Source organism: Janthinobacterium tructae (assembly GCF_006517255.1).
Classification (GTDB): Bacteria; Pseudomonadota; Gammaproteobacteria; order Burkholderiales; family Burkholderiaceae_D; genus Janthinobacterium; species Janthinobacterium tructae.
On sequence record NZ_CP041185.1, the window covers coordinates 3,143,671 to 3,259,013 of the forward strand.

The window sequence follows — 115,343 nt, forward strand, 5'->3', positions numbered from 1 at the left end:
TTTCAAGCCCGCCTGCACGGCAACGACCGTCGCGTCGAGCTGCGCTTCCGGCACGCCCTTGGCGGCCAGCGCGCCGCGCAGCTGCACGCGCAGTTGTTCCAGCAGGCTGTCGACGGTGGGCGCCGCCTTGCCCATGGTGTAGTCGAGCAGGTTGACGTCGAGATTGACCGTGCCCAGGCCCGTGACGGGAATGGCCAGCGGGTAGCTGACGAGGGTGCCGATGTCGCCCATGGCGCCGGCAGCCGACTTCAGGTAGCTGAAGAAGGAATCCGAACTGACGCCGGCCGACACCAGGTCGACCATCACGGGCGTGCCACCGCCAGCGGCGTCGAAATCGTCGCTGACGGTGCCGGCAAAAAACGAGTGGATATCGCCGGTCAGCGCCACCACGTTGCCGATGGCATTGTTTTTCAGGTGCGCCATCAGGTTCTTGCGTTCGCTGTTGTAGCCATCCCACTGGTCGCAATTGAGCAGGAAACGCGTGAAGAACGGCGCCAGCGCCGCTTGCTGGCCGGAAGCGGCGACAAAGCCCGAGGCGGCGCCCTTGGCCTGCACGTCGGGCTTGATCCAGCCGAAGGCAATCACTTGCGCGGCGGCGGCCGGTGAGCCGCTGTTGTAGGCGGTCACCGTGATGCCGGCCTGGGCCGCGCTCAAGCCGGCGCCCACGGCTGCGGCGCCCTGCGCGCTGGCATTGGTGGCGGCACCGGCAATCGCCATGGCCGCCGCCTGCGCCACGGTCGTCGATGCACCCGCCGTCGAAGCGGCCACGATGGCGCAGGCCAGCGGCACGCTGCCGCCCACCAAAGGCAGGGTGCTGGCGATGGCCTTGCCTACGTTAGCCATGGCGCTCAACGCCAGCAAGGTGGCAATCGCATCCGTGCCATTCAGGCCCATGCGCAGCAGCGACACTTCATTGCCCCACAGCTTCCAGGTCGACGTGGCCGCCTTCATCTTGCTTTTCCACCAGTCGCGCTGGATCGTGCCCAGCATGCCGACGGCCGCCAGCGGGTCCGTGCCGGCTTTCGTGGCGGCCGCCATCTTCTGCCCTTCCACGCTGTCGAACAGCGCTTGCGGCACCAGGTAGCGGCTGCCGATGCTGCCCAGCGGCTTGCCCGTGGCCGGGTTGATGGTCGACTCGGCAATCGCATGGTCGGCGCGGTACAGGCGCTCGTCCGTCATCACCAGCTGCATCAGTTTGCCGAACTGGAAATCGCGGTAAATCTGGATATTCTGGAACGTTGTCGCGGCGCTATCGAAGGTGACGTCGGCCGGCATGTATTCGAACCAGGCCTGGTTGGCGCTGCGCCGGCGCGCCGGCTGGTGCAAATCGCTGCCGTCGGCGGCCACGATGCCTTCATAGGTGGAAGCGTCCTGCCAGGCATCGTCCGTAAACTCATGGTCGTCCCAGATGGCGATGAAGGCGAAGCGCTCGTGCACGGCCTGCAGGCGGGTATCGGTGCGATATTTCTTGTACAGGTAGCGGTAGTCGGCCACCGTGGTCGCGTACTTGGCGCCCGCGCTGCCGCTCTTGAACGTGCCATCGGGCAATTTCAGCTGGTCGTGGCGGCTTTCCACGGCGCCGCTCTGGAAGGCTTCGCCCACCGTTTCATAGATGTAATCTCCCAGGTGGACGATGAAATCGAGCGTTTCATTGGCGGCGATGTGCGACAGCGCGCCCCAGTGGTTGATGCTCCAGTCCTGGCACGTCAGGTAGGCGAACTGCAGCTGCGATACGTCGGCCGTGGCGGCGGGCGCCGTCTTGAAGCGGCCCACGTTCGAGCGCACGTCGCCGGCGATGAACTGGTAAAAATACACCTGGCCCGGCTGCAAGCCCGTTACCTTGTGGCGCAGGGTATTGTCGAAATCGGCTTTCAGCGGCAGCTTGGCGTCGACGATGGGCGTGCCGGCCAGGGCCGTGTTGCCGCCCAAGGCAGCCGTATTGTCGCTGGCGCTGACGATCAGGCGCACGGCCACGTCGGACTTGCCGGTCACGGCGGGCGCGACGGCGTCGAAACTGGCGGGCACGACGCGCGTCCACAGCATGGCGCTGTCGGCGCGCGGATCACCCGAGGCCACGCTTTGCGGGAATTTCCAGTCGCTGCCCGAGGCCAGCGGCACGCCAGGATCGCTGTAATCGGTGCTGCCGCAGGCGGCGAGGCCGACGGTGGCCACCGACACGGTAATAAAGCCACCCAATTTCAGAAATTGCCGCCTGTCCATTTGACTTGCCATGATGTCGCGCCCTCGATATGGTGAAAGCGCGTCACTTTAGCAACAGATTGTGTCATCCTGATGACGGGGCCATGCCGCTTGGCCGGGGGCCGATATGCTAAAATGTCGGCCACAATTGAACACCTAGTCTAAGGAAGATTCGACATGGCAGGACATAGCAAATGGGCCAATATCAAGCATAAAAAGGCTGCCACCGATGCCAAGCGCGGCAAAATCTGGACGCGCCTGATCAAGGAAATCACGGTCGCGGCCCGCATGGGCGGCGCCGACGCCATCACCAATCCGCGCCTGCGCCTGGCGGTCGACAAGGCGGCTGACGCGAATATGCCGAAAGACAACGTCCAGCGCGCGATCAACCGCGGCAGTGGCGGTGTCGATGGCGCCAACTACGAAGAAGTGCGCTACGAAGGCTACGGCGTGGGCGGCGCGGCCGTCATCGTCGAATGCATGACCGACAACAAGGTGCGCACGGTGGCCGAAGTGCGTAACGCCTTCAACAAGAATGGCGGCAACATGGGCAACGAAGGCTCCGTCGCCTTCATGTTCCAGCATTGCGGCCAGCTGCTGTTCGCGCCGGGCACCGACGAAGACAAGCTGATGGAAGCGGCCCTGGAAGCGGGCGCCGACGACGTCATCGCCGATGAAGAAGGCGGCTTCGAAGTACTCACTCCCGTGCACGATTTCGCCACCGTCAAGGAAGCGCTGGAAGCGGCCGGCTTCAAGGCCGAAGTGGCCGAAGTCATCATGAAACCGGCGACGGAAACCGTCTACGCGGGCGACGACGCCATCAAGATGCAAAAGCTGATCGATGCGCTGGAGCTGCTGGACGATGTCCAGGAAGTCTTCACCAACGCGTTAATAGAGAATTAATCTAGAGAATTAGTCACACCCTGCACACAAGGGCGGCACCGCCGCCCTGCAACCCACCTCGAACGAACGGTCCCTATGAAAATTCTGGTAGTCGGCTCTGGCGGCCGCGAACACGCCCTGGCCTGGAAACTGGCCCAGTCCGAACGCATACAGATGGTGTATGTCGCGCCGGGCAACGGCGGCACCGCGCGCGATGCGCGCCTGGTCAATCTCGACATCAGCGACCCGCAATTGCTGGCCGACTTCGTTCAGCAGGAGCACATCAGCCTCACGGTCGTCGGCCCGGAAGTGCCACTGGCGGCAGGCATCGTCAACCTGTTCCGCTCGCGCGGCCTGAAAATCTTCGGCCCGACGAAAGAAGCGGCGCAGCTGGAATCGTCGAAAGACTTCGCCAAGGCCTTCATGCAGCGCCACGGCATCCCGACGGCCGCCTACCAGACGTTCTCCGACGTCGCGCCTGCGCATGCCTACATCGACGCCATGGGCGCGCCCATCGTCATCAAGGCCGACGGCCTGGCCGCCGGCAAGGGCGTGGTCGTTGCCATGACCCTGGAAGAAGCGCACCAGGCGGTCGACATGATGCTGTCCGATAACCAGTTCGGCGACGCCGGAGCGCGCATCGTCATCGAGGAATTCCTCGCCGGCGAAGAAGCGAGCTTCATCGTCATGTGCGACGGCAAGAACATCCTGCCGCTGGCCACCAGCCAGGATCATAAACGCCTGAAGGATCACGACCAGGGCCCGAACACGGGCGGCATGGGCGCGTACTCGCCGGCACCCATCGTCACGCCGGCCATGCATGCGCGCGTCATGCGCGAGATCATCGTGCCGACCATCCAGGGCATGGCCAAGGATGGCATCACGTTCACGGGCTTCCTGTACGCCGGCCTGATGATCGACGACAAGGGCACGCCGAAGACGCTGGAATTCAACTGCCGCATGGGCGACCCGGAAACGCAGCCGATCATGGCGCGCCTGAAGACCGACCTGGTCACCGTCATGGAGCACGCCGTCAACGGCACGCTCGACGCGGTGGAACTGGAATGGGACCGCCGCACGGCTGTCGGCGTCGTCATGGCCGCCGCCGGCTACCCGGATGATCCCGTCAAGGGTACGCCGATTGGCGACATCCCGGCCGAAACCGTCGACTCCGTCACCTTCCATGCAGGCACCCGTATCGAGGGCGAACGCCTGGTCACCAACGGCGGGCGCGTGCTGTGCGTGGTCGGCCTGGGCGACAGCATCAAAATGGCGCAGAAGCAAGCGTATGAAACGGTGGAAAAAATCCATTTCGACGGCGCGCAGTACCGCCGCGACATCGGATGGCGCGGTTTGAAGCATTGATCGCTCCATAGCAATCACACGACGGGCCGGCGCGGAATGCATCCGCCCGGCCCGTTTTGATTGTCACCTCCATTCCTCGCCATGACCATACCAACCGGCCTTGCCGCACCAGACAACGATGCCCCGGTGAGCCCCCTTGCGTGGCTGACGCTTGCCTCGCTGCTCGTTGCCGGCCTGGCTTGGTACTGGTTCAGCAGTTATGCCGTGCCGCGCTGCGACACCAGACAAACCGTGGCCGCGGTCACGGATGGCAAATTCAGCCTGCACGATGTCAAGCAGGCCGGCTATGCCTGGTCGCAAAAAACCCGTGGCTGCCTGGCCACCGTCATCGAGGACGGCAAGCCGCTGCAATACGCCTGGACCATTTTGAAGCGCTGGCACCATGCAAGGAAGTATTGCCCGGCGTGGTTTCCTGCCGCCTGCTGCTGACCCGCAACGACCTTGCGCCCGCTGCCGCAAGCAAGGTGCTGGCCGTCTCGGTGCTGCAGCAAGGCGACTTTACTTTCCAGCGCAGCAAAGATGGCAAGAACTGGTCAGTAACACCGCAGTTCAGGACAGAACTGGATCAGGCGCCACTTCAATAGTACGCTAGGGAAACGAGATTGCATTGTAAAATTTATCATCTTGAATTTTGATAAACCCATTCCCGATGACAAGCAATCTCCCCGTGTCCACGCATACTTCCGTCGAGGCGCTGCATGTGCTGAAGCTGCTCACGCGCCGCCAGCGTGAGCAGGCGCTGGCGCATCCCGACTTGCCGCAGCTTGCCATCGGTACGCCGCTACCCGACACCTTGCTGTGGTTGTACCGGCGCCAGATCGTTACGTCCGAGGATGTGACGAGCCTGTCGTCGAGCGTGGCGCGCCACTTCAGCGGCGACGAGCTGGCACTGCGCTTGTCGATCTTGCAGCAGGTGGTGGAGGTGCTCAATCGCGAATCGCTCGATCATCTGCGCGACGAAGCGATCATTACGCCAGAGCTTTATCAACAGGCGCTGCCGCATCTGCCCGGCGACGTTCTGCTGCCCACGCCGGGCGAAGCGCTGAACTGGATGCTCCATGTGGGGCTGCTGCCGCGCGCGCAGTTCAAGAGCATGGTGCAGCGCATCGAGGCCGGCGGCAGCGACGATGCAAAGCGCGTGGTCCGGCATGCGCAGGCGCGCCAGGATGAACATAAAAAGGCGGTACGCGGCGTGGTCCTCGACGGTTTGTTTCCCGGCTCGCGCCTGGCCTGGCTGATCGGCGCGCCGCTGGCGCTGGCCGGCATGGTCTGGTATGTGATGAGCGGCAATTCCGTGCCCGAGTGCGACTCCACCGACACGCTCACCACCATGACACGCATGCTCAACAAGGCGGCGCCGGAAAGCACGGGCAAAGCAAGCCTGCACGACGTGAAAGAAGCCGGTTACGCCTCGTCACAACATATCCGTGGCTGCCTGGCCACGATAGCACTCGATGGCGAGAAGATGGACTATGCCTATACCGTCGCGCGCGACGACAGCGGCAGCAAGAGTCGCATCAGCTATACGGGTGCGCAGCCGTTGCTGGTCCAGGCGCGCTTTGGCAGCATCCGCGATGGCGACTTTGCCCAGCAAGCCAAGCCCCTGGGGCGCGAGGCGCTGGAAAAGGCTTTCCGCGACGGCATGGATGGTGCGCGCATCATGCCCCAGCCGCGGCAAGCGTTTTCGCTGACGCAATCGATGGAGCGCACGCGCGAAATCGCCGAAATCGAACCGCTGGCGCCATGCAAGGAAATCTCGCCGGGCATCTATTCGTGCCGCCTGCTGATCGAACGCAATGACGCCTTGCTGGGCATGCTCAACGGCGGCACGGCAGTGGTGCAGGAAGGCGAGTTTACCTTCCAACGCGACGCTGCCGGCAAGGGCTGGTCGGTAACGCCACAATTTGCCCTGGAGCTGCGCCAGGCCAAAGGAAAAGAGTAAGTCCATGCATATCGAACCGCCCCACGCATCGCTGAACCAGCTGCACCAGCTGGGCCTGATCACCGCGCAGGAACTCGACGAGGCCAACTCGGAACGCGATGTCGCCGCCCATGAGCGCCTGCACCCGCCCGAGGAGCCGCTCGACATGCCGGAACTGGCGCAGGACGCCGACCTGGTCACCACCCTGGGCTGGCTGCTGCTGACCGATCTGCTGCCCAAGAATGACTTCGACAAGCGCGCGGCCACACTGCCACCCCGGCAACAGGCGCTGGCAGCAGAGGGTGTGCGGTACTACAACCGCCGCGAGGTCGACGCCTTGTACGAGCTCGATTTGCTGAACCAGTTCCAGCGCGATGCTGCACATGCGGCGGTGCCGGCAGACCGCATGTTGTATACGCCGTGGATCGCCATGCGCTGGCTGGTAGTAAACGACATCCTGCCCACGGCGCAGTTCGAGGCGCTGGAAGCGCACGTGCGTGAACATGGCAGCGCACTGGCGCGCGAAATCATGGAAGCGTCCAGGCTGCGTCATGGTCACGACCGCATCCCGTACAAGCGGCCACCGGCCTGGAAAAGCGCCTTGATCGTGCTGGGCATGATCCTGGTGATGTCCGTGCTTTACGGTGTTGTGACCGGAGGCCTGCGGCCATGAGCACCGATCCGCGCCTCAAACCGCTCGGCGAACTGCGGCAACTGGACCTGATCACCAGCGACGAATACGACGATACGCTGGCCGAGCTGCAGATCATTGAGATCCAGCGCGCGCACAACGCAGCCGAAGACATCGATGTGCCCGAACTGGAGATGAATGCCGACCAGATCAAGACGCTGGCCTGGCTGCTGAGCGCCGAACTGGTGCCCGAGGAGCGTTTTTTCAGGATGCTGCGCAAGCTGCCCGCCGATGAACCACGCCGGCAACTGGCCAGCGCCGCGCTGCGGCAGGTGAACCGGCAAGCGGTCGATGCGCTGTACCAGCAGAACCTGATCAACGCCTGGCAGCGCGACGCCGCCCACGACAGCCTGCCGGCCGATCACCTTGCCGCCACGCCCGTCACGGCCTTGCGCCACATGCTGAAACAGGGCACGCTATCGCCGCTGCAATACAAGGAGCTGCAAGCGCGCACGCGCGCGAACGGCTCGCAACTGGCGCGCTTGATCGTCGACGCCGCCGGCAAACCGCCGACTCAATATGGCCGGCCCCGCCCGCGCCCTTCCACCATCATGGCTGCGGCACTGCTGCTGGCGATACTGACGATGCTGACGTATGCAGGACGCGCATGGTTCAAGCGCGAGCAACCAGTGCCTGTGGCACCGCTGGCACAGCCGGCCGACACGATCAAACGCACGGACCTGCAACAGCGTGCGGCAAACATGGTGGAGGGCGCCCGCCAGCCAGGCGCGGATGCGCCCCAATTCGAGGTGCAGGCAATACAGGACAAGCCGCCTCAGTAAAGCAGGGCCGGCAACAGCATCGCCGGTTTTGCTATCACAAAAATCCGTTACAGGGTACAATCCGTCCTTACTTTTTTATTTCGGCCTCGTCGGCCCACGCGATGTCGTCAACTCCCTCTCCTTCGGCCGTCAAAGCCTATTTGCTCGATTTGCAAAACCGTATCGTGCAGGCGCTCGAAGCGCAGGACGGCAAGCCTTTCCTGACCGATGCCTGGCAACGCCCCGAGGGCGGTGGCGGCATTTCGCGGCTGATCGAGGAAGGCAATGTGTTCGAGCGTGGCGGCGTGAATTTTTCGCACGTCACCGGCGCCGCACTGCCGCCATCGGCAGCGGCCGCGCGCCCTGAACTGGGTGGCAAGGCGTGGGAAGCGATGGGCGTGTCGCTGGTGCTGCATCCGCGCAATCCCTACGCGCCGACGGTGCACATGAACGTGCGTTTTTTCAGCACCGTGAATGCCGATGGCGCCCCCGTGTGGTGGTTCGGCGGCGGCATGGATTTGACGCCGTATTATGGCGACGCGGGCGACGTGAAGCACTTTCACCAGGTGTGCCATGATGCGCTGGCGCCGTTTGGCGCGCAGCTGCATCCGAAGTTCAAGCAGTGGTGCGATGATTATTTCTACCTGAAGCACCGGCGCGAAGCGCGCGGCGCCGGCGGCATCTTCTTCGACGACTTCAATGCCCTGGGCTTTGAAGACAGTTTCGCGATGCTGCGCAGCGCCGGCGACGCCTTCATCGACGCGTATGTGCCGATCCTGGCGCGGCGCAAGGATACGCCTTACGGCGAACGCGAGCGCGATTTCCAGTGCTATCGGCGCGGGCGCTATGTCGAGTTCAACCTGGTGTTTGACCGCGGCACCCTGTTCGGCCTGCAGTCGGGCGGACGCACCGAGGCGATCCTGATGTCGATGCCGCCCGTGGTCAAGTGGCGCTACGACTGGCACCCGGAAGCGGGCAGTCCCGAAGCGGCGTTGTATACTGACTTCCTCGTGCATCGCGACTGGCTGCAGGCGTGACCGAAGGTAGTACGGCATGCGTGACGCTGCTGGGCGGCAGCTACGATCCGGTGCACATGGGCCATGTCGCGCTGGGCACGCATTTTTCCAGCCTGCTGCACGCCGATGAGCTGCGTGTGATTCCGGCGGGCGCGCCCTGGCAAAAGAGCAAGCTGGGCGCCACCGGCCAGCAGCGCGCCGAGATGGCCGGCCTGGCTTTTGCCGGCCTGCCCCTGCCCGTGGTAATCGACCGCCAGGAAATCGAGCGCAGCGAACATGGCCAGGCCAGCTACACCATCGATACCTTGCGCCAGGTACGCGCCGAGCTGGGAGCGCGCGCTTCCATCGTTTTCCTGATGGGCGCCGACCAGCTGCAGCGGCTCGCGACATGGCGCGAATGGCAGCAATTATTTGAATACGCGCATATCTGCGTCGCGGCCCGCCCCGGCTTCGCGCTGAATGACACAGCAGTACCGCAAGTGGTCGCCGACGAATTTTCGCGCCGCCTGGGGTCGCTGGACAGCATCCGCAACACGCCGCACGGTCTGACTTATCTGGCACAGGACTTCGCGGTGGATATCTCCGCCACCGAAATACGTGCGGCATTACAACGGGGGAATCGGGCAAACTCGCTTGTTTCCCCGCTAGTGCTAGACTATATTGAACAACATAATTTATACAAAAGCTAAATGGACATCAAAAAACTGCAAACCCTCGTCGTTGACGCCCTTGAAGACGTCAAAGGCCAAGACATCGCCGTCTTCGAAACGAGTCACCTGACCAGCCTGTTCGACCGCATCGCGATCGTCTCCGGTACCTCGAACCGTCAAACCAAGGCGCTGGCCGCCTCGGTGCGCGACAAGGTCAAGGACGCCGGCGGCCAGATCATCGGCATGGAAGGCGAGGAAACGGGTGAATGGGTGCTGGTCGATCTGGGCGACATGATCGTCCACATCATGCAAGCTCCTATCCGCGCCTACTACCGCCTGGAAGAAATCTGGGGCGATACCCCGATCAAGCTCGGTGCCGCCAAGCGCGCGCCGAAAAAAGCCGGCGACGACGAGCCGAAGAAAATCAGCGGCCATCTGGCAGCAAGCAAGGCCAAGGTCGAAGTTTCGCCCGTGATCGAAAAGAAAGCACCAGCGAAGAAAGCCACGGCAGCCACCGCCGCCAAGAAAGCCCCGGCGAAAAAAGCCGCCTCGAAAGCTGTCGGCAAGACCGTGAAAATCGCGCCGACCAAGACCGAAGCGGCTGCCGTGAAAGCCTTGAAAGCGCTGCCAGAGAAAAAAGTGCGCACCCCGCGCGCGGCCAAACCGGCAGCCGATGCTGCACCGGCAAAAACCGTGATCAAGCGTATCAAAAAAGTCGAAGCGTAAGCGTCGATGCAGCTCATCATCGCTGCGGTCGGCCATAAAATGCCGGCCTGGATAGAGACGGGCTTCGCGGAATACGCGAAGCGCATGCCGCCGGAACTGCGCATCGTGCTGAAAGAAATCAAGCCGGTGGAGCGTTCCGGCAGCAAGACCGCCGCTACGGCGATGGCGCTGGAACGCGAACGTATCGAAGCCGTCCTGCCCAAGGGCGTGCGCATCATCGCCCTCGACGAACGCGGCAAGGACCTGACCAGCGTCGGCCTGTCGCAGCAGTTGATGGCGTGGCAGCAGGATGGCCGCGACACCGCCTTTTTGATCGGCGGTGCCGACGGCCTCGATCCGCAGCTCAAGGCGCGTGCCGAAGGCATGCTGCGCATTTCCAGCATGACCCTGCCGCACGGCGTGGTGCGCGTGATCCTCGCCGAGCAGCTCTATCGTGCCTGGTCGATCACGCAAAACCACCCCTACCACCGCGTCTGAACTCCCCCATGAAAACGGCTGATCACAAGATCTACCTCGCTTCCAAAAGTCCGCGCCGGCGCGAACTGCTGCGCCAGATCGGCATCGATTTCGAATTGCTGCTGCTGCGCAGCGACGGCCCGCGCGGCGCCGACGTCACAGAGGAAGTCCTTCCCGGCGAGTCGGCGCTCGACTATGTCGCCCGCGTGTCGAATGAAAAAGCCGCCTTCGCCTGGGACCTCGTGCGCCGCCGCCACCTGACCCCGCGCCCCGTGCTGGCGGCCGATACCACCGTCACCATCGACGGCATCATCCTCGGCAAGCCGGCAGACCGCCTGGAGGCCGTGGCGATGCTGCAGCAGCTGTCGGGCCGCACGCATCAGGTACTCACCTCGATCGCCGTGCACTACAAAGACTTCGCCGAGCAGCGCACGCAGGTGTCGCAAGTGCGCTTCGGCGTGCTCTCGCCCGCGTCCATCGCCGCGTATTGCGCCACGCCGGAACCGTACGACAAGGCCGGCGGCTACGGTATCCAGGGCAGCGCCGCGCTGTTCGTCGAACATATCGAAGGCAGCCATTCCGGCATCATGGGCCTGCCCCTGTACGAAACTGCACAGTTGCTAAGACTGGCAGGTTTGCCCCTGCCCTGATCGGGTATGATGTCATTCGTTGCCTCCACTTCCCCGCCTCCATGAACGAAGACATCCTGATCAATATCACGCCGCAAGAAACGCGCGTCGCCCTCATCCTGCAGGGCGCCGTGCAGGAATTGCACATCGAGCGCACGCTCACGCGCGGCCTGGCCGGCAATGTGTATTCCGGCAAAGTGGTGCGGGTGTTGCCAGGCATGCAATCGGCCTTCATCGACATCGGCCTGGAGCGCGCCGCGTTTTTGCACGTGGCCGACATCTGGGAAGCGCGCGGCCACGATGGCCAGAACGCCACGCCCGCTCCCATCGAAAAAATCCTCTTTGACGGCCAGGTGCTGACGGTGCAGGTGATCAAGGACCCGATCGGCACCAAGGGGGCGCGCCTGTCGACGCAGATTTCCATCGCCGGGCGCATGCTGGTGTACCTGCCGCAAGACAAGCACATCGGTATCTCGCAGAAAATCGAAAAGGAAGCGGAACGCGAGCAATTGCGCGTGCGCCTGCAAAGTCTGCTGCCGCCCGATGAAAAGGGCGGCTACATCGTGCGCACCATGGCCGAGGACGCTTCCGACGCGGACCTGAAGGCGGACGTCGATTACCTTAGAAAAACCTGGAGCACCATCACGCACGGCGCGCGCACGCGTCCCGCCACCAGCCTGCTGCACCAGGACTTGAGCCTGGCGCAGCGCGTGCTGCGCGACTTCGTCGGCGATGAAACGGCCACCATCCAGGTCGACTCGCGCGAAAATTATGTGAAACTGCGCGAATTTGCAGAAATCTACACGCCCAGCGAACTGACGCGTCTGCAGCACTACACGGGCGAGCGTCCCCTGTTCGATTTATATGGCGTGGAAGAAGAAATTTTGCGCGCGCTGGGGCGCCGGGTCGACCTGAAATCGGGCGGATACCTGATCGTCGATCAGACGGAAGCGATGACCACCATCGACGTCAATACGGGCGGTTTTGTGGGCGGGCGCAATTTCGCCGACACGATTTTCAAGACCAACCTGGAAGCGGCGCACGCCATCGCGCGCCAGCTGCGCCTGCGCAACCTGGGCGGCATCATCATCCTCGACTTCATCGACATGGACAATGCCGAGCACCGCAACGCCGTGCTGGCCGAACTGAAACGCACCTTGTCGCGCGACCGCACCAAGGTGTCCGTGAGCAATTTCTCGCCGCTGGGCCTGGTGGAAATGACGCGCAAGCGCACGCGCGAGTCGCTCGCCCACATCCTGTGCGAACCGTGCCCCGCCTGCGCCGGCAAGGGACAAGTCAAGACCTCGCGCACCATCTGCTATGAAATCCTGCGCGAACTGCTGCGCGAAGCGAAACAGTTCAACCCGCGCGAGTTCCGCATCCTCGCCTCGCAGGAAGTCGTCGATTTGTTCCTGGAAGAAGAATCGCAGCACCTGGCCATGCTCGGTGATTTCATCGGCAAGAAAATCTCGCTGCAGGTGGAAAATGCCTACCACCAGGAGCAGTACGACGTCATTCTGATGTAGCCATGCCCGGCACTGCCTTCTTCTGGCGCGACCCGGCTCTGCCCCACGTGGAGAGCCGGCGCGCCTGCCACAGCCAAGCGTGCTACAAGCCGCACAGCCATCCCACGTTTTCGATTGGCGCCGTCGACGCTGGCGGCAGTATCTTTACGGGCAGCAAAGACAGCAAGGTCGCCCTCGGCAATGGCAGCCTGGTACTGGTGCCGGCCGGCTGCGTGCACGCCTGCAATCCCCTGCCTGACGCCTTCTGGAGCTACCAGATGCTGCATCTCGATGCGCGGTGGCTGCAAGCACACGCGCCGGCACTCGATGGCGACACGGCGACGGTGTTGCACTGCCCGCGGCTGTACGCACAGTTTTGCGCCATGCATGCGCTGCTGTTTTCAAGCGCCGGTGTGGCAGAGAAGGATGCGGCGCTGCTGGCGTTCCTGGGCGCTTGCGCCGATACCCGTGCAGACCTGCTGCCCTCGGAACGCAAGCCGCTGCCGCAGCAACTGGCACCCGTGCTCGAAACGCTGCAGGCGCGGCCTTCGGCCAGCCTGCGGCAGCTGGCGCATGCTGCGGGCCTGAGCCCGTATCAATTGATCCGCGCTTTTCGCGCCGCCACGGGCATGACGCCGCATGCCTACCAGCTAAATATGCACGTCAACCGCGCGCGCAGCCGCTTGCAGGCAGGGACGGCGCTGGCGCAACTGGCGCATGAGCTGGGCTTTGCCGACCAGAGCCATCTGCAGCGCGTCTTCAAGGCGCATGCGGGCATCACGCCGGGGCGCTATCGCGGCCAGGGCAGCTGAGGCGCCCGCAATTTTCTTCAATACAGGCTGCCGTCAGCCCCTGCATACTCGCGCATCGCCATTGCCGGAGCCAAACTCCATGCACGATTTCCTCTTCATCGCCGCCGCCCACTTTCTATCCCTGCTATCGCCCGGTCCCGATTTTTTCCTGATCGCACGCACCTCGCTGGCCCACGGCTGGCGCGGCGCCGCCGGCACGTGCGTGGGCATTACGGTGGCCAATGCGGTGTTTATCGTGGCGGCGTTTGCGGGACTATCGGTGCTCAAGGCGGGCAGTACGGCATTTCTGGTGGTGCGGCTGGCCGGATGCGCTTATCTGCTGTACCTGGGCTGGCTGTTCCTGCGCCATGCGGGCAAGAGCCGACTGGATGCCAAGCCCGCCACCGGCAAGGCGCGCTGGCGCGGCGGTGTCGCGATGGGGTTTGTCTCCGCCATCCTGAACCCGAAGAATGCGCTGTTCTACGTCAGCCTGGCCACCGTGCTGGCCGCCAGGCAGACGAGTCCCGTTGCGATAGTGGCGTATGGCGCGTGGATGATCGTTGCCGTGCTGGCGTGGGATATGGCGGTGGCGCTGGCCATCGGCAGCAGCGCCCTGCGGCAGCGCTTTGCGCGCGCGCTGCCGCTGCTGGAACGGCTGTCGGGCATGATGCTGATCGTGCTGGCGGTGGTGCTGTTGGCGGATCAGGCCGGCAATGGATCCAGGTAAAACACGGCGTACACTTTCAGTGGCGACGTTTCCGTGGCTTTTTCCGAACGCACGACGGAGCAATCGTCGGCGGCCAGGCTGCGCCAGTTCTGGATGCCGGCCTTGGCGAACATCGCGTGGGCCGGGGCGTTGGCGGCCAGATCCAGCACCAGGCAGGCGTTGCGCGGGCCGGCGCCGTAGTTGACGGCGCGGATCTCGATGCCGAAGGTCGTCATCCACGGTTCCCACAAGCCTTTTTCCTTGCCGGCGGCCATGCGGTCCAGCATCTCGCCAAAGCTCAAGCCTTTCTTGACGGTATCGCGCAGTGCTTGTAACGACGGCGCCAGGCGGGGATCGGGCTGCTTGTTGCCGGCGCGAATTTCGGCGATCGCCTTCAATTCCTTGATGATGGCGGCATCACGCTCCGTGTAGTCGCGCATGCGTGCGTAAAACTCGGCGTCGAGGAAAGGATTGACGGTCAGCTTGGCGACGCCCTCTTCGCGGCGTTTCGGGGAAGGCGTGGTGGTTTTGGTCATGGCGGTGGAGGGCAAAATACGTTGAGGGGCGCCAGTGTACCACCTTGCAGCGGCGCGGCCACTGGTGGTGCATCAGCCCCTGGGAGCGGCCGTCGATTCGCGCACCACCAGTTCGGGTTTCAGGCGCACGTCGAGCACCGCAGAATCTGGCGAGGCGATGGTTTGCAGGATCAGCCGCGCCGCTTCCGTGCCGATGCCGTGGTGGCGGATGCGGATGGTGGTGAGCGGCGGACGGATCATGTCCATGTACGGCATGTCGTTGTGGCCCACCACGGAAATATCGTCCGGGCAGTTCAAGCCCAGTTCGCGGATGGCATCGTAGCAGCCGAGGGCCACCAGGTCGCTGCCCGTCACCACGGCCGTCGTCCGCGGCGACTGGCGCAACAGCGCCAGCAGGGCAGCCTTGCCGCATTCGCGCGAATAGCCGCTGCTTTCAAACACGAACGCTTGCGAGGGATCGAGTTCGCTGGCCTGGATGGCGGCCAGGAAACCGAGGCGGCGCACGTGTCCAGTGGACAGGTTTTCCGGGCCGGCAATGTGCGCGATATGGCGGTGGCCCAGCGCCAGCAAGTGCTCGACGGCCAGGCGCATGCCGACCACGTCGTCGCTGACGACGCAGGAAGCGACGCCCGTCTCGTCGCTGCGATTGACGGTGACGACAGGCACATTCTGGTCGATGCACATCTTGATGACGGGATCGTGGCGCCGTGCGGTAGCCAAAATCAGGCCATCGACCTGCTGCCCCAGCAGACGATTGATGACGAACAGCTGTTCTTCCTCGTCGGCACCCACGTTGGCGACGATGGCCAGGTAGCCATGCTTGCGCAAGCCTTCCTCGATGCCCAGCAGGATCGGTGGAAATACCGCGTTGGTTATGTCGGGCAAGACCACGCCGATGATGCGCGACTTGCGCGTGACCAGGGTGGAGGCGGCGCGGTTGGGCCGGTAGCCGAGCCGGCCCGCTTCGGCCAGCACGCGCGTAGCCACCTCGGCGCTGACCATTTTCCGCGTTGTCGGGTTCATCACGCGCGAGACGGTGGAAAAGTGCACGCCGCTGGCCCGCGCGACGTCGCTTAAGGTGGGGTTCTTGTTTGTCATGGGCTTCCCGGATCGCAATACGGTGATTTTATCGCAAAAAATGCCCATGCCGTCAAAAACCGAGCAAACGCTTGCATTGTAATAATGCCGTTGCCCAAAGCGGTTTTGAGACTGTTAAGTACAATCCAGCCTTGACAGCGTGCAAACGCTTGCATAACATGGCCCGGATTGACCACTCGGGCCTGGTTGCCCTTCCCAGAATTCTTATGTCTACTTCCCACAGCAAGCACGCCGAACAGAACGGCGAAACCTTCAACCTGAAAGAAGCCGCCCTCGCCTATCACGCTGAACCCCGCGCAGGCAAGATTTCCGTGACGCCAACCAAACCGCTGGGCGACGCCCGCGCCCTGACCCTGGCGTACTCGCCAGGCGTGGCCTTCGCCTGCGAAGCCATCGTGGAAGATCCGCGCACGGCCGGCATCTACACCTCGCGCAGCAACCTGGTGGCTGTGATCACGAATGGCACGGCAGTGCTGGGCCTGGGCGATATCGGCCCGCTGGCCAGCAAACCGGTGATGGAAGGCAAGGCTTGCCTGTTCAAGCAATTTGCCGACGTCGACGTGTTCGACATCGAACTGGCCGAGAACGATCCCGACCTGTTCATCGACACCGTGGTGCGCATGGAGCCGACCTTCGGCGGCATCAACCTGGAAGACATCAAGGCGCCCGATTGCTTCTATATCGAGCAGCAATTGCGCAAGCGCATGAACATTCCCGTCTTCCACGACGACCAGCACGGAACGGCCATCATCGTCGCGGCCGGCATCCTGAACGGCCTGGAACTGGTGGGCAAGGATATCGGCAATGTGAAAGTGGCCGTCTCGGGCGCAGGCGCCGCCTCGATCGCCTGCCTCGACCTGCTCGTCTCGCTGGGCCTGAACAAGTCGCTGCTGAAGGTCTGTGACAGCCAGGGCGTGATCTACCCGAGCCGCGATGCCAATATGGAAGAGAACAAGGCGCGCTACGCGAACGACACGAGCGACCGCGACTTGGCCGACGCCATGGTCGGCGCCGACATCTTCATCGGCGTCTCGAAGGGTGGCGTGGTGAGCGCGCAGATGGTCGAATCGATGGCCGCCAAGCCGCTGATCTTCGCCCTGGCCAATCCGCATCCGGAAATCGCCCCGGAAAAGGTGCATGCCGTGCGCGACGACGCCATCGTGGCCACGGGCCGCTCGGATTACCCGAACCAGATCAACAACGTGCTGTGCTTCCCGTACATCTTCCGCGGTGCGCTCGACGTGGGCGCCACCACCATCAACGAAGAGATGAAGCTGGCCTGCGTGCGCGCCATCGCCGCGCTGGCAAAAGAACCATTGCCGGGCCACACCACCAGCGCCCTGACGCCGCTGCAACTGATACCATCGCCGTTCGACGAGCGCCTGCGCAGCTGGGTCGCGCCTGCCGTGTCGCAAGCGGCCATCGCCACCGGCGTGGCCACGCGCGTGCCGGCCAGCGCCTGAAACGCATGACCGGCCTGCCGGGCTTGGCAAAATAACAGCAAGTTACCATTGCTTACAAAAAAACCATGGCTAAAAACCATGGTTTTTTCAATTTCCCCCTTGAGACCACTCAGATAGTTATCGAAGAGCAAATTCCCGCTGAGCGTTTTTGCTGCCACCTTCGATTACAATGACGCCTACTTTATGTTGCTACAGTTGCCAGAATGGCGATGACGTGCGTTACCAAGGATTTTCATGCTCGGCCTGACCTCTGTTTGTGTTTTTCTCTTTTCGGCATTGGCGCTGGCTGTCACCAGCGGATACTCCCTTGGCGCGCTGGTGCTGCTGCTGGCCAGCAGCTGGCTGCTATGGAAACGCCCCCGCCTGGATCTGCAGCGCCGCGATTATCTGATGCTCGGTACGCTGTTGCTGTATTTCGCCATCTTTACCGCCAATATGCTGTACCACGGCGATCCTGGTCGCGAATTCGACATACCATTGAGGGCGCTGCTGGCCGTGCCGGTACTGCTGCTGCTGCTTGCTTATCCGCCGCGGCCGGAAGCCTGGTGGAGCGGTTTGGCCATCGGTGCAATCGCCGGCGCAGCGCTGGCCTTCCATCAGTTCCACCCAAACATTCCCATTCGGCCGCAGGCGGCAACCAGCAATCCCATTCATTACGGTAATGTCAGCATGCTATTTGGCTTGTTGTCGCTATGCGGCCTGGAATGGGCCCGTGCACAGCGCCAGCGCCTCGCATGGATTGTCCTGTTGCTGTGCGGATGCTTGGCAGGAATCTTCGGTTCCATTCTGAGCGGCAGCCGCGGTGGCTGGATTGCCATGCCGGTCTGCCTGATTATTTTGGCGCTGCAGCATGCCAGGACCCATGGCAAGCGTTACTTTATTATTACGCTAACGCTGCTGGTCGGCTTGATTGTAGCCGCCTACAACATGCCGCATTCGCCTATACAGCAGCGCGCAGCCATCGCTATATCTGAACTGGAAAAATTTGAAGATACGGGCAATGTGGATACTTCGGTTGGCCAACGGATCGAGATGTGGCGCACCGCGCTGGATATGTCATCGCAAAACATATTGCTGGGCATCGGCCGTACTGGTTACTTTTCCCAAAAACAAATACTGGTAGACGAAGGCAAGATGAGCAAGGCAGTCGGCGAGTACACCAATGCCCATAACGACTATATCGACGCACTGGTCAAGCGTGGCGTCACCGGCCTGCTGGCACTGCTGGCACTCTTCCTCGTTCCATTGACCCTGTTTGCCCGCGCCCTGCGCCACGATGCCGCGCCAGCACACCCCTATGCGCTGGCCGGTGTGATGCTGTGCACGTGCTATATGATTTTCGGCCTGACAACGAGCTCGCTCACCCTGAATATCGGCATCATCATGCTGGTTTTCCCGATGGTGATATTGTGGTCCATGCTGCGCCAGCAAGAACGCACTTCCTGAGCTCGTTTTCCGCCTGACCGTTTTTGCTGCCCCCTGCAAGGAACCATACCGATGCTCACGCCCGACCTGAAGCGCCTCACCGCGCTGCACGCGCCCTATAAGAAACACCTGGCCCTGGCCTTGCTGGCGATGGTCATCACGGCGGCCACGGAGCCGCTGTTGCCGTATGCGCTCAAGCTACTGCTCGACAATGGCTTTGGCGGCAAGGTGAATTTTTCCTTCTGGCTGGTGCCGCTGATCGTCATCGGTATCTTTGCCATGCGCGGCGCATCGACGTTTGCCAGCAGCTATCTGATGAGCTATGTTTCCACGCGCATTCTCAACGAGTTGCGGCGCAGGATGTTTGCCAGCATGCTGAACTTGCCCATCGACTTCTACAATACGCACACGGTGGGCAAAGTCATCAACTCCATCATGTTTGAAGTGCAGCAGATCATCGAAATGGTGACCAAGGTGTTTACGTCGATCGTGCGCTCCTCGCTGACCGTGCTGGGCTTGCTGGCGTGGCTGCTGTACCTGAACTGGGCGCTGACCCTGGTGACCCTGGTGCTGCTGCCCCTGCTGACCATCGTCGTGCGCACCACGGGCAAGCGCCTGAAAAAACTCAACCGCGACTCGCTGGCCGTCAATGCCGAGCTGACCCAGGTCATCGAGGAAACCACGCGCGCCCAGCAAGTGATCAAGATCTTTGGCGGCCAGGAATACGAAAAATCGCGCTTCGAAGAGCGTGCCGAGCAATTGCGCCGCTACAGCATGCGCATGACGACGACCTTTTCCGCCACCGTGCCCATCACCCAGGTGATCACGGCCGCCGCCGTGGCCCTGGTCATCGTGATGGCCCTGTTCCAGTCGGAGCAGGGCCAAATCACAGTCGGCGGCTTCGTCTCCTTCATCACGGCCATGCTGATGCTGCTGACACCGTTAAAACAGCTGGCCGAAGTCAATGGTCCCCTGCAGCGCGGCATGGCCGCCGCCGAGGAAGTCTTCCAGCTGATCGACAAGACGCCGGAACGCACGGGTGGCAAGCCGCTCGCTGACCGCAGCACAGGCCGCATCGAATTCAAGGACGTGAGCTTTGCCTACCCTGGACATCAGGAGCCGGCCCTGCGGCACATCGACCTGAGCATCGCGCCAGGACAAACGGTCGCCTTTGTCGGCATGTCCGGCGGCGGCAAATCGACCCTGGTCAGCCTGCTGCCCGGCTTTTACTCGGCCAGCAGTGGCGAGATCTTGCTCGATGGTCAGAATATCGACGCCATCACCCTGACCAGCCTGCGCAGCCAGATCGCCATGGTCAGCCAGCAGGTGGTGCTGTTCGACGATACCCTGGCCGCGAATATCGCGTATGGCGATGCGGCGCCGGACCGGCAGCGCATCGAAGCGGCCGCTGCGGCCGCCTTCCTGTCGGACGTCATCGACGGCTTGCCCGACGGCCTGGAAACACGCTTGGGCGACAACGGCTCGCGCCTGTCCGGCGGCCAGCGCCAGCGCGTGGCCATCGCCCGCGCCATCTACAAGGATGCGCCCATCCTGATCCTCGATGAAGCCACCTCGGCACTGGATACGGAGGCGGAACGGGCCGTGCAAGCGGCACTGGAGCACCTGATGCAAGGTAAAACCACCTTAGTTATTGCTCATCGGCTATCAACAATTGAACGTGCGGACCGTATCGTGGTATTGTCACATGGGAAAATAATGGAAACCGGCTGTCACCAGCAATTACTGGATGCCAACGGCGCGTATGCCAATCTGCATCGCCTGCAATTTCCCCAGCAAGTAGTTTGACACCATCGAATGAATACCTGAAATCGTACTGATACATGACGCCTTTGATTCCCGCCGAACTTCTACAAAAGTCGGACAAAATTCTTTTCATCGCCCATCTGGCGCTGGGAGACTTTACTTACCTGCAAAACGGTTTCCGTGCCTTCGCCGCGGCCTATCCCCATATCCAGATCCACCTGTGGGTCGACGAAGTCCGCCGCACGTCCGACGCCAGGCAATGGGAAGGCTTGCGCACCTATTCGCTGTATGACTGGGTAGAACAGTCGGGCCTGTTCTCCAAGGTGTACCGCAAGACCTACAGCCCCGCGCTCTACGAAGAGTCACTGCGCGAAGCGCAGGCGGAGCACTATCCCGTCGTCGTGTCGCTGGCCCACGTACGGCCGCAGCAGTACGCTGATCTTGCCCGCGCGATCAGCCCGCGTGGGCTGGTGATCGGTACGCGCAAACCGTTCAGCCCGCTACGCCCCTGGCATTACCTGGCCTACCGCAAGATCGATGCCGTGCTGGCGTCGTATGCGGGCCAGGATGCCGGCGAGCACCATATCAGCAGCGTGTATGCAGACTGGTTCCATCAATTGACGGGACTCGACATTCCCGTGGCAGAACGCTATCCCTTCGTGCACATTCCCGAACTCGCGTTGCAACAGGCGCAGGAACAGTTGAACGCCTGGGGTTTCGCCCCGCGCCAAGGTCCGCTCGTACTCCTGAATCCGTTCGCCAAATCGCACAAGCGCGGCTGGCCGCTGGAGCGCATTGCCGAGCTGATCGCGCGCATGCAGGCGATGCCGAAATGGGCAAATGCCTGCTTCCTGATCAATGCCATGCCGCAGGAACTGGCCAAGGTAACTGCCGTGGTACAAGCACATGGCTTGCCGCGCACGCAAGCCTTCAGCGCCGTCGACAACTTTTTCCAGCTGCCGGCCATGCTGGCGCAATGTGACTTGATTATTTCGGTGGAAACGTCAATCATGCATCTGGCGAACGCCGTGCATGTGCCCGTGGTGGCGCTGATGCGCAAGAAAAATCCCGAATGGGCCCCGTTCGACAGCGCCAACAGCACTGTCATCACAGTGGCGCGACGCAGCGACTGGGTCAAGGCGATCTCGGTCGATCAGGTATTGCAGACCATCGCCTAGACAACGCCGCAGCGGCTAGCCAGTGCCCAGCATGCTGATGCGCACCAGGTCGGCCACATTATCGACACCGAGCTTGTCCATCAGGCGCGCCTTGTGCACTTCCACCGTGCGCACGGAAATGCCGAGCGCCGGGGCGATATCGCGGTTATGCTGGCCCGTCACCACCAACTGCATCACCTCGCGCTCGCGCGGCGTCAAGGCGCGCAGCAAGGCTTGCCCCTCCACCTGACGCTGCAACTGGCCGCGTGCGTGCGCCTCGCGCGAAAACGCTTCATCGATGGCGGCCAGCAGCTTGTCGTGGTCAAATGGTTTTTCCAGGAAATCGCTGGCCTGCGCCTTGAATGCCTGACGTGCCAGCGCCACGTCGCCGTGCCCCGTGATGATAATGATGGGCAGCATGCAGTTGAGCTCCAGCAGGCGGCGCTGCAGACTCAGGCCATCCATGCCCGACATGCGGATATCGATCAGCAGGCAACCGGCCCACTCGGGCCGCCAGCTGTGCAGAAAATCCTCGCCACAGGAAAACAGGGCCGTGCGGTAGCCGCGTATACCCAACAGCAAACCCAGCGCATCGCGCACGGCGGGATCGTCATCCACGATAAACACCGTCAAATTACTTGTCACCATACTCTCCTGTAGCGGCCGCACTGGCGTGCGCCAGGGGCAGGATAAAACGAAAAATCCCATGCTTGCCCACTTCGGCCCATAACTGGCCGCCATGCGCTTCGACGATGCTGCGGCTGAGCACCAGCCCCAGCCCCAGGCCGCTGGCCTTGGTCGAGACAAACGGTTCGAACAGGCGTGCGGCAAGGCTGTTGGAAATGCCGGGCCCGCTATCTTCCACGGAGAGGCGCAGCCGGCCGCCCTCGAGCGGCTCGGCCGAGACCGTGATGCGGCGCCGGCCGCGCGGCTGGCCCATCACCGCATCCTGTGCATTGGCCAGCAAGTTACGCAGTACCAGCTCGATTTGCAGGCGGTCCGCATTGACGGCCAGCGGCGACGGCGGCGCCAGCAGCAGCTCGATGCCATGTTCATGGAACAGCGGCGTGAACTGGCGCGCCAAGCCTTCGATCAAGGCGCTTGCCTCCACCGCCTCGAGCTGCATCGCGCCGGTACGGAAAAAGTCGCGCAGGCGGCGCACCACGTCCGCGGCGCGCCCCGATTCAACGATCATGTGCCCGATGGCGCCCTGCAGCAAGGCGCCGTTCTCGCCCCGTTCCAGCAGGTATTCACACGCCTTGCCGTAAGTGGACAAGGCCGTCAACGGCTGGTTCAGCTCATGCGCGATCGCGGCTGCCATCTCGCCGGCAGCCGCCAGACGCATCGTGTGTTTCAGTTCGTCAGCCACCTGGCGCATTTCATCGACGACGATGCCGATAAAAAATCCCACCAGAGCCAGCACAGCATCGAGCAGTTGCAATTCATAAAACTGAATATCGACCGCATGCGACCATTTCACCAGGGTGATGATGCATAGTTGCAATACAAACACGGCCAGCACGGCGCCATGCAGGCCCTGGCGCGAGGCGGCCCAGATCACGGGAAGAAACAGGAAATAGAAATGCTTGTATTCGGAACGCACGATGGAACCGAAGACACTCCACAACACAAAGCTGGCCAGGGCCAGATACGCCAGGGTTTCCCAGCGCCAGACGGCGGCATGCAGGCGCTCGCGCCCGCGCTCACTGAACAGTACCCAGATCAGCGGCATCGACACCAGCATGCCGACCGTGTCGCCGATGCCGAAACGCCATACGGCCGTGCCCCACTCGCCGGCCGGTATGCGTCCTGTGAGCGACAGCAATGAAATATAGCCGAGCGCATTGAGCACGGTGCCCAACAGCACGATGGCGACCCAGGTACCCAGGCGGCGCCGGTTGTCGAAGATATCGCCGCTGCTGAAACTGCGGCGCAAAGCGGCGCCGATACCGCCATAGCCGAGCACCAGCCACGCCGAACAGAGCAAGGTCAGGGGCAGACCTGCCGGCATGCCGCGCACCAGCACCTCGCCAGCCAGCAAGGCAATAAACCACGGCAGTGCCGCCTTGCGGCCGTGGATCAGCCAAAACACCAGGCCCAGCGCGGGATCGGGATTCCAGGGGGTAATGTTCAGCCCGTACATCGGGTCGATGTAGGTCGCCCAGTCAAACAGCAGATACAGGCCGACAAAGGCGGGATACGGCAGGTAGCGGGACAGGAATGGGCGCATAACGGTGTTTTTTTAACTGTCCCGCATTATGCATCGCAGGCGTGCGCCACGCCATGTCATCTTGCGTTATAAGCACATGCAATAATCTTCATGCAATGTCGCAAGGCGCGCCAGCGCAGTCAGGCCTCGGCCAGCGGCAAGCGCACCTCCACCAGCAAGCCCAGGCCGCCATTACCTCTGTGCAACTGAATCGTGCCGCCGTGCTGGCGCACGACGGAAGCGACGATGGACAAGCCCAGGCCGCTGCCCGGCTGCACCTGCTGCGGCGCGCGGAAAAAGCGGTCGAACACGCGTTCATACAGCGCCGGCGCGATGCCCGGCCCCTGATCGGCCACATGCAACACGGCCTGGCCCCGCTCCGCATGCAGCGACACCGTCACGCTGCTGCCGCGCGGGCTGTACTTGATGGCGTTTTCCACCAGATTGTCGATCAGCGAAACGAGGCTCTCGCGCTGCCCGGGCACGCTGAGCGAAACGCTGGCCTGCAACTCGAGCTCGATATCCCCCGCCTGGGCCAAGCCGGACAGGGCCGCCAGCCGATCTTGCAGCAAGGTATCGAGCGCCTGCCGCCGCGGCAGCTCGCCAGCACCAGCCTGCACTTCGCTGCGCGTCAGCTGCAGCAGCTGCCCCACCAGGCGCGCGGCACGGTTACCACTGTTCAAGATACCGTCCAGCAACTCTTGCTGGCGTGCGTCATGTGCCTGGCCCTGCAAGGCCTCGACATTCACGCGCATGGCCGCCAGCGGCGTGCGCAGCTCATGCGTAGCGTCGGCGATGAAGCTACGTTCACGCGCGGCACTGGCATCGACCCGTTGCAGCAGGGCGTTGATATTGTCGACCAATGCCGCCAGTTCGCCATGCGGCGGCTTGAACGCCAGCGGACGCAAATCCTGCGGCCCGCGCGCCGCTACCTCTTGCGCCACCTTGCGCCAAGGGCGCATGGCAAGGCGGATCGACAGCCAGGCCGGCACCAGCAAAAACGGCAGGCTGATCAGCAGCGGCAGCAGGTAATAACCGTGTGAATTGATCGTGATAAAAAACTGCCAGGGGCCGCCCACCTCCAGCACCGTCACGCGCGTGGCCTTTTCAGTCAGGCTACGGCTGCGCCAGGCCTGCCCCTTGATGTAGATCACTTCCATCTGATCAGGACCGGCGCTGCGAATACCGCTGGGCGCTGCGGGGGACTTGTAGACCAGCTCGCCGCCGCGCCAGACCAGGATGCGCGGCGCCAGTTCCGGCACTTTCCCCATTTCAAACTCTTCGCGCAAGGCTTCGTCGATGGCGCGCAAGCTTTGCTCCTGTCGCTGCGGCTGCTCGGCCAGGTTATCGGCCACGCTGATAATGGCGTGCAAGACGCCACGGCCCACATTGCTCGCTTCACCCGTACCCTCGATCAACACATACGCGACCGCCAGACTCCACAGCACGGTCAGCATCAACATTTGCGCCAGCATCAAACGGCGCAGCAGCGTAGGCCGGCGCAGCATGGCCCAGACACGCCCCATCATGCGCCGGCACCCGGCGGGGCGGATGTCTCGCCTTGCTGGTCGATGACATAGCCAACGCCGCGCACGGTACGGATATACCCTTCGCCTATCTTGCGGCGCAGGTTGCCCATATGCACGTCGAGGGTATTGCTGGCATTGGCCAGGCCGCCGGGCAGGATATGTTCCTCCAGCACGCGGCGCGTGATGACGCGGTTGGCGCGCATCAGCAAGGTCTTCAGCAAGGCATATTCACTGGCGGTGAGCTCCACCGGCCGCCCATGCACGCTGACACGGCGCGTGGGCACCTGCAGCAGCAGACCGCGCAACTCGATGGTGTCGCCATCGAAGCCATAGCTGCGGCGCGCCAGGGCGCGCACGCGCGACAGCAGTTCGGCCAGCACAAACGGCTTCACCAGGTAGTCGTCGGCGCCGCCGTCCAGGCCACGCAAGCGCTGTTCCAGCGTATCGCGGGCGCTGAGGATCAGCACCGGCAGGCGGGCTGCGCGCAGCCGGGCCAGCAAATCGAGGCCATCGCCGTCCGGCAAGCCCAGGTCCAGCAGCACCAGTTCGCAACTGTCGTGTTCGATGCTGCGCGCAGCATCCTCCAGGCTGCGCACCCACACCACTTGCATGCCCTGGTCGCGCAAGGCAATGCGCACGCCATTGCCCAGGTCCATGTCGTCTTCTATCAGCAATATCTTCATGGTGAGTATTAAACCACCGCAAGCTGAAGAATGGGTAAAGACGCACTCTTCATGCAATCTTAATAAAAGGCTCATTTTTCCTTCATGGCACAGGCCGATACTAGCCGCAGTCAATCGAGCCACTCCGGACTCGGTTCTCCACCTGACGGAAAACTCCATGCACGCACCTACAACCCTGTTGACCTCGCTGGCGCTGGCCTGCGGCCTGAGCCTGAACCCCCTGGCCGCTGCGGCCGAACCGGCCGCGGAAAATGTCTTCACCATCGGCGGCGGCGTCGCTGCCGTGTCCAGTTATTCCGGCTCCGACAAACTGTCGGCTTCGCCGCTGATCATCCTCGACTATGCCATGGCCAATGGCCTGTTCATCAGCACCTCGCGCGGCATCGGCTATGGCGGCCAGGCTGGGGCCTTCAGTTATAGCGCCGCGCTGGGCTACCGCGGCAAGCGCGAAGACCACAAGCGCACGGGCGTCAACGGCTGGGGTGGCAGCGATTATCTGAAGGGCATGGGAGAGGTCAAGGGCAACGCCAGCGCCTTGCTCAGCGCAGGCTATTCGCCATTGCCGGGCCTGTCGCTGAGCGTGTCGAGCGACATTCCCCTGTCGAATCGCGAAAATGGCGCGAACGTGCATTTCGGCGCAACAGGCCAGATCTACGGCCGCGCCGATGCCAAGGGTGTGCAGCAGGACAGCGTGAGCATCGGTGGCCAGCTGGGCTGGGGCGAGCGCAAGTACGTGCAGACCATGTATGGCGTAACGGCCACCCAGGCCGCAAATACTTCTTTCAAACAATACACGCCCAAGGGCGGTTTCTATGAAGCACAGGCCACCGTCAACTGGGAGCACCGCTTCGATGCGCGCTGGGGCATCAATACCTTGGTCGGCGTCGAGCACCGCATGGGCGACGCGGCCAAGAGCCCCATCGTGCAGCGCAAAACATCCCCGATCGGCGCCGTATATGTCACCTACCGCTATTAAAACCGGGGCGACATAAGGGGAACCCGTACGCTGTTTCGCTAATTTACAGAGGGGAACGGCATGGATAAGATGACATGGTTTTCCGACTATGGCCATCCCTTCCATGCATGCATCGCGCCTTGCCCCGCAACGTCACCGCGCCACGGACAGCGCCGCGGGCGCGGGCGGCAAGACGGGCCAGGATACCTTGCTGCTGCTCTTGCCCGTCAAGCGCGCCAGCGACATCATCTACGGCGCGCGCTACGCCAGGCGTTTGCAGGAATGGGGCATCCCGGTCAGCGTCAGCCTGCTGCACGTGACAGCGGCGCCACCGCACCAGGCCGATGGCATGCCCCGGCACAGCGCTGGCGCATGCCATGCGCTGGACCTGGCCACGCAGCAGATGATGCACGAGGCAGGACTGTATCTGAGCCGTTCGCAGCTCGCCTTCAGCACGCATATTGTCGCCGGCGAGTTGCTGTTTACGATCCTCGATACGGCTGAATTGCTCGGTTGCCACGAAATCGTCCTGCCGGCCCTGCGGCACGGTCCCTGGCAGCGCCGCTTTGCCGGCGCGCTGGCACGCAAGCTGGCGCGCGCCACGCGCAGCGCCACGGTCTTGCTGGCCGATACCGACGGCATGAGCGGGCCGCCGCCTGCCTGAAACGCAGCCGGCGCCCGCCATACACACACATGGAAACTCTTTGATGACACAAACTATTACCCTGCATGCGGGCCTGAGCAATATGCCACCAGGCATGTCCCGCGTGCGCGAGCTGCTCAAGCTGCAATTGCGGGCACATTTACAGCATAGGCAGACGCGCATCTGGCTGCAGTTGCTCAACTCCCACCCCGTGTTCCAGGACTTGCTGCTAGCCTATCCGCGCCTGATGCACAAGGTGTACCGCCCTTACCTGAGCACGAACCTGTCGTGCCGCCAGCGCGTCGCCTTGCTGGTCGAGCACTATCATTTCATCCTGCAACAAGGCTGGGGCAAGTTGATGACGCGGGCAGCACGCGCGCCCGTGCGGCTGGGTTCCGTGGCGGGCAAATCGGGCGCCCCGTACCACCTGCAACTGTGCTCGCTACAACCGATGGACCGCGAAGGCGAGATGGTCCTGCAACTGGCGCATGGCGATGATGTGATCTACTCGGTCGCGTTTTCCTTTTTCGGTTCCCGCGCACGCGCCAGCATGGGCGTGGGCATCGGCTGCATCCAGGGTCCGCGCGGCGCGGAAGGCTTGCGCCGCGTGCGCGAAGCCACGCGCGACCTGCATGGCATGCGCCCCAAGGCCCTGATGGTGCGCCTGGTGCGTCAGCTGGGACATGAACATGGCTGCCGCAACATGGTGCTTGTAGGCAACGCCAACCGGGCCGTCCACCATTCCGCCAAAAAGGGCCGGCTGTTCGCCGACTACAATTCCCTTTGGCAAGAACTTGGCGCCCAGGTACGCAAGGATGGCGATTTTGAGCTGCCATGCGAAAATCTGCCCCTGCCTGCCCTGGAGGAGATACCCTCGAAAAAGCGCTCGGAAGCACGCAAACGCCACGAACTGACGCTGGCCATGATCAGCAGCCTGCGTAACGGCCTCGACGCCCATCGCAGCCCGGTGCAGGTCGCCACGGCAGGCGCTGTGGCAGCCGCCAACGAGGCACGGCAAGCGACCGACCTGGAAGACAACGACTACGCTGCCGCCTGAGCCCCCCCCCCTGCGGCACACGCTTCAACCCATGCGCGGCCCAATCCTGTTACGCTAGCACTATCGGCACGCACTGCGGTGCACCGGTTCCCCCAACGTTTATTAGGAGGCATTCATGCGCGTAGACATCTACCGCCGGGCCGAGCACGACGGCATTTTTTCCTACCTCGCCGTGCCGGAAGGAAAGATCATTCCTGAAGAGGTGACCAATACCGACTGGCAACTCGAAGTGCGCGCCAGCGAAGTGGCCGACGATGCCCAGGCCTTGCCCGACTACCATATCGAACAGCCGCACCAGCAGATCGCCGCCAAGGGTTACGCGATCACGGGCCTGAAAGACATGTAAACAAAAAAAGCCAAACCAGCATGCCTGCGGTTTGGCTTTGTTGTATGCGCCGGGCGGTGCCGGTCAGTATTCGACCGCCACCTCTTGCGCGCCCAGCATCTGCTCGAGCGCCATCTGCAATTCATCCGATGGCGCCACTTTCCACTCGTCCCCGAACTGCAGCACGCAACTGACGCCTTGCGGGCTGACCCGCGCAGCGATCGGCAAGCCCGTCTCGGCCCGGTGCGGCAGGATCACGTCACGGATGCGCTTGGCGTCCAGCGTGGCCGGCAAGGTCAAGCCCAGCTGGCGGCCATACTGCACGCGCGCGGCGATGATGTCGAAGGCGCTCTCGGCCGTGATACGCAAGCCGCCCGAGAAACGGTCTTCCGACACCTTGCCCACCACGGCCAGAAATTCATCTTCCTTGAAGATTTTCCGGTTGGCATCGAACAATTCGCCATACACGGTCACTTCCACCGTGCCGCTCTTGTCGTCCAGGGTGACGATGAGAATCTTGCCGCGCTGCGTCATCTGCGTGCGCAAGCCCGTGATGACGCCGGCCATCATGCGCGGTTCGCGCGACGGCGACAATTCGGACAGTTTCGTGCGCGCGAAACGGCGCGCCTCGGGCGCATACGAATCGAACAGATGGCCGGACAGGTAAAAGCCCAGGGCGATCTTTTCTTCCGTCAGACGCTGCTTGTCACTCCACACGGGCACTTTGACGTACTCGGGCGGCGCCACCATGTCGCTGTCGTCGCCGCCGAACAGGCTCACCTGATTCGCCGCCTTGGCGGCCTGATCGGCGCATTCCATGGCGAACGCTACGGATGCGAGCAGGATGGCGCGGTCGACCTTCAGGCAGTCGAAGGCACCGCTGCGTATCAGGGACTCGATGGTGCGGCGGTTAATTTGCTTCTTGTCCACGCGCTTGCAGAAATCGAACAGGCTGGTGAAGGGTCCGCCCGCCTCGCGCGCAGCGATGATGGCTTCGATGGCGTTCTGGCCCGAGCCTTTCACGGCGCCCAGGCCATAGCGGATCTGCGTGACTTTCTTGCCGCTCACGGACGGCGCGGCGCCGCTCGGCGTGAAGCGGTAGTCCGATTCGTTGATATCCGGCGGCAACAAGGTCAGCTTGCAGATTTCCAGCGAGTCCTCTACCAGGATCTTGATCTTGTCCGTGTCGTCCATGGCCAGCGACAAGTTGGCGGCCATGAAGGCGGCCGTGTGGTGCGCCTTCAAATACGCCGTGTGGTACGACAGCAAGGCGTAGGCGGCGGCGTGCGATTTGTTGAAACCATAGCCGGCGAACTTTTCCATCAAGTCGAAGATCTCGTCGGCCTTGGCGGCCGTCAAGCCATCTTTGGCCGCCCCGGCGCGGAAGATCTCGCGGTGCTCGGCCATCTCTTCGGCCTTCTTTTTACCCATGGCGCGGCGCAGCATGTCGGCGCCGCCCAGCGAGTAGCCGCCGACGATCTGCGCCATCTGCATCACCTGCTCCTGATACACCATGATGCCGTAGGTTTCGGACAGAATCGCTTCCGTGCGCGGATCGGGATAATCGAAGCGTTCGCCGTGCTTGCGCTTGCAAAAATCGGGGATCAGGTCCATCGGGCCCGGACGGTACAGGGCCACGAGCGCGATAATGTCTTCGAAACGGTCGGGACGCGCGTCTTTCAGCATGCCCTGCATGCCGCGCGACTCGAGCTGGAACACGGCCACGGTCTTGGCCTTGGTCAGCAAGTCGTACGACGGCTTGTCGTTCAGCGGCAAGGTGGCCAGGTCGAAATCGGCTTGCGCTGGATCGAGCTGCTTGATGTAGCGCACGGCGCGGTCGAGGATGGTGAGCGTGGTCAAGCCCAAGAAGTCGAACTTCACCAGGCCGACGGCTTCCACGTCATCCTTGTCGTACTGCGACACGACGCCCGAGTCGCCACCCTGCGTGTACAGCGGGCAAAAGTCTGTCAGCTTGCCGGGGGCAATCAGCACGCCCCCCGCGTGCATGCCGATATTGCGCGTGATGCCTTCGACTTGCTGCGCCAGCTCAAGCAACTGCTTGACCTCTTCCTCGTTTTCCAGGCGCTCCTTGAGCAACGGCTCTTCCTCGATGGCATCGGCGATCGACACGGGTTTACCCGGCTTGAACGGGATCAGCTTGGAAATACCATCGCAGAAGTTGTAGCCGAAGTCCATCACGCGGCCCACGTCGCGAATCGCGCCCTTGGCGGCCATGGTACCGAAGGTGGCGATCTGCGAGACGGCCTCCTTGCCATACAAATCCTTGACGTGCTGGATGACGCGGTCGCGCCCTTCCTGGCAAAAGTCGATATCGAAGTCGGGCATCGAGACGCGTTCGGGATTCAGAAAACGCTCGAACAGCAGGTTGTATTGCAATGGATCAAGGTCGGTAATGAGCAGCGAATACGCCACCAGCGAACCGGCACCCGAACCGCGGCCCGGGCCGACGGGCACGCCATTTTCCTTGGCCCACTGGATAAACTCGGCCACGATGAGGAAGTAGCCGGGGAATTTCATGTTGCAAATCGTGTCCGTCTCGAATTTCAAGCGCGACTCGTAGCGCGGGCGCTCCTTTTCACGGCGCTCGGCATCGGGATACAGCTGCAATAGCCGTTTTTCCAGGCCCGCCTGCGATTCGGCGACGAGGAACTGGTCGATCGTCATGCCGGGCGGCGTGGGGAAGTTCGGCAGTTGCGGCTTGCCCAGGGTCAAGGTCAAGTTGCAGCGCTTGGCGATTTCCACGGAATTGGCCAATGCGACCGGCAAGTCGGCGAACAATTCCGCCATGTCGGCCTGCGACAGGAAGCGCTGGCTGTCGTTGAAGCGCTTCACGCGCTTGGCGTTGGCCAGCATTTCGCCTTCGGCGATACAGGTGCGGGCTTCGTGGGCAATAAATTCCTCTGGGGAAATAAATTGCACGGGATGCGTGGCCACCACGGGTAAACCGAGCTTGGCCGCCAGCGCCACCGCATGGCGCACCTGCGCTTCCTGGTTGGCCTGGCCGCCGCGCTGGATCTCGATATAGAAGTGGCCAGGAAAGATCTCGGCCCAACGCTGGGCATTGCGTTCGGCCAGGGCCAGGTTGCCATTCTCGATAGCAATGCCAACATCGCCGAAATGCGCGCCGGACAGGGCGATCAAGCCATGCGCCGCGCTTTCGCCCGGGTACAGGTCGTAGGTATTCGTCGCCAGTGCCTGCAGCCACTCGATGCGCAGCTCGGCACGTCCCTTGTACTGGTTGGTCAGCCAGGCCATCGACAGCAGTTCGCACAGTTGCAAATAGCCCATGCGATTCTTCGCCAGCAACAGCAAACGCGACGGTTTTTCGCGGTTGTCGTCATTCGTGATCCACACGTCGACACCGACGATGGGCTTGATGCCCTTGCCGCGCGCTTCCTTGTAGAACTTGACCATGCCAAACAGGTTTGACAAGTCGGTGACGGCCAGCGCCACCTGCTTGTCCTTCGCCGCCGCCTTGACCACGTCGTCGATGCGCACCAGGCCATCGACGATCGAATACTCCGAGTGCACGCGCAAGTGGACGAAGGCGGGACCGGGCTGCACCGCTTGCTGTGAACCTGCCGGAGCGCCGGCCTCTTGCATTACCATTTCCATCCTGTGTACCGTTTCGTGCAAAATTCAATGGGGTCTATTCTACCGCGTCGCGCGTGCGGACCGGGTATCCGGCCTGGCCCGTCGGGCTTATAATATCGGCTGTTCAGTCTAAGCCGATCGCCATCATGCAAGCCATCACCCCAGCAACACCCGCCGTTTCCGCCGCCGCCAGCCCGCTGGCCGTCACGTTTGTCAATATTGCCGCGTATAAATTCATTACGCTAGCCGATACGGAAGCCATGCGCCCCCTGTATCAGGAGCAATGCCTGGCGCTGGAATTGAAGGGCACCATCCTGCTGACACCGGAAGGCATCAATATGTTCCTGTCGGGCACGCGCGAGCATATCGACAGCTTCCTCGCCTGGGTCCGCAGCGACGAGCGTCTGGCCGATCTGGAATGGAAGGAAAGCTTGTCGAATGAGCAATCGCACAAGCGCATGCTGGTCAAGCTGAAAAAAGAAATCATCACCATGCGCATGCCGCTGATCAAGCCGGAACTGGGCCGCGCCCCGTCCGTCGATGCGCACACGCTCAAGCGCTGGCTCGACGCCGGCGTCGACGACGCGGGCAAACCCGTGGTCATGATGGAAACGCGCAACGCCTTCGAAGTGGACGTGGGCACGTTCAACAACACGCTCGATTACCGTATCGACAAGTTTACGGAATTCCCGGCCGTTGCCGCCGCGCACAAGGAAGAACTGGAAGGCAAGACCGTCGTCACCTTCTGCACGGGCGGCATCCGCTGCGAAAAGGCCGCCATCCACATGAAGGAAATCGGCTACGACAGCGTGTACCAGCTCGACGGCGGCATCCTGAAATATTTCGAGGAAGTGGGCGGCGAGCACTACACGGGCGACTGTTTCGTGTTCGACTACCGCACGGCCCTGAACCCGAAACTGGAACCGACGGAAACCGTGCAATGTTTCGTCTGCCGCGCCGTCGTCACGCCGCGCCAGCAACTGGCGCCGGAATACGTGTATGAGGTGTCTTGTCCGCATTGCTACAAAATAAAATAAAATAGACACGGTGCCAGCACAGATGCCATGCCTGGCGGGTAGCCATACTAAATTTTCCGCCAAGTAGCAATTAGCATGCCCGGAAACACCATCATTTAATGCACGCGGAGACATCGCGCTCTCCGCCGACGAAAAATGTTGCAATAAATCAATTTTGCAATGACTAAAATCAATTACCGTCGGATAGTCGTTGTATTTCCTTAAATATATATTGTTAAATGCGTTATATGATCTTACATTTTTTTACATTATTCCTGCACACTTCTCCCTGATTCGCGCACGCGTCCATGGTCAACGTCGTCATTTTCAATTAAAATCAAAGACTTGCAATATTTTTAAATATTTGGGGTATTAGAATGATTTTAGTGACCGGTGGTGCGGGCTTTATTGGCTCAAATTTTGTTCTTGATTGGCTCGCACAGACCGACGAGCCTGTGATCATTCTGGATAAATTGACCTACGCTGGGAATATTAATAACCTGAAAACAGTAGCGCACGATAACCGCTATACTTTTGTCCATGGCGACATCGGTGACACCCCCCTTGTCGCCTCGTTGCTGACCAGCTACAAACCACGGGCAATTATCCACTTTGCGGCAGAAAGCCATGTCGACCGTTCCATCCACGGTCCTGACGAATTCATTAGCACCAACATCAATGGTACGTTCAAGCTATTGGAAGCGGCCCGCGCTCACTGGACTGCTCTGCCGGCAGACGAACAATCTGCATTCCGTTTCCTGCATGTCTCGACAGATGAAGTCTACGGCACGCTCGGCCCGAATGATGCCGCGTTTACCGAGGCGACACCGTATGCGCCGAACAGTCCATATTCAGCCAGCAAGGCCGCGTCCGATCATCTGGTGCGCGCCTATCATCATACCTATGGATTACCGACACTGACCACGAATTGTTCAAATAACTATGGTGCGTACCATTTCCCGGAAAAACTGATACCGCTGGTGATCGCCAATGCGCGCGCAGGAAAACCATTGCCGATCTATGGCGACGGTCAGCAAATTCGCGACTGGCTGTATGTCAGTGACCACTGCTCGGCGATTCGTCGCGTGCTGGCAGGTGGCCGCACGGGCGAGACCTACAATATTGGTGGCTGGAACGAAAAAGCTAACCTCGATGTCGTGCACACCTTGTGCGACATCCTGGACTGCCTGTCACCAAAAGCCGATGGCACAAGCTATCGCTCACAAATCAGCTATGTGGCCGATCGCCCTGGCCATGATCGCCGCTACGCAATCGATGCACGTAAGCTCGAACGTGAACTCGACTGGAAACCCGCCGAAACATTTGAAAGCGGCATTATGAAAACCGTACAATGGTATCTTGACAATCAGGAGTGGGTGCAGAACGTCCAATCGGGTGAATATGCGAACTGGCTGGAAAAAAATTACGTACAACGCAATCCTCAGGAGGCGACGCAATGATGACGATGCAACGTAAAGGCATCATCCTTGCTGGCGGTTCGGGCACACGCTTATACCCTGTCACTATTTCAGTCTCCAAGCAATTGTTGCCAGTGTACGACAAGCCGATGATTTATTATCCGCTGACGACACTGATGCTGGCGGGTATTCGCGATATTTTGATCATTTCCACACCTCAAGACACGCCACGCTTCAGCGAATTACTCGGCGATGGCAGCCAGTGGGGCATCAACCTTAGTTATGCCGTCCAGCCCAGCCCCGATGGTTTGGCACAGGCCTTTATCATCGGTCGTGAGTTCCTCAATGGCGCACCGTCCGCATTGATTTTGGGGGACAACATCTTCTACGGAACAGATCTTGAGGCCAAACTGCGCTATGCCTCCGCACAAGCCTGCGGCGCCACGGTATTTGCCTATCACGTGCAAGATCCGGAACGGTATGGAGTTGTGGAGTTCAATAGTGAACGCAGCGCCGTCAGTATCGAAGAAAAACCGTTGCAGCCGAAATCCAATTATGCGGTAACCGGACTTTATTTTTACGATAATCAGGTCTGCGACATTGCAGCGAGCATTAAACCCTCGCCGCGCGGTGAACTTGAAATTACAGATGTGAACCGTCACTATCTGGAGCAAAAACAGTTGAATGTAGAACTCTTGGGACGTGGCATGGCATGGCTAGATACGGGCACGCATGAATCGCTGCTCGAAGCGAGCCAATTCATTTCCACCATTGAGAACCGTCAAGGTTTAAAGGTTGCATGCCCGGAAGAAATTGCATATCGAAAATCATATATCGATGCCGCCGCCCTGGAAGCACTAGCGCAGCCTTTAAAGAAGAATGGTTATGGACAATATTTATTGCGTCTATTAAACGACAGCAATCGTTATTAACCGCACCTGAAGCCCGGCCAAGTCGCTTCCTAATCAGTCAAATTTTTCAATTGAATTTCAGTCCAGACGTCATTATTTTATAACAGCACTTGATTTAATCGCAGATTCGGATCACACCCTATTTTTCGCAAAAAAATAAAAATCATCACTACTATGAATACAAAATAACAGGTTGAAAATGGCATTTGAGTGGCGTGTTTATCTCAAGCTGAGATGAACACGCTGAGGAAACCGCAGCACCAAATAAATTACAATAATTAGATTATGAAGATTAGCCTATCAGAGTTAGATACAAATCGCTTCGGAAAAAGAATAGCTAAAATCTCGGTTGATGACAGCATGGATATCGATTCTATTAATGATGCATGCATGACGCTGGAATTAAATATGCTGATTATACGCTGCCCGACGTCGAATATTTCATCAATTCAGAAGTTGGAGAAGTCAGGCTATTTCCTTACAGACACTCTTGTGTATTTTCAGAATAAGAAAATCAATGCAAGCCCCATTCAATTGCCAGTTGGCTTCACATGGCGCACAGCAAACAAAGGCGATGCCGAAGCCGTCAGTGCTCTGGCCGGAAAGTGCTTCAGCGACTTCGCTGGACATTACCATACAGATCCATATTTAGACAGGAAAGATGCGGACCTTGTATACACCTCATGGGCATTCAATTCCTGCCACTCCGGATCTTTTTCGGATCAGGTTTTTCTGATCTGTCAAGAAAACAACATCGTCGGATTCTTAAGCACAAAGAAAATTGACGCAGAAAATGGTGAAATAATATTGAATGGTGTGGATCCGGCATGCCAAAAAAATGGCTTTTACGCGGAATTGGTTGCTATGGCAAAGAACTGGGCACTGGACGAGAACTTGCAAAACTTATCGGTATCAACTCAGATAAGCAATATTGCCCCTCAGAAAGTATGGTGCCGTCATGGCTTCGAACCTCTTACGAGTTTTCACACATTTCATAAATGGTTTAATCAATGATTCCCTTTAATCGTCCGTACCTCACCGGCAACGAATTAGCTAATATTCAGCAAGTATTAGAAAGTAGAAAAATTTCAGGCGATGGTGAGTTCACCAAAAAATGCCAGGCATTGTTCAAGAGCAAACTCGGTATGCGTAAAACGCTGCTGACCACATCTTGCACGGATGCATTGGAAATGTCTGCAATTCTGCTAAACATTCAGCCTGGCGATGAAGTCATCCTGCCCTCATATACCTTCGTATCGACAGCGAATGCATTTGCTCTGCGTGGCGCAACGCTGGTATTTGCTGATAGCCAGGCAGATCAGCCCAATATTTCGCCAGACGAAATTGAACGCCTGCTTACGCCCAAGACAAAAGCGATTGTTGTGGTGCACTACGCCGGGGTCGCCTGCGATATGCACCGCATTCTTGCCTTGGCCACAGCGCGCAGCATCGCCATAGTAGAAGATGCAGCCCAGGCCATTGACTCGTTCCACAACGGGCGCCAACTGGGAACAATCGGCGACCTGTCTGCGTTTTCCTTCCATGAAACAAAGAACATCATGTGCGGCGAGGGTGGCTTGCTGTTGATTAATAAGCCTGAGTATGATTTAAGAGCTGAAATCATTCGCGAAAAAGGTACCAATCGTTCCTCTTTCTTCCGTGGTGAAGTCGACAAGTACGGCTGGGTGGATGTTGGCTCCTCCTTCTTGCCATCCGATTTGCTCGCAGCTTTCCTGTATGCACAAGTGGAGTCCCTTGACGCCATTCAGGCAGAACGACGCAGAGTATGGGCGCGTTATGACGCCAATCTGAAGCAAGGCATCAAGGGAGACTGGTTTACGATGCCCGTCATTCCAGAGTATGCAAGCAACAATGCACACATGTTTTATATCGTGTGCCGCAGCCTGGATGAGCGCACACGCCTGATCGCTAAGCTGAAGGCGGAAGGTATTTTGGCCGTCTTCCATTATCTTTCCTTACATAGCAGCCCATACTTTGCCGCATCGCACGGAACGCGGGCCTTGCCTAATAGCGACCGCTACACGGATTGCCTGCTGCGTCTGCCATTGTTCCCGGAGCTCACCAACGAGCAGGTTGATTACATTTCTAAAACCATACTTGAGTTTTATTCCTGAGTATGCGTTTTCTGAAAGTCGGAATACTTTTTGCGGCATCGACTTTAAGCAAATTGATCGCAGGGTTGCTAATCGTAAAGATCGTGGCCATTTATCTTGGTGCGCAAGGATTGGGCCAGTTGGGACAATTCATGAGCCTGATGTCGATGATCACGATACTAGCAGGCGGCGGTATCAATACCGGCATCATTAAATATGTTGCCGAGTTTGAAAAAGACGAGCAACAGTTAAACGGTTACCTGAGGGCGGCGAGCATGATGACGCTTGCCGTATCGATCCTGCTTGGTGCCGCGCTGCTGCTAGCCGCATCGCAAATATCGTTATGGCTCTTCAACACGAGCGAGTATGCGGTGGTCATCCGCGTCCTCGCGGCCTGTCAATTTGCGATTGCCTTCACGAATCTGCTGATGGGAGTACTGAACGGCCATAAACGCGTGCATGCCTTCGCCGTCATTAATGCTGTCAGCGTCGTCATTGGCGCGGCGGGCGTCGCCCTGGGTTGCGCGCTGTATGGAATGAAGGGAGCCATGTATGGCTTGATATGGATGCCAAGTTGTACCATCCTGCTCTTGCTTCCTTGGTATCGTTTTAGCTTGAAATTTTCCTGGCAACGGCTGTTGCCACAATGGGACCGGCAAAAGATCAAACAGTTTGCCGGCTATTCCATGATGATCGCTGTCACTGTCCTGACAATGCAGATGTCTCAGATAGTGATACGGTATATAATCGCCGGCCACAATAGCTGGGTAGAAGTTGGTTATTGGCAAGCAGTCAGCAAAATATCGGACTCTTACCTTCTGTTTATTACGGTGGTACTGTCCAATTATTACCTTCCCAGGCTATCAGCACTGCGCTCGCGTCTCGATATCAAGAAGGAGGTAACTACCGCCTACAAAATAGCCATGCCGATATTGCTATTAATGAGTATCACTATATTCATTCTGCGCGACTGGATTATTTTGCTGCTGTTCTCGCCAGAATTCCTGGCAATGAAAAGCTACTTTACCTGGCAGCTCGCGGGAGATGCGTTCAAGGTTGCGGCCTACATCAGTGGCTATGTCGCGGTGGCAAAGGCAAATAGCAAACTGTATATCGCAGCAGAATTATTTCAGTCCAGCCTGCTTATTTTGTTATGCTATTTCTTCGTAAATACCTATGGAGCCATCGGCGCAACGTATGCGTACTTTACCACCTATTTTATTTATTTTCCAATAACTTTTGCAATTTTAAGATATTACTTGTCACAAAAAGATACCGCTTGATTATTGCAAGAATAAAATAAAATATTCCAAATTATTCATAATTTAGAATATCTGCGCCATTTAAAAATTAATCTCTATAAGTTCATAATATGCTATTTCCCAAAAAAATCTTGCTGCTACATGGCGCCTTCAGTCTGGGAGGAATTGAAACCCATATTCTGCGCCTGGCAGAAGAATTGCACGGGAGAGGCATTCAAGTACATGTACTTCTTCTCACCAAAAAACATGAATCAAAACTTCTTTCCGAATTAAAAAAGTTCGCCGTCGTTCAATTTGCCGCTGATATCCTGAAAAATCCTTCATCGCCATTTAGGAACAATTTGCAGTTCATGTCCGTCATGAATCCGATCGAGTCCGAGCTGGCAAAAATTTTGCAGGATGTGGAGTGCGTGCATGTATGCGGAGTGTGGAGCCTTGTTTTCTACATTAAACATGTCATGAGAAAATTACCACACACTAAAGTGGTCTGTGGCGTATATCACCAGAATGAGTTTAATTTTCGATCAATTTCCCCCCATTTCTTTCAGAAGCAATTATTCAATTTGGTGAACCAGTCGATTCCCGCTGAATCCATGCTATTTTTCAATGAAAAATCCGTTGATACTGCGGTCGATTTATATGGCAAAAAATATGCCGGGAGTGACGTTTTCCCGATCGGAATCAAATTTAAGGCAGATTCAATTGATGCGAAAATCAATTTCCGCTCAAGAAAAATCGTTTCAGTAGGAAGAATTACAAGTTTCAAGACTTATAATTTCAAGATGGTTGAAGCTTTTCATGAAATATTAAAGATAGATTCATCATTTGAATACCATATTTATGGTGATGGCGAACAATTTTCAGAGTTAAAGCAATTCATTGCATCCCAGGGAATGGGGAAGTCGGTATTCCTGCATGGTTCGCTACCGTATCAAGATTTCGAAAAAGTCATCAGTGACGCCTTTGCCTTTGTTGGCAGCGGTACAGCACTGCTCGAGGCCGCGGCCATGGGCATCCCTGCCATCATTGGCATTGAATCCGATGATCAAGGTCTCACTTATGGCCTGCTCAGCAAATTGACAGGGTATAGCTACCATGAGAAAGGACTCAATTTCCCGTTGCAGACCTTTTCAAACTGTATTGCAGATATCGCGATGGCCGATGTGGACGCCTATGCCATGATTTCAGAGCGCTCCAAAATCAGGGCCTCAGAATTTTCCATCGAAGAATTTGTTGATTTATACCTCAACTACCTGAAAAAAAATGCTCTGCTGCCCGATACAAATATCAGTATCGATATGTCAAAATACTATCAGGGAATTTTTTCCTGTTTTGCCCTGGGCATCATGGATAAGAAAAAAACATTCAGTGCACGATATTAAAAAATAAATAAAAGAATGCTCGACCCAATCAATTTTTACTTAAAATTAATTGAAAAATTACCAAGTATAAACCATATGAATATTGAATAATTTTATTGCCAATCTCAATAAAATTACTGAAAGAAAATTTTTGTGAAATATCGCCTTCTATTCACTTTTTTGACTTTGTCGAAGATATCAATTTTCATATATATCTTCTTGTTTCCCGCTGTTTTTTTTGGCGGCGGCAACGACTCGGAGTTTTATGACAGTTATGCCTTGGGCGAGGATAGCGAGATACCAAACATCTGGCCGGTTATTTTGAGAATTCTGAACGAGTATGGCTTATACTCAAGAAAAGGGGTGAGCTTTTTCTTGGCTTTTTTAGGCATACTAGTGATACCGTTATTGATCGGCAAGCTGGCTGCCATCAAAAACAGTCCGATGCGTAAACGCGTCTTCTGGATTGCCGCTATTTTTATGGCATCCTATCCAACATTATTTTTTTATACTTTTGACATTTATCGCGATGTCTTCATGGTACTCCTGTTCGTGTTGGGACTGATGTCGGTAAGAAAATTCATCGCAACTGTTGATATTGCAGAGAAAATTTGGCATGCGCTGCTGATAACATCAATTAGTTATTTTCTTTATTTATTCCGTCCTTATCTTGGTTTTGGTTTTTTTATTTCGTTTGTAGGATTCAATTATTTTCAGTTCAAAAAAATATCGCTGTTATTTCTGCTGGCGGCGCTTGTGGCAGCCCTTAACATCCTTTTCCTACTTGGCCTGCTTCAACCAATTTTTGCCTACCGTGGAAATTTTGACGACATGGATGGCGGCTCGAATATTGGCATACGCTTTGATTCGATCGTAATTTTCATTCCTGATTTTATTAAGAGCTTCCTCTATCAGATATTTGGACTCTACTTCCCCAACTACTTTGCGATTGCTGCATTCCTGATAGAAAGCATACCTTTTATATTCATGTTTTTTTACCTTATCAAGAACCGGCGACATTCAAATGCCTTTGTCAACTATCTGATTGTCTTTTTTATTTCCTATTCGACAATTTGGTTGTTAGGCAACGACAATCTTGGAACGGCAGTGCGTTTACGGGTATATAGCTATATTTCCGTGCTATTGGCATGCGCGATTATTTATCAGCGCAAACTTGCCTTTCATTCTTCAGTAAAAAAATTTCGTCTCAGAAAGAAACAGACAGGCACCGCCGCGAGTAACGCAAGCGCTTCCGGAACAGCATACCCGCATCCGATACTGCCTGCCTTTCAGCCCCATTGCCATGAACGATAGTCAAATCATGAAAATCTCCATTACAGGCGCATCCGGATTCATCGGTAAATTGCTTTTGAAGCAATTATCTTCCACGCAACATGTGGTTTCCATCCTCACGAGAAAAGACGTTGATGCCGGACCTGGCGTCAGCTGCATCAGGGGTGATCTGCTCAAAGAAGACGCGGCATTACATGCCTTCGCCGATGGTAGCGATGTCATTCTCCATTGTGCCGGAGAAATCAAAGATGAGAGTTTGATGGAGCAATTGCATGTCGATGGCACCCGACATCTCTTGCGTGCCGTCAGCGCATCGATCAAACAACATGGCAAGCCAGTACATTGGGTGCAATTAAGCAGTGTTGGCGCTTATGGATTGGATGGCGCCGGCTCACAATCGGGTCGCACGATCACCGAGGATAGCCAGGAACAGCCTGTTGGCATGTATGAAGTCACAAAGACCGCGTCCGATCAGTTGGTACGCGAGTTTGCAGCGCAAGAACCCTTGTTCAGCTACACCATTGTGCGCCCTACCATTGTCATCGGCAGCAACATGCCCAACCAGTCATTCCATGCCATGGCCCGCATGATCAAGCGAGGTGTCTTCTTCCGCATCGGACGCCGGAAGGCCGTTGCCACCTATGTGCTAGTCGATGACGTTGTCCGCGCCTTGCTGCAGTGCGTCAGTGACCGCCGCGCGCATGGAAAAGTATTTATTGTGGCAAACGATTGCCCTCTTGATCAGGTGATCAATGCCTTGGCGCTGGCCATGCAAGTCGGTGCGCCGAAACTGATACTGCCCGAAGCACCATTACGCTTGCTGGTGAAGCTGACCGCCCCGTGGTTAAAATTGCCGTTGACGACCGCTCGCATTGATGCCTTAACGCGCAAGACACATTATTCATCCTCCCTGATTGGTAGTACGCTGGGATTTTTCCCCGCCGAATCCGTGCCGCAAAGCATCCCTCAATTGATCAACGACTCATCTGATCGATTGAAATGAATGCCAGTGTTGCACAGCATGGTGACACAAGAGAAAAATATGGAAAGCTGGATAAAAGAATGATCAGGAAAAAAATTTGTTTTGTTTCAACCGTGCCAATTCCGCTTCTGGTTTTTATGCGAGAGCACGTGGAGAAACTATCAGAGTATTATGACATCACCCTTCTGTGCAGCGGCGACGGACATGAACTGAAAGGCATGCTGAATGACCGCGTCGTCTTTCAATCCATTGCCATCGAACGCAAAATCAAGCTTGTTGCCGATCTCCTGGCTTTACTGGCATTGCTGCGGATATTCCGACAGAAAAAATTTGACTGCGTCCACTCCTTGATGCCCAAAGCGGGCCTGCTCGCCATGTTGGCTGCCTGGCTGACGCGGGTGCCGGTCAGAATTCATATTTTTACCGGTCAGGTCTGGTTCGCTAAGTCGGGACTCCCGCGCGCCATCCTCAAATGGATGGATCGGATTGTCGCTGCATGCGCAACACATCTGATGGCCGACAGTCCGTCGCAAAGCGATTTTCTGGTCGCTGAAAAGGTCGTCCCGCGAGCAAAAATTACCGTACTGGGGCAAGGTTCCATCAGTGGTGTCGACGTGGGACGCTTCCAATTTGACGCCGATGCACGCCACAGGGTGCGCGCCGAACTGGGTATCGCCGATGACGCCATCGTCTTTCTGTTCCTGGCCCGCCTGACGCGGGTAAAGGGTATCCTGAACCTGAGCAAGGCGTTTGCCGGCATAGAAGCCCAGATGCCGCGCGCGCAACTGCTGATCGTCGGCCCCGATGAGGAACAGCTGACGCCGCTGCTAGAGCAGGAATGGGCGGGATGCGCACAAAAAGTTCACCGCGTGAATTACACCAATCAACCAGAACGGTATATGTCGGCAGCCGATATTTTTTGCCTGCCCAGCTATCTGGAGGGCTTCAGTTCGGCAACCATCCAGGCGGCCGGCGTAGGCTTGCCGGCAATCGTGTCGCACATTTACGGCCTGACCGATGCGGTAAAGGGCGGGGTGACGGGGATCTTTCATGAAGCCGGAGACATTGCGCAGATGCAAAATGCAATGCGCCGGCTATATGCCGATGAAAATCTGCGCCAGCAAATGGGCGCAGCGGCGCAGCGACGCGCGTATCAAGATTTCTCACAAGAAGTGATTGTAGAAGCGATGAGAGACTACTATCAGCAAGTCATCGGCGGGCAGGAAAACCAAGATGTTTAACGCAGACGACACACAAGCCATGCAGGTGGAATATTTATATGGCAGAGGTAATAGATGATTTTGGTTACCGGTGGTACCGGCTTTGTAGGCGCATCCGTTTTATGCCGGCTGGCAGAGGATGGCGGCACCCATGCTCTACGCGCGGCGGTACGCAGATCCGATGCGACCGTCCCGTACGGCATCGAGAAAGTCCTCGTGGATGCGCTTACCGCAAACACTGACTGGACCGCGGCACTCTCCGGTGTGACAGCGGTGGTGCATTGCGCCGCACGCGTGCACATTATGGATGACACGGCACAGCATCCACTGGACGAATTTCGTCGAGTCAATGTCCAAGGGACCTTGACTTTGGCGCGCCAGGCTGCCGCCGCTGGCGTGCAGCGCTTTATATTTGTCAGCTCCATCAAGGTCAATGGCGAAATGACTGAGGCTGGCGCCCTCTTCACCGCCGATGACGTTCCGGCGCCCGTTGATGCCTATGGCGTGTCAAAATTGGAGGCCGAACAGGGCCTGCGCGAACTGGAAGCGCAAACGGGTATGGAAGTCGTCATCATCCGTCCCCCGCTGGTATACGGACAGGGCGTCAAGGCGAATTTTGCCGCAATGATGCGCTGGCTGGCGCGCGGCGTTCCTTTGCCGCTGGGTGCAATCCCTAATCAGCGCAGTCTGGTCGCACTGGACAATATGGTTGATTTGATGGTCACGTGCCTGCGCCACACCAATGCCGCCGGACAAACTTTTTTGGTATCAGATGGCCAGGACACCTCCACCACCGAATTATTGCAACGCATGGCACAGGCCATGGGCCGCCGCGCGCACCTGATTCCCGTGCCCGCGAGCATGCTGAAACTCGGCGCCAAACTGATAGGCAAATCAGATGTCGCACAACGCCTGTGCGGTTCGCTGCAGGTTGATATTGAAAAAACGCGCCGTGTTCTGGGATGGACACCGCCCCTGACGCTTGATCAGGGTTTGCAAAAAGCAGCGAAAGGAAATGTACGTGAAACGAGTGTTTGATCTCTTGCTAGTCTTGGTGGCATCTCTGATACTCCTCATTCCGGTAGTGCTGGTTGCGCTACTGGTGCGACTCACATCAACCGGCCCTGCCCTGTACTGGTCAGACCGCGTGGGGAGAAACAATAAAATTTTCAAAATGCCCAAGTTCCGCAGCATGCGGGTCGGTACACCGGCTGTGGCGACGCATTTGCTGACCGACGCCCAATCACATCTGACGCCAGTAGGCAACTTCTTGCGCAAGAGTAGTCTCGACGAACTGCCACAGCTATGGAGTATTATTCGTGGCGACATGAGCTTTGTCGGCCCCCGCCCCGCGCTGTTCAATCAGCAGGATTTAATTGCATTGCGCACGCAATATGGCGTCGAAAAGATCTTGCCAGGCCTGACGGGCTGGGCCCAAGTAAATGGCCGAGATGAATTGCCCATTCCAGAAAAAGTCAAACTGGATGTGCAATATATGCAGCGTCAATCCCTTCCGCTTGATGTGAAAATCATATTCCTGACATTTCTGAAGGTAATACGCCGAGATGGCATCACTCACTAATTTTCAAGACGGAGTGCATCGGCCAGAAAGTTGCACCGTCAATGTTATTGAATTACATACAAATAACTCAAGGTTTCCGAAAAATAAATTTACGGTAACATTGCAAAATTCATCTAGCAATTATTTATTATAAAAATGAAATTATTTCTTGAAATTTCCCGCACGCAAAAAAAAATGATTGCAGCGACGCTCGATCTATTCTTTTTGCCGTTGACTTTTCTCCTCGCGATCATACTACGTTACGATGTAGTAAATAGCGCTTTATTATCACAATATCTGTGGCTGATCATAGCGGCACCGCTGATATCGATTCCGATCTTTACGCGACTCGGGCTTTACCGCGCAGTGGTCCGTTTTATCGATCAGAAAATAGTCTATGTCGTCATCATTGGCGTCACTATATCAGTGGCATTGCTGGTCGCCTTGACAGCCCTGGTGTCACATATGGAGGGATATTCGCGTGGCGTCTTCGGCATCTATTGGGTCAGTGCCATTACCTATGTTGTGTCCAGCCGCTTCCTGGCCAGAGGCATTTTGCTCAATACAAACAAGGACAATCCGGCAGTCAGGATTGCCATCTACGGCGCAGGCAAGGCCGGCACCCAACTGGCAAGCGCCTTGCGCGCCGGTCATGAATATCTGCCGGTTGCCTTCATCGATGACATGAAGGAGTTGAAGGGCGCCACGATTTCCGGCATCAAAGTCTATGCATCCGTAGATCTGCAACAAGTTATCGAGAAAAAGAATATCAGCGAGATCCTGCTGGCCATGCCATCACTCAGCAAGGGAAAGCAAAAAAACATACTCAACATCGTTGAAAACCATAAGGTAAAAGTCAAGGTTGCGCCGCCAGTGGAAAGCTTGGTGAATGGTGAATTGCGTATCCAAGACGTGCGCGACATCGAAATCGAAGACTTGCTGGGTCGTGACCAGGTCATACCGCATTTAAACCTGATCTCTGGCTGCATTACCGGCAAGTCGGTGATGGTGACCGGTGCCGGAGGGTCCATCGGTTCTGAACTGTGCCGTCAAATCATCAAGTTGCACCCGGCGCGCCTGATTCTCCTGGAAATGTCCGAGTTTGCCCTGTATTCCATCAAGCAGGAACTCAAAGACATCAAACATCTTCACGGTTCGGGCGTGGAATTGGTGCCTTTCCTTGGTAGCGTGCTGGATATCGAAAAATGTAAAAGTATACTGGCTACATTCAAGGTCGAAACTCTGTACCATGCTGCCGCGTACAAGCACGTGCCTTTGGTGGAGCACAATCCTATCGACGGCGTCCGCAACAACGTATTTGGTACGCTGAGCATCGCCCAGGCCGCCATGGCCGCCGGTGTAAAAAGTTTTGTGCTGATTTCAACCGACAAGGCGGTACGTCCGACAAATGTCATGGGCACCACCAAGCGCCTTGCCGAATTGATTTTGCAGGCCTTTGCACGCGAGCAAACAAATACCCGTTTTTGCATGGTGCGCTTTGGCAACGTATTGGGTTCATCCGGATCTGTCGTACCCCTGTTTCGCAAGCAGATTGAAGCAGGTGGCCCCATCACCTTGACGCACCCCGAGATTACGCGCTATTTCATGACCATTCCGGAAGCTGCGCAGTTGGTGCTCCAGGCCGGCGGCATGGGGAAAGGTGGCGATGTCTTCGTGCTCGACATGGGCGATCCTGTCAAAATCATGGATCTGGCAGAACGCATGATTCATTTGAGCGGACTTGAAGTCAGGAGCAAAGCGGCGCCGGATGGCATTGAAATCGAACATGTCGGCTTACGCCCAGGTGAAAAGCTGTACGAGGAATTACTTATTGGAAATAATGTAGAGGGGACGGAACATCCGCTGATCATGCGGGCTCAAGAGTCAGAAATCGCATGGTCGGAACTGCGGACGATCTTGAGCAACATGGAGAATGCCTGCAAGAATTTTGAATATGAAGAACTGCGTGCCCTTTTGCAATTGGCAGTCAAAGAGTATACGCCACTCTGTGGCATCGAGGATTTCATCTGGGCTAACAGGAACCGGCTCAACGGAAACGAGCAACAAACTATTGTTGAAAATCCTTCGTACAAAATAAGGTAACTATTTGCCTTTTCGGCAAACCACTTCCAGGCACAGCCCAAGAAACTGGTAACAGATTGCAGTGAACAGATTACTAATAAAGAAAATTATGAAACACCTTGACGAATTGCAACAAGACGATCATCAGCATATATATTATGATGAAAGCGAAACCAAGCTCAGCGACTTGCTGCTACCGCTATGGCATGCACGCAAGTTGATTATCGGCGTCACGCTCGGCGCGACCGTAATAGGTGGCATCGGCAGTGTGATTCTCTCCAAATACAAAAGCGAGGGATTTCTTCAGTTTGGTGGTGCGATACCCCTGCAAAAGAAAAACAAGGATCCCAAGGATAGCAAGGAAACCGAGCCGCCAACGGGTATCGCGATCAGCGACTACAAGCGTTATGCTGCCGCGTTCAACAGTGCGGAACGCTTCGCCGAATATACCCAAGAAGATAAATTGACCAATGCTCCTGAAGTCATTCAGTTGCGCAAGACCTTTGCCTCACGTGAAGGCATCAGTGCACGCATCGAACCTATTTACTCTTTCACAAAACTGGATGCCAAGGAATTGGGTGGGGGAAGCAAGGATAGCGACAGCAACGTAATAGGGTTGCGCATCAACTATGCATCCGCATCGCCAGAGGGCGCCCAAAAAGCTGTAGGCCTGCTTGGCACCTATGCTATGGATACGATCGTTTACTTGATCTATTCAGATGCCTTGCGCTTCAAGCATGCAGAAATGAACACGAAGATTACCGAACTCGAAAACGATATTATCTCCAGTAATGAAAAGCAAGAACAATACAAGCGCAAAGGCAATAATCTGAAACAGATTATTACGCGCTACCCTGACTCCGCCAATCAGGCGACACGTCAAGTGGTCACTGTTACAGAAGAAAGCGCGCGCTATCTGTCGCCGGTAGCTCAATTGATGAGTAGTGAAGTGGAGTTCGCAGAGGCCAGCGAGGCCATTCTCAAAGCCAAGCGGGAACAGCAGCAGTACAAGCTGCTGCGTGAGTATTATGATCGGGTCAAAGTATTACTCGACAGCACAAAGTCGGGCGAGACCATTTTGCGCGGCCTGGAACCCATCAAACACGCCGTCTTCAAAGACAAGAACATGGAAGACGAAGCTATCCGCCAAGTCTTTAACAAGCTCACTATCGAGAATCAATCAGCGCTCAATCTGTATCTGGACAAGAGCCGCTTCATTGCCGGTCCAAGCTTACCGGAAAATCGTACCGAGCCTCTGTCGCTGGTACTGGTGTTTAGTGCCTTGCTGGGCTTGCTCGCGACGGGATGCTTTGTATTGGTCAGAAATTGGTTGAAGAAAAATAGTACACAGATCGAAGGTTAATTGGTCTGTAAGCGCAGACACGGTCAGCTGCCCCTGCACATTGCATCTCGTCGCCAGAGATGCAGCATGCGGCCTAACGTCGCCGGGTCTCAAGGGAATCAAGCCGTCAGGAGAGTACGTTCACGTAACAAGGGCAACGTTTTCTACCCCAGTAATCGACGCCCTGTCGATCCCGGCCATACCATTGAGTGATGCTTGAATTTATTTTCCGGTCAGCTGACGCGTCACCGTTGGGAGGAGACTTTCGCGTGTACATACGTACGCATCAGGCATGCACACTCAGGAAAAACGCAGAGGCAAGCTATTTACCGCCTCTGCATGAGCCGCCATCCCGCTGGGTTAGCAGCGCGTAACACTTACTACTTCAATAACCCACCCAACAACGCCGCCACCTTCTGCTTCGGCTTGGCCGCGACTGGCGCCATGCTGGCAGCAGCGGGAGCGGCGGCCTTGGCTGGTTCATACGGCTTCAGGAACCAGGGATCGGCCTTTTCGCGGCGGGCGCCGGGGCCAAAGGCGGGACGCGCACCGCGCTCGGCGGAGCGGCTGTCGCGGCTGCTGTCGCCAGCATGACGGCTCTCTGGGGGGCGCGCGGGACGCGCCTCGCTACCTTCGGTGCGGCGCGGCGGACGACGTTCGCTGTCGCTGCTGCGGGCAGGAGCCGGATTGAAACCCGTCAATTCGCCGCGCTTGATGCTTTGCTTGATGAGTTTCTCGATATCGACCAGCAAGCGCTCGTCTTTATCCGAATAGATCGAAATGGCGTCGCCCGAGGCGCCGGCACGGCCCGTACGGCCGATGCGGTGCACATAGTCTTCCGCGTTGTACGGCAAGTCGAAATTGATCACGCAAGGCAAATCGGAAATATCCAGGCCGCGCGCCGCCACGTCGGTCGCGACCAGCACGTCGATCTCGCCCTTCTTGAACGCTTCCAGCGCCGCCATGCGCTCTTGCTGGCTCTTGTCGCCATGAATCGCCGTGGCGCTCATGCCTTCCTGCTCCAGCACGCGGGCCAGGCGCGAGGCGCCGATCTTGGTGTTCGAGAATACGATGACCTGTTTCAGGTCGCGTTGGCGCAGCAGATGGGCGACCAGGGCATGCTTCTGGTCTTCCGTCACCTTGTACACCACCTGCGTGACCCTGTCGGCCGTCTGGTTGCTGCGCGCCACTTCGATCGTCAGCGGATCGTTGAGGAAGGTGGCGGCCAACTTCTTGATTTCTGGCGAGAACGTGGCTGAGAACATCAGGTTCTGGCGCTGCTTCGGCAGCAAGTTGATGATGCGCTGCAAGTCCGGCAGGAAGCCCATGTCCAGCATGCGGTCGGCTTCATCCATGACCAGCATTTGCACCTGGCTCAGACTGATATTCTTTTGCTCGATATGGTCGAGCAAACGTCCCGGCGTGGCGATGACAATTTCCACGCCGCCGCGCAAGATGACCGTTTGCGGCTTCATGTCCATGCCGCCGAAAACGACCGTCGAACGCAGCGGCGTGTGCTTGGCGTAGGCCTTGACGTTTTCTGCCACCTGCACCGCCAGTTCGCGGGTCGGGGTCAGGATCAGCGCGCGTACCGGGTGGCGCGCCGGCGACATGCTGCTGCTGGCATGCGCCATCAGCAACTGGATGATCGGCAAGGAAAAACCGGCGGTCTTGCCGGTGCCCGTTTGCGCAGCGCCCATTACATCGCGCCCTTGCAGCACCACGGGAATGGCTTGCTCCTGGATCGGTGTCGGACGGGTGTAGCCCTGATCGGTCAGTGCGCGCTGGATTTCAGGCGCGAGGCCAAAGTCGGCGAAAGTCAGGGTGGGGGCAGCGGATGCTGCAGGTGCAGGTGCAGCGGCGGGCGCCGCTTCAGGGGCAATCGCCGGGCTGGGCGTAGGAGTCGATTCGGTTTCAGACATAAATTTTCTGGTGTGCCTCCGCACTGCGGAAGCCATGCTTTCTCAATAAACAACATTTCTGGGCACAGGCAGCTCCGTCTTGCAAGCCATGGATCATCGTTCTTGCGGCACCTCCGTGCTCCGGGACATGCTGTATGGCGTATGCGGGAGCGTCGAAGAGATGTGCTGCGATGGCGGCGGAGATCGCGCCGGCGGAACATCGCGCGCAGAAGATACAATATCAGTGCTGTAAACGATACCCTAATTCACCGCAACTGTACACGGAAACCGTGATTTTTGAGCAAAAAGCGTTCCAGCAATGGCACGCCGGAATGCCGTATGATGCCAACTCCTATGCCAGCTCCGATGCCAGCTCCACCGTCGCCTGCCTTCACCATGCCCACCCCGCCTTTCCCCAACGATCCGCAACCGCAAGCGCCCAGCAAGCCGGGCAATGACGAGTGTTGCCACAGCGGTTGCACCTTTTGCGTGCTGGAAATGTACCAGGAAGACCTGGCCGCCTACGAAGAGGCCCTGAGGGCGTGGCAGCAACGCCAGCAAACCGCTGCCGCCCCGGCAGCCCCAGGGATCAAGAAGCCGCGCAAGCGCGCTTAATGTCTTAATTAAGAGCCTTTCCACTCATCCGCTGGCGCCATGGCAGCAGGCGCCTTGACGGGCGCGCGCGACCCCCTCATGGCGGCGCTGGCAACGTCAAGCATGCGCGTTTCATTCAGCGCCATGTCGGCATCCTGCAAGGCCAGCATGGGCGCCGCTTCCCAGCGGCGGAAATCGCTGAGTTGTTTCCACAAGGAAAAGTACAGAAGCAGGCGTAGGAGTCGGATGACACGAGGCAATGTTCCTAGCCTACATAAGCGCGTCGGCTCATCCGATGCCCACCCGCGCGCCCTGGTCCTATAGTGGATACAAGATTCAGCACAACGCTAGCAAGCCAGAAAAGCAGCGCCATCCAACAAAATCAGAAGACGAGGCCCTACCATGTACAAAGCTTATAGCAACCTGACCCCAGCAACGAATAGCCACGCCACCGCCCAGCACAACTGGCAAGCCGCGCCGGCAACGCCCATGATCAGCATCACGGGCGCGCAACAGAATGAATTGCTGCGCGCCTTGTCGCGCGCCGATCTGGAGCGCCTGTTTTGCCAGTTGGAACTGGTCGCTCTGCCTGCCGGCAAGCACCTGTTCGATTGCGGCGGCAAGATTGAATACACGTATTTCCCCACCAACGCCATCGTTTCCCTGCTGTATGTGATGGAAGACGGCGCCACCACCGAGATCGCCGTCATCGGCCGTGAAGGCGTCGCCGGCGTGGTGCTGTACGAAGCCGAGCGCGCCACCTGCACCGCCATCGTGCAGACGGCCGGCTACGGCTACCGCTTGAAAACGGCCTTCCTGCGTGAAGTATTCAATGAAGGCGGCGCGCTGGCGCAATTACTGATGCGCTACACCAGCGCCATGTTTGCGCAAATGGCACAGAATGTGGTGGGCGGCCGTCATTGCAGCATCGAACAGAAACTGTGCCGCTGGCTGCTGGACCGCCTCGACCGTTCGTTGTCGAACGAGCTGAAGGTGACGCAAGACACCATGGCCAACATGCTGGGCGTGCGCCGCGAAAGCGTCACCGTCACGGCGCGCAAGCTGCAGGACGAAGGCTTGATCCAGTACCGCCGCGGCACCGTCGAAGTGCTCGACCGCGAAGGCCTGGAAGCGGCCGCCGGCAATTGCTACAAGGCCGCCCGTGCCGGTTTCGAGCAGTTTCGCAGTGGCATCAGCACACACAACTAAGTAATCAGCGCTAATTAATCAGCGCGAGCACGCTTCGGCGTGCTTTTTTCATTCCGGGGCGTTAACTCTGCTTCAAACCAGATGCCCCTCATCAGCAGCGGCAGTGGCGACCAACCACCAGTGCGGCTTGCGATCTTCAAACGAGTGGTATTCGGGCGCAAACGCGGCCTGGCCAGGATCATCAAAACTGCCCACCAGCAAGGCCACCGTCGGCGCATCGTCGATGGCGCCGATGGAACTGCCGCAAGCGGCGCAAAAGGCCCGGCTGGAATATTCGGAAGAGCGGTAAGTGGCAGGTGCGCCGGCCGTCCCCGTCCAGCGTACTTGATCGCGCGCAAACTCCACCCACGCCACCGTCGGCGCGCCCGTGTGCTGCTGGCAATTTCGGCAGGAACAGCTATGCGGATTGCTGCCCTCGCCTGTTACTTCGAAGCGCACGGCGCCACATAGACAACCGCCTGCCTGCACCGCATTTTCCATTGCGCCTCCTCGTTTGCACCGTTGCGTACCCCGCCAGCTGGCACGGTCCCGGTACAATATTGCCATAAACCCCACGCTGGCGCGACCCGCAACGCAGCGCGCCGGCACTATGAAAGAATAAATGGAAGACATCAATTGCGAAGGCTTGCCGCACATCCGCGTACTGGCAGGCGAAAACACCGACGGCCCCGTGTATGAAACCCTGCCAGCGCGCCAGATCGACGAACACGTCTACGAACTGCTGGCCTCGCCCGGCCTGACCCTGAACCTGGCGCGCGGCGACATCGTCAGCATCGCCGACCCGCTCGCCCCCGCCGAAGTCTTAAAGCGCGGCGGCAACTTCTGCATCCAGATCTATGCCGACGACGTGCCGCAAGAAGCAGTCGACCAGCTCGAGCGCGACGTGCAGGAGCAGCTGGGCGGCACCATGGATGGCCAGTACAAGGGCAATCTCACCTTCAGCGTGCCGGGACACCACGGCATCTACAGCGTCAACGGCCCCTTCGATGCCTTCCGCACGGCGACGGGCGTGGAATGGTACTTCGCCAACATCTACGTCAACCTCGATGACGACGATGATGAAACCTTGCTCAACTGGTGGGTGAATATGTAAGCATGCCCGTGCGCCAGGCAGGGCCATGACACATGTCAATGCTCCGCTCTGGCACACATCAAGCTGCTTGCCCGCGCCCTGCGTACGCTCTCTCTATCGTCAACCGCAGAGAGAAACGCCATGCCCTACATTGCGCGTGCCGACTATGCAAAACAAAAAGAAATGGTGGGAAATGGCGAGTGCGTTACCCTGGTCAAACACCTCACCGGCGTCCGTGCCTCATCGCTTTGGCGCGAAGGAGACAAGGTGCCGGACCTGCTGGAAAAAGGCGGCATTGCGAAAGGCACGGTGATTGCCACCTTCGTCAACGGCCGCTATCAGAATCTGCGGCAGGGCAACCATGCGGCGCTGTTCATTCGCCAGGTGCCTGGCGGCATTGAAATTTTCGACCAGTGGCGCAACCATAAACCTAGCGCCCGCGTGATTCACTTTGGCCGTTCGGCGGCCGGGGCATCGAATCGCCCAGAACTCTATTCGGTGGTGGAATGAAGCCGCTCGCACTGCTGGCATTGCTCATCGCTGCCGCAGCGATGCTGCCAGCTGCCGCAGCCCCCGTTGCGTCCGTTTCTTGCCCGCAAGCAGCTCCATCGACCTGGAACCTGCCAGCCGCCAGGCTCGACAGCGTGCGCGTGCTGTCCTATCCGGTGGATCAGCCGCCGACAGACGGTGATGCCTTGCCTATCCTGGCTCCAGCCAGGGAATGGACACGCGCCGGCACCTTGTATCAACGCTGGGATATCAATTTTGATGCGCCCCAATATCTGTTTCAGGTGGACTGCCTGTATGCCGGTACCGAGCGCTACCTGCGCATGGCTTTGCCAGGCGTCAAACAGTGCGTCGCAGCCGTTACACAGCGAACGAAAACAGTCAGCTTCCAGTGCAAATAGTGCGCTCAGTATCACTCATCAAGCCACTCCCCGCAGTTGCGTCAAACAGGCAAAAATCCATTCAGAAATGACTGGTAAGCAAGGTCAGCAAGCGGCAAGCGCGTTCGATGTGCGGCTGCCCTACGATTGACATATCGCAAGGTAGCGGCCCAGCACCTTGTCCATGCCCAGCTCAAGACATTCGACCACCAGCGCATGGCCGATCGACACTTCCAGGATGCCGGGAATGTCCAGGAAGCGCGCCAGGTTGTGCAAATCGAGGTCGTGCCCGGCATTCACCCCCAGGCCCAGCGCCTGTGCCCGCCGCGCCGCCTGCAGATACGTTTCAAACACGGCATCGGCCTGCGCGCCGCCATAGCTTTCGGCAAACCGTTCCGTGTACAGTTCAACGCGCGCGGCCCCCACCTCGCGCGCCCATTCCAGCGCCGGGTAATCGGCATCGACAAACAGGCTGACGCGGATGCCCAGGTCGTTCAATTGCGCAATGGCGGGACGCAACAGCGCCGCATGCTGTTCGATGTCCCAGCCGTGATCGGACGTCAGCTGCCCCGGCATGTCGGGCACCAGCGTGCATTGCGCGGGGCGGGCCTTTCTCACCACATCCAAAAAATCCGCCGCCGGATAGCCCTCCACATTCAGCTCGCGTCCCCGCTCCGCGCACAGGCGCTGCAACGGAGCAACATCATCGTAGCGCGCATGGCGCTGGTCCGGACGCGGATGCAGGGTGATGCCAGCGGCGCCCAGATCGAGAAAGCGCGCGGAAAACGCGAGCAGATCCGGGAAGTTGCGGCCGCGCGAGTTGCGCAGCAGGGCGATCTTATTGACGTTGACGGAGAGCTGGGTCATGGGAGGAATGAAGTGAAAGTGACGGTTCTGGCAGCGATTGTAGCGGATCGCCCGCACAGGGCACGGTCAACCGAACTCGGCGCTACGTGCTACGATGCAAGACAAGTTCCTTTCAATACATACCATGACCTACCAGCTATTCCTGTTTGACCTGGACGATACCCTGCTCGATTTCAGGGCGTCCGAAAAACGCTCGTTCCTGCATACCATGCACGAACTGGGCTTGCGCGATGACATCGACAGCCTGTTCACCCAGTACCAGGCGATCAACGTCGATCTGTGGAAACGTTTCGAAATGGGTACCGTGAGCAAGGACGTCCTGAAGGTGGAGCGTTTCCGCAAGACGTTTGCCCTGAACGGCATCGCCATCGAGCCGGAACTGGCCAGCCGTTTGTACCTTGAATCCCTGCCGGACACGGTCGTGCTCATCGATGGCGCCAAACAAGTGTGCGAAACGCTGTCACGCATCGGCGAAGTGGGCATCATCACCAACGGCGTCGAATCCATCCAGAACCGCCGTATCGCCGCCTCCGGCCTGGGCGATTACATTTCCTTCGTCGCCACTTCGGAAGCATGCGGCCACGCCAAGCCGGACGTGCGCTTCTTTGACTACGCCGCCAACATGGCGCGCGCATTCCGCAAAGATACAAGCATCATCATCGGCGACCGCCTGGACGCCGACATCCTCGGCGCCAACCGCTACGGCATAGCCAGTTGCTGGTTCAACCCGGACAGCATGGCCAATACCTCGGCCGCCGTCCCCACCTGTGAAGTGGCCAGCCTGCATGACATCGTGCCGGCGCTGGACATGATGCAAGTCAAGCTGAAACAGGCTTGATCTTCCACAAGCGCACCGATGTCGAGCAACTGCTCGTGTGAAAAGCAGGCGTGACGGCAAGTACCCTGCCCGCCTGATTGCGCGTCAAGAAGTCAATCGCGCGTCAGCACTTCCAGCAATTCAATCTCGAAGATCAAATTGGAGTTTGGCGGTATCAAACCCACCTGCCGCTCGCCATACGCCAGATGCGCCGGCACCCACAGCTTGCGCGTGCCACCGACCTGCATGCCGTGCAAACCCAGAATCCAGCCCTGGATGACCTTGTTATTGCTCAACACACAGCGAAAAGGCTCGCCCCGCTTGTGCGACGAATCAAACTCCGTGCTATCTTCCAGCCAGCCCCGGTAATGGGTAGTAATCAGCGCACCGCGTGCCGCCGCCCTGCCGTCGCCGACGACGCTATCTTCAATCTTCACTTCAGCTGTCATGTCGAATTACCCCTCATCAAATCGCGACGCCGCGATTGTACGTCAGCATGAAAAAGCCCCGCCAGTAAGCTGTCGGGGCATGATGCGATGCGAGAGTGCGATCGGCCTCGATGGCGCAAACAAAAACCGAGAAGGCATGAGCTCAATGTTTATATTCAAAATCTCTTCGACGACATCATGAAGAAATACGGAAGAAGTGGAATGAATTTTTAAAACATCAGACTCCATTCAATCACGATTGCCTCGCTATTTTATTTTATTCGAGAGCGGAAGTGCGCACGAACCTATCATCCTGATAAATAATTCTGTCATTAACAATCATGAGCGTATGCTTCGTCATGCCAACATACACACCCACCTTGTTTTTCGCGTTATATTCGTATGATGCACACCAGCCGAATATCTCTTGTCCAATGCCTTTCTTTTTAACGCACTTCTCCGGTTCTGACACCGATAAATCAAGCACGCTGGAGGGTTCGAACAGGGTACGCGCAAAATGAGGGCGCAGGATTTTCTCGATATCTTCAGGCTTCTTACCAAAATTCTCGCTAGCCAATTGCTCTGAAGATAGAGGTGCCAGATTTTCACATCCGGAAAGCGCAATAACAGCAATAAGAGCAACCAAATATTTCATCATTTTCTTGCCTTTCACCATAAGGAAATAAAAAACCCATGGCAATATTCTAAGTTGTTTCTTATTTAAAATGTTAGGTACGCATCAAAAAATAAAAAAAGCCCCTGCAGTTTCCTGCAGGGGCTTCATTCTATTACCACTAAATTCTGGTGGGCCTCCCGTGAGTCGAACACGGCACCAACGGATTATGAGTCCGCTGCTCTAACCAAGCATGAGCTAGAGGCCCGGGGGACTGCGGCGTGGCGGCGTTATTGAAACCGCCTCGCGCGGCCGTTTTGGAAACGGACACGCGAGGATAGGGGTATCAGGGGCGCACGTCAAGCCCTATTGGCTTCTAGTTGCCTTCCAAGAAGCTTTTCAGCTTGTCGGAGCGCGATGGGTGGCGCAGCTTGCGCAGCGCCTTGGCTTCGATCTGGCGGATGCGCTCGCGCGTCACGTCAAATTGCTTGCCTACTTCTTCCAGCGTGTGGTCGGTGGACATTTCGATGCCGAAACGCATGCGCAGCACTTTCGCTTCGCGTGGCGTCAGGGAATCGAGCACGTCCTTGACCACGCCCCGCATGGACGCGTGCAGGGCTGCGTCGGCCGGTGCCAGGGTGTTGTTGTCCTCGATGAAGTCGCCCAGGTGGGAATCGTCGTCGTCGCCGATCGGCGTTTCCATCGAAATCGGTTCCTTGGCGATTTTCATGATCTTGCGGATCTTATCCTCGGGCATTTCCATCTTGATCGCCAGCGTAGCCGGATCGGGTTCCGCGCCGGTTTCCTGCAGGATCTGGCGTGAGATCCGGTTCATCTTGTTGATCGTCTCGATCATGTGCACGGGAATGCGGATCGTGCGGGCCTGGTCGGCGATCGAACGCGTGATGGCCTGGCGGATCCACCAGGTCGCATAGGTCGAGAACTTGTAGCCGCGGCGGTACTCGAACTTGTCGACCGCCTTCATCAGGCCGATATTGCCTTCCTGGATCAGATCGAGGAATTGCAAACCGCGGTTCGTGTATTTCTTGGCGATCGAAATAACCAGGCGCAAGTTGGCCTCCGTCATTTCGCGCTTGGCCTTGCGCGCCTTCATTTCACCGGCCGCCATCTGGCGGTTGATGTTGCGCAAGTCCGGCAGCGGCAGCACGACCCGCGCCTGCAGGTCGATCAGGCGCTGCTGCAGTTCCTTGACGGTCGGAATGTTGCGACCCAGGATGGCGCTGTACGCGTGTCCTGCATTGACTTCGCCATCGACCCAGTCCAGGTTGGTTTCGTTGCCGGGGAAAACCTTGATGAAGTGGGCGCGCGGCATGCCGCAGCGGTTCACGGCCACGTCGAGAATCTGTTTCTCGATATGGCGCACTTCGTCGACCTGGCCGCGCAGGGTGTCGCACAGCTTTTCCACCACCTTGGCGGTGAAGCGGATACCCAGCAACTCTTGCGAAATGGCGTCCTGCGCCTTGGCGTAGGGCTTCGAGTTGTAGCCTTCTTTCTCGAAAGCGCGGCGCATCTTGTCGAACTGCTGCGAAATGACGGCAAATTTTTCCAGCGCCGTGCGTTTCAGCGTTTCCAGCTGCTCGGCGGAGAAGCCGGCCGCGCCGGAAGCGTTCGCCTCTTCCTCTTCTTCGACTTCCTCTTCTTCCGCTTCGCCTTCTTCCTCGTCTTCTTCAACGGGAGCGGCCACGACAGGCGCGGCGGCGACCGGTTCGCTTTCATCGACGAGGCCATCGACGATTTCGTCGATCTTGATCTCTTCGTTGGCGATGCGGTCGGCGGCGGCGATGATCTCGGCGATCGTCACGGGACAGGCGGAAATGGCCTGGATCATGTCTTTCAAGCCATCTTCGATGCGCTTGGCAATCTCGATCTCGCCTTCGCGCGTCAGCAGCTCGACCGAGCCCATTTCGCGCATGTACATGCGCACGGGGTCGGTGGTGCGGCCAAAGTCGGAGTCGACGGTCGACAATGCGGCCTCGGCCGCCGCTTCTGCCTCGTCGTCGCTGGTGACGACGGCAACGTTATCGGACAGCAACAACGTTTCCGCATCGGGCGCGTGTTCGTAGACGGCGATGCCCATGTCATTGAAGGTACCGATGATGCCTTCGATGGCTTCCGGATCGACGATGTTTTCAGGCAAGTGATCGTTGATTTCCGCGTAGGTCAGGAAACCGCGTTCCTTGCCGAACTTGATCAGGGTCTTGAGTTTCTGGCGCCGGCGCTCGAGTTCTTCCTCGCTCGCTTCCGTGTCGGACGAGAATGCGTCTTTCAGCAGTGCGCGCTCTTTCGCCTTGCGGTCCTTGGCCTTGGCCTTGTCGACGGCCTTCAGTTCGGCCCGCTCGACGGCGTTCAGGGCAGCGACTTCATCATTTTCTGGCTGGAATTCTTTTGGCTTGCGGCCGCGGCGGCCTGGCACTTTTACCGACGGCAAGACATACCCGGACGTATCGATGGCCGCCAGGGTGGCGGCGTCGGTGGTCTGGCTGACCACGGGCGCGCTGGTCACGCGCGCTTCTGGCCGGTCGAGCGCCTTTTCGGCTTTCGTGGTAACTTTAGTGGGCTTTGCAGCCGCTTTGGATTCGGGTTTCTTGATTGGCACAGGCGCTTTCGATTACACAACGACTTGCTTTACGGTGGATTAGGATAAAGTTTGCTGCCAGTTCCCTGTCTACCTGCGGGAACCACCATCTTCGAACCTGCCGACAACGCAAATCCGACACTGTTACGTTACTTACACCTCATCGGCCACGATCCGCGGGAAGCGCAGCAATTCCTGTCCACCGGCTGTTGCCAGCCGCCTCGGCAAAAATTCCTGCATCGACCGCGTTGGGAGCGAGAGCCTGGCGCGGCTTGCCAGCGTCTGCGAGCCTTGCCCGCAACGCTGAAAACGCCAGTTGGCCCTGGCTGCCGACACGATCCACCGCGCCGATCAAGAGCCTAACTTACTGAAAACAAATACTATTTACGAAACAGAACTAGCTTGCCAAAGCACACAATACTTAGCATTTAATTATAGCACGCGAAAAATGTTTTTCCAGTGCGCGCCATACCCCCAGAGCAAGATTAGCGATTCACCAACTCGGCATCGCGTTCACGCTCCAACTCGCCTTGCTCCTGCGTGATTTCGCGGTAGCGTACACCAATTTTCTCGGATGGCAAACCCGACGCAAACAATTGCTGCAATTCCGCCTTCAATGCATTCAATTTGATCTCGCGGATGGTGCTCACCAGCCACGACAATTCGCTGTCGTAATCGGATTCCGTGCCGGCCGCAATCTCGCCGATGATCTCGTCGTATTCGCTGCCCAGCTCCTTCAACTGCTGCGCCAGCGCGGCGAAACTGCCATGCTCGCCCAGCGCCTGCCCCACGGCCACCAGCTGCCCCAGGCTGTGGGCGGCATCCGGTCCCAGGTGCTGGAAAGCGGTCAGGGCGGCTTCGTCGATGCGCAGGCTCAGGGGCGGATGCGCCACCAGCATGCGCATGATCTTCAATTCCAGTCCCACGGGCACGGGGCGGCCCGATTTCGGCGGCGCGCGGCGCGCCACGGCAACGGGTTTCGCCAACTCGAACAGGGCTTCGATCTCGGCCGGCGTGGACTGCGTCAGCTGCGCCAGGCCGCGCACGATCTGCAGGCGAAGGGACGACGGCGCCATCAGCTGCAGCAGGGGCTTGGCGTCGAACTGCACGCGGGCACGCCCTTCCGGTTCCGACAAATCATGCTCGCCCGACACTTCTTTCAGCAAGAATTGCGACAGCGGCATGGCTTCATGCACTTGCTGCTCAAAACCTTCGGTGCCGAATTCGCGGATATAGCTATCCGGATCATGTTCCGACGGCAGGAACAGGAATTTAATCGTCTTGTTATCCGACACGTGGGCCAGGCTCGCTTCCAGCGCCCGGCGGGCGGCGCGGCGGCCGGCCTTGTCGCCGTCAAAGCTGAAAATCACGTTATCGGTCTGGCGCAGCAGTTTTTGTACGTGGGTGGGCGTGCACGCCGTGCCCAGGGTCGCCACCGCCTGCGGGAAACCCATCTGCGCCAGCGCCACCACGTCCATATAACCCTCCGTCACCAGCACATAGCCGGCATCGCGGATGGCCTGGCGCGCCTCGAACAAGCCATATAGTTCGAAACCCTTGGAAAACAAGGGGGTTTCCGGCGAGTTCAGGTATTTCGGCTCACCGTGGTCGAGCACGCGACCACCAAAGGCGATGACCTGGCCCTTGGTATTACGGATAGGAAACATGATGCGCTCGCGGAAACGGTCATAGCGCTTGCGGTTATTGCCCTCTTCATCGACCTTGTCGATCACGAGACCGGCCTCGGCCAGGGCCGTCACGTCGTAATCGGGGAAGACGGAACGTAAATTATCCCAGCCGCCGGGCGCAAAACCCATGCCGAAGCGAGCGGCCACTTCGCCCGTCAAGCCCCGGTTCTTCAGGTAGGCGATGGCTTCCGGTGCGTGGCGCAACTGGCCACGGTAGTAATCGCAGGCCTGCGTCATGGCGTCGGACAGGGCCAAGCTTTGCGCCTGGATCTGCGCGCGCTGGGCCGGCGGGATCTTGTCATCCGCTTCCGGCACGACCATGCCCACGTTCTGCGCCAGATCCTTGACGGCGTCGACAAAGCCCATGCCCGAGTATTCGATCAGGAAGCCGATCGAGGTGCCATGCGCGCCACAGCCGAAGCAGTGGTAGAACTGCTTGGTGGGGCTGACGGTAAAGCTGGGCGATTTTTCACTGTGGAATGGGCACAAACCCATGAAATTGGCGCCACCTTTTTTCAGTTGCACATAGCGGCCCACCACATCGACGATATCGACGCGGTTGAGCAAATCGGAAATGAAGGATTGAGGTATCACTGGCTAGGGCGGGTCTTGTTATAGGTCAGACTATACTACCGCACGTGGCCTGAGGTTGAGCCAGGTCAACGTGTGGGCTGTTAAGAGGCTGCCAGCGCGACGGCTGGCAGCCCTTGCTACTATTGCATGCTTACGCTGCCGGCGTCAGGGCTTTCTTGACCAGGGCGGACACCACCGTCATGTCGGCGCGACCGGCCAGCTTCGGCTTGACGATGGCCATGACCTTGCCCATATCTTGCGGACCGGCGGCGCCCGAGGCGGCCACGGCGGCAGCCACTTCGGCCGCCACTTCTTCATCCGACAGGCCTGCAGGCATGTAGCCCGCCAGGTGCACCAGCTCGGCTTTTTCGATGTCGGCCAGGTCGGCACGGCCACCGGCTTCGAACTGGGTGATCGAATCCTTGCGCTGCTTGATCATTTTTTCCACGATGGCCGTCACGTGGGCATCCGTCAATTCGATGCGCTCGTCGACTTCCTTGCGCTTGATTTCCGCCAGCAACAGGCGAATCGTGCCCAGCTTGCCCGCTTCCTTGGCGCGCATGGCGTTTTTCATGTCTTCGGTAATTTGTTCTTTCAAGCTCATGGCAATCCTCGTGTTGGTAAGTGGGCTAGCTGCTCGTGTGTGCGCTCCAAGCAGGCAGCCACAAAAGCGAAAACCCGCTGCGGCGAACCGGAGCGGGTATGCGACTCATCTGAAGTATCACTCCAGGCGAATCAAAACAAAACCCGTGGCGAACAATGCGCCGAACTACCCGGGTTGGTTCTGACTGAACAGTCTTAGAATAATTTTTTCGGCAGTTGTTGGCTGCGGATGCGTTTGTAATGACGCTTTACAGCAGCTGCCAGCTTGCGCTTGCGCTCAGCTGTTGGCTTTTCGTAGAATTCGCGTGCGCGCAATTCGGTCAGCAGACCCGTTTTTTCGATGGTGCGTTTGAAGCGACGCATTGCGACTTCGAACGGCTCGTTTTCTTTAAGGCGAATAGTGGTCATGTAAAATTCAAACCGTTGAGGTGGTGTATAGGAAGAGATAGATAGTAGCAGCTTTTATTCGGAAAGGGAAGCCCCTCCCCCACTTGCGTGCGGCATGCGGCCTGCGATCGCTGCCGGAATGTGGCGTAAACCACGCACCGGGGCCGGCGCACCGGGCGCCAGAACCCAATACTACAGAGTTGCTTATTGCAAGGCAATACCTGCCGCCACACCGGAAGCCCAGGCCCACTGGAAGTTGTAGCCGCCCAGCCAGCCCGTCACGTCGACCGCTTCGCCGATGAAGTACAGGCCCGGCACCTTGTTGGCCATCATGGTCTGCTGCGACAGTTCGCGCGTGTCGATGCCGCCCCGTGTCACTTCGGCCTTGCGGTAGCCTTCGGAGCCGTTCGGCACAATGGACCAGGCATTGATGGCCTGCCCCAGCTTGCGCAGCTGGGTGTCGGGCATGTCGGCGATGCGCGCATCCGGGGCCAGGCCGTTGACGGTCAGCAAGCAGTCAGCCAGGCGCTGCGGCAGCCATTGCGCGACGATATTGCCCAACTGCTTCTTCAAGGTGCCCTTGCCTTCGATCAAGGTCTGCGCCACGTCCACTTCCGGCAGCAGGTTGATGACGATGGGCTCGCCCGGCAGCCAGTAACTGGAAATTTGCAAAATTGCCGGACCGGACAGGCCGCGATGGGTAAATAACAAATCTTCGCGGAAACGCGCACCCGTTGCCTTGCGGCCTTTCAGGCTGCCCGTTTCCACATCCACTTCCAGGGCGATGCCGGACAGTTCCGCGAACGGCGCCCAGCTGTCCGCATCGAACGTCAGCGGCACCAGGGCCGGACGCGGCTCGACCATCATCAGATCGAATTGCTTGGCGATGCGGTAGGCAAAATCCGTGGCGCCGATCTTCGGGATCGACAGCCCGCCCGTGGCGATGACGATGCTGGCCGTCTCGATGTCGCCGCCATCGGTCTGCAGCACGAAGCCACCATCAGCTTGCTGGGCAACATTGTCGATCTTGCACGGCATGCGCCAGTGCACGCCGCCAGCGGCGCACTCGTCCTTGAGCATGTCGATGATCTGCTCGGCCGATTCATTGCAGAATTGCTGGCCCTTGTGCTTCTCGTGGTAGCCGATGCGGTATTTTTTCACCAGCGCGAGGAAATCCTGCGGCGTATAGCGCGACAGCGCGCTTTTGCAGAAATGCGGATTTTCCGAGAGGAAATTTTGCGGAGTGGCGTTAATATTAGTGAAATTACACCGTCCACCACCCGAGATGCGGATCTTTTCGGCCAGCTTGGCCGCGTGATCGATCAACACCACGCGCTTGCCTTGCTGGGCGGCAACAGCCGCACACATCATGCCGGCCGCGCCCGCGCCGATCACTGCCACATCAAATTGTTTTGCCATAAGAATTCCGCTCACCGCTGATTACAAAGACGCCATTGTAAACTGCGGCGAGGCGGCTAGCGCGGCCGTGCAGCAATCTGCCGCGATGCCATCAGGCATTGCTCCACTTGCCCGGCGATCGACGGCGGCACGGGCACCTCGCCGCGCAGCACGGCAGCGATCCAGGCGGCCGTGGTGGCCGCATCGCGCTCGGCGGGCAGATGCGGCAACTCGTCCACCAGCAACTGCTTTTCCACCAGCACCGTGCGTTCGCTCCCGTGAAACCAGTCGATCTGCTGCGCCTTGTTGGCGTTGGCCACCGTCTCGCCTTCCGTACCGCGCATCAGGAAAGCATCGCCGCGCGCAGGATCAGAGGCAGTCAGGAAATATTCGCCGAGCATTTCCAGGTATTCCGGGTGCGTGTACGACACCAGGCGCAGGGCCGGCCCGGCGAACGGCTGCATGATCTTCACCAGGGTATGCGTGGAATTGCGCACGCCCAGCACGCGTCGCAGCGACAGCATGTGTGCCAGGCGCGGCGCCAGTGATGCTATGGACAAAAAGGCGGCTTCCCCGCGCATCATGGCGGCCTCGGCTTGCGCATGGTCCGCCGAGGCGGGCACGCCCAGCGCGGCCAGCACTTCTGCGGTGGTGATGCGGCCGGGGTCGCTCGTCACGCCATGCACGAGCACGGGCGCCCCCGCGCGCGCCAGCAGCAGCGCCAGCAAGGCCGTCAGATTGGCCATCTTGCGCGCGCCGTTATAGCTGGGAATGATGATCGGCGCAAATTCACCTGCCGGCGCGACCAGCGGGGCGAACGACGCTTCGGCCGCATCGAGGAAACCGGCGATCTCGTCCACGGACTCACCCTTGATGCGCATCGATAACAAAATGCCGCCCAGTTCCAGGTCCGACACGCGGCCCTCGAGCATGGCGCGGTACAGGGCGCTAGCGTCCATGCGCGTCATGCTGCGCGCGCCGTTCTTGCCGCGTCCTATTTCTTTGATGAAACGTGCAGCGGGGAATGGCTCACCGGCCACATCGGCATGGGGGATGGAAACAGTCGTCATGGCGCCAGCTTACACGGATTGGCGCCGATGCAACAGCCGGGCAAGCGGAAGCGCGGGCGTGGCGGGCGCGGAAGCGGCCAGCCTGCCACAATAACAACTCATCCGCTGCCATTTGGCGGCCAGCCACGCCGCCAGGCCGCATTTCCGCTACACTATTGCCTCTTAAAGAACGCAATAGCGAAAGCCGAGCCAGAATCATGAATACGCCAGACATCGAAAATATCAACGTCACTTCCTTCGCGCCCATGCCGACACCGGCCGAACTGCACGCCAAACTGCCGCTGTCGGAGAGTGCCTTCGACACCGTCAGCCGCGGCCGTGAAGCGCTGCGCAATATCATCGACCGCAAGGACCAGCGCCTGTTCGTCGTCGTCGGTCCGTGCTCGATCCACGACCCCGTCGCCGGCCTCGATTACGCGCGCCGCCTGAAAGCGCTGCAAGAGGAAGTCAAGGACACGATGCTGCTGGTGATGCGCGTGTATTTCGAAAAACCGCGTACCACCACGGGCTGGAAAGGCTATATCAACGACCCGTACATGGACGATTCGTTCAAGGTCAACGAAGGCATGGAAAAGGCGCGCCAGTTCCTGCTCGACGTGTGCGAACTGGGCATGCCTACCGCCACCGAAGCGCTGGACCCGATCTCGCCGCAATACCTGGGCGACCTGATCGCCTGGACGGCTATCGGCGCGCGCACCACGGAATCGCAGACGCACCGCGAAATGTCGTCGGGCCTGTCGACGCCAGTCGGCTTCAAGAACGGCACCGATGGCGACATCAGCATCGCCGTCAACGCGATCCTGTCGTCGGCGCACCCGCACTCCTTCCTGGGCATCAACGCCGAAGGCAATGTCGCCATCGTGCGCACGCGCGGCAACGCGTACGGCCACGTGGTACTGCGCGGCGGTGACGGCCGCCCGAACTACGATTCGGTTTCGATCGCCATCGCCGAACAGGCGCTGGCCAAGGCCAAGCTGCCGGCCAACCTGGTGGTCGACTGCTCGCACGCGAACAGCTATAAAAAGCCGGAACTGCAGCCGCTGGTGATGGCCGACGTGGTCAACCAGATCCGCCAGGGCAACCACTCGCTGGTGGGCGTGATGATCGAATCGAACATCGTCGGTGGCAACCAGAAGATCCCGCAAGACCTGTCGCAACTGACCTACGGCTGCTCCGTCACCGACGGCTGCATCGACTGGGACACGACGGCCACCATGCTGCGCGATGCGCATGCACATTTGCTCAATCGCCCGGCGTAAATATCGCAGATGACGGCCAACGATATTGTCGGATTACGGCCCTGTGGGCCTAATCCGACCTACCCGGCCGGCCGTAGGTCGGCTTAGCGCGCAGCGCGTAAGCCGACACCGCCACCAGGCATATCACGCCATCTGCACATGCGGCAGCACGGCGAACGATCCCGCCAGCGCCTGTTCGGCCTTGCTGGCCGGGATATTGAGTTCATTGACGTCCAGGTAGATGCGCCCCTCCAGGATGCGCACGGCGTACATGCGCGCCATGCCCTGCACGGGCGCCACCAGGCGGCCCGAATCGAGCTCGATGATCCAGCTGTTCTTCGGCCCCATCAGGTTTTTCTCCATCAGCACCCCATGCGCCAGCGGGCCGCCCAGGCAAGGCACCGTGTCGAGCAGCGCGTACACCGTGTCGTCAAGCGCGCGAAACAGCGCCACGCCCGGCAAGTCCTGCCACGCCAGTCCCCGCTGCACCATGCGCGCGCCCGCCTGCGGCATGTCCTTCAGGCGGCAAATCATTTTCCATTGTTCCGGCATTGCTAGCTCCTTGAAAAAGGCACACGCTTGCCTAAGCAAAAGCGGTGCCAGTGCCAGGACAGGCAAAAAAAGGGGGAAATCGGGAGCAAAACACCACTGCGGCGCACTGCGCAAGTGCACACTGCCGCTGAATTGGTGCGCCGGCCGCACGGTGGACTGCCCGGCTTTCCTTTACAATGACGGATTACTCCTCCCTATTTAGCACCTTCATGATTGTTCTTGGCGTCGAATCCTCCTGTGACGAAACCGGCCTGGCCTTGTACGACACGCAACGCGGCCTGCTGTCGCACGCCCTCTATTCGCAAGTCGCCATGCACGAGCAATATGGCGGCGTGGTGCCCGAACTGGCGTCGCGCGACCATATCCGCCGCGCCATCCCGCTGCTGGAGGAGACTCTGACGAAGGCCGGCATCACCCTGCCCGAGATCGACGCCATCGCCTACACGCAAGGTCCGGGCCTGGCCGGCGCGCTGCTGGTCGGTTCCTCCGTCGCTTGCAGCCTGGGCCTGGCCATCAACAAGCCGGTGCTGGGCATCCACCACCTGGAAGGCCATCTGCTGTCGCCATTGCTGGCGTCCGAACCGCCGCAATTCCCCTTCATCGCGCTGCTGGTGTCGGGCGGCCACACGCAGCTGATGCGCGTCGATGGCGTGGGCCAGTACACCATGCTGGGCGAAACGCTCGATGATGCGGCCGGCGAAGCGTTCGACAAGTCGGCCAAGCTGCTGGGCCTCGGTTATCCGGGCGGCCCCGCCATTTCACGCCTGGCCGAATTCGGCGATCCGCTGGCGTACAAGCTGCCGCGCCCCATGCTGCACTCGAAGGATTTCAATTTCAGCTTTTCCGGCCTGAAGACGGCCGTGCTGACGGTGGTGAAGAACCATGAAGAAAAAGTCATCGCCAATATCTGCGAACAGGACAAGGCGAATATCGCGCGCGGCTTCGTCGACGCCATCGTCGACGTGCTGACGGCCAAATGCGTGGCGGCGCTCAAGCACACGGGCTTGAAACGCCTGGTGATCGCCGGCGGCGTGGGCGCCAACGCGCAGCTGCGCGCATCGCTCAACGCGGCCGCCGCCAAGAAGCGTTTCAAGGTGTATTACCCGGAGCTGGAATTCTGTACCGACAACGGCGCCATGATCGCCTTTGCCGGCGCCATGCGCCTGCAGATCAACCCAAACGCCGCCAAGTACGATTACTCGTTCAACGTGCGCCCGCGCTGGCCGCTGGACGAAATCCGCGAAGTCTGATCACTCCAGCAGGAAGTTGCGCGAGCCCGCCAGGGCCGCGCCCTCTTCCACCGTTTCATCCTTCAATGCCACGCCCGACAACTGCCGGCTGAACGCCTGCGACAGCAGGTAGTGCAGCCGGTACGCGGCCGGCGCATACGCCAGGCCCTCGGGACGCACGTTCGAGATGCAGTTGCGCCGCTCGTCCAGCAAGCCCACTGTGGGTGCCCACGTCAGATACAGGCCCAGGCTGTCCGGGGAACTCAGGCCCGGCCGCTCGCCGATCAGCACCAGCACAGCCTTCGCCTGCAGCAATTGCCCCACCTCGTCGCCGATGGCCACCCGCCCCTGCGCCACGACGTACACCGGCGACAGCGTCCACGCTTCTGCCGCCAGCCGTGCGCGCAGGGCGGCGAGGAACGGTGCCGCGTGGCGTTGTATCGCCAGCGCCGACAGGCCATCGGCCGCCACCAGCGCCAGGTCGACTCGCGTAGCACCGGTCACCAGCCGCGCGCGTGAAACGTCGTCAAGCCGGCGTCCCAGGTCGGGGCGCTGCAGATACTCGGCGCGCGTGGCGGCGGCGCTATGCAGCTGCACGCAGTCTTGCCCTTGCGCTGCCAGGGCCCGTGCCAGGGCCTCGCCATCGAGCGCCAGGTGCACGGCGTCGCGCGCCTGTGCGTGGGCCAGCTGGAACGCCAGCTGCGCGCTGGTCGGCACGCTCACGCCGTGGCGCCCGAGCGCAATGCGCGCCGCCGTATGCCGGCGCAGGGCTTGCCAGGAACTGTCGCCAAAGGTGTCCTTGATAACCATGTCATCCTCCCCGCGCATGCGTATCCTTGCTACACTGCGCCGCTAAGCATGTTATCACCGTCCCTATCCATTCGAGGAGTGCCATGATTGTTGCAGCCGACGCCGCGCTGTGGGACCAGCAATACGACTTGCCCCTGCTTGAGCGTCTCGGTCCCGCCCAGGATGAAATCATCGCCCATGTGGCGCAAGTCAATGCGTCCATCGGTGTGGCCGCGAAGCCTGCCTCGACAGAAGTGCACGCCGACTTTCACGCCGACGTGCGCGCGGCGATGGCCGGCATGCCGGCTTGCGTGCTGGCGCTGCTCGACGGCGTATTGCTGGGCGTGCGTTTTGCGCGGCAACTGGGTTCCTCGGCCATCAGCGATATCGTCGCCAGCGCCGAAGGGGTGATCCTGGGCGTGGTCGTGGCGCTCGATGTGGATGCGTTCGAGGCGCGCACGGCGAATGCCTGGGCGAGCTGGAAAGAAAATACGCCGTTCACGCCAGTGCACGGCTACCGCCTGGAAGCGCAGATCGCCGCGCCGCAGGACGATCATCGCCAAGGCGCGCTGCAATACCTGCTGTTGCATGAATTCGGCCATGTACTGGCGGCCGGCAGGGGCTTGCTGCCGGAATGGTGGAACGATGCGCAGGCCATGCGCGAGACGGACGACTACCTTTACCTGCCCCTTGCCTGGCGCATCACGCCGGGGAAAGAGGTCATTCCCCTGCCCGAAAACGACTTCCCGCTACGTGGCGATATCGCGTACTACCAGGCGCCTCGCCTGGCCGCCAGCCAGATGCCGGACGCTTACGCGCAGCTGCGCAGCGCGAACTTCGCCACCCTGTATGCGGCCACCAGCATGCATGAAGACTTTGCCGAATCATTCGCCAGCTACGTGCACGCCATCATGCTGGGCAAACCGCAGTGCATCCGTATTCACCGCGATGGCAAACTGCTACTGCAGTTCGACAACTACTGGGAGGCCGGGCGCAGCGCGGCCAAGCGCCGGCTGCTGGAGCAGCTGCTCGGCAGCTGATCAGTTACCGGCCGCCGCCCGCGCCAGCATGGCGCGAAAAGCAGTGAATACCTTGTGCATGGCCGGGCGCTTGTACGGATACATCTCTTCGGCATCCATGGCATGCACGATCATGGCGTTGTCGGCCTCAAAGACCAGCAACTCGCCGTCGCGGGTTTCGGCACAGTCGATACCCAGGTAGGGCATGCCCATGCGCGCATCGATGGCGCGCAGTGCGGCAGCGTGGCGCAGCGCGAACGCATGTTCGAAGTTCAGCATGCACTGCGCTTCCTCGGCGCGCTTGGCCGCGCTTTCATCCATGCCCGCGTTCAGGTAGTGAATCATCCAGTGCGACGAGACGGCGAAGTGGCAGATGTATGGCAAGCCGTCGATCAGCACAATGCGGTACTTGCGGAACTGCCCATCCTCGCTGCGATAGTCGACAAAGCGGGAAATATAAAAACGTTCGGCGTCGACGCTTTGCAGATACGCCAGCAAGTCACTCGCCTGCGTCATCTTTTCAAGGTCATGCCCGGCATGCGAACCGAGAGGACGCACAATCAGGGGAAAGGCGTCGCCGGGAAGCACCGCGTCGAGCGGCATTTGTCCGGATGCAAGCGCTGCCAGCTGTTCGCGGCTGATACGCGCCGTGCGCGGCATGGCCACGCCGGCCAGCTCCTGCAATTTGTCGCACAGGCCATCACGCGAAGTATGCGCGATATGCTGCGGCAGGTTGACGACGGGGCGCGGCCAGTCCCGCACGAATTGCGCCAGGCGCGCCAGCAAGGGCTGGTTCGCATCCGATTCGGCCACACCGACCAGCAGCACGTCATGCTGCGGCACTTCGTCCGGCCAGGTCCCCTCTGCCGTGACATACAGCAGTTCGAGCGTCACGTCAGACTGCTCGACGAGAAATTCAATGGGCGTATTTGACATCAGGTCTCCCGGCCCCGTCAGCATCAGCACCTTGATGCCCGGCCCGGATGCCGGGGCTTGCGCGGGCAGTACATACAACTGCTGCAGTTCGATCGCCTGCGCCTGTACGGCCAGCGCCATCTCACGCTGGCCTTTCAGCTGCAGCACGATGGAAAAATCCATATAGGCATGCGCGTCCTCGGGATGCGCCTGCGCGCGCGCCAGCAGCGCTTCACCCAGCGGCGCCAGGTCGTGCCGCAGAAAGGCGTGGCGCATCAACGGCGCCAGCCCGATCAGCGGTGCATACGGCGTGGCCGCGTGTTGCATCAAATCGTACATGGAAATTCCCTTCAAGACAGGCGCGCCGCGCCGAAGCGCAGCACGCCCGCAAGCAGCGCGTCGATATCCTCGGCACGCGTGCGGTGATTGACGATGGCGGCGCGTATGGCCAGCTTGCCGCCAATGGTGGTGGTCGATGGCGCAGCGATACCCGACTCGTGCAGGTCGGCGACGATCTCGCCATTGAAGGCGTCGCCATCGCCGCTGGCCACGCCGCGATGGCGGAAGCACACGATATTCAACGTCACGGGCGCCAGCAGTTCCAGTTCCGGCGTGGCTTGCACGCGTTCTGCCAGGTAGCGCGCCAGCGCGCAAGTGTGGGCGATCGCCGCACCCATGCGCTCGGCGCCATGCACCTTGAAGGTGAACCAGGTTTTCAGGGCGCGGAAACCGCGCGACAGATCGGGGCCGAAGTCGCAGGGCCATGGCGAACCGCCGGCCAGTCCACGCGCCTCGCGCCGCAGATACGCGGCCGGCGCGGCAAAGGCGGCCATGTGCCGCGCGCCATCGCGCACCAGGAAAAAGCCCGCGTCATAGGGCACCTGTCCCCACTTGTGAAAATCGAAGGCAAGCGAATCGGCCAGTTCGATCCCTGCCAGCAGAGGGGCTATCTGGGGCGAGAGCATGCCCAGAGCGCCATACGCGCCATCCACGTGGAACCATAGCTGTTCGCGCGCGGCCAGCGCGGCCAGCGCCGATAAATCGTCAATCGCGCCAGTGTCGACGGTACCGGCCGTGCCGGCGATGAAGAAGGGACGCAAGCCCGCCGCGCGGTCCGTGGCGATGGCATGGGCCAAGGCAGCGACGTCGATCTGCTGGCGCGCATTGACGGCGACGCGGCGCAAGGCGGCCGTGCCCAGGCCCGACAGGTCCATGGCCTGCGCGATGCAGCCATGCGCGGCGGCCGAGGTGTAGGCCACCAGAGGCGCGCCTTGCAAGCCTTGCTGGCGCGCGGCCACGCCCAGCGTCTGCGTGCGCGCCACCAGCACGCCCATCAGGTTCGCCATCGAGGTGCCCGTCACGAAAATGCCGCTGGCCGTATCCGGAAAGCCGAACAGTTCGGCCATCCAGCGCGAAATCTGACGCTCCACCTCGACCGGCATCTGGTTGCGCCCGCCCACATTCGCATTCAGGCCTGCCGCCAGCATCTCGGCCAGCATGCCCACAGGCGTGCCGCCGCCGTGCACCCAGCCCATGAAGCCGGGATGCACGTTGCCAACGGCATAGGGCAGCACGTCCTGCAGGAAGCTGGCGTGGGCGTCGGCCAGTGCGCCCGGCGCGCGTGGCAGCGGCTGCGCGAAGCGGGCACGCGCGCTGTCGGGCGCCGGCTGCCAAACGGGCCGCTGGCGGATCTGCTGCTGATAGTCGAGCATATCGTCGAGCATCTGGTGACTTTGCGCGCGAAAGGCGTCCCAGTCCTGTGGATCGAGGGAATCGGGGTCGGGTGGCAGCATGTTGGCGTCGGATGGGGAGATGCACCGATTATCGCACCAGCGCAGCGGCGCAGGGCGTCAATTTACACTTGCGAACCCAGGCGATGCAGGGCCGCCTGGAAGGCCGGTGCCAGCGCCGTGCGCAAAAGGCCCTGCGCATCGGTGATCTGCATGCGCGCCAGCCAGGCCGCGAATTCCGGCGCCGGACGCAGGCCCAGCACGCGCCGCGCATACAGGGCATCGTGGAACGAAGTGCTCTGATAGCCCAGCATGATGTCGTCCGCGCCCGGCACGCCCATGATGAAATTGCAGCCGGCCACGCCCAGCATGGTCAGCAAGGCGTCCATGTCGTCCTGGTCCGCCTCCGCATGGTTGGTGTAACACACGTCGCAGCCCATGGGCAGTCCCAACAACTTGGCGCAGAAATGGTCTTCCAGCCCCGCGCGCATGATCTGCTTGCCGTCATACAGGTACTCGGGGCCGATGAAGCCCACCACCGAATTGACCAGCAACGGCCGATACGCGCGCGCCACCGCATACGCGCGCGCCTCGCACGTTTGCTGGTCCATGCCGTGGTGTGCGCCGGCGGACAGGGCGCTGCCCTGCCCCGTCTCGAAATACATGACGTTGTTGCCCACGGTACCGCGCCCCAGCGACAGGGCCGCCGCCTGTCCCTCGGCCAGCAGGGACAAGTCGATGCCGAAGCTGCGGTTGGCCGCCTGCGTGCCCGCCACCGACTGGAACACCAGGTCGACGGGCGCGCCGCGGCGTATCGCTTCGATGGTATTGGTGATATGCGTCAGCACGCAGGACTGGGTGGGAATCTGATACTGGTCGATGACGGCATCGAGCAGGTGCAGCAGCGAGACCACCTGCGCCACATTGTCGGTAGCGGGATTGATGCCGATCACGGCGTCGCCGCTGCCCAGCAGCAGACCGTCGAGGATCGACGCCGCAATGCCGGTGGCGTTATCCGTCGGGTGATTCGGTTGCAATCGCGTGGACAAACCGCCTTCCAGGCCCAGGGTATTGCGAAAGGCCGTGACGACTTTACATTTCCTGGCCACCAGCACAAGGTCCTGCAGGCGCATCAATTTGGAGACGGCGGCCGCCATCTCGGGCGTGATGCCGGCGGCGACGCGCGCCAGCATGGCCGTATCCGTCGCGTCGTCGAGCAGCCAGTCGCGGAAATCGCCCACGCACAGGTGGGAAATCGGCGCAAACGCGGCGCGCTCGTGGGAGTCAAAAATCAGGCGCGTGACTTCATCGTCTTCATACGGCACCAGCGCCTCATTGAGGAACAGCGCCAGCGGCACCTCGGCCAACGCCAGCTGCGCCGCCACCCGCTCGCGCGCGCTGGCGGCCGCTACGCCCGCCAGCACGTCGCCCGAACGGGGCGGCGTGGCCTTGGCCAGCAGCTCTTTCAGGCTGGCGAACTGGTAAACATGGCTGTCTATCGTATGGCTGAAGCGGGACATGGTTCGGTTCCTCCCATGCCCCATTCTACGCCAGGCTAGAGGCTGCGCAGCGCGCCTTCCAGCTGCGGATGGCGGAAGACAAAACCGTCGGCCAGCAAGCGGCGCGGGGCGACCCTCTGGCCTTCCACCAGCAAGTCGGCCTGCTCGCCCAGCAAGGCGCGCATGACGAAGGCCGGCGTGGGCATGATGCTGGGGCGGTGCAGCACGGTGCCCGCCACTTGGGCGAAGCGGCGCTGCTCGATGGCTTCCGGCGCACAGAAGTTAAACGCGCCGCTCACCGCGCCATGTTCGCTGCGGCGTGCCAGATGGGCGATGCCGCGGATCACGTCACGCACATGCACCCACGAGACCCACTGCTTGCCGCTACCGAGCGGGCCGCCCGCGCCGAAGCGGATCGGCAGCAGCATCTGCGGCAGCGAACCCTGGTGGCCGAAGACGAGGCCAAAGCGCATGCAGCCCACCTGCACACCAAATTTCTCCGCCTGGCGCGCGGCCGCTTCCCATTCCTGGCACAGCTGCGACATGAAGATGGCTTGCGGCGCGTCGTCTTCAGCCAGTTCCGTCGCGTCGCCCTGCGGCTGTACGCCGTAATAGCCGATGGCCGACGCCGACAGCAGCACGCGCGGCTTGTGCTGCGCACGGGCGATCCACGCCACCAGGTCCTGCGTCAGCGCGACACGGCTGCGGCGCAAGGCGGCCTTGCGCGCATCCGTCCAGCGACGCCCGACGATGCGCGCGCCGGCCAGGTTGACCACCATGTCGATGCGCTGCGCATCCGATAATTCATCCAGCGACCGGATGCAGCGCACCTGGCCGTCGAAGGTCCACGCGGCCTGCTTCGGCTGGCGCGTCAGCACCGTCACCGCATGGCCATCAACCAGCAGGGCGCTGACCAGCTGCTGGCCGATGAAACCGGTGGCGCCTGTCACCAGCACGGATTGCGGCGTAGCGGCAAAGCTCAGATGCTCCTCTTGCTCTTGCTTCTCCTGCACCTTGCGCCGGCCAAGTTGCCACACGGCGTACGCGTCGCGCAGGCCGGACAGCCCCACGCCCACGCCGCACAGGGCGAGGAAGACGCTGAGCCAGCCATACGGCTGCCACACGAGGGCTGTCGGCAGGTTCGCCCACTCGCTGCTGTTCAGGGCCAGCAGCGCGATAAAGGCACCCGCGTTAATCGCCAGCACCGTGTGCGTGACCCGCTCCGTGGCGGGCAAGAGGCGGGTCTGGTCTTCGACCACGAAATCCCACAGGGTCAGCACGATTTCCACGCCAAACACGATCACCAGCACCCAGGCCCAGGCGCCATGCCATTCCCAGGCGGCCAGGCCGACGAACAGCAGGCTGTAGATCAGCGCACGCGTCGCGTGGATGGTCAATTCCAGGCGCGCCGAGGCCTTTTGCGGCAGCGCTTCCGTGATTTCATGGTGGTAGATGGTGTCGAAGGCGCCCAGGCAGCCTTGCGCCGCCATCAGTTGCAGGGCCAGCAGATGCGTATTCATGGTGTCTCCTTGTGTAGGGCGGGCGCGGCGCTTTCGCGGAACACGCCGACCTGGGTAAACGTGGTGCCGAACAGGGCGTGGCGGATCTCGATGCGGATGTTGAACTGCTGCGGCGTGTCGTTGCGGTGGCACAGATAGGTCTTGCCAGGCGTGAGCACGCCGGGCAGCGGCAGGCGCCAGCCGAAAAGATCCCAAAAATAGCCGTCGCTGGTGAAATGCAGGTTGCCATCCTCGACGTGCAACAGCAGCTTCATGCCCAGCCCCATGCCCACGTATTCGAGCACTTCGCCTTTTGCGCTTTCGGCCATGTAGGACGTGAAGCGGATCGGCGCGCGGCCATGCAGGCGGTAGATGCGCTGCTTGAAGATGAAGGGGCAGCCAGGACGTGAATACACTTCGATATCCACGGGGAAGTCGTGGTCGTCATACGGGATCAGGGCGCCGTCGATGAAGGGGCGCGTCAGCCAGCCCAGTACCTTGCCCAGGCGCGAACTGGTCAGTTCACTGAGCTCGCCCCGGTAGTACAGGGGCTGGCCCGGCGCGGGATTTTTCTCGAAGCGGCGGCGGATGTCCGGGTGCAGCGTCAGCCACTGCTCGCCCATCACCTTCCTGAACAGCTCTCCTTCGGACGGGCCGTTCATGGTTTTTTACCTGGCTTGCCAGGCTTGCCAGGCCTGTCTTCCGGGCTGAGGAACTTGGCCACCTTGCCGCCCATGGACAGCATGCGCTGCAGGGTGGCCGGCGGCAGGTTTTTATAGTCGCTGTAGGTGCTGCTGAGCATTTCCAGAAAGGCCAGCACTTCGCCCATGCGCGCCAGCGTTTCCGGCGGTATCGCCGCATCCTGCTCGCCCTCGATCGCGCATTCGCGCAGCACCGTCAGGGTGGGATCGATCTCGCGCCGCTTGCGCTCTTCCATGATGACGCGGAAGATTTCCCACACATCCTGCAGGGCGACGAAATGGTCGCGCCGGTCCCCCATCACGTGCGTGATGCGCGCCAGGCCCCAGCTTTGCAATTCCTTCAGGCTGTTGCTGACATTCGAGCGCGCCACGTTCAGGCTGGCCGCGATGTCTTCCGCCGTCAAGGGTTCGTTGGCCAGGAACAGCAGCGCGTGGATCTGCGCCACGGTGCGGTTGACGCCCCAGCGGGTGCCCATCTCCCCCCAGTGGAGGATGTATTTCTGAGTAGTGGGGCTTAATTCCATGATTTCTCTTATTTCTGTCGTTACAGAAATGTAAGGCGAAACAGAAATCCAGTCAAGCGCGATTCGTCAGGTGCGGGCAGGCGGCTGGCCCATGGCGCGCAGGAAGGCTTGCTGCGAGGCGTGCAGCTGGCCATATCCGAGTTCGCGGTAGACCAAGCCATGGCGTGGCGCCAGTTCGGCAATGATGCGCGCCAGCGCCGGGTAGTGGCGGTGGTTCCAGGTGGGGAACAGATGATGCGTCAGGTGCAAATTCAGGCCGCCGAGCCAGTAGCCGAGCCAGCGCAAACGGCGCGGTTGCGGCGTCCAGTCGCAGGCCGTGTAAAAGGTGTGCTGGTACCAGTCGTGCGGCAGGGTGCCGTCCGCGCCCGGCTGGAAAAACTCCACCTCGGCCCAGTGCGTGCCGAGAATCAGCGCCACCAGCGCGCACGAGGCGAGCATCTGGCCCACGAAATACGCGCCCAGCACCACGCCCCAGGCTATGCCATGCTGCTGCAGCACCCACATGGGCAGCGCCAGCACCAGTGCCATGTGGCCCAGCTTCCAGCCCAGGAACGACAGCCAGCCGCGCCAGCCCTGCAGGCGGCTGTGCGCGGCCACGGGTGTCTTGCCGAAGCGGTCCAGCCAGTCGCCATACCAGTTCAGATACGGCAGCGACAGGGCCGCCACCACGGGCCAGTACAGGTATTGATAGCGGTACTGGGGCGACCAGCGTTGGAACGGCGTCTGGCGCAGGAAGGGGTTCGGTTCCGTGTCGAGGTCATAGCCTTCCACGTTCGCATACGTGTGATGGAAATGCACGTGGCGGATGGTCCAGAAATCCGTGTCCACGCCCACGGGCAAGCCCACCAGGCGGATCAGGATGCGGTTCAGGCGTCCCCGGCGGAAGACGGCGCTGTGGGCCGCGTCATGCAGGCAATTCATGGCCAGCGTCATGGCCGCGACCAGGCAGGCGACATAGCTGGCGACAAACGGCCAGGTGCTGTCGGCGTGCAAGGCCAGCGCATACAGCCCCGCCGTCAGCGCGGCCAGGAACACGGTCTTGACATGCAGGCGCGCATCGCCAAAGCGGTGCTTTCCTTCGCTGGCGAGATAGGCGTCGGCGCGCTCGCGCAGTTCGCGGCGGAAGGCGGAATCGCGCGCAGGCTGGAAGCGCAGCGGAGGCAAGGAAGGCACAGGCGTCACGCGCGCGTCCCTGCCGCAGCCGGCCACCACAGGCGGCGCGCGCCGTCGAGGCCATGGACCAGCAGCGCGGCCAAGAACACCATGCCCCATACATCGCGCGCGCCATACCAGCCCAGATACAGGACCGGCATGGCCAGCGCGATGGCGACCCAGGCGATGGCGCCCCAGCGGCGCGCATCGGACAGGCCGCCCAGCGCCAGCGTACCGCCAAAGATCAGCGCGAACAGGATGGCCTGCTGCGCGCCGGCCAGCGCCGCTTCGTGGTTGACGTAATAGATCACCAGGCCAAACAGGATCACGCCGCCGATGCCGATGAACAGCTCGGGCACCTCGAAGGTGCCGCGCGACTGCCAGTGCGGAAAGCGCGCGCGCAGCCATGTGAACAATTTGCCGTTGCTGGCCAACAGGGGGTTGTGCGTGGGTGTCATGCCCTTCACGCCATAGCGCATTTCCACGCCTTCGAGTTCCGGCTGGAAGCTGCCGAACAGCCTGTCCCACAGCAGCAGAGTGCCGCCGAAATTGCGGTTGATATAGCGCTTGTCGGTGCCATGGTGCACGCGGTGGTGCGAGGGCGTGACCATGAAACGATCGAGGATGCCGGACTTGTTCACCAGCGCATTGTGGTTATAGAACTGCACCGTGTAATGCAGCGACGAGACGACGAGGAAGATTTCCAGCGGCACGCCCAGCACGGCCAGGATGGCGATAAAGGGAAAATTGGTCAGCGACGAATACCAGGAATTGCGCACGCCCAGCGACAGGTTGAAATGCTCGCCCTGGTGGTGCACCACGTGCACGGCCCACAGCAGGGGGATTTTATGGTGCAGCCGGTGCATCCAGTAAAAGCACAGGTCCCAGGCAAAAAAAGCGAACACCCATTGCGCCACCACGGGCCACTGGTCGACGATGTGCAGGTTCACATGGCGCAGCAGCAGGGCGAAGGCCGCCACTTCCACGCCGCGGAACACCCACATCAGGATATGGCCGGAATTGAGATTGAAAATCACGTCTTTCCACGGCACGGGCGTCTTGCGCACCCATTTCAGGATCAGCAGCTCGGCCAGCACGAAGGCCAGCATGACAAGGAAAGAGAGGGCGAAAGGGTTCATCATGATGCGGTTTTGATGGAAATGGCCCGGCGGGCTGCCCAGAATACCTGCATTTTCGCCAACATGCCGCCCGCCACGCCCACGGCCAGGCCGGCGGCCAGGTCGATACTGACATGCCGGCGCAGCGCGATGATGGCGTAGCAGATGGCCACGCCCAGCGCCACGGCCAGCGCGGAGCGCAGCAGGTGGCGTTTGTCGCACAAGGCCCACACGCATAATAATGTCAGGGCGCCATGCAGCGACGGCAGGCAGTTTTGCGCGGAGTCCGCCGCCTGCAGCATGCGCAGCGCCTGCGTGCTCCAGGCACTGCCGTCACCCACGGGCGGATACGCGAGGGTGGTCGGGTACAGCAGGAAGACCACGCCGCACGCCAGCGCGGAGAGCGCCATGGCGCGCGCCAGCCAGCGCACGCGCGCCGCATCGGCCGCCAGATAGGCGTACGGGATCAGGAGGAAGAAGGACAGATACAGCCAGATGGCGGCATCCGTGTAGGCAATGGCGTGGTCGATGGCCGTTTCGGGCAGCAGCACGCCCTGCCCTTGCAGCACATCGCTGGAAAAATACACGAGGCCGACGCTGCCCCAGCCGGCCAGCAGATGCAGCAGCCGGCTGCGTACGGTCATGGAAGAAGGGTTCATGCGCTTGCAAGGCGCCGGATGCGGCGCCGTTTCATGGTGGGGTCAAAGGGAGGCAGTTCGCCGCTCACCGTCCAGGCCAGGCCATCGACGGCCACGCCCAGCCCGCGCAGCACCGTTGCCAGGTGATCGCGCAAGGCCGCCAGGCCAGCGTCGTCCAGGGCCGCATGCAGCAGCAAGGCGCTGTCGCCCTGCTGCACCAGGCGGTAGTCGGCATCCGCCGGCAAGGCTTGCGCGAACGCGCGCGTCAGCACGTCGGCAAACACGGCGATGGGGGCGCCGCCGCGTTCAGAGGGAAGCAGCAGCATGTCGTCGCAGCGCCCTTCGATGCCGTCGATGGCGCGCGTGGCGCGGCCGCACGGACATGGCGTGGCACGCGCGAGCAAAATATCGTCGAGTCGGTAGCGCACGATGGGTTGCGTGATGCGCGTGAAGTCCGTAATCACGGGCACGAAACGCCGCTGTTCCGCGTCGAGCCACTGCGGCTCGATGTGCACATATTCCTCGTTCAGGTGCAGCACGCCATGTTCGCAGCTGCTGGCGAGAAAACCCTCGGTGGCCTGGTAGATTTCATGCACGGCGCCGAACGCCTGCACGATCAGCGCGCGGTCCTGCGCTTCGAGCACTTCGGCCACCGAGATGACTTTTTTCGGCGCCAGCGCCAGGCTGCCATCGATGACGCGCAAAGCCAGCTGGCGCAGCACCTGGGCCGGCGCGACGATTACAGTTGGTTGATAGCGCGCCAGCTGCGCGCACAGGCTGTCGAACGGTTCGAACAAATCGTAGAAGGCAAACGTGAGCCACGGCGAGCGCACGGCCGTGTACAGATTGCTGTTCGCGCGCAGGAACAGCGCGACTTTTTCGCCGGAAAACAGGCCGTCGGGCAGCGCCTTGGCCAGCATCACGCCCGCCCATTGGGCCTTTTCGCGGGGGCTGACGGTAAACACGGCGCGCCGCGACGAGGTGCCCGACGACAGGCCCACGGTGATGTCGCCCACGGCGGGCGTGAAGTCGCGGCTATGCTCGGCCGCCATGGCCGCGTCCATCGCCTGCGCCAAGGTGACGCCCTCGGTGTTCATGGCGTCGAAATGCTCGAGCATCAGCGCCTTGTTCATGGTGGGCCACTGCGCCAGGGGCAGCGCACGATAGGGAGCAAAATAGCGGCTGCGCGCGCACAGCTCATCGATGAAACGCGCCAGCTGCTCCTGCTGGTAGACGTCCAGCTGCGCGCGGCTTGCGAAGTGCAGGCGGCGCGTGCGCCAGTACGACAGCAACAGCCAGACGATGCGCTTCACGGGCGGCCCGCCACAGGCAAATAGTCGAGCGTATCTTCATGCGTGATGCGGATCTGCGCATTGCCCGACTGGTGCAACTGGTGCAAGCGGTTCAGGGTGGCGTAGTACGGCGCGCGCTTGTGCTGGATAAGGAAGGACAATTCCGACGGCCCGCGCAGCTGCTGAAAACTCTCCGGCACCCAGGCCGCGTCCGACGCCAGCAGGGTCCAGCCGCCGTCCTGCAGCACGAAGGCACCCAGATGACCGATCGCGTGGCCGGGCAAGTCGACGATGTAAATCTCGCCCGTGCCGCTGACGTCGCGCCCGTGCGTGAATGGCAGCAGCGCCGCCGGCAAGGCCGTCTCGGGCACGCTTTCGACAAAAGCCAGGCGGTCGGCAATGTCGGATGGCAGCAGCTCGGGCACGAAGGCCTGGCGCACGGCGGCCACGCCGGACAGGCCGCGCACGGCGTCCCAGCCGGTTTGCGAGGCCATCAGCCGCGCGCCGGGAAAGTCGCGCAGGCCGGCGATATGGTCGGCGTGGAAGTGCGACAGCAGCAAGGTGTGGATGTCGCCGGGCGATACGCCCTGCGCGCGCAGCTGGCCCTGCAGCGACTCGTTCTCGTCAAACGAAATCGGCGTCACCCACGCGTACAGGCGGTACACGCCTTTCGATGTGGCGGCGCGGAAGTGCTCGGCGTAACCGGTGTCCCACAGGTACAGGCCCGCGCGCGTTTCAATCAGATAGGCGCGCGAGGGGAAGCAGCGGCTGGCCAGCCCGCTGCCTTTCAAGACCATGCACGAGGGATGCGTGCAATGGCCGACGCGAAACGCGGTAATGCTAGCCATTGCGCTCCTTGCCCACCTTGTGCGCCGCCGCTTCCTGGCGCATCCACTGCGCCGTCAGGGCGATGCCTTCCTGCAGGCTGACGATGGGACGGTAGCCGAGCACCTTGCGCGCCTTGGCGTTATCGAGCGTCATGTCGAAACTGAGCGCGCCGATGCTGTAGGGCGTGAGCGATGGCTCGCGCCCCGTAAAACGCGAAGCGAACTGCATCAGGCGTGCGACCAGCGCCAGCACGCGGTAAGGCACGCTGACGATCTGGAACGGCTGCTGCAGGTGCTCGCAAAACAGCGTGCGCAAAATGTCGCACAGGCGCGCCGGTTCGCCATTCGTGATGTTGAAGGCGGCGCCCGAAGCGATGGTCTTGTGCACGGTGGCCAGCCACATCGCGTGCACGACGTTGTCGACATAGGTGACGTCGATGCTGACCGCGCCGCCATTGGGCAGTGGCAGCTTGCCGCCGCGCTCCTGCAGCACCCGCGCCAGGCGCGGGATCAGCACCTGGTCGTACGGGCCGAAGATGGCGCGCGGGCGCAGGATCACGCACGTCATGCCGCGATGCCGGTCGACCGACTCCTGCACCAGCTTTTCCGCCATCGCCTTGGAGCGCGCATACGCGTTGACGAAAGCGTCGGGGCGAAAGGTTTCCGGCACCTCGTAGCGGTTGCGGTAATCGAAATACATGGCCGGTGTGGAGATGTGCACGAAGCGCGCCACGTGCTGACTGGCGGCCGCGCGCAGCAGCTGGCCCGTGGCCGTGACGTTGGCGGCGATGAAGTCCCGCTCGGCGCCCCATGGCGAGGACAGCGCGGCGCAGTGCCAGACGGTGTCCATGCCGCGCACCAGCTCATCGACCTGGCGCGGCGAGGCTTGCGCCAGATCGAGCGGCACGAATTGCGCGCCCATGCGTTCCAGTTCGCGGCCGACAGCGGCGTTGCGACCCGTGGCGCGCACTTCCACGCCCTGCGCCAGCAGAGTGCGCACGGCATTGCGCCCCAAGCCGCCCGTCGCTCCCGTGACCAGTATCCGCCTCATCGCACCACCTTCACAGATCAAGAATCATGCCGCCGATGGTCAGGCCTGCAGCCGTGCCCATCATCAGCAAACGCTGGCCGGCCACGGCCCGCCCCGTCATCACCGCCTCGTGCAGGGCGGTGGGCAAGGAGGCAGCCACCTGGTTGCCGTGCGTTTCAAAGATCTTGATGATTTTAGCATCGGGAACGTCGAGGATGCGCGCCGCATGCGCGAGACCCAGCGGGCTGGCCTGGTGCGGCACGACCACATCGATTTTTTCCAGGCCGGCGCCCGATTCCTGCATGAGTTCCGCGAGGAAATCCGGCATCACCTTGACGGCCAGGCGGAATACGGCCTTGCCATCCATGCGAAACAGGTAATCACCCGGTTCGCAGCCGTTGCGCGGATTGCGCTCGGTGCCGCCGCCGCGAATTTCGCAGTAGCGCCGCCCTTCCGGATACGTGCCCATCTTGTAAGCGCGGATGCCGGCGCTGCCGTCGCCGCGCTCGACGATGACGGCGGCGGCGCCGTCGCCAAAGATCATCGACGCTTCCGGCTCGCTCCAGTCGACGCCGCGCGAGGCGAGGTCGGAGGAAACGATGGCGATGCGGCGGTAGGCGCCACCGGCCAGCATGGACGCAGCCACGCGGAAGGCAGCCATGAAACTGAGGCAGCTGGCATTGACGTCGAAGCTTTGCGTACCGGGCGGCAAGCCCGCGTGTTCGGCAACGAAGCAGGCCGTGTTCGGCAAGGCCTGCTCGGGCACGCCGCAGGCGCAGATCAGCAGATCGATATCGGACGGACGCAGGCTGGCGTTCTTCAGCGCGTCGAGCAGGGCGGCGGCGGCCAGCTGGCTTTGCGATTCATCGGGCGCGGCGACAAAGCGCGACAGCACGCCGCTCTTGCGCAGGGTGTAGCCAGCCGGATGGCCCAATTTCAGGTCCAGGCTGGCGGAGGTGACGCTGTGCGAGGGCACGGCTTTGCCCGTCGCGATCAGGCGAACTGGAATCATGTTTGCCTTTATGTAAGTTAAATGCGAAAAATACGGTTAATGGAGCGCGCTCAATCGAGTACCAGCGGCGGCAGCTTGACGCCGCAACTCTTGCAGAAACTGGCATCGTCATCGAGCCCTTCTTTCAGGCACGTGGGACAGGTACGCGTGGTGACCAGCTTGGAACTGCGCTGCACCGTCATTTCGGCACTGATAATGCCGGTAGGCACTGCCAGGATGCCCCAGCCGAGCAGCATCATCAGCGAAGCGATGGTGCGCCCGATGTCGGTGCGCGGCGTGATATCGCCAAAACCCACCGTGGTCATGGTGCTGATGGCCCAGTATATCGACGTGGGAATACTGCTGAAACCGTGATCCGGCCCTTCCACGACATACATCACAGTACCCAACAGAAAGACCACCATCATGACAAAAGACAAGAAAATGAGGATCTTGCGCCGGCTGGCCAGCAAGGCCCGCCCCAGCACCGTGTATTCATGCACATACGACGTGAGCTTGAGGATACGGAACATGCGCAGCAGGCGCAAAATACGCACGTCGATCAGCACATGCGCGCCTGGCAGCAGCAAGCCGATGTAGGTCGGCACGATGGCCAGCAAGTCGATGATGCCGAAAAAACTCTTGGCGTAGCGCACCGGATGCTGCAGGCACGACAGGCGGGCACAATATTCGATGGTAAATAAAATGGTGAAAAACCATTCCAGCGCCGTCAGCCAGGTGCCATAGCGCTCGGCCACGGAGGCGACGCTGCTGAGCACGACCACCGTCACGCTGATCAGGATGGCGGCGATCAGCAGCAAATCGAAGGCGCGGCCCGTGCGCGTTTCCGCCTCGAAAATGACGGTGTACACCTGCTCGCGCCAGCCCCGCTCGGGCTTGCCAAATTTTTGCTGCGTTTCCTGCGCCGCCAATTGCTGCGGCGTCAAGGGTGCCGCTGCGCTCTTCGTCGCGGCTTTCATGTGGGTAGTGTGCTCATATACTATTATTGTATAGATAATTGACAAAGCACGGCGACACGCACGCTTGGGCTACAGCTTTCACTACAACAACACTACGACAGCTTCTTCGCCAGCAGCACGGCATTACGCCGGTCGCGTTCGGCTTGCACGATGTCCGTCGTGCGCGCTTCCGACAGGCCCACCGTGTGCAGCACGGTGGCCGTCAGCTGCAGCGCCGACTCCAGCGCCTCGGGCACGACCAGGGTCGCGCCCGCCTGTATCAGGGCCACCGCATGCGCCTCGTCGCGGGCGCGCGCATACACGGGCAGTTGCGGATATTCACGGCGGATCGATTTCACGGCATGCAGCACGGAGGCCGCATGGTCCATGGTCAGCACCACGGCGGCAGCCCGGTCCGCATTGACTTTTTGCAGCAGTTCCGCGCGCGACGCATCGCCGAAATACACGGGGAAACCGCGCGGATGCAGGGTCGTCACCAGGCGCGCATCATTTTCAATCGCCACATAGGCGATATCCTGTTCCGTCAGCACCTTCGCCAGCAACTGTCCCACCCGGCCGAAACCGGCGATGATGACGGTGCTGCCCTGCGGCGGCGGCGCGCCGTGCGCCAGGTCGGCCAGCTGATGGTGGTGGCGCCGTTCCCACCAGTTGCCGAACGCGCGTGCCGCCTTGGCCAGCGCCGGCGTGGCAAACAGGCTCAGGCCCACCACCAGCATGACGAACTGCGCCACCTGCGGACCGATCAGCTTGGTACCCAGCGCATACGCGACGACGATGAAGGCAAATTCGCCGCCCTGCCCCAGCAGCACGCCCGTTTCCACGGCGCGCCCCCAGTGAAAGCCGCCGATGCGGAAAATCACGCTGATGACCAGGGTTTTCACCGCAAACAGACTCAGCACGGCCAAGGGAATCAAAATCGGCGACTTGAGAATTTCGCGCACGTCGATCTGCATGCCCACGGACATGAAGAACAAGCCCATCAGCAAGCCCTTGAAGGGCTCGATCGTCACTTCCACTTCGTGGCGAAATTCCGTCTCCGCCAGCAGCAAGCCGGCCAGCAGGGCGCCCAGCGCCATCGACAGGCCCGCCAGATACGTCAATCCCGCGATGCCCAGGGTGCTGAGCAGGGTCAGGGCCATGAACACGTCCGGCTGGCGTTTCTTGACGAAAAACTGGAACAGGGGGCGAATCACGCGGCGGCCCAGCAGATAGATCAGCAGGATGGCGCCCGCCGATTTCACGGCCGCAAAGCTGAGCAGATACGCCAGGTCGTCGCTGCGCCCGCTGGCGAACACGTCGATCAGGATGAACAGCGGCACCACCATCAGATCCTGGAACATCAAAATGGAAAAGCCCGCCTGGCCGCTTGGGGTCTGCAGCGAGCGCTGGTCGGTCAGCAGCTGCATCACCACGGCCGTGGACGACAGCGACAGCACCAGGCCCAGCACGATGGACGCTTCCAGCGACAGGCCGAAGTAATACGCGACGCCGCCGATCAGACAGGCGCTGACCGCCACCTGCCCCACGCCCGCGCCAAATACCCAGCGCCGCAGCGCCCACAGCCGTTCCGTCGACAGTTCCAGGCCGATCATGAACATCAAAAACATCACGCCCAGCTCGGCCAGGCCGCTGACCTGCTCGGCACGCACGAACGAAAAATACGTCAGCCACGTGAAATCGCCGGCCCACAAGCCGAAGCCAAACGGGCCGAACAGGGCGCCGACGGCCAGGAAGCCGAGCACCTGGTTGACTTTCAGGCGTTGCAATAGCGGAATAAAAATCCCGGCCAGGGCGAGAAACAGCAGGGTTTCCCGCAGATAGGGTAAGGCGTGTTGCTCTTCCAAAATAGTCCTAACTGAATATCATTCTTGCTGAATTGCTAGTGTCGCATGCTGGGCCACGGCGAAGCAGGCCCACATGCGATATTTTTTACCTAAGAGCAACACATCCGTTCTCTATTTCGGCGGCGCCAGCATGTCGGCACGGGGGCGGTCCCAGCCCGGCACGTAGGCGGGACACGGGCGGCTGCGGAACTGCGCCAGTTCCACGCTCGTAAAATTGGGCAGCATGCCGGGGTTGAAACGCACGTCCGTCAGCTTGTCCGCATGCAAGCGGGGCATGCGGGCAAAGCGAAACCAGGCGTCGGCATAGCAATTGTCTTCCTGCAGGGCGCGCAAGGCGGCCAGACTGCCCGCCGCCTGCGCGGAGACGGCGATGCCGGGCGCCAGTTGCCGCCCTTGCTTGCTGGTCTCGGCCAGCCCGGCCGGGCAGGCGGCGGGCGCCAGCGACTCGGGCAGCAAGCTCAAAGTGCCGCGCCGCAGGGTGTACACGTCGGTCTTGCTGTCGAGCGAGACATAGATCCAGCACAGCGGGTTGCTGGGAAACGCCGTCATCGCCACATCCCACACGCGCGTGCCGGGGTCCAGGCGCTGCACGGCCGCCTCGATGCGCGTACGGCCAATGGCCGAGGCCACGCCCTGCGTGCCGATGAACGTGGCGGCCAGCGCGAAGGCCAGCAGCAGCGCTCCCCGTCCCCGCTCGCCGGCCCGGCCTTGCAGCACGGCCAGCACCACGCCCAGCCCCAGCAAAACAGCCAGCGAGGCAGGCGCCAGGTAGGATTTATAGGTGAAGAAACACAGGGCTGCCGCCAGGGCGGCCAGCAGCACGCTTTTGACGATGCCGTAGCGCAAGGACATGATCACGGGCACGCCCAGCAGCACCCAGAACATGGGTTCGACAATGAAGACCATGTCGCCATACAGCCAGCGGCTGTCGAACGGATAAAACGGGTGCAAGCCATAGGAATTGAGAAAATCCATGCCCATATGCAGGCAGAATCCCAGCAGCAGACAGGCCGCCAGGCCGATGCGGGCAGGTACGCTGCTTTTCAGCAAGCGGCGCGCTCCGGGCCATAGCAGCCACAGCAAGGCCAGCAACAGCAGCGCCTGCGGCAAGGCCAGCAGCAAAGTATGCGTATGGCCACGGTGGTGCAGCATATAGCCGAACGGGCGCGGCAACAGCTTGGTCAGCACCAGGTCCAGGTCGGGCGCGTTGCTGGCAAACCAGGCAGTAAACAGAAACAGCGCACGCCGGGTGCGCTGTGCGGGGGGGTGCGGCTCGGGCGGCAGACTGCGGTGTACCAGTTCGCCGACCCCGAGGCCGATGACCGAATGCGTAATATTATCCATCGGGCAATTTTACAGGATGCCCGCCCGGGCGCGCTCTTGCATTGCTACTTGCGCTACAGCGTCTCCAGCGCCGGGCCGCGCATGCCCACCAGCAAGGCGCGGCCATCGGGCAGCACGCGGAACTCGCCATAGCGGGCCTTTTCCCAGCGCGCCGCTTCGCCTTCCTTGAAGAACCAGGCATCGCTGACCAGCACCCAGTTGCCATCCTTCGGCGTCAGCTCGAGCAGGAATTCGCCGGGCGCCAGCGCCTCTTTGGTGTACGGACGCAGCAGTTCTGCCACGCCGCGCGCATCGCGCCTGGCCACCACGAGGGGCCGGCCTGGCGCCCTGTCCACGCTGGCCAGGGTGCTGAGGACGCCGAGGCCCTGGAAATTGAGGCGCATGTAATCGCCCTGCATCAGCGAACGGGGATCGACGGGCGCCAGTTCCACGAACACAGGCTCGCCCTTGGCAATCAATTGCTCCTTTTGCCAGATGCCACCATTGGCGACCAGCAGCACCAGCAGCAAGCCCCCCAGCACGCCCAGGCGCACGGCGCGATGTTCGGCCGCCACGGCCGATGGCTTGCTTTCCACCAGGTGCAGCACGGCGCCGCGCGTGGCCAGCCACGACAGGGCGCACAGTACGGCGCCGGCCACGGCCAGCAGCGCCGCCTTGCTGGCCAGCGGCCAGGCCAGCTGGTAATAAAAACTGCCGATGACCCAGGCCGCCGCCAGGGCGGCCGCCACGGCCACGCGCGTGCGCCCGCTCGTTACGCAATACGCGAGGACCAGCAGCACAGGACCGAGCGCCGGCATGAACCACGCCAGCACGACCAGCACCAGCGCCACGCCGATGGCGGGCAACTGGCGCAGCGCCGGCCAGCGCCATCCCGTCCAGACGGCGGCCGCCGTGGCCAGCACGAGCGACACCCCATTTAACGCCTGCGCGTACCAGGCGCTGGCCTGGTGCCGGCTTACTTCGCGCGCCACGTCGCCGGCAACACCAACGCCCAGCGCGCCGCCCAGCATGAAGGTCATGCCGGACCAGAAGACCAGGCCCAGCAAGATGGCCAGGACCCACCCCGTCGACAGCGATTCCAGGAAGGCGGCGACGGGCGCGCCGCGGCCATCGTTGAAGGCCTGCTTCTGCAGCCAGTGCGCGCCCAGCCAGAGTGCCAGGGCCAGCATCCAGGCCAGATACAATTGCGTGGGATCGTTCTCGAAAATCCAGTCGCGCGTGCTATCGATGATGCCCAGTCCCAGCAAGCCGCAGGCGACCAGTCCCAGCAGCACGCGCAGCCAGTCGCGCGGCAAGGCGGCGGCCACCACGAGGCATGCCAGGCACAGCAGCAGCGATGCCGTCTGCGTGGAACAATCGCGGAACAGGGCATAACCGAGCAAGCTGCCGCCCACCAGCAGGCATGGCACGGCCAGCTGCTCGACAAACAGCGCCACGCCGCGCATGCGGATCAGCAGCACGGCCACCACCAGCACGATGGCGGCCACCACATACGCGCCGGGACCGTGGCGCACGATGCTTTCCAGGCCCGCGCCCAGCGCCAGGACCAGGGGGATGGCGGCCAGCCAGGCGCCGAAGGCCGTCATCAGCACCAGCGGCCACGGCCGGACATCCTGCACGGGACGACTGGTACCCGATGGCAACAAACCGGCGCGCGTGGCGTCGTCGATCAGGGTGGCGAGCGCATCGGCTCGCTGACTGTTGATATTGCTCATGCCGCCTCCTGGCGCGTGCGCCACAAAATGCCTTGCACGGTCAGGGCCAGCAGCACGGCAGCGACCAGGCCCAGCATCACCAGCCTGCCGACGCCATCGCCATTGCCACCGCCATTGAACAGCATGTATCCCAGCCCCCACACCAGCAGGGTGTTCAGGCCCAGCGCGACGGCGCTGAGGCCGAACACGTCAAACAAGCTGCGCGTGGCCAGCAGGACGCCGGCGACGGCCAGCAAGCCCAGCCCCGCCCAGTACGGCGACCCGACCTCGCTGCCAAACAGGGCGCTGACGGCCGTGCCCGTGATGAGGATGGTGGCGAGTACCAGGCCCAGGCGCAAGGCCCAGCTGCCCGCGCCCGTCCAGCGCGCCAGCAGGGGCGAGACGAACGCACAGGCCAGCAGCACGGCCAGCCAGCCGCTGACGAAAATGCTCAGATCGGCCGAAGCGATGCGCCAGCTGTGGTGCGCATGCGCCTGCATCCACAGGGCGGCGGCCGTCGAAAAAATCAGCATCCACGGCGTCCACAGCACATCGCTGCGTGCCACCAAGCACAGGGGCAAGGCCAGCGCGGCCCACAGGGCGAACAGCTGCCACGGATCGGCGCCCGTCTGGTAGGTCTGGCCGAAATACGCGAACAGGCCTCCGATGGCCAGCAAGGCCATCAGCAACAGCGGCACGCGCGCCTTGGGTACGGCGAAGGCGCCCACGCAGGCGGCGGCCAACACGCCTTGCAGCAGGGCAAAGCGGCCCATGCGGCCCAGGTCTTCCCAATTGGCGGCGACCCAGCAGATCAAGCCCATGCCCAGCAGCGCGGCGCCCAGCACGGCCACGCCGCGCGGCAGCCAGTAGGCCAGGCGCGCGGGTTCGCGCTGGAAGCCGGCCACTTCCTGCAACTGCCGGGTTTGTTGGGCATCGAGCGCATGGGCCGAGGCGAGTTGATACACGGCGAGGCGTAAATCCATCGTCTGCTTTCTTTGTCAGGAAATAGGGGGAGTCAGATCAGCGCTCGACGCTCACGCCGCGCCAGAAGGCGACGTGGCCGGCAATTTGCTTGGCGGCATCCTTGGGCTGGGGGTAAACCCAGGCCGCGTTGGCATTCGTCTGGCCATCGACGACAAGGTCGTAATAGCTGGCCGTGCCCTTCCACGGGCAGATGCTGGTGTGGCTGCTGGGACGCAGGTACTCCTGCGTCACCGCCGCCAAAGGAAAATATACATTGTTTTCAACGACTTGCACCTGATCGTCGGTGGCTTGCGCGATGACGGCGCCATTCCAGCTGGCTGTTGGCATTTGACTATCCTCCCTCTGCGCCGAGTGTAGCGCAAAAAGTCCGCCATGGCGCGCGCCATTGGCGCCCCGCTCAAGCGCCGGCGATGATCTGGCGCAAGGCTTGCTCAAACACTTCAGGCGGCTGGCCGCCGGAAATCAGGTGGCGCTCGTTGATGATGACGGCAGGCACCGAGTTGATGCCGTTCTGCTGGTAGAACTGTTCCTGCGCGCGCACCTCGTCCGCATAGGCATCGGAGGCCAGCACCTCGGCCGCTTTCACGGTATCGAGGCCCACCTTGCCGGCCACGGCCAGCAGCACCTCGTGCGAGGACGGATTCTGGCCCTGCGTGAAATACGCATCGAACAGCGCCATCTTGAGTGCCTTCTGGCGCCCTTCGAGCCCGGCCCAATGCAGCAGCCGGTGCGCATCAAACGTGTTGTAGATGCGGCCGCGCTTGTCCATGGCGAAGGTAAAGCCCAGCTGTTCGCCGCGCGCGCGGATCGCTTCGCGCGACTGCGCCATCTGTTCCGGGGTGGAACCGTATTTGCGGGCGATGTGTTCGCCGATATCCTCGCCTTCGGCCGACATATTGGCGTTCAGCTCGAAGGGCTGGAAGTGGATCTCGGCCTGAACGGTTCCGTCCAGCTTGTCCAAGGCTTGCTCCAGCGATTTCAGGCCGATCACGCACCAGGGGCAGGAAACGTCGGAAACAAAATCGATACGGATGGGAACGGGTGTGGCGGGAGTGGAACTCATGGTGGGCAGCCTTTGCGCGAGTCGGTGGCGGCCGCACCGCGCGGCGCCGCAAGCACAGCATATGCGTGCGGGCCGCGGGAAATCAAGCGCTTACTTCTTCTTGCCAGCGGCCTTGGCCGCATCCTTCTTGCCACCGATCTTGCTTTCCTTGCCAGAGAGCAGGTTAGCGATGTTCTGGCTGTGGCGGTAGGCCAGCAGCACGCTCATGACGATGACAGCCAGCAAGATGGGATCGACGCCGAACAGCAAGCCATAGTAAAACGGCGCGAACAGGGCCGCCACCAGCGCTGCCAGCGAGGAATAGCGAAACGCATAAGCGATGATCAGCCAGGTCGCCAGGGTCGCCAGGCCCAGCCATGGATTGATGCCCAGCAGCACGCCGAGGGCCGTGGCCACGCCCTTGCCGCCGACGAAGCGGAAGAACACGGGCCACAGATGGCCGAGGAAGACGGCGATGGCGACCAGGGCCACGGCCGTGTCGCCTACGCCCAGGGCGCTGGCAAAATGGTCGGCCAGGAACACGGCCAGCCAGCCCTTGGCGCCATCGCCCAGCAGCGTCATGATGGCGGCGCCCTTGTTGCCGCTGCGCAGCACGTTGGTGGCGCCCGGATTTTTCGAGCCATAGGTGCGCGGATCGGCAATGCCGTAGACCTTGCTCATCACCACGGCAAACGATATCGAGCCGAGCAAGTAAGCGGCCACTGTCATTGCCACGGTTGTGATTACTGGATTCATTTCTTCCCTTTATTATGTTTATTGCACCAGCGTCGAGGCTGGCGCAGCAGAATATACACCATGCTCGATGCCCCGCAACAGGCTTTGGACGATTTCCTTAATCCTGCAGCGCGCACTGCACCGGCTTGGCATTGAGCAAATCCATGAGTACCTGCGGCGCCAGGGAGACGAGAAAACCGCGCCGCCCGCCATTGATATAGATGCGCGGCAAGTCCAGGATGGATTGCTCCACGTACACGGGCATCGCTTTTTTGGTGCCGAACGGCGAGGTGCCGCCGATCATGTAGCCGGAATGGCGCTGCGCCACTTCGGGCTTGCACGGCTCGACGGACTTGCAGCCAATGCCACGCGCCAGGTTCTTGGTCGACACCTTGCAATCGCCATGCATGAGCACGATCAGCGGCTTGGCCGCCTCGTCCTGCATCACCAGGGTCTTGATCACCGCATGTTCGGGCACCCCCAGCTCGCGCGCCGAGACGCTGGTGCCGCCGTGTTCTTCATACGGATATGGGTGTTCATCGAAGGAAACGTGATGCTTGCGCAGCAGCTGCGTCGCCTGGGTTTCGGAAATATGCTCTTTTTTAGCCATGCGTGATACGCTGATCGTTCAGTGAGGAGTGCTAATTATGCAGCAAGAAATCCGCTTTGCCACATTCAATGTCTGCAACCTTGCCCCCGCCGGGGCGAAATTGTATGACAACCTGGAACCGTTGAGCCCGGCGCAATACGACGCCAAGGCGGAATGGACGGCGCGGCAAATCGACTTGCTCGACGCCGACGTGATCGGTTTCCAGGAAATTTTCTCGCAAGCGGCCCTGCGCGACGTGCTGTCGCGCACGCGCCATTACCGCGCAGCCGCCCTGGCCGGCCACGATGCGATGGATGCGGCCGGACGCATGCTGCCCACGGTGGCGCTGGTGTCGCGCCTGCCGCTGGCCGGTGCCGGTGTTGCATGGACGAATTTCCCGGCCGGCGTGAGCGTGTCCGCCGAAGACAACACCTGCCGCTTCGCCCGCGCGCCCCTGCATGTGCAGGTCATCTTGCCTGGCGGACAACTCACCGACGTCGTCGTGGTGCACTTGAAATCGCGCCGGCCCGACTACCGCCATGGCGACGGCAGCGACGCGGCCGCCTACGCACTGGCCAACCTGCGCTCGCTGCAGCGGCGCGGCGCGGAAGCGGTGGCCCTGCGCGTGCTGGCAAGCGAACTGGGCCGCAGCAGCCGTCCGCGCATCGTGCTCGGTGACTTCAACGACATCGCCAATGCCGTCACCACGGCCATCGTCATGGGGGCGGGTGCACCGTGCGAACCCGGCATGGAAATGCGAGAACGCCTGTACGACGCCAACGCCATCGCCCTGCGCCAGGATGCGGCGCGCCACGCGGGCTACACGAATATCCACGACAGCGCCTACATGACGATCGACCACATCCTCGTATCCGAGCATTTTCATGCCGCCTCGCCGCGCGCCATCGGCGTGCTGCAGGAAGTGACTTATCTCAACGACCATTTGCTGCTGGGCCTGCCTTACGCCTCCGACCATGGCCAGGTGCTGGCGCGCATCAAGCTGCTGGGAAATATTGACTAGTTCAATAATTAATGTAGCAACTTCGCCAGAACACTGCCCGCGACTTGCGCGCTGGCATATCGCCCCTGGTATTGCTGGCAGCCCTGCCCCCGCAGATAGGCCAGCTGCTGCGCCGTTTCCACGCCTTCGGCAATCACCGTCAATTGCAGTTCGCGCGCCATGGCGATGATGGTGGCGGCGAGCATCGTGTCGGACTCGCCCGCAGCGTCGTCCGCCACGGCGGGCAGGAACGACGGGTCGATCTTGAGTTTATCCACCGGGTAGTGGCGCAGATTGGCCAGGCGCGAATAGCCGGTGCCGAAGTCGTCGATGGCCAGCCTGGCGCCCAGCGCGCGCAGCTGCGCCAGCACGCCGGCCAGGCGCGCGCCGCCCTTCATCAGCAAGGACTCCGTCACTTCCAGTTCCAGGCAGGCCGCAGGCAAACCCGACACGGCCAGCGCCTCTTGCACGCTGAGCAATAAATTATTGTGCAGGCATTGCGCCGGCGACAGGTTCACGGCCACGCGCCAGGCCTGGCCCGCATCGTGCCAGGCGCGCGCGCGCCGGCAAGCTTGCTGCAGCACCCAGTTGCCAATTGATACCATCAAGCCACACTCCTCGGCCACGGCGATGAAGCGCTCGGGCGGCAGCACGCCCAGTTGTGGGTGGCGCCAGCGCAACAGCGCTTCGGCGCCGACGATCTGCCCGCTGGCAACATCGAGCGCGGGCTGGAACTCCAGCACGAATTCATCGCGGCCCAGCGCGGCGCGCAAGCCCTGCTCCAGGCTGGCCCGCTCGACGATTTGCGCATTCATCTCGGCATTGAAAAACTGAAAATTGTTACGCCCGCTTTCCTTCGCATGGTACATGGCGATATCGGCGTTGTGCACGAGGGTCTCGATGCTGTCGCCATCGCTGGGAAAGATGGCCACGCCGATCGAGGTCGATACCTGCAGCTCATATTCGCCCAGCTGATAGGGCTGCGTGACGGCGTGCAGCAGGCTGGACGCGACATGGGCCACCTGGTCGATGCCGCCCACTTCGGCCAGGATGATGACGAACTCGTCACCGCCATGCCGGCTGACGGTATCGACGCCGCGCACACAGCGCACCAGGCGCCGCGCCACTTCCTTGAGCAGCAAATCGCCCACGTGGTGGCCCATGCTGTCATTGATGTGCTTGAAGTGGTCGAGGTCCAGGTACAGGATGGCCAGCATGCTCAGCTTGCGCCGCGCGGCCGCCAGCGACAGCGACAGCCGGTCCAGCAGCAGCACCCGGTTCGGCAAGTCGGTCAGGAAATCGTGCTCGGCCAGGTGGCGCGTGTGCTCCTCGTTTTTCTTGCGCTCGCTGATATCGCTGAGGATGGCCAGGTAATTGCTCAATTGTCCCTGGCTGTCGCGGATGGCCGTCAGTGACAGCCAGGCCGGGTAGCGTGCGCCCGCCTTGCGCTGGCCCGAGATATCGCCTTGCCAATAGCCGTTGGCCTCGACTTCGTCCCACACGTGCTCGAAAAACGCCGGCGTATCCGGCTCCACGCCGTGCTGGACGAAAGGCTTGCCCAGCATGTCGTCCAGGCTGTAGCCGCTGATTTCGCTGTACGCGGGATTCATGCTGACGACGCGCTGCTGCGGATCCATCACGACGATGGCGACACTGGCATGCTCGATGACCTGCATCGACAGGTACAGATCGCGCTCGGCCAGTTTGCGCGAGGAAATATCGCGGATCACGGCGTAAAACAGATAGGTGTGGTCGAGCGTCACGGAAGTGAGCAGCACTTCGCCCCAGAACAGCTGGCCCGCGCACGTCTGATAGCGCCAGTCGTAGCGGCAGTTGCCGTCGGCGTGGGCCTGCGCTGCCAGCTGCGTGCCGCGCAACGATGACAAGGCGCCATCGGGCTGGCGCAGCGGCGAAAAGTCGCTGAGGCGGCGCCCCAGCAGCCGTGGCCGGTCTTCACATTGAAACAGGGCAATGGCGGCGGGATTGGCTTCGGCGATGTACTCGTCGCGCAGCAATACGATGGCGTCGGCGGACTTGTCGTACAGCTGGCGAAAATTGTCGCCCATCAGCAGCAAGGCACCCTGCGCGGCGCCATCCTGGCCGCTGGCCGTGATGTCGACATCGATGCACACCACTTGCCGCACACGTCCGGACTCGATGACGGGAAACACGGTGGAACAGATGCAGCGCGGCGCGGCCCCGTCGGCGTCCAGCTTCCACAGGCGTGTGCTGCGCGCCTTGCCGCTCTCCCACACGGCCGCCAGTTCGTCTGTCCCCTCCTCGGCCAGGCTGGCGGCATCGGGCAGCGAAGCGGCCACCCTGGCCCACGGCTGGCCCAGCGCCAGCTCGGCCGCCACGCCATACAGGCGCGCCGCACCCAAGCTCCAGTAGCGCACGATGCCGTCGCGGTCGATGCCACGCACGGCCAGGCCAGGCGCCTGTTCGACGGCGGCAACAATGATAGACAGCAGATCGAGCGCCTTGGCGGCCGGCCCCGCCTGCGGTTCGGCCGCGGCAAGCAGGCGCCCCGGCGACGGCGCGGCTCCGACAATCCGATCAGACATCAGGCCCCCCGGTGGCGCGGCCGCGCGGCAACCGGCGGGCATATGGCCTGTCCGGTGGCGCAACCATCCCGACCATTCTTGCGCGCCGGCGAATCGGCTTCTTGAGGAGGCGCAAGCATCGTGACATGCACGGCATGCATGCTGGCAGTGGTCTTTGGTCGCCGTTTTTTGCATTCCAGCCCCGATTTTGTGCAATCTGTCGCACGGCGATGGCGGCCGCACTTGAATCTTCCTAAAGTGGCAACATGCGCATCGCCGTGAACGGCCGCAGCGGCAGGCGTGCTGCCTGCGGCCGCCACGGCGATGCGCTACCCGAATTCCCTCCCGGCCAGCGACAGGCCGGGTCCGTACCGAGACCTGGCGCCTAGCCCCTGCGCCGCTCCTGAAAAAAAACCTATGAAAAACGAGACCCTGCCCCCCGCCTCTCCCCTTGCCGCCACGCGCCGCCGGCGCTGGCGTACCCCCTTGCTGATCCTGGTCGTGCTGGGCCTGGCCGGCGGCGGCTGGACGGTGATGCAGTCGAAGCAACAGGCGGCCAAGGCGGCCGAACAGCAAGCGAGCAAGAAGAAGGAACAGGAAAAGACGCCCGTGCATGAACTGGCGCAGGGCGACGTGGCCGCCATCGATGCGCGTGCGCTGACCATCAGCCTGCCCCTGTCCGGCTCGCTGGCGCCCGTGACCCAGGCCACCATCAAGGCCAAGGTCTCGGGCGTGATCGAGGCAACGACCTTGCAGGAAGGCCAGCAAGTGGCCAACGGGCAAATCCTCGTGCGCCTCGATGCGGCCGACCTGCGCGCCCGCCTGACGCAGCAGCAAGCCATGCTCGACGAAGCGCAGGCGCGCCTGTCGATGGCGGCCAAGAATGAAGCGAACAGCCAGGCCCTGCTCAAGCAAAAATACATTTCGCAGACGGCCTACGACACGACGCAAAACTCGGTCGATCTGGCGCGCGCCAACGTCAAGTCCGCCGCCGCCATGGTCGATATCGCCCGCATCGCGCTGGCCGACACGGTGATCCGCGCCCCGATGGCCGGCATCGTCAGCAAGCGCCACCTGCAGGCCGGCGAAAAAGTCTCGCCCGACATGCCCGTCTACACCATCGTCAACCTGGCCCAGCTGACCCTGGAAGCGCCCGTGCCCAGCGCGGACATTCCGCGCATCAAGCTGGGCCAGGACGTGCACTTCAAGGTCGACGGCTTCGGCGCGCGCGACTTTGCCGGCAAGGTCACGCGCATCAACCCCACCACCGAGAGCGGCTCACGCGCCATGCTGGTCTACATCGCCGTCGACAATGGCGATGGCGCCCTGCGCGGCGGCATGTTCGCCAAGGGCAGCATCGTCACCGAGCGCTCGCCGGTGGCGCCGCTGGTGCCGTTGACGGCCGTGCGCCATGAAAAGCAGGGCCCCGTCGTGTATGCGCTGGTGAACAACAAGGTGGTCGCCCAGCCCGTCACGCTGGGACTGCGCAACGAAGATGAAGGCTATGCGGAAGTGACGTCCGGCCTGGTGCCGGGCGCGAAAGTCATCATCGCCAAACTCGATGGCGTGAAACCGGGCCACAGCGTGACCTTTGCCGCGCAATCAGCTACGCCTGCCGCCCCCGCCGCGCCGGCAGCCGTGCTGGCACGGAAGGATTAAGCCATGTGGATGACCAAAGTCAGCATACAAAACCCCGTCTTCGCCACCATGGTCATGGTGGCGCTGGTGGTACTGGGCATCTTCTCCTACCGGGGCCTGGGCGTGGAAAGCATGCCCAGCGTGCAGTTTCCATTCGCCGCCATTGAAGTGAACTACCCGGGCGCCTCGCCCGAAGCCGTGGAAAACGACATCACGCGCCCCATCGAGGACGCCGTCAACACCGTCAGCGGCATCAAGACCATCCGCGCCAACTCGTGGGAAGGACGCGCCGGCGTGTACCTGGAATTCGAGCTGTCGACCAACATGGACAAGGCCATGCAGGACTTGCGCGACAAGGTGGCCCTGGTACGCCCGCGCTTCCCGAAGGAAGCCAAGGACCCGTTCATCGCGCGCGCCGAAGGCGACAACGAACGCCCCATCGCCACCATCGTGCTCACATCCACCGGGCATGACCTGCGCTCGCTGTCGACCATGACGGAGCAGATCATCAGCAAGCGCTTCCAGGGTGTGGCCGGCGTGGGACAAGTCAAGCTGCGCGGCTTGCGCGCGCGCCAGATCCTCATCAGCATGAAGCCGATCGAACTCAATGCCCAGGGCATCGGCGTCGATGAAGTGATCCGCGCCATCCAGGCGACGAATACCAACTTGCCGGCCGGCTCCATCAGCCATGGCGCGGCAGAGCAGCTGGTGCGCGTGGAAGGCAAGATCAAGGATGCGCGCGAATTCGGCAAGATCATCGTCGCGCGCCGTGCCGTCGGCCCCGTCTACCTGGACCAGGTGGCCACCGTGGTCGACGGCGAGCAGGAAGAACTGTCGATTTCGCGCATGAACGGCCAGCAAGCCGTAACCATGGAAATCACCAAGGTGCAGGACGCCAACGTGGTCGAAGTGGGCACCGGCATCCTGAAAGTGGCGGCGGATCTGCAAAAGACGCTGCCGCCCGATATCACCCTGCGCGTGCTGGACGACGAATCGGAACGCGTGCAAAGCCAGCTCGATAACGTCAAGCGCACCATCATCGAAGGCGCCGTGCTGACCATGGTGATCGTCTTCCTGTTCCTGCATTCGTGGCGCTCGACCATCATCACGGGCCTAACTTTGCCGATCTCCGTGCTGGCCAGCTTCATCGCCATGAAGGCGTTTGGCTTCACGCTGAACTTCCTGACCCTGATGGCGCTGTCCCTGTGCATCGGCCTGTTGATCGATGATGCCATCGTGGTGCGTGAAAACATCGTGCGCCACCTGGGCATGGGCAAGAACCACTACCAGGCGGCCAACGACGGCACCAATGAAATCGGCCTGGCCGTGATGGCCACCACGTTCGCCATCGTCGCCGTGTTCGTGCCGGTGGCCTTCATGGACGGCATCATCGGCCGCTTCTTCCTGCAGTTCGGCATCACCGTGGCCGTCGCCGTTCTCGTCTCCCTGTTCGTCAGCTTCACGCTCGACCCCATGCTGTCGTCCGTCTGGCGTGACCCCGTCAAGGATCGCTTCAAGTACGTGCCGTGGCTGGGCCGCTTCATGGCCTGGATCGAGACGGGCATCGACTGCCTGCACGTCTGGTACGGCAAGGTATTGAAAGTGGCCCTGCGCTGGCGCAAGACCACGCTGGCCACCGCCGTCGCCCTGTTCGCGGGCAGCCTGATGCTCGTGCCCATGATCGGCGGCGAGATGTTCCCGGAAACGGACCAGGGCTGGGTCAACCTGCGCTTCAAGACGCCCGTCGGCTCCAGCCTCGAATACACGGACAGCAAGGTGCGCCAGATCGAAACGGCGCTGAAGGAGTTTCCCGAGATCGACAGCCTGGTAGCCAATATCGGCACGCCCGATGGACGCAACACGGCCGAAGTGAACCTGAAGCTGACGGACATCAAGACGCACAAGCGCCGCTCGCAGCAGGAACTGGAAAAGCTGATCCGCGAACGCCTGGCGCCGATTGCCGGCATTACGCTGTCCGTCGGCCAGCGCCCCATCTTCATCGCCATCCTCGGCACGGACGAAGGCAAGCTCGATGCGGTGGCGCACACCCTGATGAACAAGATGCGCAGCATCAAAGGCCTGGCCGACATGGAATACAGCCAGGAAGGCGCCAATCCGTCGACCACGGTGAAGATCAACAACGAGCTGGCCAGCGACCTGGGATTGTCGGTGCAGCAGATCGGCAATGCCCTGCGCCCGTTCGTGGCGGGCGACACGGTCAGCCACTGGCTGGCCAGCGACGGGCAAAACTATGACGTCAACGTGCAGCTGCCGAAATCGGGCCGGCAAAAGGTGGCCGACCTGGCCGACCTGTCGCTGGCGTCCAGCAAGCTTGACGCCAACGGCAAGCCGGTCATGATTCCGCTGCGCCAGGTGGTCGAATTCGTGCCCTCGTCCAGCCCGCAAGTGCTGAAACGCCAGGCCTTGCAGCGCCGCGTCGCCATCTATGCGGGCGTGCAGGGCCGCCCTGCCGGCGACGTCGACGCCGATGTGCAGAAGGCCATCAAGTCCATCGATCTGCCGCCGGGCGTGCGCTTCGACGTGGCCGGCAATGCGCAGCAGATGGCCGAGACCATGGGCGGCGCGATGATGGCGCTGGGGATCGCCGTGATCTTCATCTACCTGGTGCTGGCATCGCAGTTCGGCAGCTTTTTGCAGCCGATCGCCATCATGGTGTCGCTGCCGCTCTCCTTGATCGGCGTGCTGGCCGCTCTCCTCATTACGGGCAGCACCCTGAACATCTTCTCCGTGATCGGCTTCATCATGCTCATGGGCCTGGTCACCAAGAATGCGATTTTGCTGGTGGACTTCACCAACCAGCGCCAGCGCGAGGGCCTGGGACAGTTCGAGGCGCTGATGGAAGCGGGGCAAGTGCGCTTGCGCCCCATCCTGATGACGACCCTGGCGATGGTCTTCGGCATGCTGCCGATGGCCATCGGCATGGGCGACGGCGGCGAATCGCAGGCGCCCATGGGCCGCGCCGTCATCGGCGGCGTCATCACCTCGACGCTATTGACGCTGGTGGTGGTGCCCGTCGCCTACACCTACCTCGACAGTCTGGGCAAGCGCGCCGCGCGCTTCTTTGGCGGCGGCGAGCATGCGCACGCTGAATCCGCCGACGATGGCAAAGCACACGCCCACTGATAGACCGGTCGCCTTCACCGTCCCCGCATTGGCGGGGACGACGCGGCGGCTTCCTGAAGAGAGCTTCAGTTGACCAAAGCGGCCCCACTGGCTAGACTGTCCCCCGTTATCAATGATATGGAGTGACTCGTGGGTGCTTGTTCCAGTGACAGTAGTCGATTGACCATCGGCGATCGGCCTTAGGCAAGACGCGCGCATTCCGCCCGCCTGGCCCATGGCAAGGTGCGGTTTTACCAGCGGCGATGCACATTCGCCGCCACTTCCCTCCTCATCGTTCCACCGTTATCGTCTGCTGCCCCCTTTCGGGGCGAATTGTCTTCGCCTTGCACTCGCCTGTTCCTCCCCAGCCGGGAGAAACTGATGGTGGTATTTGATTTTGCGCTGCGCGTTGCCGCGGCATTGACCCTGGGCGCCATGATCGGCGCCGAACGCCAGCTGCGCCAGCGCATGGCGGGCCTGCGCACGAACGCGCTGGTGTCTGTCGGCGCCTCGCTGTTCGTGATGGTCTCCGTGCTCGAAGGCGATAGCGCCGGCCATATGCGCATCGCCGCGCAGGTGGTGTCGGGCATCGGCTTTCTGGGCGCCGGCGTCATCATGCGCGAAGGGATGACGGTGCGCGGCCTGAACACGGCCGCCACCCTGTGGTGCTCGGCCGCCATCGGCGTGCTGTGCGGCCTCGGTTTTGCGCTGGAAGCGGCCATCGGCACGGGCTTCGTGCTGGTCGCCAACCTGGTGCTGCGCCACCTGGCGCAACGCATCAACGCGCACGGCAGCGAAGCGGGCATCGAGACGGAAAGCATCTACCGCGTGACGGCCGTGTGCGAGGCGGAGCAGGAAGTGCAGGTGCGCAAGCTGATGCTGCGCCTGATCAGCGGCATGCCGGCGCTGATGCTGCAATCCCTGCACAGCGAAGACGCGGCGCAGGCGGGGCGCATCGAAGTGCGCGCCGACCTGCTCACGCCCTTGTCCAGCCTGGGATTGCTGGAGCAGATCGTCAGCCAGGTCAGCCTGGAAGGCAGCGTCTCGGCCGTGCGCTGGGCGCTGGTCAACAACGCGGAATTTGTCGCCGAACGGGGAGTGTGACGATGAAAAAATTCTTCCATTGGTTTGCCAGGCGCGGTCCAATCGTCGCCACCTATCGCCTGACCGTCACATGCCCTGCGGCGCAAGCGGACCATGTGGCGCGCCTGCTGCTGGCCGAACTCAAGGGCGCGGGCCTGGCGCCGTCGCAGATGCTGCGCAGCTGGGACGAGGCCCGGCAGGTGGTGCAGCTGATCGCCACGGTGCTGTGCCAGGCCGTGCAGCGCGCCGTACTGGTGCGTTTCGTCAACCGCGCGGGCGCCTGGCCGCAAGTGCGGCAAGTGCGCTGGGAAGGCGTCGCGCCCTCAATCTGACGTCGGCAGGCGCAGGAGGAACAGCGCGCCGCCTTCCGGACGGTTCTGCGCCTCGATACTGCCGCCGTATGCGTGCACGATCGCTTGCGACAGGGCCAGGCCCAGGCCGAAGCCGGGCGCCTCGCCCGCGCGCGCCCGGGCGCCACGGTAAAAGCGTTCGAACAGATGCGGCAAGTCTTCCACGCCGATGCCCGGTCCTGCATCGCTCACACCCACCAGCGCATGTTCGCCCTCGCGCGCCACATGCACGCTGATGCTGCTTCCGGGCGGCGAAAACTTCACGGCGTTATCGAGCAGATTGGCCAGCACCAGGTCCACCGGGCCGGCCGCCACCCGCGCGTGCACGACCACGCCTGCATCGAAGACGATGCGGATGCCGCGCTGCGCTGCCGCCTTTTCCAGGCGCTGCGCGGCCGCCTGCACGAGCGGATTGAGTGCGATGGTTTCCACGGCATTGCGCTCCTGCCCCACGTCCAGGCGCGTGAGCATCAGCAATTCTTCCACCAGGGTCGTCAGGCGCTGCACTTCATCGAGGCAGGACGCCAGCGCATCGACATATTCAGCTGCCTCGCGCGGGCGGCGCAGGGTGATTTCGATTTCCGTGCGCAGGCGCGACAGGGGCGAGCGCAATTCATGCGAGCCGTCGGCCGTGAAGCGCCGCTGCGCATCGTAGCCATGTTCCAGGCGCTCCAGCATGGCGTTCAGGGTATCGACCAGGCGGCCGATTTCATCGGGCGTGCCGGGATGGGGCAGGCGCTGGTGCAGGCTGGCTTCGCCGATCGAATGCGCCTGGTCCACCACATCGTCGATGGCGCCCAGCACGCGGCGCGTGAGCATTTCGCCAGCCAGCCCGACGGCGGCCAGCAAGGCCAGCGCCATGGCGCCAAACAGTACGGTGGCCGCGGCCAGCACGTGGTTGACGTCATCGAGCGAACCGGCCACCTGCACCGCCAGGTGCAAGCCGGACGCGGGTACGGGGATGGAAACCATGCGCAGCGGCTCCTCGCCGAATTTCGGCAGGGTTTCGAAGACGGTCTCGCCAGCCGCCAGGCGCGCCAGCAGGATGGGTGACGCCGGCAGCTGCGCCGCCTCCAGGTTGCGGCTGCGCGCCAGCACGCGGCCTTCGCCGTCGATGATCTGCACCAGGCGGTCGAGCCGCGTCAGGGAAGGCGGCGCCAGGCCCGGCGCCACCTCGTGCACCTGCACGGGCTGGCGCGGCGCGGCCGGCAGCATGGCCATTTCCGTCTCGGCCAGCGCCAGCAGGGCCGCATCGAGCTGGCCGTGCACGGCGCGCGACAGGCCCCAGTAGCCGGCCAGCGCCGTGCAGGCAACGATGACAAGGATGACCGCCAGATGCACCCGCAGCAATCGCTTGCGAAAACTAGCCACCGTCGTTGTCCGCCAGGCGGAAACCGCGTCCGCGCACCGTGTGGATCAAGGCCGGCAAGCCGGGCGCATCGACCTTGCCGCGCAAATTGCGCACATGGACATCGATCAGGTTGTCGATGCCGATCAGGTCCGCCTGCCAGATCTGCTCGGCCAGGCGCGCGCGGCTGACCACCTCACCCGCCTGGCGCAGCAGGATCAACAGAATCGCATATTCCTTGGGTGTCAGCACCAGCGGCGCACCGGCCCGCGTCGCCTGGTGGCTGACGGGATCGAGCGTCAGGTCGGCCAGCGCCAGCACCAGCGGGCGGCTGATGTCGGAGCGGCGCAGCAGCGCGCGGATGCGCGCCAGCAGTTCCTCGAACTCGAACGGTTTGGTGAGGTAATCGTCGGCGCCCGTGTTCAGGCCCGCTACGCGGTCGGCCGTGGCGTCGCGCGCGGTCAGCATCAGCACGGGCGTCTGGATGGCGCGCGCGCGCAAATCGCGGCAAAAATCGATGCCCTGCTTGCCCGGCAACATCCAGTCGAGCACGATCAAGTCATAAGCGACGGCATAGCTTTCGTCCTCGCCCTCTTCGGCGCTGTGCGCCACGTCGACGACGAAGCCCTCTTCCTGCAAGCCGCGCGCCAGCAGGCGCGCCGCCTTGCGGTCATCTTCCACCAAGAGGATTCTCATGCCTGCCTTTCACATTGTGCTGCGTTTTCCCGCATTTTCCATCCTTGCATTTTACCGCGCCGTGGCCTGCGCACACCGAACCTGAAGAATGATTCAGGCGTTCTTGGGAGCTTCTTCAGGACGACATTGCTATGCTTTCCCGGCGCTGTAGTGACGCTGCCTGCGCCACCTGTGCCCCTCTCATCGCCCGCCTGGGCACGGCATCCACGCATGCCCCATCACCATCAATAACAAGGAATCACGGGATGAACACGACCACCCGCAACGCCCTGGGCGCCAGCTGCGCCCTCGCTCTCGCCTGCTCGGCCCTGGCCGGCTGCGCCAAACCGACGGCGGCGGCCACGCCCACCGTCCAGTCGACGCAGCAGGACGACGGCAGCATCACCGTCGACAAGATGTCGCCGCTGCGCCAGCGCCTGCAAATCGCGCCCGTGCAGGAACAGGAAATCGCCACGCAGACCGATGCGCCGGGCAGCATCGAAGCCATGCCGGAAAAGCTGGTGAAAATCACGCCGCCCCTGTCGGGGCGCATTACGCGCCTGCAGCGCGCCCTGGGCGACAGCGTCAAGGCCGGCGATGCCCTGTTCACCCTGGATTCGGCGGAGCTGAGCGCCGCGCACGCGGACAATAGCAAGGCGAAATCCGCCCTGCTGCAAGCGCGCCAGGAACTGCAGCGCCAGAAAACCCTGTTCGAGGCGGAGATTGCCGCGCGCAAGGATTACGAGGCAGCCCAGGCGGCCTTCGACCAGGCCAACAGCGATGCGCAGGCCAGCGCCGACAAGCTGGCCCAGTACGGCGCCAGCGCCGGCGGCTCGCGCCGCGACTACGTCCTGCGCTCGCCGATCGCCGGCACCGTGATCGCCATGGATGGCGCTCAGGGCGGCTACTGGAACGATATCAACGCGCCCGTCATGACGGTGGCCGACCTGTCCACCGTGTGGCTGTCGGCCAACGTGGCCGAAAGGGACCTGGCGCAGGTGGCCGTCGGCCAGGCGGCCCGCATCACGCTCGACGCCTGGCCCGGCAAGGATTTCGAGGGCAAGGTCGCCTATGTGGGCGCCGTGCTCGATGGCGAGACGCGCACCGTCAAGGTACGCGTGGCCATCGACAACCGCAGCGGCATTTTCAAGCCGGGCATGTTCGCCCACGCCGGTTTCGCCGGCGCCACGCGGCGCGGCCTGATGGTGCCCTCGGCGGCGCTGCTGCAAAGCGGACTGGTGACGCGCGTGATGGTCGAACGCGGCCCGCTGCGTTTCGAGGCGCGCGTGGTGCAGGTAGGCGCCAGCCGGGGCGACCAGGTGGAAATCGTCTCCGGCCTGAAGGCGGGCGAACGCATCGTCGTCAAGGAAGGAGTGCTGCTCAATGGTTGATCGTTTCATCGCCACCTGCTGCCAGCGGCGCGGCATCGTCTGGCTGGTGCTGCTGTTCGTCGCCGCCTACGGCGTGTATTGCTGGAAGCAGCTGCCCATCGAAGCCTATCCCGACATCGCCGACGTCACCTCGCAGATTGTCACGCAGGTGCCGGGCCTGGGCGCCGAGGAAATCGAACAGCAGATCACGATACCGCTGGAGCGCGCCCTGCTGGGCACGCCCGGCATGCATGTGCTGCGCACGCGCAGCCTGTTCGCGCTGTCCCTGATCACGGTCGTGTTCGAGGATGGCAGCGATGGCTACTTCACGCGCGAGCGCTTGCAGGAGCGCCTGGCCAGCGTGAACCTGCCGTACGAGGCCAAGCCGGGGCTCGATCCCTATACTTCGCCCACGGGCGAAATCTACCGCTACACGCTGGAATCGAAAACGCGCTCCCTGCGCGAACTGTCGGAGCTGCAGTTCTGGACAGTCATCCCGCGCCTGCAAAAAGTACGCGGCGTGGCTGACGTCAGCAATTTCGGCGGCCTGACGACGCAATTCATGCTGGAACTCGATCCCGCAAAACTGGACAGCTACGGCCTCTCGCTGGTGCAGGTGAAGGACGCCATCAACGCCAACAACACCAGCGGCGGCGGCAGTGTCATCGACCGCGGCCAGCAATCGTACGTGGTGCGCGGCGTGGGCTTGCTGCATTCGCTGGACGACATGGGCAACGTTGTCATCAGCAGCAAGAATGGCGTGCCCGTGCTGGTGAAGGACCTGGGCAAGCTCGCCTACGGCAACGTGGAGCGGCGCGGCATCCTCGGCAAGGACAACAATCCCGACACCATCGAGGGCATCACCTTGCTGCTGAAGGATTTCAATCCCTCCGAGGCGCTGGCGGGCATCCATGCGGCCGTGGACGATCTGAATAACAATCTGCTGCCGAAAGACGTCAAGGTGGTCGCCTACCTGGATCGCAGCGCGCTGATCGACGCCACCTTGCACACGGTCAGTTATACCTTGGGCGAAGGCATGCTGCTGGTGGCCCTGGTGCTGCTGCTGTTCCTGGGCAGCCCGCGCGCGGCCGCCATCGTCGCGCTGACGATTCCGCTGGCGCTGCTGATCGCCTTCATCTTCATGCACCATTTTAAAATTCCCGCCAACCTGCTGTCGCTGGGCGCGATCGACTTCGGCATCCTCGTCGACGGCTCCGTGGTGGTGCTGGAAAACATGCTGCGCCGCCGCGAGCGCGAGCAGAAGCGCCCGCTCACCATCGATGACGCGATCGAGGCGACCCTGCAGGTAGCGCGCCCCATCATGTTCGGCATGGCCGTCATCATCGCCGCCTACCTGCCCCTGTTCGCCTTCCAGCGCATCGAATACAAGCTGTTCTCGCCGATGGCGTATGCGGTCGGTGCGGCACTCGTGGGCGCGCTGGTGGTGGCGCTGGTGCTGATTCCGGGCCTGGCCTGGCTGGCCTTGCGCAAGCCGCGCCGCACCTTCCATAACCGCGTGCTGGAACAGCTGGCGGCAGCATATGGCACCTTCCTCGAGCGCATGGTGGGCAAGAAGCGCTGGGTGGCGATGGTGTGCGCCGCCTCGCTGGCAGGGTTGGCCCTGCTGGGCGGGGGCATCGGGCGCGACTTCCTGCCCTATCTCGATGAAGGCTCGCTGTGGCTGCAAGTGCAGATGCCGCCCGGGATCACCCTGGACAAGGCGTCCGAGATGGCCAGTGAACTGCGCCGCGCCGCGCTGGAGTTCCCGGAAGTGTCGACCATCGTCACACAGACGGGGCGCAACGACGACGGCACCGATTACTGGACGCCGTCGCACATCGAGGCCAGCGTGGGCCTGCATCCCTATAAAAGCTGGACGTCGGGCATGAACAAACAGCAGCTGATCGCCAAAATGAGCGAGCGCTTCGCCCGCATGCCCGGCTACACGGTGGCCTTCATGCAACCGATGATCGACGGCGTGCAGGATAAATTGTCGGGCGCGCACAGCGACCTGACGGTGAAGATATTCGGCGACGACCTCGACGAAGTGCGCGCCATCGCCGGCAGGGTGGCGCAAGCACTGAAAACAGTCCCTGGCGCCTCCGACGTGGCGGTGGACGTGGAGCCGCCGCTGCCCAACCTGAAGGTGGAGCTGGACAGGGCCAAGGCGGCCCGCTACGGCATCAACGCGGCCGACGTGGCCGACCTGATTTCCACCGGCATCGGCGGCGCGCCCATCGGCCAGGTCTACGTGGGCGAGAAAAGCTACGACATCGCCGTGCGCTTCCCCGCCGAGGTACGTTCCAGTCCGGACGCCATCGCCAAACTGATGCTGACGACCGCCAACGGCGCCAAGGTGCCGCTGGCGCAGGTGGCAAACATCAGCACCACCTCGGGCGAAAGCGTGATCGTGCGCGAGATGGGACGGCGCCACATCATCGTGCGCCTGAACGCCCGCGGACGCGACCTGGCCGGCTTCCTGGCCGAAGCGCGCCCGCTGGTGGCCAGGACCGTCGCCGACGAGCACCAGCGCATCGGCGTCGAATGGGGCGGCCAGTTTGAAAACCTGCAGCGCGCGCAAAGCCGCCTGGCCATCATCTTGCCGATGACCCTGGGCGCCATGTTTTTGCTGCTGTTCGGCCAGTTCCGCAACCTGCGCCAGCCGGCCCTGGTCTTGCTGGCCGTGCCGCTGGCCATGCTCGGCGGCCTGGCCGCGCTGCACCTGCGCGGCATGACCTTGAATGTCTCGAGCGCCGTCGGCTTCATCGCCCTGTTCGGCGTGGCCGTGCTGAATGCCGTGCTGATGCTGGCGCAGATCAACCGCCTGCGCGGCGAAGAAGGCAAGAGCCTGCGCGATGCCGTGCTCGAAGGCGCGCGCGACCGCATGCGCCCCGTGCTGATGACAGCCACCGTGGCCGCGCTGGGCCTGACGCCCGCCATGCTGGCCACCGGTCTGGGCAGCGATGTGCAGCGCCCGCTGGCCACCGTGGTGGTGGGCGGCCTGGTGACGGCGACCGCACTGACCCTGCTGCTGTTGCCGGCCCTGTATTACCTGATCGAAGCGCATCTGGAACAACGCCGTAACCACACTGATGGAGCATCCCATGACACGCTTTAACTTGATCCTGGCGGGCTGGCTGATCTCGCCCGCCATCATCGCCGCGCCCCTGACCTTCGACACCTACCTGAGCGCCGTGGAAACGCACAGCCTGGAGCTGCAGGCGCAGCAGCAAGACATCACGTCGGCCAAGGCCGGCATCGGCATCGCCGGACTGCGCCCCGATCCGGAATTGACCCTGGGCGCCGCGCGCGAAACGCCGCGTTCGATCGAACGCCGTCCCATCACCTGGACGCCGGCCATCGGCATGGCCATCGAAACGGGCGGCAAGCGCGCCGCGCGCCTGAAAGCGGCGCGCAGCAATGTCACCGTCGCCGAGGAAACGGTGGCCGGCTTCAAGAGCGAACTGTACGCCACTGCGGCGGCGGCCTACACGGAAGCGTGCCGCACTCGCGAGGTGCTGGCGCGCAAGGAGCACACCATGGCGGCCCTGTCGAAAGTGGTCGAGGCGAACGTGGTGCGCCGCAAGGCAGGCGACGTGGGCGGCATCGAGCTGCTGCAGTCGCGCGTGGAACGCGACCAGTTCCAGGCCGAACTGGCGCAGGCACGCAGCGAGGCGCAGGGCGCCATGCTGGAACTGTCGCCGCCGCTGGGGCGCCAGCTCGATGCGCTGTTTCCCGACGCGCAGCTGGCCTGCGACTTCACCGCCTTTGCGGGCGGCGAAAGCGGCACCCTCGTGCCGCAGGCGCTGCGCGAACGCAGCGATGTACGCATCGCCCGCGCCACGCTGGACAATCTGCGCGATGGCGCGGCGCTGGTGCGCGCCAACCGCTCCGTCGATCCCACCGTGACGCTGGGCCTGGCCGCCGTGCGCGGCTACCAGGACGGCATCGATGCCCATGGCGCACCAGTGGAAGGGTCGCCCCGTTCGCGCGCGCTGTCCATCTCGCTGGCCATCCCCATCCCGCTGTCGCGGCGCGACAAGGGCGACGTGGTGCAGGCCGAGGCCGGCGTCACGCAAGCGATGCTGGCCTTGCGCCAGGCCGAGTTGAAAGCCGAAACGGACGTGCGCGCGGCGCAGCTGCAGCTGCGCACGGCGCAGGAGCGGCTGGCGCGCTACCGCGACGGCGTGCTGCTCGATGCGCAAAAGGTCGTTGACGGCATCGGCCTGTCCTACTTCAGTGGTAATGCCTCGCTGCTGGAATGGCTGGCCGCGCAGCACTCGGCCGACGACGCCTGGCAGGGCTATCTGCAGGCGCGCGCCGACGTGGCCATCGCCAGCACGCAGCTGCAACTGGCCATCGGCCAGCGGCCGCGCTTATAGCGGGAGGGGGAAGGTAGAACGAAGAGATGCCGGCGCGGCGGTGCCGCACCGGTCGTCAGGAACGGGCAATTACTGCGGCTGGACAGGAGCGTCGCCTTCGGCGGCCGGATCAGCGTCAACGTCGGCGTCGTCCGCTTCCGGCTCATCGCCCTCGCTGCCATCGGCAGCCTTGGGATTGTTTTTCGCTTCCAGCTTGCGCCTGGCTTTTTCCTCGGCTTTCTTCTTCTTTTCCAGCTCTTTTTGCCGTTTTTCGTATTGGAAATTTGTCTTGGCCATTTACTACCTCTTTAGTTTTTAGATGTTACAGATAAGCACATAAGGCACATTATGACGTAATTGGACCAAACACCAAATGTTTAGCCTCGCGGATGATGCTGCGCATGCAGCAGTTTCAGCCGTTCGCGGGCCACATGCGTGTAAATCTGCGTGGTGGAAATATCGGAGTGCCCCAGTAATAATTGCACAACACGCAAGTCCGCGCCGTGGTTCAGCAAATGCGTGGCGAACGCGTGGCGCAGGGTGTGCGGCGAAAGCGGCGCCGTGAGGCCGGCGTTCAGCGCATGTTTCTTGATGATGACCCAGAACATTTGCCGCGTCATGGCGCCCCCGCGCCGCGTGACGAACAGCGCATCGTCCATCTGGCCATCGAGGATGACGCCGCGCGCCTCCTTCAGGTAGCGCTCGATCCACAGCCGCGCCTGCTCACCGAAGGGCACCAGCCGCGTCTTGCTGCCCTTGCCCGTGATGCGCAGCACGCCATCGTTCAGGCTCAGTTCCACCGATTTCAAGTCCACCAGTTCCGACACGCGCAAGCCGCTCGCATACATGAGTTCCAGCATGGTGCGCTCGCGCAGGCCCAGCGGCGTGCTCACGTCGGGCGCCGCCAGCAGCGCTTCCACCTGCGCTTCGCTCAGGGTATGCACGAAGCGCGCTGGCTGCCTGGCCGAGACCATCTTCAGGCAGGGATCAGCCGCAATATGCTTGTGCCGCAAGGCCAGCTGGTAAAAGCGCTTGAGCACGGACAGGCGCCGGTTCGACGACGTCGCCTTGCTCTCGTCGTGGCGGGCGGCGAAATACGCTTCGATGTCGGCCGTGGACACCTCGTACAGGCCCTCGCGTCCGGGCCGCGCCACTTCCAGCCAGCGCGCGAACAGACGCATGTCGCGCCGGTAGGCGTCCAGCGAGTTTTTCGACAGGCCGTCTTCCAGCCACAGGCTGTCGCAGAATTCATCGATCAGGGTGGCGTTATCGGGCGCCAGCAGGCTGTTCATCATGCGTAACCTTCGACGCCTTCATGCGCCAGCAGCCAGCGCTTCACGCCCAGGTGAAAGCCGCTGGCATCGTCATGCTGGGCAAAGCCGCCCAGGCCGCCAGCGGCCGTGACGCGGTGGCAGGGTATGATCACGGGATACCAGTTGGCGCCGCAGGCCTGGCCCACGGCGCGCGGCGCCGAGCCGATGAACCGCGCCACGTCGCCATACGTGCGCACCCGGCCGCGCGGGATGCCGGCAATCGCCGCCCATACGCGTTGCTGGTAGGCGCTGCCCAGTTCGGCCAGCGGCAAGTCAAAGACATAATCTGGGTCGACGAAATAGCGCGCCAGCTGCACGCACGCGCGCTCGGAGACGGCATCCTGCGCCGCCTTTTCGGCGAAGTGCGGCGGCAGGTAGACCAGTTCACGCAACTGGCCGTCCTGCGCGCGCACGCCCATGGCGCCGAAGGGCGCAGCCACGATGGCACTGAACAGTTCACTGTCCTGTTGTTTTTTCATCTGCTGATCATTATTCAAGTGTGGCAAATATACAACTTGCAGGCACACGATGGTGCACTCTGGCGATTATGCACCGTCTTCGGACAGGTGGGCGGACGTTTCCCGCGCACGAAAAAAAAGCGCACCAGTCGGTGCGCTTCAAATATTGCTTCACGTTCCCGGTCGTTTGGGTCCGCCGGTGCCGGCTTGTGGCGGCAGACAGCGATGACTCAACAACTTCTGTGAAACGTGTGTCTCCTCAATATATCCCCGGTATCAATACCGTTTTTATAGACTACTCCCCCACCAACCTTGTTGCCAATTCTGTATTTCAGCCTTGCTACCAGGGCGTATAAGCATATACGTGTTTCCCCTTAAGGCTGCCCATCATAGCGCATTTATTCGGCCGGATCGACTTTTTTTGCACCATGACGGGGACAACTGTTTTAGTTGTAAATTAAATTTGGCAGCCACAGCGAGATTTGTGGTACGTAGGTAATCAGCATCAGGAAGGCCAGCATCGTCAGCAGCCATGGCATCACGGCCACGGTCAATTCGGAAATGCCCATCTTGGTGATGCCGGACGCCACGTACAGATTCAGGCCCACGGGCGGATGGCACATGCCCACCTCCATATTGACCACGATCAAGATGCCGAAGTGCACAGGATCGATGCCCAGCTTCATGGCGACGGGGAACAAAATCGGCGCCATGATCAGCACGATCGATGACGGCTCCATGACGTTACCCGCCAACAACAACAGCACGTTGACCACCAGCAGGAAGCTGATCACGCCCAGGCCCTTGCCCGTGATCCACTCGGCCATCGCTTGCGGGATGTTTTCGCTGGTCATCAGGAACGAGAACAGCACGGCGTTGGTGATGATGTACAACAGCATCGCCGACATGGCGGCCGAGTCGAGCAAGACCTTGCCCACTTGCTTGATCTTCAGGTCCTTGTAGACGAAGACGGCGATGATGAAGGCGTACACGGCAGCCATGGCGGCCGCTTCCGTGGGCGTAAACGCGCCCGAATAGATGCCGCCCATGACGATGACGATCAGCAGCAGGCCCCAGGCGCTTTTCTTGAAGGTGACGAAGCGTTCGCCCCAGCTGGCCTTCTTCATGCGCGGATAGTTGTGCTTGCGCGCCAAAAACCACGTGGTCAGGCCCAGCAGCATGGCCAGCATCATGCCGGGAATCACACCCGCCATGAACAGCTTGCCCACCGAGGTGTTGGTGCTGACCGAATACATCACCATCACGATCGACGGCGGTATCAAAATGCCCAGCGCGCCCGAGGTGGTGATGACGCCGGCGCCGAAGCCGCGTGGATAGCCCTGCTTGACCATGGCCGGCAGGATGATGGAGCCGATCGCCACCACGGTGGCGGGGCTGGAGCCGGAAACGGCGGCAAACAGCGCGCACGCCATCACGCCGGCCAGCGCCAGGCCGCCATGCCAGTGGCCCACCATGGAGCTGGCGAAGTTGATCATGCGCCGCGCCACCCCGCCATGCGTGAGGAAGTTACCCGCCAAAATGAAGAACGGAATGGCCATGATCTCGAACTTCTCGATGCCCGTAAAAATCTTCAGGGCTACCGATTCGATAGGTACGCTGGTCATGGTAAACAGGAACGTGAGCACCGTCAGGCCCAGCGAAATGGAAATCGGCATGCCGGTCAGCATCAGCGCCAGCAGCAACACAAAAATAATCAGCGCGTTCATGCCTTGGCTCCTTTTTCTTCCGCCGTCAATTCATCTTCCAGCCCCTCGACATGCGAGTGGTCGTGTTTGGGCAAGGCGCCCGTCTTGATGAAATGCACCATCACCTGCAGGAAGCGGAAGCACATCAGGTAAGAACCAAGCGGCACGGCCAGGTAGACCAGCCACATCGGCACTTCCATGTCGGCCGAAGTCTGGTCCGTGTGGCCGATCGACCACACGAAGCTGGCGCCCAGGGTACCGACGATGCCCGTAAACAGAGCGCCGGCACCGAGGCCGAAGACGACGAAACGGTCGCGCCAGCGCGGGTTCATGCGGTTGATCAAGACGTCGACGCCCACGTGGATGCCCGTGCGCACGCCATACGCGGCGCCGAACTT

General features: G+C 61.3%; 104 protein-coding genes, 1 tRNA gene and 1 pseudogene (2 of these 106 only partly in view). 53 read left to right on the forward strand and 53 right to left on the reverse strand.

The genetic code is table 11. The features are described 5' to 3' along the window. A protein-coding gene (locus FJQ89_RS13680; protein WP_243136549.1) for an alkaline phosphatase D family protein crosses the window boundary here: on the reverse strand, nt 1–2,232 show its 5' portion. Its footprint begins 252 nt before the window's first position; the window shows 2,232 of its 2,484 coding nt (coding positions 1–2,232); it begins with the start codon at nt 2,230–2,232; the stop codon falls past the left edge of the window. A gap of 144 nt (nt 2,233–2,376) precedes the next feature. On the opposite strand from FJQ89_RS13680, the gene FJQ89_RS13685 reads away from it, so the two are divergent. The 14 genes from FJQ89_RS13685 (at nt 2,377) to FJQ89_RS13755 (ending at nt 14,319) form a co-directional block, all read left to right on the forward strand. Then, nucleotides 2,377–3,102, forward strand: a complete 726-nt coding sequence (locus FJQ89_RS13685) for a YebC/PmpR family DNA-binding transcriptional regulator (RefSeq protein WP_010401062.1) — start codon at nt 2,377–2,379, stop codon at nt 3,100–3,102. A gap of 75 nt (nt 3,103–3,177) precedes the next feature. Then, nucleotides 3,178–4,446, forward strand: a complete 1,269-nt coding sequence (purD, locus tag FJQ89_RS13690; RefSeq protein WP_099762331.1) for a phosphoribosylamine--glycine ligase — start codon at nt 3,178–3,180, stop codon at nt 4,444–4,446. An 81-nt stretch (nt 4,447–4,527) separates the two neighbouring features. Then, nucleotides 4,528–4,875, forward strand: coding sequence for a hypothetical protein (locus FJQ89_RS13695; protein WP_141170565.1), 348 nt, complete (start codon nt 4,528–4,530; stop codon nt 4,873–4,875). A 238-nt stretch (nt 4,876–5,113) separates the two neighbouring features. Further along, a complete protein-coding gene (locus FJQ89_RS13705; RefSeq protein ID WP_141170567.1) occupies nt 5,114–6,388 on the forward strand; it encodes a hypothetical protein in 1,275 nt (424 codons plus the stop codon). A 4-nt stretch (nt 6,389–6,392) separates the two neighbouring features. Further along, nucleotides 6,393–7,040 (forward strand): hypothetical protein, encoded by a 648-nt coding sequence (locus FJQ89_RS13710; RefSeq protein ID WP_141170568.1) that lies wholly within the window; start codon nt 6,393–6,395, stop codon nt 7,038–7,040. Next, nucleotides 7,037–7,840, forward strand: coding sequence for a hypothetical protein (locus tag FJQ89_RS13715; protein ID WP_141170569.1), 804 nt, complete (start codon nt 7,037–7,039; stop codon nt 7,838–7,840). The genes FJQ89_RS13710 and FJQ89_RS13715 overlap by 4 nt, the downstream gene beginning before the upstream one ends. A gap of 101 nt (nt 7,841–7,941) precedes the next feature. After that, complete coding sequence (hemF, locus tag FJQ89_RS13720) at nt 7,942–8,856, forward strand: oxygen-dependent coproporphyrinogen oxidase (RefSeq protein ID WP_141170570.1); 915 nt, start codon at nt 7,942–7,944, stop codon at nt 8,854–8,856. A gap of 56 nt (nt 8,857–8,912) precedes the next feature. Further along, nucleotides 8,913–9,524 (forward strand): nicotinate (nicotinamide) nucleotide adenylyltransferase, encoded by a 612-nt coding sequence (gene nadD / locus FJQ89_RS13725; RefSeq protein WP_071076024.1) that lies wholly within the window; start codon nt 8,913–8,915, stop codon nt 9,522–9,524. Further along, the gene (gene rsfS / locus FJQ89_RS13730; protein WP_141170571.1) at nt 9,525–10,211 is read left to right on the forward strand and encodes a ribosome silencing factor; all 687 of its coding nucleotides are present in this window, start codon (nt 9,525–9,527) and stop codon (nt 10,209–10,211) included. 6 nt (nt 10,212–10,217) lie between these two features. Next, nucleotides 10,218–10,688 carry a 23S rRNA (pseudouridine(1915)-N(3))-methyltransferase RlmH gene (gene rlmH, locus FJQ89_RS13735; RefSeq protein WP_034747108.1) on the forward strand — a complete coding sequence of 157 codons (471 nt, stop codon included), beginning with the start codon at nt 10,218–10,220 and terminating at the stop codon, nt 10,686–10,688. Nucleotides 10,689–10,696: 8 nt separating this feature from the next. Further along, the gene (locus FJQ89_RS13740) at nt 10,697–11,317 is read left to right on the forward strand and encodes a Maf family protein (RefSeq protein WP_141170572.1); all 621 of its coding nucleotides are present in this window, start codon (nt 10,697–10,699) and stop codon (nt 11,315–11,317) included. A 41-nt stretch (nt 11,318–11,358) separates the two neighbouring features. Then, a complete protein-coding gene (gene rng, locus FJQ89_RS13745; protein ID WP_034747098.1) occupies nt 11,359–12,822 on the forward strand; it encodes a ribonuclease G in 1,464 nt (487 codons plus the stop codon). Between the two features lie 2 nt (nt 12,823–12,824). Further along, nucleotides 12,825–13,613: an AraC family transcriptional regulator gene (locus FJQ89_RS13750; protein WP_141170573.1), complete on the forward strand. Its 789-nt coding sequence runs from the start codon at nt 12,825–12,827 to the stop codon at nt 13,611–13,613. 79 nt (nt 13,614–13,692) lie between these two features. Further along, complete coding sequence (locus FJQ89_RS13755; protein ID WP_141170574.1) at nt 13,693–14,319, forward strand: LysE family translocator; 627 nt, start codon at nt 13,693–13,695, stop codon at nt 14,317–14,319. Here FJQ89_RS13755 and FJQ89_RS13760 read toward each other — a convergent pair. Both FJQ89_RS13760 and FJQ89_RS13765 read right to left on the reverse strand, forming a co-directional pair. Continuing rightward, nucleotides 14,295–14,834 (reverse strand): hypothetical protein, encoded by a 540-nt coding sequence (locus FJQ89_RS13760; protein WP_243136047.1) that lies wholly within the window; start codon nt 14,832–14,834, stop codon nt 14,295–14,297. The two genes, FJQ89_RS13755 and FJQ89_RS13760, sit on opposite strands and share 25 nt — an antisense overlap. 72 nt (nt 14,835–14,906) lie before the next feature. Then, nucleotides 14,907–15,932, reverse strand: a complete 1,026-nt coding sequence (locus tag FJQ89_RS13765) for a LacI family DNA-binding transcriptional regulator (protein WP_141170576.1) — start codon at nt 15,930–15,932, stop codon at nt 14,907–14,909. A gap of 206 nt (nt 15,933–16,138) precedes the next feature. On the opposite strand from FJQ89_RS13765, the pseudogene FJQ89_RS13770 reads away from it, so the two are divergent. From FJQ89_RS13770 to FJQ89_RS13785, 4 genes and pseudogenes are all read left to right on the forward strand, one after another. Then, nucleotides 16,139–17,377: pseudogene (locus tag FJQ89_RS13770) on the forward strand (malic enzyme-like NAD(P)-binding protein); the annotation flags it as partial. A gap of 252 nt (nt 17,378–17,629) precedes the next feature. Continuing rightward, nucleotides 17,630–18,841, forward strand: a complete 1,212-nt coding sequence (locus FJQ89_RS13775; protein WP_141170578.1) for an O-antigen ligase family protein — start codon at nt 17,630–17,632, stop codon at nt 18,839–18,841. Nucleotides 18,842–18,892: 51 nt separating this feature from the next. Next, entirely contained in the window at nt 18,893–20,626 is a 1,734-nt protein-coding gene (gene msbA, locus FJQ89_RS13780; protein ID WP_141170579.1) for a lipid A export permease/ATP-binding protein MsbA, read from the forward strand. Between the two features lie 35 nt (nt 20,627–20,661). Further along, nucleotides 20,662–21,762, forward strand: coding sequence for a glycosyltransferase family 9 protein (locus FJQ89_RS13785; protein ID WP_141170580.1), 1,101 nt, complete (start codon nt 20,662–20,664; stop codon nt 21,760–21,762). A gap of 15 nt (nt 21,763–21,777) precedes the next feature. Here FJQ89_RS13785 and FJQ89_RS13790 read toward each other — a convergent pair whose 3' ends face one another. From FJQ89_RS13790 to FJQ89_RS13805, 4 genes are all read right to left on the reverse strand, one after another. Beyond that, a complete protein-coding gene (locus FJQ89_RS13790; RefSeq protein ID WP_141170581.1) occupies nt 21,778–22,389 on the reverse strand; it encodes a response regulator transcription factor in 612 nt (203 codons plus the stop codon). After that, complete coding sequence (locus tag FJQ89_RS13795) at nt 22,376–23,971, reverse strand: ATP-binding protein (RefSeq protein WP_141170582.1); 1,596 nt, start codon at nt 23,969–23,971, stop codon at nt 22,376–22,378. The genes FJQ89_RS13790 and FJQ89_RS13795 overlap by 14 nt, the downstream gene beginning before the upstream one ends. 119 nt (nt 23,972–24,090) lie before the next feature. Then, nucleotides 24,091–25,479: an ATP-binding protein gene (locus FJQ89_RS13800; RefSeq protein WP_141170583.1), complete on the reverse strand. Its 1,389-nt coding sequence runs from the start codon at nt 25,477–25,479 to the stop codon at nt 24,091–24,093. Next, nucleotides 25,476–26,162 (reverse strand): response regulator, encoded by a 687-nt coding sequence (locus FJQ89_RS13805; protein ID WP_077409269.1) that lies wholly within the window; start codon nt 26,160–26,162, stop codon nt 25,476–25,478. Before FJQ89_RS13805 ends, FJQ89_RS13800 begins: the two co-directional genes overlap by 4 nt. A 157-nt stretch (nt 26,163–26,319) precedes the next feature. Between FJQ89_RS13805 and FJQ89_RS13810 the strand changes: the two genes are divergently transcribed. The 4 genes from FJQ89_RS13810 (at nt 26,320) to FJQ89_RS13825 (ending at nt 29,163) form a co-directional block, all read left to right on the forward strand. Continuing rightward, nucleotides 26,320–27,138, forward strand: coding sequence for a MipA/OmpV family protein (locus FJQ89_RS13810; RefSeq protein ID WP_168208454.1), 819 nt, complete (start codon nt 26,320–26,322; stop codon nt 27,136–27,138). 88 nt (nt 27,139–27,226) lie between these two features. Continuing rightward, complete coding sequence (locus FJQ89_RS13815) at nt 27,227–27,781, forward strand: universal stress protein (protein ID WP_141170585.1); 555 nt, start codon at nt 27,227–27,229, stop codon at nt 27,779–27,781. 43 nt (nt 27,782–27,824) lie between these two features. Further along, nucleotides 27,825–28,817: a VirK/YbjX family protein gene (locus FJQ89_RS13820; RefSeq protein WP_141170586.1), complete on the forward strand. Its 993-nt coding sequence runs from the start codon at nt 27,825–27,827 to the stop codon at nt 28,815–28,817. Between the two features lie 115 nt (nt 28,818–28,932). Then, the gene (locus tag FJQ89_RS13825; RefSeq protein WP_102122036.1) at nt 28,933–29,163 is read left to right on the forward strand and encodes a DUF6139 family protein; all 231 of its coding nucleotides are present in this window, start codon (nt 28,933–28,935) and stop codon (nt 29,161–29,163) included. 63 nt (nt 29,164–29,226) lie between these two features. On the opposite strand, the gene dnaE is transcribed toward FJQ89_RS13825, so the two are convergent. After that, the gene (dnaE, locus tag FJQ89_RS13830; protein ID WP_243136048.1) at nt 29,227–32,766 is read right to left on the reverse strand and encodes a DNA polymerase III subunit alpha; all 3,540 of its coding nucleotides are present in this window, start codon (nt 32,764–32,766) and stop codon (nt 29,227–29,229) included. Between the two features lie 137 nt (nt 32,767–32,903). Between dnaE and FJQ89_RS13835 the strand changes: the two genes are divergently transcribed. From FJQ89_RS13835 to FJQ89_RS13905, 14 genes are all read left to right on the forward strand, one after another. After that, nucleotides 32,904–33,794 carry a sulfurtransferase gene (locus FJQ89_RS13835; protein ID WP_243136049.1) on the forward strand — a complete coding sequence of 297 codons (891 nt, stop codon included), beginning with the start codon at nt 32,904–32,906 and terminating at the stop codon, nt 33,792–33,794. Nucleotides 33,795–34,150: 356 nt separating this feature from the next. After that, a complete protein-coding gene (gene rfbB, locus FJQ89_RS13840; RefSeq protein WP_141170588.1) occupies nt 34,151–35,233 on the forward strand; it encodes a dTDP-glucose 4,6-dehydratase in 1,083 nt (360 codons plus the stop codon). Next, nucleotides 35,230–36,123: a glucose-1-phosphate thymidylyltransferase RfbA gene (gene rfbA, locus FJQ89_RS13845; protein WP_141170589.1), complete on the forward strand. Its 894-nt coding sequence runs from the start codon at nt 35,230–35,232 to the stop codon at nt 36,121–36,123. The genes rfbB and rfbA overlap by 4 nt, the downstream gene beginning before the upstream one ends. 264 nt (nt 36,124–36,387) lie before the next feature. Continuing rightward, the gene (locus tag FJQ89_RS13850; RefSeq protein WP_141170590.1) at nt 36,388–37,116 is read left to right on the forward strand and encodes a GNAT family N-acetyltransferase; all 729 of its coding nucleotides are present in this window, start codon (nt 36,388–36,390) and stop codon (nt 37,114–37,116) included. Beyond that, complete coding sequence (gene rffA, locus FJQ89_RS13855; protein WP_141170591.1) at nt 37,113–38,237, forward strand: dTDP-4-amino-4,6-dideoxygalactose transaminase; 1,125 nt, start codon at nt 37,113–37,115, stop codon at nt 38,235–38,237. Before FJQ89_RS13850 ends, rffA begins: the two co-directional genes overlap by 4 nt. A 2-nt stretch (nt 38,238–38,239) precedes the next feature. Further along, the gene (gene wzxE, locus FJQ89_RS13860; RefSeq protein ID WP_141170592.1) at nt 38,240–39,499 is read left to right on the forward strand and encodes a lipid III flippase WzxE; all 1,260 of its coding nucleotides are present in this window, start codon (nt 38,240–38,242) and stop codon (nt 39,497–39,499) included. A gap of 89 nt (nt 39,500–39,588) precedes the next feature. Further along, a complete protein-coding gene (locus tag FJQ89_RS13865) occupies nt 39,589–40,860 on the forward strand; it encodes a glycosyltransferase family 4 protein (protein WP_141170593.1) in 1,272 nt (423 codons plus the stop codon). A 132-nt stretch (nt 40,861–40,992) separates the two neighbouring features. Beyond that, complete coding sequence (locus FJQ89_RS28065; protein WP_168208455.1) at nt 40,993–42,153, forward strand: hypothetical protein; 1,161 nt, start codon at nt 40,993–40,995, stop codon at nt 42,151–42,153. 7 nt (nt 42,154–42,160) lie between these two features. Then, nucleotides 42,161–43,135 (forward strand): NAD-dependent epimerase/dehydratase family protein, encoded by a 975-nt coding sequence (locus FJQ89_RS13880; protein WP_141170596.1) that lies wholly within the window; start codon nt 42,161–42,163, stop codon nt 43,133–43,135. Then, on the forward strand, nt 43,132–44,355 hold the full coding sequence (locus FJQ89_RS13885; RefSeq protein ID WP_243136050.1) for a glycosyltransferase: 1,224 nt from the start codon (nt 43,132–43,134) through the stop codon (nt 44,353–44,355). The genes FJQ89_RS13880 and FJQ89_RS13885 overlap by 4 nt, the downstream gene beginning before the upstream one ends. 54 nt (nt 44,356–44,409) lie before the next feature. Then, nucleotides 44,410–45,372: a UDP-glucose 4-epimerase family protein gene (locus FJQ89_RS13890; protein ID WP_141170597.1), complete on the forward strand. Its 963-nt coding sequence runs from the start codon at nt 44,410–44,412 to the stop codon at nt 45,370–45,372. Further along, nucleotides 45,356–45,916 carry a sugar transferase gene (locus FJQ89_RS13895; RefSeq protein ID WP_141170598.1) on the forward strand — a complete coding sequence of 187 codons (561 nt, stop codon included), beginning with the start codon at nt 45,356–45,358 and terminating at the stop codon, nt 45,914–45,916. Before FJQ89_RS13890 ends, FJQ89_RS13895 begins: the two co-directional genes overlap by 17 nt. Nucleotides 45,917–46,051: 135 nt before the next feature. Then, complete coding sequence (locus FJQ89_RS13900; protein WP_141170599.1) at nt 46,052–47,998, forward strand: polysaccharide biosynthesis protein; 1,947 nt, start codon at nt 46,052–46,054, stop codon at nt 47,996–47,998. Between the two features lie 88 nt (nt 47,999–48,086). Continuing rightward, nucleotides 48,087–49,340, forward strand: a complete 1,254-nt coding sequence (locus tag FJQ89_RS13905; RefSeq protein WP_141170600.1) for a lipopolysaccharide biosynthesis protein — start codon at nt 48,087–48,089, stop codon at nt 49,338–49,340. 359 nt (nt 49,341–49,699) lie between these two features. Here the strand turns inward: FJQ89_RS13905 and FJQ89_RS13910 are convergent, their stop codons facing one another. Beyond that, the gene (locus FJQ89_RS13910; RefSeq protein WP_141170601.1) at nt 49,700–51,241 is read right to left on the reverse strand and encodes a DEAD/DEAH box helicase; all 1,542 of its coding nucleotides are present in this window, start codon (nt 51,239–51,241) and stop codon (nt 49,700–49,702) included. Between the two features lie 375 nt (nt 51,242–51,616). On the opposite strand from FJQ89_RS13910, the gene FJQ89_RS13915 reads away from it, so the two are divergent. Beyond that, nucleotides 51,617–51,835, forward strand: coding sequence for an oxidoreductase-like domain-containing protein (locus FJQ89_RS13915; protein WP_141170602.1), 219 nt, complete (start codon nt 51,617–51,619; stop codon nt 51,833–51,835). A gap of 8 nt (nt 51,836–51,843) precedes the next feature. Here FJQ89_RS13915 and FJQ89_RS13920 read toward each other — a convergent pair whose 3' ends face one another. Next, nucleotides 51,844–52,029 (reverse strand): hypothetical protein, encoded by a 186-nt coding sequence (locus FJQ89_RS13920; RefSeq protein WP_141170603.1) that lies wholly within the window; start codon nt 52,027–52,029, stop codon nt 51,844–51,846. Nucleotides 52,030–52,303: 274 nt separating this feature from the next. On the opposite strand from FJQ89_RS13920, the gene FJQ89_RS13925 reads away from it, so the two are divergent. Beyond that, nucleotides 52,304–53,023: a Crp/Fnr family transcriptional regulator gene (locus FJQ89_RS13925; protein ID WP_102120862.1), complete on the forward strand. Its 720-nt coding sequence runs from the start codon at nt 52,304–52,306 to the stop codon at nt 53,021–53,023. Between the two features lie 72 nt (nt 53,024–53,095). On the opposite strand, the gene FJQ89_RS13930 is transcribed toward FJQ89_RS13925, so the two are convergent. After that, on the reverse strand, nt 53,096–53,503 hold the full coding sequence (locus FJQ89_RS13930; protein ID WP_141170604.1) for a GFA family protein: 408 nt from the start codon (nt 53,501–53,503) through the stop codon (nt 53,096–53,098). Between the two features lie 121 nt (nt 53,504–53,624). Between FJQ89_RS13930 and FJQ89_RS13935 the strand changes: the two genes are divergently transcribed. The 3 genes from FJQ89_RS13935 (at nt 53,625) to FJQ89_RS13945 (ending at nt 55,003) form a co-directional block, all read left to right on the forward strand. Beyond that, nucleotides 53,625–54,116, forward strand: coding sequence for a DUF4265 domain-containing protein (locus FJQ89_RS13935; RefSeq protein WP_141170605.1), 492 nt, complete (start codon nt 53,625–53,627; stop codon nt 54,114–54,116). Nucleotides 54,117–54,236: 120 nt separating this feature from the next. Next, nucleotides 54,237–54,605, forward strand: coding sequence for a BPSL0067 family protein (locus FJQ89_RS13940; RefSeq protein ID WP_141170606.1), 369 nt, complete (start codon nt 54,237–54,239; stop codon nt 54,603–54,605). Then, on the forward strand, nt 54,602–55,003 hold the full coding sequence (locus FJQ89_RS13945; RefSeq protein ID WP_141170607.1) for an STY0301 family protein: 402 nt from the start codon (nt 54,602–54,604) through the stop codon (nt 55,001–55,003). The genes FJQ89_RS13940 and FJQ89_RS13945 overlap by 4 nt, the downstream gene beginning before the upstream one ends. Nucleotides 55,004–55,123: 120 nt before the next feature. Here FJQ89_RS13945 and FJQ89_RS13950 read toward each other — a convergent pair whose 3' ends face one another. Beyond that, a complete protein-coding gene (locus FJQ89_RS13950; RefSeq protein ID WP_141170608.1) occupies nt 55,124–55,849 on the reverse strand; it encodes a pyridoxine 5'-phosphate synthase in 726 nt (241 codons plus the stop codon). 124 nt (nt 55,850–55,973) lie between these two features. Between FJQ89_RS13950 and FJQ89_RS13955 the strand changes: the two genes are divergently transcribed. Continuing rightward, entirely contained in the window at nt 55,974–56,687 is a 714-nt protein-coding gene (locus FJQ89_RS13955) for a YjjG family noncanonical pyrimidine nucleotidase (protein ID WP_141170609.1), read from the forward strand. Nucleotides 56,688–56,779: 92 nt separating this feature from the next. Here the strand turns inward: FJQ89_RS13955 and FJQ89_RS13960 are convergent, their stop codons facing one another. From FJQ89_RS13960 to ybiB, 9 genes are all read right to left on the reverse strand, one after another. Further along, nucleotides 56,780–57,115 (reverse strand): FKBP-type peptidyl-prolyl cis-trans isomerase, encoded by a 336-nt coding sequence (locus FJQ89_RS13960; RefSeq protein WP_141170610.1) that lies wholly within the window; start codon nt 57,113–57,115, stop codon nt 56,780–56,782. 256 nt (nt 57,116–57,371) lie between these two features. Then, complete coding sequence (locus tag FJQ89_RS13965) at nt 57,372–57,752, reverse strand: hypothetical protein (RefSeq protein WP_141170611.1); 381 nt, start codon at nt 57,750–57,752, stop codon at nt 57,372–57,374. Between the two features lie 144 nt (nt 57,753–57,896). Then, nucleotides 57,897–57,975 (reverse strand) — tRNA-Ile (locus FJQ89_RS13970). A gap of 108 nt (nt 57,976–58,083) precedes the next feature. Next, entirely contained in the window at nt 58,084–60,324 is a 2,241-nt protein-coding gene (gene rpoD / locus FJQ89_RS13975) for an RNA polymerase sigma factor RpoD (RefSeq protein WP_141170612.1), read from the reverse strand. Nucleotides 60,325–60,788: 464 nt separating this feature from the next. Then, nucleotides 60,789–62,585: a DNA primase gene (gene dnaG, locus FJQ89_RS13980; RefSeq protein WP_141170613.1), complete on the reverse strand. Its 1,797-nt coding sequence runs from the start codon at nt 62,583–62,585 to the stop codon at nt 60,789–60,791. Between the two features lie 130 nt (nt 62,586–62,715). Further along, nucleotides 62,716–63,168, reverse strand: coding sequence for a GatB/YqeY domain-containing protein (locus FJQ89_RS13985; RefSeq protein ID WP_058049818.1), 453 nt, complete (start codon nt 63,166–63,168; stop codon nt 62,716–62,718). Nucleotides 63,169–63,362: 194 nt separating this feature from the next. Then, nucleotides 63,363–63,575, reverse strand: a complete 213-nt coding sequence (gene rpsU / locus FJQ89_RS13990) for a 30S ribosomal protein S21 (protein WP_008451879.1) — start codon at nt 63,573–63,575, stop codon at nt 63,363–63,365. 183 nt (nt 63,576–63,758) lie between these two features. After that, nucleotides 63,759–64,973, reverse strand: coding sequence for a BaiN/RdsA family NAD(P)/FAD-dependent oxidoreductase (locus FJQ89_RS13995; RefSeq protein ID WP_141170614.1), 1,215 nt, complete (start codon nt 64,971–64,973; stop codon nt 63,759–63,761). A 56-nt stretch (nt 64,974–65,029) separates the two neighbouring features. After that, nucleotides 65,030–66,022, reverse strand: a complete 993-nt coding sequence (gene ybiB, locus FJQ89_RS14000; RefSeq protein WP_141170615.1) for a DNA-binding protein YbiB — start codon at nt 66,020–66,022, stop codon at nt 65,030–65,032. A 197-nt stretch (nt 66,023–66,219) separates the two neighbouring features. Between ybiB and FJQ89_RS14005 the strand changes: the two genes are divergently transcribed. Then, nucleotides 66,220–67,281 (forward strand): 3-deoxy-7-phosphoheptulonate synthase, encoded by a 1,062-nt coding sequence (locus FJQ89_RS14005; protein WP_071075628.1) that lies wholly within the window; start codon nt 66,220–66,222, stop codon nt 67,279–67,281. A gap of 123 nt (nt 67,282–67,404) precedes the next feature. Here the strand turns inward: FJQ89_RS14005 and FJQ89_RS14010 are convergent, their stop codons facing one another. Then, on the reverse strand, nt 67,405–67,812 hold the full coding sequence (locus FJQ89_RS14010) for a nitrite reductase (NAD(P)H) small subunit (protein ID WP_141170616.1): 408 nt from the start codon (nt 67,810–67,812) through the stop codon (nt 67,405–67,407). Between the two features lie 209 nt (nt 67,813–68,021). Here FJQ89_RS14010 and tsaD point away from each other — a divergent pair, with 209 nt between their 5' ends. After that, nucleotides 68,022–69,062: a tRNA (adenosine(37)-N6)-threonylcarbamoyltransferase complex transferase subunit TsaD gene (gene tsaD / locus FJQ89_RS14015; protein WP_141170617.1), complete on the forward strand. Its 1,041-nt coding sequence runs from the start codon at nt 68,022–68,024 to the stop codon at nt 69,060–69,062. Here tsaD and eutC read toward each other — a convergent pair whose 3' ends face one another. Beyond that, on the reverse strand, nt 69,063–69,851 hold the full coding sequence (gene eutC, locus FJQ89_RS14020; RefSeq protein WP_205704492.1) for an ethanolamine ammonia-lyase subunit EutC: 789 nt from the start codon (nt 69,849–69,851) through the stop codon (nt 69,063–69,065). Nucleotides 69,852–69,934: 83 nt separating this feature from the next. Between eutC and FJQ89_RS14025 the strand changes: the two genes are divergently transcribed. Beyond that, entirely contained in the window at nt 69,935–70,870 is a 936-nt protein-coding gene (locus tag FJQ89_RS14025; RefSeq protein ID WP_141170619.1) for a hypothetical protein, read from the forward strand. On the opposite strand, the gene FJQ89_RS14030 is transcribed toward FJQ89_RS14025, so the two are convergent. The 22 genes from FJQ89_RS14030 to ybaK form a co-directional block, all read right to left on the reverse strand. Beyond that, nucleotides 70,871–72,103: an ATP-grasp domain-containing protein gene (locus FJQ89_RS14030; protein ID WP_243136051.1), complete on the reverse strand. Its 1,233-nt coding sequence runs from the start codon at nt 72,101–72,103 to the stop codon at nt 70,871–70,873. A gap of 11 nt (nt 72,104–72,114) precedes the next feature. Continuing rightward, complete coding sequence (locus tag FJQ89_RS14035) at nt 72,115–73,557, reverse strand: pyridoxal phosphate-dependent decarboxylase family protein (protein WP_141170620.1); 1,443 nt, start codon at nt 73,555–73,557, stop codon at nt 72,115–72,117. A gap of 62 nt (nt 73,558–73,619) precedes the next feature. Then, the gene (locus FJQ89_RS14040; protein WP_141170621.1) at nt 73,620–75,014 is read right to left on the reverse strand and encodes an ethanolamine ammonia-lyase subunit EutB; all 1,395 of its coding nucleotides are present in this window, start codon (nt 75,012–75,014) and stop codon (nt 73,620–73,622) included. 35 nt (nt 75,015–75,049) lie between these two features. Then, nucleotides 75,050–76,513 (reverse strand): TIGR01777 family oxidoreductase, encoded by a 1,464-nt coding sequence (locus FJQ89_RS14045; protein ID WP_141170622.1) that lies wholly within the window; start codon nt 76,511–76,513, stop codon nt 75,050–75,052. Beyond that, nucleotides 76,510–77,154 carry a DUF4166 domain-containing protein gene (locus FJQ89_RS14050; protein ID WP_141170623.1) on the reverse strand — a complete coding sequence of 215 codons (645 nt, stop codon included), beginning with the start codon at nt 77,152–77,154 and terminating at the stop codon, nt 76,510–76,512. The genes FJQ89_RS14045 and FJQ89_RS14050 overlap by 4 nt, the downstream gene beginning before the upstream one ends. Next, a complete protein-coding gene (locus tag FJQ89_RS14055) occupies nt 77,151–77,717 on the reverse strand; it encodes a GbsR/MarR family transcriptional regulator (RefSeq protein WP_141170624.1) in 567 nt (188 codons plus the stop codon). Before FJQ89_RS14055 ends, FJQ89_RS14050 begins: the two co-directional genes overlap by 4 nt. A 66-nt stretch (nt 77,718–77,783) precedes the next feature. Continuing rightward, entirely contained in the window at nt 77,784–78,899 is a 1,116-nt protein-coding gene (locus tag FJQ89_RS14060; protein WP_243136052.1) for a fatty acid desaturase family protein, read from the reverse strand. Next, the gene (locus tag FJQ89_RS14065; RefSeq protein ID WP_141170626.1) at nt 78,896–80,011 is read right to left on the reverse strand and encodes a sterol desaturase family protein; all 1,116 of its coding nucleotides are present in this window, start codon (nt 80,009–80,011) and stop codon (nt 78,896–78,898) included. The genes FJQ89_RS14060 and FJQ89_RS14065 overlap by 4 nt, the downstream gene beginning before the upstream one ends. Then, nucleotides 80,008–80,646 (reverse strand): phosphatase PAP2 family protein, encoded by a 639-nt coding sequence (locus tag FJQ89_RS14070; RefSeq protein ID WP_141170627.1) that lies wholly within the window; start codon nt 80,644–80,646, stop codon nt 80,008–80,010. Before FJQ89_RS14070 ends, FJQ89_RS14065 begins: the two co-directional genes overlap by 4 nt. Next, nucleotides 80,643–81,938 carry a F390 synthetase-related protein gene (locus FJQ89_RS14075; RefSeq protein ID WP_141170628.1) on the reverse strand — a complete coding sequence of 432 codons (1,296 nt, stop codon included), beginning with the start codon at nt 81,936–81,938 and terminating at the stop codon, nt 80,643–80,645. The genes FJQ89_RS14070 and FJQ89_RS14075 overlap by 4 nt, the downstream gene beginning before the upstream one ends. Next, nucleotides 81,935–82,765, reverse strand: coding sequence for an MBL fold metallo-hydrolase (locus FJQ89_RS14080; RefSeq protein WP_141170629.1), 831 nt, complete (start codon nt 82,763–82,765; stop codon nt 81,935–81,937). Before FJQ89_RS14080 ends, FJQ89_RS14075 begins: the two co-directional genes overlap by 4 nt. Then, a complete protein-coding gene (locus FJQ89_RS14085; RefSeq protein WP_141170630.1) occupies nt 82,758–83,795 on the reverse strand; it encodes an NAD-dependent epimerase/dehydratase family protein in 1,038 nt (345 codons plus the stop codon). Before FJQ89_RS14085 ends, FJQ89_RS14080 begins: the two co-directional genes overlap by 8 nt. A gap of 10 nt (nt 83,796–83,805) precedes the next feature. Next, nucleotides 83,806–84,786 (reverse strand): 3-oxoacyl-[acyl-carrier-protein] synthase III C-terminal domain-containing protein, encoded by a 981-nt coding sequence (locus tag FJQ89_RS14090; RefSeq protein WP_141170631.1) that lies wholly within the window; start codon nt 84,784–84,786, stop codon nt 83,806–83,808. Nucleotides 84,787–84,836: 50 nt separating this feature from the next. Beyond that, a complete protein-coding gene (locus FJQ89_RS14095) occupies nt 84,837–85,745 on the reverse strand; it encodes an ion transporter (protein WP_141170632.1) in 909 nt (302 codons plus the stop codon). A gap of 92 nt (nt 85,746–85,837) precedes the next feature. Next, a complete protein-coding gene (locus tag FJQ89_RS14100) occupies nt 85,838–87,589 on the reverse strand; it encodes a cation:proton antiporter domain-containing protein (protein ID WP_141170633.1) in 1,752 nt (583 codons plus the stop codon). Nucleotides 87,590–87,700: 111 nt separating this feature from the next. After that, on the reverse strand, nt 87,701–88,933 hold the full coding sequence (locus FJQ89_RS14105) for a metal-dependent hydrolase (protein WP_141170634.1): 1,233 nt from the start codon (nt 88,931–88,933) through the stop codon (nt 87,701–87,703). Nucleotides 88,934–88,986: 53 nt separating this feature from the next. Continuing rightward, on the reverse strand, nt 88,987–90,648 hold the full coding sequence (locus tag FJQ89_RS14110; RefSeq protein ID WP_141170635.1) for a GDYXXLXY domain-containing protein: 1,662 nt from the start codon (nt 90,646–90,648) through the stop codon (nt 88,987–88,989). Further along, complete coding sequence (locus tag FJQ89_RS14115; RefSeq protein ID WP_141170636.1) at nt 90,645–91,610, reverse strand: DUF2157 domain-containing protein; 966 nt, start codon at nt 91,608–91,610, stop codon at nt 90,645–90,647. Before FJQ89_RS14115 ends, FJQ89_RS14110 begins: the two co-directional genes overlap by 4 nt. Before the next feature lie 37 nt (nt 91,611–91,647). Next, nucleotides 91,648–91,938 carry a DUF427 domain-containing protein gene (locus FJQ89_RS14120; protein WP_141170637.1) on the reverse strand — a complete coding sequence of 97 codons (291 nt, stop codon included), beginning with the start codon at nt 91,936–91,938 and terminating at the stop codon, nt 91,648–91,650. A 70-nt stretch (nt 91,939–92,008) separates the two neighbouring features. After that, complete coding sequence (locus tag FJQ89_RS14125; RefSeq protein WP_141170638.1) at nt 92,009–92,674, reverse strand: DsbA family oxidoreductase; 666 nt, start codon at nt 92,672–92,674, stop codon at nt 92,009–92,011. A 90-nt stretch (nt 92,675–92,764) separates the two neighbouring features. After that, complete coding sequence (plsY, locus tag FJQ89_RS14130) at nt 92,765–93,409, reverse strand: glycerol-3-phosphate 1-O-acyltransferase PlsY (RefSeq protein ID WP_243136053.1); 645 nt, start codon at nt 93,407–93,409, stop codon at nt 92,765–92,767. A gap of 97 nt (nt 93,410–93,506) precedes the next feature. Next, nucleotides 93,507–93,998 (reverse strand): Cys-tRNA(Pro) deacylase, encoded by a 492-nt coding sequence (gene ybaK, locus FJQ89_RS14135; protein WP_141170639.1) that lies wholly within the window; start codon nt 93,996–93,998, stop codon nt 93,507–93,509. A 37-nt stretch (nt 93,999–94,035) separates the two neighbouring features. On the opposite strand from ybaK, the gene FJQ89_RS14140 reads away from it, so the two are divergent. Further along, nucleotides 94,036–94,998, forward strand: a complete 963-nt coding sequence (locus FJQ89_RS14140; RefSeq protein ID WP_141170640.1) for an endonuclease/exonuclease/phosphatase family protein — start codon at nt 94,036–94,038, stop codon at nt 94,996–94,998. 8 nt (nt 94,999–95,006) lie between these two features. Here the strand turns inward: FJQ89_RS14140 and FJQ89_RS14145 are convergent, their stop codons facing one another. Next, complete coding sequence (locus FJQ89_RS14145) at nt 95,007–97,541, reverse strand: sensor domain-containing protein (protein WP_141170641.1); 2,535 nt, start codon at nt 97,539–97,541, stop codon at nt 95,007–95,009. Nucleotides 97,542–97,937: 396 nt separating this feature from the next. Here FJQ89_RS14145 and FJQ89_RS14150 point away from each other — a divergent pair, with 396 nt between their 5' ends. From FJQ89_RS14150 to FJQ89_RS14165, 4 genes are all read left to right on the forward strand, one after another. Next, entirely contained in the window at nt 97,938–99,179 is a 1,242-nt protein-coding gene (locus FJQ89_RS14150) for an efflux RND transporter periplasmic adaptor subunit (RefSeq protein ID WP_141170642.1), read from the forward strand. A 3-nt stretch (nt 99,180–99,182) separates the two neighbouring features. Further along, nucleotides 99,183–102,302: an efflux RND transporter permease subunit gene (locus FJQ89_RS14155; RefSeq protein WP_141170643.1), complete on the forward strand. Its 3,120-nt coding sequence runs from the start codon at nt 99,183–99,185 to the stop codon at nt 102,300–102,302. Between the two features lie 363 nt (nt 102,303–102,665). Next, nucleotides 102,666–103,385, forward strand: coding sequence for an MgtC/SapB family protein (locus tag FJQ89_RS14160; protein WP_197678692.1), 720 nt, complete (start codon nt 102,666–102,668; stop codon nt 103,383–103,385). A 2-nt stretch (nt 103,386–103,387) separates the two neighbouring features. Then, entirely contained in the window at nt 103,388–103,696 is a 309-nt protein-coding gene (locus FJQ89_RS14165; protein WP_141170644.1) for a hypothetical protein, read from the forward strand. On the opposite strand, the gene FJQ89_RS14170 is transcribed toward FJQ89_RS14165, so the two are convergent. Continuing rightward, nucleotides 103,688–105,085, reverse strand: coding sequence for a sensor histidine kinase (locus FJQ89_RS14170; protein ID WP_141170645.1), 1,398 nt, complete (start codon nt 105,083–105,085; stop codon nt 103,688–103,690). The genes FJQ89_RS14165 and FJQ89_RS14170 overlap by 9 nt on opposite strands. Next, complete coding sequence (locus tag FJQ89_RS14175; RefSeq protein WP_141170646.1) at nt 105,078–105,758, reverse strand: response regulator transcription factor; 681 nt, start codon at nt 105,756–105,758, stop codon at nt 105,078–105,080. The genes FJQ89_RS14170 and FJQ89_RS14175 overlap by 8 nt, the downstream gene beginning before the upstream one ends. Before the next feature lie 245 nt (nt 105,759–106,003). Between FJQ89_RS14175 and FJQ89_RS14180 the strand changes: the two genes are divergently transcribed. The 3 genes from FJQ89_RS14180 to FJQ89_RS14190 are packed head-to-tail and all read left to right on the forward strand — an operon-like array spanning nt 106,004 to nt 111,489. Beyond that, nucleotides 106,004–107,128, forward strand: a complete 1,125-nt coding sequence (locus FJQ89_RS14180; protein ID WP_141170647.1) for an efflux RND transporter periplasmic adaptor subunit — start codon at nt 106,004–106,006, stop codon at nt 107,126–107,128. Next, nucleotides 107,121–110,225, forward strand: a complete 3,105-nt coding sequence (locus FJQ89_RS14185) for an efflux RND transporter permease subunit (protein ID WP_141170648.1) — start codon at nt 107,121–107,123, stop codon at nt 110,223–110,225. The genes FJQ89_RS14180 and FJQ89_RS14185 overlap by 8 nt, the downstream gene beginning before the upstream one ends. After that, complete coding sequence (locus FJQ89_RS14190) at nt 110,212–111,489, forward strand: TolC family protein (protein ID WP_205704493.1); 1,278 nt, start codon at nt 110,212–110,214, stop codon at nt 111,487–111,489. The genes FJQ89_RS14185 and FJQ89_RS14190 overlap by 14 nt, the downstream gene beginning before the upstream one ends. 69 nt (nt 111,490–111,558) lie before the next feature. Here FJQ89_RS14190 and FJQ89_RS14195 read toward each other — a convergent pair whose 3' ends face one another. The 5 genes from FJQ89_RS14195 to FJQ89_RS14215 all read right to left on the reverse strand — a co-directional run. Beyond that, the gene (locus tag FJQ89_RS14195; RefSeq protein ID WP_141170650.1) at nt 111,559–111,765 is read right to left on the reverse strand and encodes a hypothetical protein; all 207 of its coding nucleotides are present in this window, start codon (nt 111,763–111,765) and stop codon (nt 111,559–111,561) included. Nucleotides 111,766–111,845: 80 nt separating this feature from the next. After that, nucleotides 111,846–112,763 carry a site-specific tyrosine recombinase XerD gene (gene xerD, locus FJQ89_RS14200; protein WP_205704494.1) on the reverse strand — a complete coding sequence of 306 codons (918 nt, stop codon included), beginning with the start codon at nt 112,761–112,763 and terminating at the stop codon, nt 111,846–111,848. Continuing rightward, nucleotides 112,760–113,260 (reverse strand): methylated-DNA--[protein]-cysteine S-methyltransferase, encoded by a 501-nt coding sequence (locus FJQ89_RS14205; RefSeq protein WP_141170651.1) that lies wholly within the window; start codon nt 113,258–113,260, stop codon nt 112,760–112,762. Before FJQ89_RS14205 ends, xerD begins: the two co-directional genes overlap by 4 nt. Nucleotides 113,261–113,685: 425 nt before the next feature. Next, entirely contained in the window at nt 113,686–114,966 is a 1,281-nt protein-coding gene (locus FJQ89_RS14210) for a TRAP transporter large permease (protein WP_116745490.1), read from the reverse strand. Next, nucleotides 114,963–115,343, reverse strand: the 3' portion of a protein-coding gene (locus tag FJQ89_RS14215) for a TRAP transporter small permease (protein WP_141170652.1). It continues 192 nt past the right edge of the window; 381 of the gene's 573 nt are visible here — the last part of the coding sequence; its start codon lies off the right edge, out of view; it ends in the stop codon at nt 114,963–114,965. The genes FJQ89_RS14210 and FJQ89_RS14215 overlap by 4 nt, the downstream gene beginning before the upstream one ends.

Bases quoted from the DNA above. Each gene is read 5' to 3' on its own strand.
- FJQ89_RS13805 (WP_077409269.1), bottom strand. From the start codon at position 26,162: ATGAAGATATTGCTGATAGAAGACGACATGGACCTGGGCAATGGCGTG.
- plsY (WP_243136053.1), bottom strand. From the start codon at position 93,409: ATGAATCCAGTAATCACAACCGTGGCAATGACAGTGGCCGCTTACTTG.
- dnaE (WP_243136048.1), bottom strand. From the start codon at position 32,766: ATGCAAGAGGCCGGCGCTCCGGCAGGTTCACAGCAAGCGGTGCAGCCC.
- FJQ89_RS14175 (WP_141170646.1), bottom strand. From the start codon at position 105,758: ATGAGAATCCTCTTGGTGGAAGATGACCGCAAGGCGGCGCGCCTGCTG.
- FJQ89_RS14205 (WP_141170651.1), bottom strand. From the start codon at position 113,260: ATGAAAAAACAACAGGACAGTGAACTGTTCAGTGCCATCGTGGCTGCG.
- nadD (WP_071076024.1), top strand. From the start codon at position 8,913: ATGGGCCATGTCGCGCTGGGCACGCATTTTTCCAGCCTGCTGCACGCC.
- FJQ89_RS14065 (WP_141170626.1), bottom strand. From the start codon at position 80,011: ATGATGAACCCTTTCGCCCTCTCTTTCCTTGTCATGCTGGCCTTCGTG.
- FJQ89_RS13755 (WP_141170574.1), top strand. From the start codon at position 13,693: ATGCACGATTTCCTCTTCATCGCCGCCGCCCACTTTCTATCCCTGCTA.
- wzxE (WP_141170592.1), top strand. From the start codon at position 38,240: ATGCGTTTTCTGAAAGTCGGAATACTTTTTGCGGCATCGACTTTAAGC.
- FJQ89_RS14045 (WP_141170622.1), bottom strand. From the start codon at position 76,513: ATGAATACGCATCTGCTGGCCCTGCAACTGATGGCGGCGCAAGGCTGC.
- rlmH (WP_034747108.1), top strand. From the start codon at position 10,218: ATGCAGCTCATCATCGCTGCGGTCGGCCATAAAATGCCGGCCTGGATA.
- FJQ89_RS13765 (WP_141170576.1), bottom strand. From the start codon at position 15,932: ATGACAAACAAGAACCCCACCTTAAGCGACGTCGCGCGGGCCAGCGGC.
- FJQ89_RS14110 (WP_141170635.1), bottom strand. From the start codon at position 90,648: ATGAGCAATATCAACAGTCAGCGAGCCGATGCGCTCGCCACCCTGATC.
- FJQ89_RS13710 (WP_141170568.1), top strand. From the start codon at position 6,393: ATGCATATCGAACCGCCCCACGCATCGCTGAACCAGCTGCACCAGCTG.
- FJQ89_RS13995 (WP_141170614.1), bottom strand. From the start codon at position 64,973: ATGGCAAAACAATTTGATGTGGCAGTGATCGGCGCGGGCGCGGCCGGC.
- FJQ89_RS13950 (WP_141170608.1), bottom strand. From the start codon at position 55,849: ATGACCCAGCTCTCCGTCAACGTCAATAAGATCGCCCTGCTGCGCAAC.
- FJQ89_RS13880 (WP_141170596.1), top strand. From the start codon at position 42,161: ATGAAAATCTCCATTACAGGCGCATCCGGATTCATCGGTAAATTGCTT.
- FJQ89_RS13960 (WP_141170610.1), bottom strand. From the start codon at position 57,115: ATGACAGCTGAAGTGAAGATTGAAGATAGCGTCGTCGGCGACGGCAGG.
- FJQ89_RS14095 (WP_141170632.1), bottom strand. From the start codon at position 85,745: ATGAAAGCCGCGACGAAGAGCGCAGCGGCACCCTTGACGCCGCAGCAA.
- FJQ89_RS13905 (WP_141170600.1), top strand. From the start codon at position 48,087: ATGAAACACCTTGACGAATTGCAACAAGACGATCATCAGCATATATAT.
- FJQ89_RS13940 (WP_141170606.1), top strand. From the start codon at position 54,237: ATGCCCTACATTGCGCGTGCCGACTATGCAAAACAAAAAGAAATGGTG.
- FJQ89_RS14070 (WP_141170627.1), bottom strand. From the start codon at position 80,646: ATGAACCCTTCTTCCATGACCGTACGCAGCCGGCTGCTGCATCTGCTG.
- FJQ89_RS14030 (WP_243136051.1), bottom strand. From the start codon at position 72,103: ATGTACGATTTGATGCAACACGCGGCCACGCCGTATGCACCGCTGATC.
- FJQ89_RS13815 (WP_141170585.1), top strand. From the start codon at position 27,227: ATGGCCATCCCTTCCATGCATGCATCGCGCCTTGCCCCGCAACGTCAC.
- FJQ89_RS14195 (WP_141170650.1), bottom strand. From the start codon at position 111,765: ATGGCCAAGACAAATTTCCAATACGAAAAACGGCAAAAAGAGCTGGAA.
- FJQ89_RS14180 (WP_141170647.1), top strand. From the start codon at position 106,004: ATGAACACGACCACCCGCAACGCCCTGGGCGCCAGCTGCGCCCTCGCT.
- FJQ89_RS14150 (WP_141170642.1), top strand. From the start codon at position 97,938: ATGAAAAACGAGACCCTGCCCCCCGCCTCTCCCCTTGCCGCCACGCGC.
- FJQ89_RS14085 (WP_141170630.1), bottom strand. From the start codon at position 83,795: ATGAGGCGGATACTGGTCACGGGAGCGACGGGCGGCTTGGGGCGCAAT.
- FJQ89_RS13985 (WP_058049818.1), bottom strand. From the start codon at position 63,168: ATGAGCTTGAAAGAACAAATTACCGAAGACATGAAAAACGCCATGCGC.
- ybiB (WP_141170615.1), bottom strand. From the start codon at position 66,022: ATGACGACTGTTTCCATCCCCCATGCCGATGTGGCCGGTGAGCCATTC.
- tsaD (WP_141170617.1), top strand. From the start codon at position 68,022: ATGATTGTTCTTGGCGTCGAATCCTCCTGTGACGAAACCGGCCTGGCC.
- FJQ89_RS13750 (WP_141170573.1), top strand. From the start codon at position 12,825: ATGCCCGGCACTGCCTTCTTCTGGCGCGACCCGGCTCTGCCCCACGTG.
- FJQ89_RS14120 (WP_141170637.1), bottom strand. From the start codon at position 91,938: ATGCCAACAGCCAGCTGGAATGGCGCCGTCATCGCGCAAGCCACCGAC.
- FJQ89_RS13810 (WP_168208454.1), top strand. From the start codon at position 26,320: ATGCACGCACCTACAACCCTGTTGACCTCGCTGGCGCTGGCCTGCGGC.
- FJQ89_RS14185 (WP_141170648.1), top strand. From the start codon at position 107,121: ATGGTTGATCGTTTCATCGCCACCTGCTGCCAGCGGCGCGGCATCGTC.
- FJQ89_RS14025 (WP_141170619.1), top strand. From the start codon at position 69,935: ATGATTGTTGCAGCCGACGCCGCGCTGTGGGACCAGCAATACGACTTG.
- FJQ89_RS14140 (WP_141170640.1), top strand. From the start codon at position 94,036: ATGCAGCAAGAAATCCGCTTTGCCACATTCAATGTCTGCAACCTTGCC.
- FJQ89_RS13890 (WP_141170597.1), top strand. From the start codon at position 44,410: ATGATTTTGGTTACCGGTGGTACCGGCTTTGTAGGCGCATCCGTTTTA.
- FJQ89_RS13850 (WP_141170590.1), top strand. From the start codon at position 36,388: ATGAAGATTAGCCTATCAGAGTTAGATACAAATCGCTTCGGAAAAAGA.
- FJQ89_RS14165 (WP_141170644.1), top strand. From the start codon at position 103,388: ATGAAAAAATTCTTCCATTGGTTTGCCAGGCGCGGTCCAATCGTCGCC.
- FJQ89_RS13955 (WP_141170609.1), top strand. From the start codon at position 55,974: ATGACCTACCAGCTATTCCTGTTTGACCTGGACGATACCCTGCTCGAT.
- rpsU (WP_008451879.1), bottom strand. From the start codon at position 63,575: ATGACCACTATTCGCCTTAAAGAAAACGAGCCGTTCGAAGTCGCAATG.
- FJQ89_RS13925 (WP_102120862.1), top strand. From the start codon at position 52,304: ATGATCAGCATCACGGGCGCGCAACAGAATGAATTGCTGCGCGCCTTG.
- FJQ89_RS13945 (WP_141170607.1), top strand. From the start codon at position 54,602: ATGAAGCCGCTCGCACTGCTGGCATTGCTCATCGCTGCCGCAGCGATG.
- hemF (WP_141170570.1), top strand. From the start codon at position 7,942: ATGTCGTCAACTCCCTCTCCTTCGGCCGTCAAAGCCTATTTGCTCGAT.
- FJQ89_RS13740 (WP_141170572.1), top strand. From the start codon at position 10,697: ATGAAAACGGCTGATCACAAGATCTACCTCGCTTCCAAAAGTCCGCGC.
- msbA (WP_141170579.1), top strand. From the start codon at position 18,893: ATGCTCACGCCCGACCTGAAGCGCCTCACCGCGCTGCACGCGCCCTAT.
- FJQ89_RS13775 (WP_141170578.1), top strand. From the start codon at position 17,630: ATGCTCGGCCTGACCTCTGTTTGTGTTTTTCTCTTTTCGGCATTGGCG.
- FJQ89_RS14035 (WP_141170620.1), bottom strand. From the start codon at position 73,557: ATGCTGCCACCCGACCCCGATTCCCTCGATCCACAGGACTGGGACGCC.
- FJQ89_RS14210 (WP_116745490.1), bottom strand. From the start codon at position 114,966: ATGAACGCGCTGATTATTTTTGTGTTGCTGCTGGCGCTGATGCTGACC.
- FJQ89_RS13785 (WP_141170580.1), top strand. From the start codon at position 20,662: ATGACGCCTTTGATTCCCGCCGAACTTCTACAAAAGTCGGACAAAATT.
- FJQ89_RS13930 (WP_141170604.1), bottom strand. From the start codon at position 53,503: ATGGAAAATGCGGTGCAGGCAGGCGGTTGTCTATGTGGCGCCGTGCGC.
- FJQ89_RS13885 (WP_243136050.1), top strand. From the start codon at position 43,132: ATGAATGCCAGTGTTGCACAGCATGGTGACACAAGAGAAAAATATGGA.
- FJQ89_RS14050 (WP_141170623.1), bottom strand. From the start codon at position 77,154: ATGAACGGCCCGTCCGAAGGAGAGCTGTTCAGGAAGGTGATGGGCGAG.
- FJQ89_RS13900 (WP_141170599.1), top strand. From the start codon at position 46,052: ATGAAATTATTTCTTGAAATTTCCCGCACGCAAAAAAAAATGATTGCA.
- FJQ89_RS13915 (WP_141170602.1), top strand. From the start codon at position 51,617: ATGCCCACCCCGCCTTTCCCCAACGATCCGCAACCGCAAGCGCCCAGC.
- FJQ89_RS13910 (WP_141170601.1), bottom strand. From the start codon at position 51,241: ATGTCTGAAACCGAATCGACTCCTACGCCCAGCCCGGCGATTGCCCCT.
- FJQ89_RS14115 (WP_141170636.1), bottom strand. From the start codon at position 91,610: ATGGATTTACGCCTCGCCGTGTATCAACTCGCCTCGGCCCATGCGCTC.
- FJQ89_RS14145 (WP_141170641.1), bottom strand. From the start codon at position 97,541: ATGTCTGATCGGATTGTCGGAGCCGCGCCGTCGCCGGGGCGCCTGCTT.
- FJQ89_RS13965 (WP_141170611.1), bottom strand. From the start codon at position 57,752: ATGATGAAATATTTGGTTGCTCTTATTGCTGTTATTGCGCTTTCCGGA.
- FJQ89_RS13935 (WP_141170605.1), top strand. From the start codon at position 53,625: ATGGAAGACATCAATTGCGAAGGCTTGCCGCACATCCGCGTACTGGCA.
- FJQ89_RS13800 (WP_141170583.1), bottom strand. From the start codon at position 25,479: ATGATGGGGCGTGTCTGGGCCATGCTGCGCCGGCCTACGCTGCTGCGC.
- purD (WP_099762331.1), top strand. From the start codon at position 3,178: ATGAAAATTCTGGTAGTCGGCTCTGGCGGCCGCGAACACGCCCTGGCC.
- FJQ89_RS13715 (WP_141170569.1), top strand. From the start codon at position 7,037: ATGAGCACCGATCCGCGCCTCAAACCGCTCGGCGAACTGCGGCAACTG.
- FJQ89_RS14155 (WP_141170643.1), top strand. From the start codon at position 99,183: ATGTGGATGACCAAAGTCAGCATACAAAACCCCGTCTTCGCCACCATG.
- FJQ89_RS13685 (WP_010401062.1), top strand. From the start codon at position 2,377: ATGGCAGGACATAGCAAATGGGCCAATATCAAGCATAAAAAGGCTGCC.
- FJQ89_RS14080 (WP_141170629.1), bottom strand. From the start codon at position 82,765: ATGGCTAGCATTACCGCGTTTCGCGTCGGCCATTGCACGCATCCCTCG.
- FJQ89_RS14090 (WP_141170631.1), bottom strand. From the start codon at position 84,786: ATGATTCCAGTTCGCCTGATCGCGACGGGCAAAGCCGTGCCCTCGCAC.
- FJQ89_RS13825 (WP_102122036.1), top strand. From the start codon at position 28,933: ATGCGCGTAGACATCTACCGCCGGGCCGAGCACGACGGCATTTTTTCC.
- FJQ89_RS14105 (WP_141170634.1), bottom strand. From the start codon at position 88,933: ATGGATAATATTACGCATTCGGTCATCGGCCTCGGGGTCGGCGAACTG.
- FJQ89_RS13820 (WP_141170586.1), top strand. From the start codon at position 27,825: ATGACACAAACTATTACCCTGCATGCGGGCCTGAGCAATATGCCACCA.
- FJQ89_RS13790 (WP_141170581.1), bottom strand. From the start codon at position 22,389: ATGGTGACAAGTAATTTGACGGTGTTTATCGTGGATGACGATCCCGCC.
- rfbB (WP_141170588.1), top strand. From the start codon at position 34,151: ATGATTTTAGTGACCGGTGGTGCGGGCTTTATTGGCTCAAATTTTGTT.
- FJQ89_RS13695 (WP_141170565.1), top strand. From the start codon at position 4,528: ATGACCATACCAACCGGCCTTGCCGCACCAGACAACGATGCCCCGGTG.
- rng (WP_034747098.1), top strand. From the start codon at position 11,359: ATGAACGAAGACATCCTGATCAATATCACGCCGCAAGAAACGCGCGTC.
- FJQ89_RS14125 (WP_141170638.1), bottom strand. From the start codon at position 92,674: ATGAGTTCCACTCCCGCCACACCCGTTCCCATCCGTATCGATTTTGTT.
- FJQ89_RS14055 (WP_141170624.1), bottom strand. From the start codon at position 77,717: ATGGAATTAAGCCCCACTACTCAGAAATACATCCTCCACTGGGGGGAG.
- FJQ89_RS14005 (WP_071075628.1), top strand. From the start codon at position 66,220: ATGAATACGCCAGACATCGAAAATATCAACGTCACTTCCTTCGCGCCC.
- FJQ89_RS13865 (WP_141170593.1), top strand. From the start codon at position 39,589: ATGCTATTTCCCAAAAAAATCTTGCTGCTACATGGCGCCTTCAGTCTG.
- eutC (WP_205704492.1), bottom strand. From the start codon at position 69,851: ATGGTTATCAAGGACACCTTTGGCGACAGTTCCTGGCAAGCCCTGCGC.
- FJQ89_RS13795 (WP_141170582.1), bottom strand. From the start codon at position 23,971: ATGCGCCCATTCCTGTCCCGCTACCTGCCGTATCCCGCCTTTGTCGGC.
- FJQ89_RS14190 (WP_205704493.1), top strand. From the start codon at position 110,212: ATGACACGCTTTAACTTGATCCTGGCGGGCTGGCTGATCTCGCCCGCC.
- FJQ89_RS13835 (WP_243136049.1), top strand. From the start codon at position 32,904: ATGCAAGCCATCACCCCAGCAACACCCGCCGTTTCCGCCGCCGCCAGC.
- ybaK (WP_141170639.1), bottom strand. From the start codon at position 93,998: ATGGCTAAAAAAGAGCATATTTCCGAAACCCAGGCGACGCAGCTGCTG.
- FJQ89_RS13760 (WP_243136047.1), bottom strand. From the start codon at position 14,834: ATGACCAAAACCACCACGCCTTCCCCGAAACGCCGCGAAGAGGGCGTC.
- FJQ89_RS14040 (WP_141170621.1), bottom strand. From the start codon at position 75,014: ATGTCCCGCTTCAGCCATACGATAGACAGCCATGTTTACCAGTTCGCC.
- FJQ89_RS14010 (WP_141170616.1), bottom strand. From the start codon at position 67,812: ATGCCGGAACAATGGAAAATGATTTGCCGCCTGAAGGACATGCCGCAG.
- rfbA (WP_141170589.1), top strand. From the start codon at position 35,230: ATGATGACGATGCAACGTAAAGGCATCATCCTTGCTGGCGGTTCGGGC.
- xerD (WP_205704494.1), bottom strand. From the start codon at position 112,763: ATGATGAACAGCCTGCTGGCGCCCGATAACGCCACCCTGATCGATGAA.
- rffA (WP_141170591.1), top strand. From the start codon at position 37,113: ATGATTCCCTTTAATCGTCCGTACCTCACCGGCAACGAATTAGCTAAT.
- rsfS (WP_141170571.1), top strand. From the start codon at position 9,525: ATGGACATCAAAAAACTGCAAACCCTCGTCGTTGACGCCCTTGAAGAC.